The organism is Arthrobacter sp. LFS091, assembly GCF_047977885.1.
Taxonomy (GTDB): domain Bacteria; phylum Actinomycetota; class Actinomycetes; order Actinomycetales; family Micrococcaceae; genus Arthrobacter.
Map to the genome: position 1 here is coordinate 55611 of NZ_JBFPFP010000003.1, position 115343 is coordinate 170953.

At 62.7% G+C, this 115343-nt stretch carries 102 protein-coding genes and 3 tRNA genes; 57 read left to right on the forward strand and 48 right to left on the reverse strand.

From position 1 onward, the window contains the following. Window positions 1-39 precede the first annotated feature (39 nt). Window positions 40-645 (reverse strand): malonic semialdehyde reductase, encoded by a 606-nt coding sequence (locus ACNQOP_RS05865; protein WP_257370027.1) that lies wholly within the window; start codon window positions 643-645, stop codon window positions 40-42. A gap of 254 nt (window positions 646-899) precedes the next feature. Between ACNQOP_RS05865 and ACNQOP_RS05870 the strand changes: the two genes are divergently transcribed. After that, window positions 900-2255: a uracil-xanthine permease family protein gene (locus ACNQOP_RS05870; protein WP_416403644.1), complete on the forward strand. Its 1356-nt coding sequence runs from the start codon at window positions 900-902 to the stop codon at window positions 2253-2255. Between the two features lie 15 nt (window positions 2256-2270). On the opposite strand, the gene ACNQOP_RS05875 is transcribed toward ACNQOP_RS05870, so the two are convergent. Next, window positions 2271-3713, reverse strand: a complete 1443-nt coding sequence (locus tag ACNQOP_RS05875) for a lysozyme (RefSeq protein WP_416403645.1) — start codon at window positions 3711-3713, stop codon at window positions 2271-2273. Window positions 3714-3957: 244 nt separating this feature from the next. Here ACNQOP_RS05875 and ACNQOP_RS05880 point away from each other — a divergent pair, with 244 nt between their 5' ends. Further along, window positions 3958-4524 (forward strand): type 1 glutamine amidotransferase domain-containing protein, encoded by a 567-nt coding sequence (locus tag ACNQOP_RS05880; RefSeq protein WP_416403646.1) that lies wholly within the window; start codon window positions 3958-3960, stop codon window positions 4522-4524. 95 nt (window positions 4525-4619) lie between these two features. Here the strand turns inward: ACNQOP_RS05880 and ACNQOP_RS05885 are convergent, their stop codons facing one another. Next, window positions 4620-6284 (reverse strand): FG-GAP repeat domain-containing protein, encoded by a 1665-nt coding sequence (locus tag ACNQOP_RS05885; protein ID WP_416403647.1) that lies wholly within the window; start codon window positions 6282-6284, stop codon window positions 4620-4622. A gap of 411 nt (window positions 6285-6695) precedes the next feature. Between ACNQOP_RS05885 and ACNQOP_RS05890 the strand changes: the two genes are divergently transcribed. Together ACNQOP_RS05890 and ACNQOP_RS05895 are read left to right on the forward strand one after the other, a co-directional pair. After that, window positions 6696-7022: a hypothetical protein gene (locus ACNQOP_RS05890; RefSeq protein WP_257370023.1), complete on the forward strand. Its 327-nt coding sequence runs from the start codon at window positions 6696-6698 to the stop codon at window positions 7020-7022. 12 nt (window positions 7023-7034) lie between these two features. After that, window positions 7035-7586 carry a dihydrofolate reductase family protein gene (locus tag ACNQOP_RS05895; protein ID WP_235518023.1) on the forward strand — a complete coding sequence of 184 codons (552 nt, stop codon included), beginning with the start codon at window positions 7035-7037 and terminating at the stop codon, window positions 7584-7586. Between the two features lie 17 nt (window positions 7587-7603). On the opposite strand, the gene ACNQOP_RS05900 is transcribed toward ACNQOP_RS05895, so the two are convergent. Next, window positions 7604-8062: a hypothetical protein gene (locus ACNQOP_RS05900; RefSeq protein ID WP_416403648.1), complete on the reverse strand. Its 459-nt coding sequence runs from the start codon at window positions 8060-8062 to the stop codon at window positions 7604-7606. A gap of 93 nt (window positions 8063-8155) precedes the next feature. After that, window positions 8156-8599, reverse strand: coding sequence for a YdeI/OmpD-associated family protein (locus ACNQOP_RS05905; RefSeq protein WP_416403649.1), 444 nt, complete (start codon window positions 8597-8599; stop codon window positions 8156-8158). A 90-nt stretch (window positions 8600-8689) separates the two neighbouring features. On the opposite strand from ACNQOP_RS05905, the gene ACNQOP_RS05910 reads away from it, so the two are divergent. Beyond that, window positions 8690-8926: a DUF2630 family protein gene (locus ACNQOP_RS05910; RefSeq protein WP_257370019.1), complete on the forward strand. Its 237-nt coding sequence runs from the start codon at window positions 8690-8692 to the stop codon at window positions 8924-8926. A gap of 3 nt (window positions 8927-8929) precedes the next feature. Here ACNQOP_RS05910 and ACNQOP_RS05915 read toward each other — a convergent pair whose 3' ends face one another. From ACNQOP_RS05915 to ACNQOP_RS05930, 4 genes are all read right to left on the reverse strand, one after another. Beyond that, window positions 8930-10072, reverse strand: coding sequence for a glycerate kinase (locus ACNQOP_RS05915; RefSeq protein ID WP_416403650.1), 1143 nt, complete (start codon window positions 10070-10072; stop codon window positions 8930-8932). 48 nt (window positions 10073-10120) lie between these two features. Continuing rightward, window positions 10121-11083 (reverse strand): D-2-hydroxyacid dehydrogenase family protein, encoded by a 963-nt coding sequence (locus ACNQOP_RS05920; RefSeq protein ID WP_416403651.1) that lies wholly within the window; start codon window positions 11081-11083, stop codon window positions 10121-10123. A 198-nt stretch (window positions 11084-11281) separates the two neighbouring features. After that, window positions 11282-12061 carry a glycerophosphodiester phosphodiesterase gene (locus ACNQOP_RS05925; RefSeq protein ID WP_416403652.1) on the reverse strand — a complete coding sequence of 260 codons (780 nt, stop codon included), beginning with the start codon at window positions 12059-12061 and terminating at the stop codon, window positions 11282-11284. 38 nt (window positions 12062-12099) lie between these two features. Beyond that, window positions 12100-12348: a hypothetical protein gene (locus tag ACNQOP_RS05930; RefSeq protein ID WP_211710388.1), complete on the reverse strand. Its 249-nt coding sequence runs from the start codon at window positions 12346-12348 to the stop codon at window positions 12100-12102. Between the two features lie 74 nt (window positions 12349-12422). On the opposite strand from ACNQOP_RS05930, the gene ACNQOP_RS05935 reads away from it, so the two are divergent. After that, entirely contained in the window at window positions 12423-13337 is a 915-nt protein-coding gene (locus ACNQOP_RS05935) for an SDR family oxidoreductase (protein WP_416403653.1), read from the forward strand. Beyond that, window positions 13334-14236, forward strand: coding sequence for a methyltransferase family protein (locus ACNQOP_RS05940; RefSeq protein ID WP_416403654.1), 903 nt, complete (start codon window positions 13334-13336; stop codon window positions 14234-14236). Before ACNQOP_RS05935 ends, ACNQOP_RS05940 begins: the two co-directional genes overlap by 4 nt. Here ACNQOP_RS05940 and ACNQOP_RS05945 read toward each other — a convergent pair. Beyond that, entirely contained in the window at window positions 14233-15042 is an 810-nt protein-coding gene (locus ACNQOP_RS05945) for an HAD family hydrolase (RefSeq protein ID WP_416403655.1), read from the reverse strand. The two genes, ACNQOP_RS05940 and ACNQOP_RS05945, sit on opposite strands and share 4 nt — an antisense overlap. Before the next feature lie 84 nt (window positions 15043-15126). Here ACNQOP_RS05945 and ACNQOP_RS05950 point away from each other — a divergent pair, with 84 nt between their 5' ends. Continuing rightward, window positions 15127-16188, forward strand: a complete 1062-nt coding sequence (locus ACNQOP_RS05950) for a glutathione S-transferase family protein (protein WP_416403656.1) — start codon at window positions 15127-15129, stop codon at window positions 16186-16188. A gap of 3 nt (window positions 16189-16191) precedes the next feature. On the opposite strand, the gene ACNQOP_RS05955 is transcribed toward ACNQOP_RS05950, so the two are convergent. Together ACNQOP_RS05955 and ACNQOP_RS05960 are read right to left on the reverse strand one after the other, a co-directional pair. Then, entirely contained in the window at window positions 16192-17127 is a 936-nt protein-coding gene (locus tag ACNQOP_RS05955) for a carbohydrate kinase family protein (protein WP_257370011.1), read from the reverse strand. Window positions 17128-17167: 40 nt separating this feature from the next. Further along, window positions 17168-17989, reverse strand: a complete 822-nt coding sequence (locus ACNQOP_RS05960) for an alpha/beta hydrolase (RefSeq protein WP_211710383.1) — start codon at window positions 17987-17989, stop codon at window positions 17168-17170. A gap of 110 nt (window positions 17990-18099) precedes the next feature. Here ACNQOP_RS05960 and ACNQOP_RS05965 point away from each other — a divergent pair, with 110 nt between their 5' ends. The 3 genes from ACNQOP_RS05965 (at window position 18100) to ACNQOP_RS05975 (ending at window position 21807) form a co-directional block, all read left to right on the forward strand. Continuing rightward, entirely contained in the window at window positions 18100-19206 is a 1107-nt protein-coding gene (locus ACNQOP_RS05965; RefSeq protein WP_144649037.1) for a GTP pyrophosphokinase, read from the forward strand. Between the two features lie 22 nt (window positions 19207-19228). Further along, entirely contained in the window at window positions 19229-20725 is a 1497-nt protein-coding gene (locus ACNQOP_RS05970; protein ID WP_416403657.1) for a SulP family inorganic anion transporter, read from the forward strand. Between the two features lie 95 nt (window positions 20726-20820). Beyond that, window positions 20821-21807: a bile acid:sodium symporter family protein gene (locus tag ACNQOP_RS05975; RefSeq protein ID WP_416403658.1), complete on the forward strand. Its 987-nt coding sequence runs from the start codon at window positions 20821-20823 to the stop codon at window positions 21805-21807. Here ACNQOP_RS05975 and ACNQOP_RS05980 read toward each other — a convergent pair. Next, the gene (locus ACNQOP_RS05980) at window positions 21804-22808 is read right to left on the reverse strand and encodes a LacI family DNA-binding transcriptional regulator (protein WP_416403659.1); all 1005 of its coding nucleotides are present in this window, start codon (window positions 22806-22808) and stop codon (window positions 21804-21806) included. The two genes, ACNQOP_RS05975 and ACNQOP_RS05980, sit on opposite strands and share 4 nt — an antisense overlap. 130 nt (window positions 22809-22938) lie before the next feature. Between ACNQOP_RS05980 and ACNQOP_RS05985 the strand changes: the two genes are divergently transcribed. Beyond that, window positions 22939-24186: a D-arabinono-1,4-lactone oxidase gene (locus ACNQOP_RS05985; protein ID WP_416403660.1), complete on the forward strand. Its 1248-nt coding sequence runs from the start codon at window positions 22939-22941 to the stop codon at window positions 24184-24186. Window positions 24187-24272: 86 nt separating this feature from the next. Here the strand turns inward: ACNQOP_RS05985 and ACNQOP_RS05990 are convergent, their stop codons facing one another. Genes ACNQOP_RS05990 through ACNQOP_RS06005 form a run of 4 tightly spaced genes read right to left on the reverse strand, consistent with a single transcriptional unit; the run spans window position 24273 to window position 29837 of the window. Beyond that, entirely contained in the window at window positions 24273-26036 is a 1764-nt protein-coding gene (locus ACNQOP_RS05990) for an acetyl/propionyl/methylcrotonyl-CoA carboxylase subunit alpha (protein WP_416403661.1), read from the reverse strand. A 7-nt stretch (window positions 26037-26043) separates the two neighbouring features. Next, window positions 26044-27675: a 5-oxoprolinase/urea amidolyase family protein gene (locus ACNQOP_RS05995; protein ID WP_416403662.1), complete on the reverse strand. Its 1632-nt coding sequence runs from the start codon at window positions 27673-27675 to the stop codon at window positions 26044-26046. 6 nt (window positions 27676-27681) lie between these two features. Continuing rightward, window positions 27682-29031 carry an MFS transporter gene (locus tag ACNQOP_RS06000; protein ID WP_416403663.1) on the reverse strand — a complete coding sequence of 450 codons (1350 nt, stop codon included), beginning with the start codon at window positions 29029-29031 and terminating at the stop codon, window positions 27682-27684. Between the two features lie 47 nt (window positions 29032-29078). Continuing rightward, a complete protein-coding gene (locus tag ACNQOP_RS06005) occupies window positions 29079-29837 on the reverse strand; it encodes a LamB/YcsF family protein (protein ID WP_416403664.1) in 759 nt (252 codons plus the stop codon). Window positions 29838-29946: 109 nt separating this feature from the next. On the opposite strand from ACNQOP_RS06005, the gene ACNQOP_RS06010 reads away from it, so the two are divergent. Beyond that, window positions 29947-30645, forward strand: coding sequence for a GntR family transcriptional regulator (locus ACNQOP_RS06010; protein WP_416403665.1), 699 nt, complete (start codon window positions 29947-29949; stop codon window positions 30643-30645). Here the strand turns inward: ACNQOP_RS06010 and ACNQOP_RS06015 are convergent, their stop codons facing one another. Then, window positions 30646-31371 (reverse strand): LysR family substrate-binding domain-containing protein, encoded by a 726-nt coding sequence (locus tag ACNQOP_RS06015; RefSeq protein ID WP_416403666.1) that lies wholly within the window; start codon window positions 31369-31371, stop codon window positions 30646-30648. Window positions 31372-31404: 33 nt separating this feature from the next. On the opposite strand from ACNQOP_RS06015, the gene ACNQOP_RS06020 reads away from it, so the two are divergent. After that, on the forward strand, window positions 31405-31854 hold the full coding sequence (locus ACNQOP_RS06020) for a DUF5997 family protein (RefSeq protein WP_211710371.1): 450 nt from the start codon (window positions 31405-31407) through the stop codon (window positions 31852-31854). A 72-nt stretch (window positions 31855-31926) separates the two neighbouring features. Here the strand turns inward: ACNQOP_RS06020 and ACNQOP_RS06025 are convergent, their stop codons facing one another. Beyond that, entirely contained in the window at window positions 31927-32310 is a 384-nt protein-coding gene (locus ACNQOP_RS06025) for a VOC family protein (RefSeq protein ID WP_284987161.1), read from the reverse strand. Between the two features lie 105 nt (window positions 32311-32415). Between ACNQOP_RS06025 and ACNQOP_RS06030 the strand changes: the two genes are divergently transcribed. Continuing rightward, complete coding sequence (locus tag ACNQOP_RS06030; protein WP_416403667.1) at window positions 32416-32967, forward strand: hypothetical protein; 552 nt, start codon at window positions 32416-32418, stop codon at window positions 32965-32967. A gap of 83 nt (window positions 32968-33050) precedes the next feature. On the opposite strand, the gene ACNQOP_RS06035 is transcribed toward ACNQOP_RS06030, so the two are convergent. The 3 genes from ACNQOP_RS06035 to ACNQOP_RS06045 form a co-directional block, all read right to left on the reverse strand. Continuing rightward, window positions 33051-34562, reverse strand: coding sequence for an APC family permease (locus tag ACNQOP_RS06035; RefSeq protein WP_416403668.1), 1512 nt, complete (start codon window positions 34560-34562; stop codon window positions 33051-33053). A 23-nt stretch (window positions 34563-34585) separates the two neighbouring features. After that, entirely contained in the window at window positions 34586-35452 is an 867-nt protein-coding gene (locus ACNQOP_RS06040) for a universal stress protein (protein ID WP_257369998.1), read from the reverse strand. Window positions 35453-35542: 90 nt separating this feature from the next. Next, on the reverse strand, window positions 35543-36916 hold the full coding sequence (locus tag ACNQOP_RS06045; RefSeq protein ID WP_284987158.1) for a flavin monoamine oxidase family protein: 1374 nt from the start codon (window positions 36914-36916) through the stop codon (window positions 35543-35545). A 108-nt stretch (window positions 36917-37024) separates the two neighbouring features. Between ACNQOP_RS06045 and ACNQOP_RS06050 the strand changes: the two genes are divergently transcribed. The 5 genes from ACNQOP_RS06050 (at window position 37025) to ACNQOP_RS06070 (ending at window position 41270) form a co-directional block, all read left to right on the forward strand. Next, a complete protein-coding gene (locus ACNQOP_RS06050; protein ID WP_416403669.1) occupies window positions 37025-37741 on the forward strand; it encodes a TetR/AcrR family transcriptional regulator in 717 nt (238 codons plus the stop codon). 76 nt (window positions 37742-37817) lie between these two features. Beyond that, the gene (locus tag ACNQOP_RS06055) at window positions 37818-38423 is read left to right on the forward strand and encodes a helix-turn-helix domain-containing protein (RefSeq protein ID WP_416403670.1); all 606 of its coding nucleotides are present in this window, start codon (window positions 37818-37820) and stop codon (window positions 38421-38423) included. Then, window positions 38416-39324, forward strand: a complete 909-nt coding sequence (locus tag ACNQOP_RS06060) for an EamA family transporter (RefSeq protein WP_416403671.1) — start codon at window positions 38416-38418, stop codon at window positions 39322-39324. Before ACNQOP_RS06055 ends, ACNQOP_RS06060 begins: the two co-directional genes overlap by 8 nt. Window positions 39325-39433: 109 nt before the next feature. Then, window positions 39434-40561: an L-talarate/galactarate dehydratase gene (locus ACNQOP_RS06065; protein ID WP_416403672.1), complete on the forward strand. Its 1128-nt coding sequence runs from the start codon at window positions 39434-39436 to the stop codon at window positions 40559-40561. 10 nt (window positions 40562-40571) lie between these two features. Continuing rightward, window positions 40572-41270, forward strand: a complete 699-nt coding sequence (locus tag ACNQOP_RS06070; protein WP_416403673.1) for a FadR/GntR family transcriptional regulator — start codon at window positions 40572-40574, stop codon at window positions 41268-41270. A 215-nt stretch (window positions 41271-41485) separates the two neighbouring features. Here ACNQOP_RS06070 and ACNQOP_RS06075 read toward each other — a convergent pair. Beyond that, window positions 41486-41568: transfer RNA gene (locus tag ACNQOP_RS06075), tRNA-Leu, on the reverse strand. Window positions 41569-41940: 372 nt separating this feature from the next. Here ACNQOP_RS06075 and ACNQOP_RS06080 point away from each other — a divergent pair. Genes ACNQOP_RS06080 through pknB form a run of 7 tightly spaced genes read left to right on the forward strand, consistent with a single transcriptional unit; the run spans window position 41941 to window position 51519 of the window. Continuing rightward, complete coding sequence (locus tag ACNQOP_RS06080; protein ID WP_416403674.1) at window positions 41941-42690, forward strand: FhaA domain-containing protein; 750 nt, start codon at window positions 41941-41943, stop codon at window positions 42688-42690. A gap of 5 nt (window positions 42691-42695) precedes the next feature. Further along, window positions 42696-43175, forward strand: a complete 480-nt coding sequence (locus tag ACNQOP_RS06085; protein WP_235518677.1) for an FHA domain-containing protein FhaB/FipA — start codon at window positions 42696-42698, stop codon at window positions 43173-43175. A 3-nt stretch (window positions 43176-43178) separates the two neighbouring features. Beyond that, window positions 43179-44867: a PP2C family protein-serine/threonine phosphatase gene (locus tag ACNQOP_RS06090; protein WP_416403675.1), complete on the forward strand. Its 1689-nt coding sequence runs from the start codon at window positions 43179-43181 to the stop codon at window positions 44865-44867. Beyond that, on the forward strand, window positions 44864-46294 hold the full coding sequence (locus tag ACNQOP_RS06095) for an FtsW/RodA/SpoVE family cell cycle protein (protein WP_416403676.1): 1431 nt from the start codon (window positions 44864-44866) through the stop codon (window positions 46292-46294). The genes ACNQOP_RS06090 and ACNQOP_RS06095 overlap by 4 nt, the downstream gene beginning before the upstream one ends. After that, window positions 46291-47748 (forward strand): penicillin-binding transpeptidase domain-containing protein, encoded by a 1458-nt coding sequence (locus ACNQOP_RS06100; RefSeq protein WP_257369988.1) that lies wholly within the window; start codon window positions 46291-46293, stop codon window positions 47746-47748. Before ACNQOP_RS06095 ends, ACNQOP_RS06100 begins: the two co-directional genes overlap by 4 nt. Beyond that, complete coding sequence (locus tag ACNQOP_RS06105; RefSeq protein ID WP_416403677.1) at window positions 47745-49598, forward strand: protein kinase domain-containing protein; 1854 nt, start codon at window positions 47745-47747, stop codon at window positions 49596-49598. The genes ACNQOP_RS06100 and ACNQOP_RS06105 overlap by 4 nt, the downstream gene beginning before the upstream one ends. Window positions 49599-49608: 10 nt before the next feature. Then, window positions 49609-51519, forward strand: coding sequence for a Stk1 family PASTA domain-containing Ser/Thr kinase (gene pknB / locus ACNQOP_RS06110; RefSeq protein WP_416403678.1), 1911 nt, complete (start codon window positions 49609-49611; stop codon window positions 51517-51519). 97 nt (window positions 51520-51616) lie between these two features. Here pknB and ACNQOP_RS06115 read toward each other — a convergent pair whose 3' ends face one another. Beyond that, on the reverse strand, window positions 51617-52258 hold the full coding sequence (locus ACNQOP_RS06115; RefSeq protein ID WP_235518084.1) for an aminodeoxychorismate/anthranilate synthase component II: 642 nt from the start codon (window positions 52256-52258) through the stop codon (window positions 51617-51619). Window positions 52259-52428: 170 nt separating this feature from the next. Then, window positions 52429-53256 (reverse strand): class E sortase, encoded by an 828-nt coding sequence (locus tag ACNQOP_RS06120; protein ID WP_416404072.1) that lies wholly within the window; start codon window positions 53254-53256, stop codon window positions 52429-52431. A gap of 156 nt (window positions 53257-53412) precedes the next feature. Here ACNQOP_RS06120 and ACNQOP_RS06125 point away from each other — a divergent pair, with 156 nt between their 5' ends. The 6 genes from ACNQOP_RS06125 (at window position 53413) to ACNQOP_RS06150 (ending at window position 56791) form a co-directional block, all read left to right on the forward strand. Next, complete coding sequence (locus ACNQOP_RS06125; RefSeq protein ID WP_235518085.1) at window positions 53413-53667, forward strand: cell division protein CrgA; 255 nt, start codon at window positions 53413-53415, stop codon at window positions 53665-53667. A 44-nt stretch (window positions 53668-53711) separates the two neighbouring features. After that, the gene (locus tag ACNQOP_RS06130) at window positions 53712-54221 is read left to right on the forward strand and encodes a methylated-DNA--[protein]-cysteine S-methyltransferase (RefSeq protein ID WP_284987149.1); all 510 of its coding nucleotides are present in this window, start codon (window positions 53712-53714) and stop codon (window positions 54219-54221) included. After that, on the forward strand, window positions 54221-54751 hold the full coding sequence (locus ACNQOP_RS06135) for an RNA polymerase sigma factor (RefSeq protein ID WP_416403679.1): 531 nt from the start codon (window positions 54221-54223) through the stop codon (window positions 54749-54751). Before ACNQOP_RS06130 ends, ACNQOP_RS06135 begins: the two co-directional genes overlap by 1 nt. Further along, window positions 54748-55374 (forward strand): methylated-DNA--[protein]-cysteine S-methyltransferase, encoded by a 627-nt coding sequence (locus tag ACNQOP_RS06140; protein WP_416403680.1) that lies wholly within the window; start codon window positions 54748-54750, stop codon window positions 55372-55374. Before ACNQOP_RS06135 ends, ACNQOP_RS06140 begins: the two co-directional genes overlap by 4 nt. Window positions 55375-55397: 23 nt before the next feature. After that, window positions 55398-56084, forward strand: coding sequence for an alpha-ketoglutarate-dependent dioxygenase AlkB family protein (locus ACNQOP_RS06145; RefSeq protein ID WP_284987218.1), 687 nt, complete (start codon window positions 55398-55400; stop codon window positions 56082-56084). 107 nt (window positions 56085-56191) lie between these two features. Further along, window positions 56192-56791 (forward strand): DNA-3-methyladenine glycosylase I, encoded by a 600-nt coding sequence (locus ACNQOP_RS06150; protein ID WP_284987146.1) that lies wholly within the window; start codon window positions 56192-56194, stop codon window positions 56789-56791. A gap of 1173 nt (window positions 56792-57964) precedes the next feature. Here ACNQOP_RS06150 and ACNQOP_RS06155 read toward each other — a convergent pair. Together ACNQOP_RS06155 and ACNQOP_RS06160 are read right to left on the reverse strand one after the other, a co-directional pair. Then, window positions 57965-58819: a rhomboid family intramembrane serine protease gene (locus ACNQOP_RS06155; RefSeq protein ID WP_349469443.1), complete on the reverse strand. Its 855-nt coding sequence runs from the start codon at window positions 58817-58819 to the stop codon at window positions 57965-57967. 9 nt (window positions 58820-58828) lie between these two features. Further along, window positions 58829-59371: a peptidylprolyl isomerase gene (locus ACNQOP_RS06160; protein ID WP_257369980.1), complete on the reverse strand. Its 543-nt coding sequence runs from the start codon at window positions 59369-59371 to the stop codon at window positions 58829-58831. Between the two features lie 153 nt (window positions 59372-59524). Here ACNQOP_RS06160 and ACNQOP_RS06165 point away from each other — a divergent pair, with 153 nt between their 5' ends. Both ACNQOP_RS06165 and ACNQOP_RS06170 read left to right on the forward strand, forming a co-directional pair. Further along, window positions 59525-60469 carry a hypothetical protein gene (locus ACNQOP_RS06165; RefSeq protein WP_416403681.1) on the forward strand — a complete coding sequence of 315 codons (945 nt, stop codon included), beginning with the start codon at window positions 59525-59527 and terminating at the stop codon, window positions 60467-60469. Window positions 60470-60590: 121 nt separating this feature from the next. Further along, window positions 60591-61466 carry a glycosyltransferase gene (locus tag ACNQOP_RS06170; protein ID WP_235518098.1) on the forward strand — a complete coding sequence of 292 codons (876 nt, stop codon included), beginning with the start codon at window positions 60591-60593 and terminating at the stop codon, window positions 61464-61466. Window positions 61467-61483: 17 nt separating this feature from the next. On the opposite strand, the gene ACNQOP_RS06175 is transcribed toward ACNQOP_RS06170, so the two are convergent. From ACNQOP_RS06175 to dnaA, 12 genes are all read right to left on the reverse strand, one after another. Then, the gene (locus ACNQOP_RS06175; protein WP_284987144.1) at window positions 61484-62392 is read right to left on the reverse strand and encodes a DMT family transporter; all 909 of its coding nucleotides are present in this window, start codon (window positions 62390-62392) and stop codon (window positions 61484-61486) included. Window positions 62393-62536: 144 nt separating this feature from the next. Further along, a tRNA-Ala gene (locus tag ACNQOP_RS06180) sits at window positions 62537-62612 on the reverse strand. Window positions 62613-62682: 70 nt separating this feature from the next. Continuing rightward, window positions 62683-62838: a DLW-39 family protein gene (locus ACNQOP_RS06185; RefSeq protein WP_235518101.1), complete on the reverse strand. Its 156-nt coding sequence runs from the start codon at window positions 62836-62838 to the stop codon at window positions 62683-62685. An 11-nt stretch (window positions 62839-62849) separates the two neighbouring features. Continuing rightward, window positions 62850-62923: transfer RNA gene (locus tag ACNQOP_RS06190), tRNA-Ile, on the reverse strand. Window positions 62924-63036: 113 nt separating this feature from the next. Then, window positions 63037-63756: a DUF3566 domain-containing protein gene (locus ACNQOP_RS06195; protein ID WP_257369977.1), complete on the reverse strand. Its 720-nt coding sequence runs from the start codon at window positions 63754-63756 to the stop codon at window positions 63037-63039. After that, window positions 63753-66422 carry a DNA gyrase subunit A gene (gyrA, locus tag ACNQOP_RS06200; protein ID WP_416403682.1) on the reverse strand — a complete coding sequence of 890 codons (2670 nt, stop codon included), beginning with the start codon at window positions 66420-66422 and terminating at the stop codon, window positions 63753-63755. The genes ACNQOP_RS06195 and gyrA overlap by 4 nt, the downstream gene beginning before the upstream one ends. 61 nt (window positions 66423-66483) lie before the next feature. Next, window positions 66484-68562 carry a DNA topoisomerase (ATP-hydrolyzing) subunit B gene (gene gyrB, locus ACNQOP_RS06205; RefSeq protein WP_257369975.1) on the reverse strand — a complete coding sequence of 693 codons (2079 nt, stop codon included), beginning with the start codon at window positions 68560-68562 and terminating at the stop codon, window positions 66484-66486. 337 nt (window positions 68563-68899) lie between these two features. Continuing rightward, a complete protein-coding gene (locus tag ACNQOP_RS06210) occupies window positions 68900-69454 on the reverse strand; it encodes a DUF721 domain-containing protein (protein ID WP_416403683.1) in 555 nt (184 codons plus the stop codon). Continuing rightward, window positions 69441-70634, reverse strand: coding sequence for a DNA replication/repair protein RecF (recF, locus tag ACNQOP_RS06215; RefSeq protein ID WP_416403684.1), 1194 nt, complete (start codon window positions 70632-70634; stop codon window positions 69441-69443). The genes ACNQOP_RS06210 and recF overlap by 14 nt, the downstream gene beginning before the upstream one ends. Before the next feature lie 23 nt (window positions 70635-70657). Further along, window positions 70658-71575 (reverse strand): phosphogluconate dehydrogenase (NAD(+)-dependent, decarboxylating), encoded by a 918-nt coding sequence (gnd, locus tag ACNQOP_RS06220; RefSeq protein WP_416404073.1) that lies wholly within the window; start codon window positions 71573-71575, stop codon window positions 70658-70660. A gap of 16 nt (window positions 71576-71591) precedes the next feature. Beyond that, the gene (dnaN, locus tag ACNQOP_RS06225; RefSeq protein ID WP_011772783.1) at window positions 71592-72716 is read right to left on the reverse strand and encodes a DNA polymerase III subunit beta; all 1125 of its coding nucleotides are present in this window, start codon (window positions 72714-72716) and stop codon (window positions 71592-71594) included. 563 nt (window positions 72717-73279) lie between these two features. Further along, window positions 73280-74698, reverse strand: coding sequence for a chromosomal replication initiator protein DnaA (gene dnaA, locus ACNQOP_RS06230; RefSeq protein ID WP_211710336.1), 1419 nt, complete (start codon window positions 74696-74698; stop codon window positions 73280-73282). A 465-nt stretch (window positions 74699-75163) separates the two neighbouring features. On the opposite strand from dnaA, the gene rpmH reads away from it, so the two are divergent. From rpmH to ACNQOP_RS06270, 8 genes are all read left to right on the forward strand, one after another. Next, window positions 75164-75301, forward strand: coding sequence for a 50S ribosomal protein L34 (gene rpmH, locus ACNQOP_RS06235; RefSeq protein ID WP_011776797.1), 138 nt, complete (start codon window positions 75164-75166; stop codon window positions 75299-75301). A 41-nt stretch (window positions 75302-75342) separates the two neighbouring features. Continuing rightward, complete coding sequence (gene rnpA, locus ACNQOP_RS06240; RefSeq protein ID WP_257369972.1) at window positions 75343-75753, forward strand: ribonuclease P protein component; 411 nt, start codon at window positions 75343-75345, stop codon at window positions 75751-75753. Next, entirely contained in the window at window positions 75746-76156 is a 411-nt protein-coding gene (yidD, locus tag ACNQOP_RS06245; RefSeq protein WP_416403685.1) for a membrane protein insertion efficiency factor YidD, read from the forward strand. Before rnpA ends, yidD begins: the two co-directional genes overlap by 8 nt. Before the next feature lie 16 nt (window positions 76157-76172). Then, window positions 76173-77153, forward strand: a complete 981-nt coding sequence (gene yidC / locus ACNQOP_RS06250; RefSeq protein ID WP_257369971.1) for a membrane protein insertase YidC — start codon at window positions 76173-76175, stop codon at window positions 77151-77153. Next, window positions 77153-77704 carry a protein jag gene (locus tag ACNQOP_RS06255; RefSeq protein WP_211710332.1) on the forward strand — a complete coding sequence of 184 codons (552 nt, stop codon included), beginning with the start codon at window positions 77153-77155 and terminating at the stop codon, window positions 77702-77704. Before yidC ends, ACNQOP_RS06255 begins: the two co-directional genes overlap by 1 nt. A 6-nt stretch (window positions 77705-77710) precedes the next feature. After that, window positions 77711-78361, forward strand: a complete 651-nt coding sequence (rsmG, locus tag ACNQOP_RS06260) for a 16S rRNA (guanine(527)-N(7))-methyltransferase RsmG (RefSeq protein ID WP_257369970.1) — start codon at window positions 77711-77713, stop codon at window positions 78359-78361. Window positions 78362-78448: 87 nt separating this feature from the next. Continuing rightward, window positions 78449-79501: a ParA family protein gene (locus ACNQOP_RS06265; protein ID WP_257369969.1), complete on the forward strand. Its 1053-nt coding sequence runs from the start codon at window positions 78449-78451 to the stop codon at window positions 79499-79501. A 66-nt stretch (window positions 79502-79567) separates the two neighbouring features. Continuing rightward, window positions 79568-80776 carry a ParB/RepB/Spo0J family partition protein gene (locus tag ACNQOP_RS06270; RefSeq protein ID WP_284987133.1) on the forward strand — a complete coding sequence of 403 codons (1209 nt, stop codon included), beginning with the start codon at window positions 79568-79570 and terminating at the stop codon, window positions 80774-80776. A gap of 5307 nt (window positions 80777-86083) precedes the next feature. On the opposite strand, the gene trxA is transcribed toward ACNQOP_RS06270, so the two are convergent. The 5 genes from trxA to ACNQOP_RS06295 form a co-directional block, all read right to left on the reverse strand. Beyond that, a complete protein-coding gene (trxA, locus tag ACNQOP_RS06275; protein ID WP_284987307.1) occupies window positions 86084-86410 on the reverse strand; it encodes a thioredoxin in 327 nt (108 codons plus the stop codon). Between the two features lie 34 nt (window positions 86411-86444). After that, a complete protein-coding gene (gene trxB / locus ACNQOP_RS06280; protein WP_416403686.1) occupies window positions 86445-87401 on the reverse strand; it encodes a thioredoxin-disulfide reductase in 957 nt (318 codons plus the stop codon). Between the two features lie 228 nt (window positions 87402-87629). Next, window positions 87630-89312, reverse strand: a complete 1683-nt coding sequence (locus tag ACNQOP_RS06285) for an ABC transporter substrate-binding protein (RefSeq protein WP_416403687.1) — start codon at window positions 89310-89312, stop codon at window positions 87630-87632. A gap of 140 nt (window positions 89313-89452) precedes the next feature. Continuing rightward, window positions 89453-91459 carry a murein biosynthesis integral membrane protein MurJ gene (murJ, locus tag ACNQOP_RS06290; RefSeq protein WP_416403688.1) on the reverse strand — a complete coding sequence of 669 codons (2007 nt, stop codon included), beginning with the start codon at window positions 91457-91459 and terminating at the stop codon, window positions 89453-89455. Window positions 91460-91485: 26 nt separating this feature from the next. Then, window positions 91486-91989: an NUDIX hydrolase gene (locus tag ACNQOP_RS06295; RefSeq protein ID WP_090822121.1), complete on the reverse strand. Its 504-nt coding sequence runs from the start codon at window positions 91987-91989 to the stop codon at window positions 91486-91488. Window positions 91990-92185: 196 nt separating this feature from the next. Here ACNQOP_RS06295 and ACNQOP_RS06300 point away from each other — a divergent pair, with 196 nt between their 5' ends. The 5 genes from ACNQOP_RS06300 to ACNQOP_RS06320 all read left to right on the forward strand — a co-directional run bounded on the left by ACNQOP_RS06300 (window position 92186) and on the right by ACNQOP_RS06320 (window position 98089). After that, complete coding sequence (locus tag ACNQOP_RS06300; protein WP_257369964.1) at window positions 92186-93655, forward strand: CCA tRNA nucleotidyltransferase; 1470 nt, start codon at window positions 92186-92188, stop codon at window positions 93653-93655. After that, window positions 93652-94233, forward strand: a complete 582-nt coding sequence (locus ACNQOP_RS06305) for a histidine phosphatase family protein (protein ID WP_257369963.1) — start codon at window positions 93652-93654, stop codon at window positions 94231-94233. Before ACNQOP_RS06300 ends, ACNQOP_RS06305 begins: the two co-directional genes overlap by 4 nt. A 609-nt stretch (window positions 94234-94842) precedes the next feature. Beyond that, on the forward strand, window positions 94843-94983 hold the full coding sequence (locus tag ACNQOP_RS06310; RefSeq protein ID WP_235518131.1) for a hypothetical protein: 141 nt from the start codon (window positions 94843-94845) through the stop codon (window positions 94981-94983). 168 nt (window positions 94984-95151) lie between these two features. Continuing rightward, entirely contained in the window at window positions 95152-96657 is a 1506-nt protein-coding gene (locus ACNQOP_RS06315) for a glycosyltransferase family 87 protein (RefSeq protein WP_416403689.1), read from the forward strand. Further along, window positions 96650-98089: a phytoene desaturase family protein gene (locus ACNQOP_RS06320; RefSeq protein WP_416403690.1), complete on the forward strand. Its 1440-nt coding sequence runs from the start codon at window positions 96650-96652 to the stop codon at window positions 98087-98089. Before ACNQOP_RS06315 ends, ACNQOP_RS06320 begins: the two co-directional genes overlap by 8 nt. Before the next feature lie 9 nt (window positions 98090-98098). On the opposite strand, the gene ACNQOP_RS06325 is transcribed toward ACNQOP_RS06320, so the two are convergent. Next, complete coding sequence (locus ACNQOP_RS06325; RefSeq protein WP_257369960.1) at window positions 98099-98704, reverse strand: NAD(P)-dependent oxidoreductase; 606 nt, start codon at window positions 98702-98704, stop codon at window positions 98099-98101. Window positions 98705-98787: 83 nt separating this feature from the next. Here ACNQOP_RS06325 and ACNQOP_RS06330 point away from each other — a divergent pair, with 83 nt between their 5' ends. Continuing rightward, complete coding sequence (locus tag ACNQOP_RS06330) at window positions 98788-99186, forward strand: winged helix-turn-helix transcriptional regulator (protein ID WP_257369959.1); 399 nt, start codon at window positions 98788-98790, stop codon at window positions 99184-99186. Between the two features lie 2 nt (window positions 99187-99188). On the opposite strand, the gene ACNQOP_RS06335 is transcribed toward ACNQOP_RS06330, so the two are convergent. Then, window positions 99189-99881: an ABC transporter ATP-binding protein gene (locus ACNQOP_RS06335; RefSeq protein ID WP_257369958.1), complete on the reverse strand. Its 693-nt coding sequence runs from the start codon at window positions 99879-99881 to the stop codon at window positions 99189-99191. A 29-nt stretch (window positions 99882-99910) separates the two neighbouring features. After that, window positions 99911-100990 carry an ABC transporter permease gene (locus ACNQOP_RS06340; RefSeq protein WP_416403691.1) on the reverse strand — a complete coding sequence of 360 codons (1080 nt, stop codon included), beginning with the start codon at window positions 100988-100990 and terminating at the stop codon, window positions 99911-99913. 193 nt (window positions 100991-101183) lie between these two features. On the opposite strand from ACNQOP_RS06340, the gene ACNQOP_RS06345 reads away from it, so the two are divergent. The 7 genes from ACNQOP_RS06345 to ACNQOP_RS06375 all read left to right on the forward strand — a co-directional run bounded on the left by ACNQOP_RS06345 (window position 101184) and on the right by ACNQOP_RS06375 (window position 113104). Then, window positions 101184-102464, forward strand: a complete 1281-nt coding sequence (locus ACNQOP_RS06345) for a sensor histidine kinase (RefSeq protein ID WP_416403692.1) — start codon at window positions 101184-101186, stop codon at window positions 102462-102464. After that, a complete protein-coding gene (locus ACNQOP_RS06350; RefSeq protein ID WP_257369955.1) occupies window positions 102461-103117 on the forward strand; it encodes a response regulator in 657 nt (218 codons plus the stop codon). Before ACNQOP_RS06345 ends, ACNQOP_RS06350 begins: the two co-directional genes overlap by 4 nt. A 180-nt stretch (window positions 103118-103297) precedes the next feature. Next, window positions 103298-107149 carry an NPCBM/NEW2 domain-containing protein gene (locus tag ACNQOP_RS06355; RefSeq protein WP_416403693.1) on the forward strand — a complete coding sequence of 1284 codons (3852 nt, stop codon included), beginning with the start codon at window positions 103298-103300 and terminating at the stop codon, window positions 107147-107149. A 114-nt stretch (window positions 107150-107263) separates the two neighbouring features. Then, entirely contained in the window at window positions 107264-109246 is a 1983-nt protein-coding gene (locus ACNQOP_RS06360; protein WP_416403694.1) for a penicillin-binding transpeptidase domain-containing protein, read from the forward strand. Window positions 109247-109314: 68 nt separating this feature from the next. Next, the gene (locus ACNQOP_RS06365; RefSeq protein WP_211710299.1) at window positions 109315-110997 is read left to right on the forward strand and encodes an ABC-F family ATP-binding cassette domain-containing protein; all 1683 of its coding nucleotides are present in this window, start codon (window positions 109315-109317) and stop codon (window positions 110995-110997) included. 155 nt (window positions 110998-111152) lie between these two features. Next, the gene (locus ACNQOP_RS06370) at window positions 111153-111920 is read left to right on the forward strand and encodes a DeoR/GlpR family DNA-binding transcription regulator (protein WP_235518146.1); all 768 of its coding nucleotides are present in this window, start codon (window positions 111153-111155) and stop codon (window positions 111918-111920) included. Beyond that, window positions 111917-113104 carry an MFS transporter gene (locus tag ACNQOP_RS06375; protein WP_416403695.1) on the forward strand — a complete coding sequence of 396 codons (1188 nt, stop codon included), beginning with the start codon at window positions 111917-111919 and terminating at the stop codon, window positions 113102-113104. The genes ACNQOP_RS06370 and ACNQOP_RS06375 overlap by 4 nt, the downstream gene beginning before the upstream one ends. On the opposite strand, the gene ACNQOP_RS06380 is transcribed toward ACNQOP_RS06375, so the two are convergent. After that, window positions 113049-113753, reverse strand: a complete 705-nt coding sequence (locus ACNQOP_RS06380; RefSeq protein ID WP_416403696.1) for a phosphatase PAP2 family protein — start codon at window positions 113751-113753, stop codon at window positions 113049-113051. The two genes, ACNQOP_RS06375 and ACNQOP_RS06380, sit on opposite strands and share 56 nt — an antisense overlap. Window positions 113754-113813: 60 nt before the next feature. On the opposite strand from ACNQOP_RS06380, the gene ACNQOP_RS06385 reads away from it, so the two are divergent. Next, a complete protein-coding gene (locus ACNQOP_RS06385; RefSeq protein WP_235518151.1) occupies window positions 113814-115316 on the forward strand; it encodes a bifunctional phosphatase PAP2/diacylglycerol kinase family protein in 1503 nt (500 codons plus the stop codon). Window positions 115317-115343 lie beyond the last annotated feature (27 nt).

A 115343-nucleotide genomic window follows, 5' to 3' on the forward strand; every position in this document is an offset into this window, starting at 1 on the left:
GCTCACCTCAGGTGAGCGGGCGGTTCTGTGTTCGGAGTGCTAGACGGTGCGGACCACGTCGTCGTAGGAGAACTTCGGCTTGGCTGCGCCCCAGGCGTCCGGGCCGGGCTGGCCGATGTTGACCACGAGGAAGCTCTTCTGGTCACCGTTCGGGAAGAATTCGGCGTCGATCGCGGCGAAGTCGGCTCCGGTCATCGGTCCTGCGGCGAAGCCGAGCGAGCGGACGGCCAGGATGAAGTAGCCAGCCTGCAGGTGGGCGTTGTTGTTGCCCGTGGCTGCAGCAAGTTCAGCGTTGTCGTCGTACATGGCCTTGGGCGCACCGTACTCAGGAAGGAACTTGTCCCACTGACCCTGCCAGTTGGTGTCGTAAGACAGGAGCGCGACCAGAGGTGCGGATGCGGTCTTCGCCTGGTTGCCGCGGGACAGGTGGTCCACCAGCTTGGCACGGGCTTCGTCCGAGCGGACGTAGGTCACGCGGAGCGGCTGGGAGTTGAAAGCCGTCGGGCCGAACTTGGTGAGCTCGTAGATGGCGCGGGCTTGCTCTTCGGTAACCTCACCGGCAAAGCTGTTGGCGGTACGGGCTTCGGCAAAAATGGCGTCGACTGCTGCGGCGTCAATGACTGCTTCTTCGTGTGCAATCGTCATGGATGAACCTTTCGCTGGGCCAGGCCTTGTGGGCGGCCGGGCACTTCTGCTTTCCATGGTTGCAACTTCAACCTTGCCTGTCCTCTTCCCATGACGGCCCGTGACGTTGCGCACAAAGCATGACTCCGCGTGTCGCTTCTTTGCGTTGCGGGGCCCGCCATGCGTGCCGAATCCAGCGCGAAGCGCGTAGAGCAGGCCCCGCAATGGCGGTAATGTTGCACCGAATCCCAACACTCTTCTGAGGAAGGCCTGCCATGAGCATGCTCGGCACCAAATGGAAGCTCCACGGCAACGGCAAGTCCATCCGGCCCGGCCACGTGGTGGCACCGGATGAGCGGCTCGCGTGGCCGTTGACCATCGGCATCGGCATGCAGCATGTCGTGGCCATGTTCGGGGCGACCTTCCTGGTCCCCATCATCACCGGCATGCCACCAGCCACCACCTTGTTCTTCTCGGGCATCGGGACGCTGCTCTTCCTGGTGGTCACTAAGGGCCGGGTGCCCAGCTATCTCGGTTCAAGCTTCGCGTTCATCGCCCCGATCATGGCATCCCAACAGCAGTACGGCGTCAGTGGCGCCTTGGGCGGCGTGGTGCTTGCCGGCGTCGTACTGGCCCTTATTGGTGCCGTCGTGCAGAAGTTCGGTGCCGACTGGATCAATCGGCTCATGCCGCCGATCGTTACCGGCGCGATCGTCGCGTTGATCGGCCTCAACCTGGCCCCTGCCGCGAAGAACAACTTCGACGCCGCTCCCGTCACCGCCCTGGTCACCTTGGTGACGATCATCCTGGTGTCCGTCCTGTTCCGCGGCATCCTGGGACGGCTGAGCATCCTGGTGGGCGTTGTGGTGGGGTACCTGGTGGCCATGATGCGCGGCGAGGTCAGCTACGAAAAAATGGACGCCGCAGCCTGGGTTGGCCTCCCGTTCTTCCAGACGCCCGAGTTCCACATTGGGGTTGTGGGCCTGTTTGTGCCGGTGGTGCTGGTGCTGGTGGCCGAGAACGTCGGGCACGTGAAGTCGGTAGCCGCCATGACCGGCCAAAACCTCGACGGCGTCTCCGGGCGCGCACTGATGGCCGACGGCGCCGCGACGGTACTTGCCGGATTCGGCGGCGGTTCGGGTACAACCACTTACGCAGAAAACATCGGCGTCATGGCCGCCACCAAGGTCTATTCGACGGCGGCGTACTGGGTGGCCGGTATCTTCGCCATCCTGCTGAGCTTCTCCCCGAAATTCGGAGAACTGATTGCGACTGTCCCGCCGGGCGTCCTGGGTGGCGCCGCGACGATGCTCTACGGCATGATCGGTGTGCTTGGCGTGAAGATCTGGGTGCAGAACAAGGTCAATTTCTCCAACCCCATCAACCTGACCACGGCCGCCGTGGCCTTGATCATTGGCATCGCGGACTACACGTGGACCATTGGCGAGCTGAAGTTCACGGGCATCGCACTTGGGTCAGCTGCAGCACTGGTGATCTACCACGGCATGAAAGGCCTCGCCCGTTGGCGTGGGACCGTGGCTGAACCGGAGACCGAGACGGCGGGACTGCCGCCTGCGGTGAAGTCGGCGATGAACGCTGCCGCCAAGCGAACGGGACGCAAGGGGAAGTAGCGCCGCAACGGCCCGCTATTTGCTCCCGAACCTGGCGTTGTAGCGGCTCATGAATGCGGCCTTGGCGTCGCGGGCGACCGGCTCCAGGGGACGGTAGGTCCTGGTTCCGTTCGCCTCGGCCCAGCCGGTACTGATGCCGCTAGCCGCCAACCAGGTGATCTGCTTGTAGAACGGATTGTTCGTGGCAATGTCCGCAAAAGGCGACTTTGCGGGCGGGCTGTATGCCGGCGAACCTGCCAGGCGGTACATGAACGCGGCCATGGCATCACGCGCAACTGGTTCCAGCGGCCGGTAGGTCTTGGTTCCATTGGCCTCGGTCCACCCGGTGCTGATGCCCTTGCTGGCGAGCCAGGTGATCTGCTTGTAGAACGGGTTATCCGGGGCGACATCAGCGAACGGCGACCTGGCCGGCGGGGTGAAGGAAGGCGATCCGGCCAAGCGGTACATGAACGCGGCCATGGCATCACGCGCAACGGGCGCGAGGGGACGGTACGTCCTGGCGCCGTTCGCTTCGGTCCAGCCAGTCGAGATGCCTCGCGACCCGAGCCAGTTGATCTCGGTGGTGAACTGGCCACCGGAAATGTCAGAGAAGATCGGTCCGGGATTGGTTGCAAAGGACTTCAGCTGAGTCAGCGTTCCGTTGTAGATGTTCTGGTCCCCGGGGAAGACGCCCGAGTCGGCGTGCTGCCACAGGGTGTAGGTCTTCCAGCCAGCGGGAAGTGCTCCGGGCGTGGAGTCCCAATTGGAGATATGGAGCGGGTGGTTCCCAAAGCCATCAGCCTTCCCGACACAGTCCTCCCACCAGATTGTCCCGGTGTAAATCGCTGGAAGACGCCCGGTCCGGGCCAGGATGGTGGTGGAGAAATCGGAAATCCAGGCCACCATCTGGCTGCGGGTCATTCCGTAGCAGGCGCCGTCGCCATAGGGGCTGTCTTCGAGGTCCAGCAGCGCAGGAAGTGTTTTGCCGTCCGGTTTCCAGGCCGCACCACTCTGAAGGAAGTAGTTGGCTTGCGCCGCGCCGGACGAGCCATTCGGAAGGGCGAAGTGATACGCGCCGCGGAGCATGCCGGCAGAAGCAGCCCCCGCATACTGTGCAGAGAAATAGGGGTTGCTGTACCCGGTCCCTTCGCTGGCCTTGACGTAGGCGAACTTTGCCCCGTTGGCTGCGGCTTTGGACCAGTCCACCACGCCCTGGTGGCTGCTCACGTCCATTCCACGCACGCCTTGCGGCACTGCCAAGGGCGAAGCGTCCCGGATGGTGGCCAAGTCCTGGCCCTCGCTTTCGTTGTCACGAAGAGTGGATCCCATGGCGTGGTCCCCTTGGCCTGGTTCTTCGGCGGCGGTGGCTGCCCCTGCCCCTGAGGCGGCAAGGGTCACGACGACCAAGAGAAACGCAGCCACTTTGGCTCCGAGAGCGCCTCGGATCGGTGTTTTGACGGACGTGTGCGTTCTGAACATGGGGCGAGTCCTCCGGGGTGCGGGAGGAACCGGCGCCCCCACGTCATGCGACTCAGCCTACTATCCGGTAGCCACGCGCCGGTGCAGGCCCGGGCGAAAGCCACTTGGAAAAGCAGCGCTGCCCAACGGAACAAATAATCAGCTTGCTTACTATGGCTGGGTTCCCTAGGCTGGAACAGGTCAGACAAACAACTCTCGCAGCAACGGCATGTGCCCAAAAGGCAGCCGAACAAGAGGAGGAACAATGTCAGAACACAACATCTCGGGCAAGAAGGTCGCATTCCTGCTGACGGACGGCGTGGAGCAGGTGGAACTCACCAGCCCATGGCAAGCAGTGAAGGACGCCGGTGGCGAACCTACGCTTATCGCCCCCGAAAAGGGCACCATCCAGGGCTACAACGGCACCGAGCCGGGTGACACCTTCGATGCAACCCTCGCGGTGTCAGACGCCAATGCATCCGACTTCGACGCCCTGGTACTCCCGGGCGGCGTCGTGAACGCGGACAACCTCCGCGTCGATAAGGACGCCCAGAACTTCACGCGAGCCTTCTTCGAGCAGCACAAGCCCGTGGCATCGATCTGCCACGGCCCTTGGCTCCTCATCGAGGCCGGCGTCATCAAGGGCCGCAACGTCACCTCGTACCACACGCTCCAGACGGACATGAAGAACGCGGGCGCCAACTGGACCGACGAGGAAGTCGTCGTGGACCAGGGCCTGGTCACCAGCCGTAAACCGGACGACCTGCCCGCCTTCAACGCCAAGGTCGTAGAGGAAATCTCCGAAGGCCAGCACGCCGGCCAGACCGCCTAGCGGCCAGCCGGGCACCAAACCCGGGTGCCGTCGTCGTACTTTCACGAGAAGTACGACGGCGGCAATCGCCTTTTCGCTTCAAAGCTGCCTGCGGCCTAGAACAGTACAGTGAAGACGTCCCAGTCGGCTCCGACCAGGGCCCGCGGTTTCCAGCTTCCCGACTTGAAGGGGTAAAGATACATATACCCCGCACCGTCGACGCCATAGATATCGACCCAGCCATCGCCGCTCCGGTCTCCTGCGCTGAAAATATTCTTGAAGGACTGCCAACCGGAACCGATCACCTTGGCGCCCAACCAGCCGCCCTTGCCGTTTGAAGAATAGAGGAACAGCTGGCCACTGGCATTTGTGGCCAGGATATCCGCGTGGGAGTCGCCGTCGAAGTCGCCCGGTGAGAAGACCCTGTTGAACATGTTCCATCCAGCACCAACTTGCCGTGGAGCCAACCAGCCACCCCTGCCGTTACCTGGGTAGAGGAGCAGCCGGCCATCGCGGTCCCTGGCCAGGACGTCATCATGACCATCTTCATCGAAATCGCCGGGCGCAAAGAGTTCTGTCATTCCTTGCCAGCCAACGCCCACCTTTGAGGCCGGCTTCCACCAGTATTGCCCGTCGGCGGGATACAACCACAGTTCGCCGGAGGGCTTTCGAGCCAGTACATCGGCATGCCCGTCCTCGTCAAAGTCCCCGGGCGAAAAGATCTTGTCAAAGGCATTCCAACCCGATCCAACCTCCTTGGGGAACGCTCCGAAGTATCGGCCCCACATCCACAGTCTGCCGTCAGTGGTGCGAGTCATCACGAAGTCGCTCACTTCCCGACTGACATAGTTCCGGGAAGGGGCAGGGTTGGTCACATAGTCCGTCCAGTCGGTGGCGAAACGCCCAACAACCTTTCCATCAACCGAAATGACGGCCACGGCCGATACTGTTCCTCCGCCATCAGCTTCTTTGACGAGGTAGCCAGCACCAGGCGCTGCCGGCCTATCAGCATAGGAAGTGGATTTACTCCTCCACATAACTTCCATTTTCGGAGTTGCACCGACGGGAAGGCCCTTGATGTATGTGGGGTCAAAGTCAGTGTTCAGGGTGGAACCTATATACGGTTTTCCTGTCATGGCGACAGGACGCCCACCGACGAACAGGCGTGACTCCGACTCGGCGGACACCGACGTGAAACCAGGGGTGACGGTGGTGACCCGTAGCTTCACCTGGTTCCCGTAGTACTGCGCAATCAACCATCCGACGTTGGGCTCGACCCCCGCCCGATACTGGTAGTCCTCCACTTTCTCGCCTACAACCCACTGGACCCGCACTTGGTTAACGCCGGCAGTCCACGAGCCCTTGGAAATGGTGCCCTGAACCATACTTGTCCAGTCCAGGTCCAACCGGGGTTCAAACTTGGGAGCCACGGTATTCTGCGGCGTGCGCAAGGCATGGCCCGGGTTCTTCACCGTGAAGTCCAGGCTTTGGAGCAACGGGTCCCCGGCTCCGTCCGTGTTGAGTGTGTCATAACTGCTGTTACGACGAAGTTCGACTACTTCTGGAGTGTCTTTGCCCTGCACTCGATATGTGACAAGTACGTGCGACAGGCGCTGCAACCCATCAAAATAGTCGCCGCCGCCGATCACGGCCGATGCTTCAGCGGTGAAGCTGCCAGCTCCTGGATTGCCCGTCCACGTCAGTATTCGCGTTTCCGAATGTGAACCGTCCAAGTAGTGGAACTCCAACTGCTGGGCCGGCTGACTTAGTGTGAACTGCACTCGAGCAGCCTGCCCCGGGGTGAGGCTGAATCCCGACATCAACTTCACAGCCGTCAATTTAGGCACCTGGGTGGCATTGGTGACCGCATTGGCTGGGAGCACAGGCATCCCAACCATCACTAGAAGCATGGCCACCAACGCAGCAGCCATCCTCGATAAGGAACCAATTCTGCGTGATTGCTCCGACACGCGGCCGGCGGCACGTTCAGTGCGCACTTCTCCCCCAATATTCAGGCTGTGGAGGGCCTAATAGAGGCCTCTCGCTAGAGGATACAGTTTCCTTCCAGAATTACGTGCTATGAGACGGCAAGCCCACGTCGGAAGCGACGGCGGCACTCGCCTTTTCGTCGCAATGTTGCGCACGTCACACTCGCCACATACGCTGGGGGGCGCTGCAGCGTGGCAGCAACGATGAAAGGCAGTACATTGACCAGCGAGAAGCTTTCCGTAGTTGTTCGCGTCGACGTTGACGGCGAACAGATCCAGATCGCAGCGACCGGTCACGTGACCGCACAGAGCCTGCAGGGGCTGTATCCGGTGGTTCAGCGGACCAGGAGCCTGGGCGGCGGTCTCGGCGTCGAGATGGACCTGACGGACGCGATGGTGGATCCCGAAGCCCTGGATCAGCTCAAGGTTTATGCTGAGCTCCATGAAATGCCGGTCAAACTCAACCCTGCCCCCGGCAACGTGACTGCCCTTCCGTCCCGCGAATTCCAAACAACAAGCCGAGCAGCCTAACAGGAGGCACCGATGCGTAAAGTCACCGCCGGACTGTTCCACTCCGTGGATGGCGTAGTCCAGGACCCGTTCAAGTTCCAGTTCGATAGCTTTGACGAGGACCTGGGCAAGGGCCTGACCAAAATGATCAACACGGTGGACACCGTGGTTCTTGGGCGTGTCAGCTACCAGGAATGGGCCCAGTATTGGCCGAACGCGACGCAGGACGACGACTTCGCCAAATTCATTAACCCCGTCGAGAAGTTCGTCGCATCCCGAACGCTGACCGAACCGCTGGAATGGGAAAACTCGCACCTGATTGAGGGCGACGTGGAGCAGTTCGTCACGGACCTCAAGAACCGCGACGGCGGTGAGATCGCCGTCTGCGGCAGCATCTCGCTGGTACGCCAACTGCTGTTCGCGGGCGTGCTCGATGAGCTGACCCTGATGACGCACCCGGTGGTGGCCGGCAGTGGTCGGCGGCTCTTCGAGGACGGCGATCCACTGAACCGGCTCGTCCTGGAGGACCAGTACGCCACCAGCAAGGGCAACGTGGTGAGCACGTACAGTCTGCGGAAAGACTAACCGCACGACGGCGGGGCTCACCTGCCTCGTTTGGCGCGGCGCCGGCCTGTTTCCAGCAGCTGCACATCAACGTAACCGGTGCCCGGCATAGGAGAACCGCGTTGTTTGCGAAGCCGCGTGGCTTTGTACTCGTCCCTGGACAGGTTGAATCCATACCAGGCAATAAACCCCGCCAGCCCCATACCCCAAAGAGCGCCCCATGAGGGGCTATCTCCTTGAAAAAGCGGGGACAGAAGCATCGCCACCGACGCAACGAACCCAAGGCATCCGAATGCCGACAGAATCGCCATCCCCCACCAGGAACTCACCTGCGCCTGGCCGCGACCTGGCGTGAATCCAATCTCATCGCCGGCATAACTGTGGAGTTCGCCGGTGCTGGTCCTGCGGAGCACTCGCTTCTGACCGTTGGCCACGGCCTCCTTGTGCTCGGCATACACTTCATCGTCCCGCAGATCGCGCTCGGGGTCGTAAACCACGGCCAGCCTCCAAAGCTCGAAAAGTCCAGCCTAGCGGCCACGGCGTGTGGCCGCGGCGGCGGGTCGACTCGCTCGCTCGATAACGGCGTGTAGCTACTTCTTCCCGGCCTTCAAATCCGCAACCACCTTTGCGATCCGCCGGGCACGGGTTTCCGGCGTCTTGGCGTCCCCGATCGGCTCCACGTACCTCCGCTGCGAACTGTAATTCAGGGTCTCGTAAAAGGCCTTCGCCCCAGGCTCGGCGTCCAGCGCGGCAGCCAAGTCCTGGGGCACCTCGATGACGCGCGGCTGAGTGTCCACTTCCAGACCAACCTCCACCGTGTCCCCAGCGGAAGCGCCCGTCAGTTCACGGTTCGCCGAGCTGACGCCCACCATGTATTTGCCGCCCATCACGGCGATGCTGCTGCGGTAGCTCTGGCCGTTGATGGTCATCACCACCGGCGGGCGCTTTCCTGCACCCAACCCGTCAACGACCTCGTCCGGAACCTCGATGCCAGCCTTGTTTCCATCGCCCACGATGGTCGTAGTGAATTTCATGACCCAAGTATGCCGTCGGCTGAGAGTAGACGCACCCCGTCGGCTGGGCTACGTTCGAACGTAAGCGTCCCACCACAAAGGAGACAGAGCATGGATAACCAGGACCTGCTGGAACGTATTCAGTCGCTGGTCGAGGAGGAACACCGCTTGCGCGACTCCACCAGCACTGGGGCTGGGGATGACAGCGCCCGCCTCGCCCAGCTGGAGGCACAGCTGGACCAGTGCTGGGACCTGCTGCGCCAACGTCGCGCCAAGAAAAACGCTGGCGAGAACCCCGACGACGCCGAGCCCAGGCCGGTCAACGAGGTTGAGGGCTACCGCCAGTAGGCGCTACGCCCCTTCAAGCACCTGGCTGGTCGCCCACGCCAGGTACTTGGCCGCATTAGCCACGGCATCGGCGACGTCGGGAACACCATCCTTGCGCTGTGCAACGTCCAGCAACTGCGCGGCAGCCACAATCCCGTGCTTCGCAAGCTCTTCCGGCGTGACCGTGATGCGCCCCGCAACGGCCACCACTGGTATGCCGTGCACACTGGCGGCGTCGGCTAGCGCGATCGGCGCCTTGCCCGTGAGCGACTGCTCGTCCATGGACCCCTCGCCGGTGATGACCAGGTCGGCCTCGCCCAGGTGCTGGGCCAGGCCCGTGAGGCCTGCGACCAACGCGAAGCCGCCTTCCAGCGCAGCGTCAGTAAAGGCCAGGAACGACGCCGGGAACCCGCCTGCCGCTCCGGCTCCGGGCACGTTAACGTCGCGGCCGGTGGTTTCCCGAAGGAGCGATGCCCAGTTGCGAAGGCCGGCGTCGAGCTTCTCTACGGCGTCCTCATCGGCGCCTTTCTGCGGACCGAAAACATGTGCGGCACCATCAGGCCCGTACAGCGGGTTCCGGACGTCGACGGCGATGCGGAACGTCACGGCCGAAAGCCGCGGATCCAGCCCGGAGACATCCAAGGCGACGACGTCGGCCAGCGAACCGCCGCCGAGGGGCACCACGTTCCCCGCGGCATCGAGGGGCTTGAGCCCCAACGCACGCAAGGCCCCGCTGCCGCCGTCGGACATTGCCGAACCGCCCAACCCCAGCACGATCTCAGTGGCACCGGCTTCGAGCGCGGCTGCAATCAGCTGGCCGCAGCCGTAACTGTGGGCGCGGAGCGAGTTCTCGGGAGTCGGCTCCATGTGCGCCAGGCCGGATGCTTGCGCGGTTTCGATCACGGCAGTGGCGCCGCCAAATGCGTCCTTGCGGATCGCCCAGGAAGCGCCAACAGGCTTGAGGATGGGCCCAACCACGGCGTTGTTCCGCTCTTCGTAGCCCGCTGCGGTGGCGGCATCCAGTGTGCCTTCGCCGCCGTCGGCCACCGGGAACTGGGTGGTCACGGCGTCCGGGTAGACGCGGAGGGCGCCTTCAGCCATGGCTGACGCGGCTTCGGCAGCGGTAAGGGATCCCTTGAACTTGTCGGGGGCGATGAGGATACGCATGGATCCATCTTGCCAGCTTTACTGGGAAAGCGCTTGCCGCAGCGTAACCTAGCCGTTCAACACTCTAACCGGAGCGTCCGCAAGCCACGCTTTCACGTCCTCGAACGCACCCCCGTAGAACTGCCGGTAACTCTCGTGCGTCACGTAGCCGATGTGCGGCGAAAGCACCGTCCGGGGAGAGTGCAACAATGCATGCCCGGAAGGAAGCGGTTCCTCGTCGAAGACGTCCAAGGCGGCGCCCCTGATCCAGCCTTCCTCCAGGGCCTGTACGAGTGCTGCTTCGTCCACCAGCGGACCCCGGGCCGTGTTCACCAACAGCCCCTCCGGGCCCAGAAGCCGGAGTTCCTTGGCTCCCACAATGCCCTCCGTACGCTCCGACAACCGGAGGTGCAGCGTGACCACGTCGGACTCGCGGAACAGCTCCTCTTTTGTCACCTTCCGGGCGCCCGCTGCTTCGGCTGCTTCGGCGGTGAGGTTTTGGCTCCACGCCAGGACGTCCATCCCAAAGGCCTTGGCGTAGCGGGCCATTCGGGAACCGATCTTGCCCAAGCCCACAATGCCCAGGGTCTTTCCCTCGAGTTCGAACCCAACGCCCGTTTGCCACTCCCCCGCCCTGAGCGAGTTCTCCTCCACAGGAAGGTTCCGGGCAAATGCCAACAGGAGCGCCCATGCCAACTCCGGTGCCGCCGCCGGTGAACCAGCCGTACCGCACACCACAATCCCGCGCTCCTTTGCCGCTTCCATATCAATGGCGGCGTTGGCCATGCCCGTAGTCACCAGGAGCTTGAGGTTCGGCAGGGCATCCAAGGAACTCTGCGGGAAACGGGTGCGTTCGCGCATCGCCACAATGATGTCGAACGGCGCCAAGGCGGCCACGGCCTGCTCCTCCGACACGAAAGGTGCGCTGAAAACACTGACCTTCACGTCGTCGTCGAGCAGTGACTCCCACGGGGCGTAATCCCCGGAGACCTGCTGGTAGTCATCAAGGATCGCTAAACGGAACAGGGTCACGCCAATCTCCCTCGCGCAGTGGCTGCTGGTACTGACCACCATCTCACGTAGGTTTTTGGGTGTCAGCCCAACCCGTCGGGCGCGGTCGAAACCCTAGGGATGTGAGCGAGGGTCCACGGGAAACGGTAGGGATGTGAGCGAGGGTCCGGTTTCCCCGAACCCTCGCTCACATCCCACCCGCTTCAACCAAACGCTCGCTCACACCCACTCGCCGCGACGGACCAGGACTTCCTTGAGGAGGTCGAGCCGGTCGGACACGAGACCGTCCACGCCAAGATCCAGCAGCCGGTCCATTTCCGCGGGTTCATTGATGGTCCACACATGCACCTGCAGGCCCAGCCGATGGGCGCGTCGGACGAAACCCGGAGTCACAACCGGGAGCCTTCCGTAGCCGACCGGGACCTGGAAAACGTCGACGCCGGCAAGCAGCTTCCGTGCCAAAGTGGCGGGCAGGACAGGACCCAGAAGAACAAAAAGCGCCGTCAGAGTGCTGCCGGCCGAGGAGGCCACACGCCGTGATAACAGCCGAAGGACTGCGCGGCGGCGCCTGTCCGAAAAGCTCGTCACCAGGACCCGGTGGTGGATTCCATGCCTCTCAATGGCCTCCGCCAAGGGGCGCACCGAGTTCCAGTCCTTGACATCCAGGTTCAGCCGGGCGTCCGGCAACGAGGTAACCAGCTCGTCGAACGTTGGCACCGGCTCCATCCCACCAATGCGCGCCTTGGCAACCTCCGCGGCGGTCAGCGAGGAGACGGTGCCCACGGAATCGGTCACCCGGTCCAGGGACGAGTCATGGAAGACAAGGACCACGCCATCACGGGTGGTGTGCACGTCCGTTTCCAGATGCGCAGTTCCCAATTCGACTGCAGCTTTGAAGGCTGACATGGAATTCTCCAGGCCGTCCAACGAAAAACCCCGGTGCGCGAAGGCCAAAGGGCCAACCGAACCGTCCTTGCGGAGGAAATAGGGCAGCTTCACACCCGTAGCGTAGCCGACGTCCGCCCCAAAGAAGTGTGTCAGGCCTCGTGCGGAACGATCGCGACGCCGTCGCTGACGTGCACCAGCGTCCGGCCGCGACCGCCGTCGAGCTCCACCCAAACTGCTGTGGCGTCTCCGGTGACGGCGTCCACCACACCTGCGGACTCGTAACCGGGGGTGAGCGTGACCTTGACGCGGTCGCCCTGCCGCAGCGAGCGCCAGTGATGGTCCGGTTCGATGCGCCGCAACGGCGCAGTGGTGAAATCGTTGATCCTACGCTTTGCCATGGTTCCCCTGCACCTTCGACGTGCTAACAAGTCCGTGGCTGAAAGCCTACGGGTGCCACGTGAACGCCGGTTGTATGGAGGCTGGGAACTCGGTGACAGCTGCGGCCTGCGAAACTAGGGGCATGACTGTATTGATTGCCGGGTGCGGCGACCTCGGAACCGAAGCCGGGCTTCGCTTCGCCGCCGCCGGCCGTGAGGTTGTTGGCCTGCGTCGGTCCCCCGAAAAGCTGCCGCCCCAGATCCGTGGAATGTACGCGGACCTCGCCAAGGACCTGCCGGAGTTTCCCTCGGATGTGGACATCGTGGTGATTGCCGTGGCAGCCGATACCTCCACCGAGGAGGCCTATCGCACGGCTTATCTGGAGGGCACCCGGAACGTGCTGGACGCGTTGGAGCGGCAAAGGTTGGAGCCGCGCCGGATCCTTTTCGTCTCCTCCACGGCTGTGTACAAGGATTCCGGCGGGGCTGTGGTGGACGAGTCCACGGCCACGGAGCCGACGCGCTTCAGCGGAAAAGTGCTGGTGGAGGCCGAAGAATTGCTGTTCTCTCGGACCCGAGGCACCAGCACAGAGGCCATCTCGTTGCGCCTGGGCGGCATCTACGGACCGGGACGCACCCGGCTGATTGACCAGGTCCGCACAGGACAAGCGGTCATTCCCGCCCGGCCCCGGCACACCAACCGCATCCACAGGGACGACGCCGCAGCCATGATCGTCCACCTCACCACCATGGACCAGGCTCCGGATCCGGTGTACATAGGCGTTGACGATCACGCGGCAGAAATGGGCGAGGTCATGCGGTTTCTTGCTGCTGAACTGGGCTGCCCGGAACCCCCGACGGCGGCACCCGGCGACGCGTCCGACGCCGGCCCTGGCGACAAACGCTGTTCGAACAAGCGTGTACGGGCCACCGGGGTCGAACTCACCTTCCCCACATATAAGGAGGGCTACCGCGCCCTGCTGGCGGGCAAGGGCATGCGGCACCCGTGACGGGGCCTGCGTGGGGGCGGGCATATTTTGCCGCGCAGGCCGTGGCGGGGGCTGCCTGGTGGATCTCAGTCTTTGCCCTGCCACTGATCCGTGAATTAACGCTTGGACAGTTGGATCCTGTCATGGTTGCCTGTGCGGATATCCCGCTGTTCGTCGTGGCTTCGGCCGTGGCGGCCTGTGGCAACAAGGCGGCGGCTGTCATCGCCACCGCCTGGACCTGCTTGGTCACCGTGGCGTTGGCAAGCTATGCCACCATCAGCACCGAAGCAGGGTGGGGCGTTGTGGCCATGGCCGCCGCGTCCGCATGTTCCATAGTGGCGCTCTGCCTCGTTGCCTACGGACGAGTGCCATCTGAGTGGGTTCTCCGCGGTCCGTTCGCGTTCCGCCCAGCAGCGCAACGCCCCACGGCAGCTCCGCATGTCGCTACGACGTTCGCGCAACTCGTGCTCTTCTGGAGCTTCTTCCTGGGAGTGATTCCCCTCGCGGTATCAGCACTGGAGAACCGCTGGGCTGTCGCCCTGCCGATCCCTGGCATCGCAGGCGTGATTGGCGCGGTCCTCCTGGTACTTGCCAGCGCACTGGGCATCTATTCAGCACTGGCCATGTCCACCCTTGGACAGGGCACGCCGCTGCCATCCGCAATGCCCAACCGTTTGGTCATCGCCGGGCCGTACCGCTGGATCAGGAACCCGATGGCTCTCGCAGGAATCGTGCAGGGCGCTGCCATCGGACTCATGCTGGGATCGTGGCTGGTGGTCGCTTACGCGGTGATTGGCTCGCTGGTGTGGAATTACGCAGTGAGGCCCCACGAAGAAGCTGATCTCCGCCGACGGTTTGGCACAGACTTTGACCGCTACTGCGACAACGTCCGTTGTTGGGTCCCGCGGTTCGGAAACTAAACCCGCTGTTCGGTGAGTTTCGCCTCAAGAACCTGGGCCACGCCGTCGTCGTCGAAGTGGGGAGCCTGCTGGCCGGCGGCAAGAATGGCCTCCGGGTGTCCGCTGGCCATCGCGTAGCCGTGGCCCGCCCAGCGGAGCATCTCAATGTCATTGGGCATGTCCCCGAACGCCACGACGTCCGCGGCATCGATCCCCAGCGACTCGGCGTACTTGGCCAGGGTGACGGCCTTGTTGATGCCTTGGACTGACATTTCCAGCATCGCCGTGCGTGGGGCCGAATGCGTCGTGCTTACCAAATGGGCGACTGCCGGCTGCACCTCGGCAAGGAAATCGTCAGGGGTGCCCTTGCGGGTGATCGCCAGGAACTTTACGACGGCGTCATCCGCCGTCAGCGTCTCGTCCAACGGCCGGGGGGTGAACTCGGCAAGCAACTCACTGGTTTCGTTCTCGATGAAGCCCGGCTCCAGCTGAAAACCTGTCAGGGTTTCGACCGCGAACAGGGCATCGGGCCTGATGGACTTGATGATGCGGCGGGCCTCAAAGACTGACGCGGCGTCCAGGACGCACGAGGAAAGTGCTTTTTCGGATTCCAAATCCCACACGACCGCGCCGTTGGAACAGATCACGATTCCGCTGTGGCCGAGCTGCTCCTGAAGCGGGTAAAGCCACCGCGGCGGCCGGCCCGTGACGAAGACCAGTTCCACCCCTGCGTCACGGCACGCCTGGAATGCCTTGATGGTCCGGTCACTGATTTTGCCGTCGTGACCGAGGATGGTGCCGTCAATATCGCTTGCTACGAGCCGCATCAATCCAGTCTAGTGGGCTGCTGATCTGGCGCCGCCGAAGCCAAGTGATAGCGCAGCCCTGGAAGTGCCCCATAGTGTGGGTTCATGAGCGAGAAGACCGGAACAATCGAAGAACACAGCACACGCGGCGCGTATGTCACCGGCGGTGAGTTCAACCGGGACACGAATTATATTGAGGACCGCATCACCCGCGATGGCGCACCCGGACCTGACGGAGAACCGGGCTGGCCTGTCGGACCGGGACGGTATCGCCTCATCGCAGCGCGGGCATGTCCGTGGGCCAACCGAACTGTGATTGTCCGCAGGCTCCTTGGGCTCGAAGACGTCATCAGCCTCGGCCAGCCAGGACCCACGCACGATGCCCGCTCCTGGACGTTCGACCTCGATCCGGACGGCAAGGATCCCGTGCTGGGCATTGAGCGGCTGCAGGACGCGTTCTTCCGCCGCTTCCCGGATTACCCCCGAGGCATCACTGTTCCGGCCATTGTCGATGTCCCCAGCGGAGCAGTGGTCACCAACAACTTCCCCCAGATCACTCTGGACTTCTCCACGGAATGGACGGAGTTCCACCGGCCCGGCGCCCCGCAGCTCTATCCGGAACACCTGCGCGAGGAGATCGACCTGGTCAACAGGCGCGTCTTTACCGAGGTCAACAACGGCGTGTACAGGTGCGGGTTCGCGGGCTCACAGGAGGCCTACGACGCCGCCTACGAACGGTTGTGGACGGCCTTGGATTGGCTGGAGGAACGGTTGACGACCCAGCGCTACCTGGTGGGCGACACCATCACGGAGGCCGATGTCAGGCTCTTCACCACCTTGGCCCGCTTCGATGCCGTCTACCACGGACACTTCAAGTGCAACCGGAACAAGCTCAGCGAAATGCCTGCCTTGTGGGGCTACGCCCGGGACTTGTTCCAGACGCCGGGCTTCGGCGACACCATCGATTTCGTGCAAATCAAGCAGCACTACTACATAGTGCATGAGGATATTAACCCCACGCAGATCGTTCCTGCCGGCCCGGACCTGTCCGGGTGGCTTACCGACCACGGACGCGAGGCCCTGGGCGGCAACCCCTTTGGTGAGGGCACCCCACCGGGCCCGGTCAAGGCCGGTGAAGAGGTAGCCGCAGGGCACGGCGCCGGCTAGCTCCTAAGCCGCACCCTGGTTGAGCTCGGCGCGGGTCGGGGGGTTGGCCCCGGCCCGCGAGACCGTGACAGCGGCAGCACGCGTTGCATGATCCAGGATCGCGGCGAGTGTCTCCGCAGGCATGGCCCGGAGCGCGTCCCTGTTCTGTGCCCCGTCCAGCCCGTGGTCCACAATCGCGGACAGCAACCCGGCCATGAACGAGTCCCCCGCACCCACGGTGTCCACGACGTTCACGGAGGGCGCGGCCACTTCCGTTTCCCCCGCCCGTGTGATCCCCCATGGCCCGCGTGATCCACGGGTCACCACCACCAACGCAGGTCCTTCGTCGCCGCCCAGGGCCAACCAACGGCGCGCGGATTCCGTCGGATCGACGCCGGGATACAGCCATTCGAGGTCCTCGTCAGAGGCCTTTACGACGTCGGACAGCACTACGAAGCGTTCGGCTTGCCTACGTGCGTAGTCGACGTCCGTGATGATGCTTGGACGGCAGTTGGGATCGAAGCTGATGGTGCTGGCCGGGTGGGCATGCTCGACGGCGGCAAGCACCTCCGCGGCGCCGGGCTCCAAGGCAGTGGCGATGGAACCTGTGTGGAGCAGGGTGGTGCCCTGCAGCATGAGCGGCAGCCGCGGGGCGAGGCCGGGCAACTCCCAAGCGAGATCGAACGCGTAGGTGGCGGCGCCGTCGTCGTCGATTTCAGCGGTGGCGACGCTGCTTGGTTTGTCGTCCGGCGGCAGCGGCACCATCACCGAACTTGAACGCAGGTGCGCGGCGATCGAGTCGCCGTAAGCGTCGCGGCCGTACCGCCCGATGAACTGGACGGGGTGGTCCAGGCGCGCCAGCCCGACTGCCACGTTGAGCGGGCTCCCGCCCACATGCGCCTCGATTCCAGAGGAGCGTTGAACGACGTCCACCAGGGCTTCACCAATGACAGTCAGCATGGGACCACTCTGCCAGAGCGCGGCCTCCGCAGCCCAACAATTACGAGAGCAATCGCTGCACCAGCTCGCGGCACTTCTTGTAAGCCACTGCCTTGGGATCGATCAGGTCGAAATGGTCGCCGGGCACGCGCAACAGTTGGGCCGCGCTACCGGCAGCCGTGGCCGCAGCAACGTAGGCCTCGGACTGGCTTGCAGGAACGTCCTCGTCTTCCGTGGCGTGCACGGCATAGACGGGGACGTTGATGGGCAGCAAACTCATGGGATCCGCGTATTTATGCCGTTTGGGGAATCTGGCCGAATCACCGCCCATGAGGTTGCAGACTGCGCCGTTGCTGAGGTTGAGCTTCTCCGCGGCCGCAAGGTTGAGCAGGCCGGACTGGCTCACCACGCCTGTCAGGTGGACCGCGTTGTCCTCGGGTGAGCGCACCAGTTGGCGGTCGGCGTCGGGAGTTCCTATGGCCGAAAGCCGCTCACGACCGGCGGCCCAGACAGCAAGGTGACCGCCGGCCGAATGCCCGAGTGCCACCACTTTGCCCAACTGGAGGTCGTGGTCGCCCGCGATTTCGGACAGATGGTCGATGCCGGCCAGGATGTCCTCGAAAGTATGGGGCCAACCACCGCCGTTCCCTGCCCGCCGGTATTCAAGGTTCCAGGCCGTGATGCCGTGCGCTGCAAGGTCCCGCGCAAGGGGCTCACCGAGCTCCGCACCGTACTGCGAGCGCCAGTAGCCGCCATGGATCACAACGGCGACTCCACCGGCAGCTGCTGATGCGCCGCGATGGTTCCCGTTGTTCGGTTCAGGTATGAAGAGTTCGCCCCACTGACTGGGGTGTTCGCCGTAGCTGTACTTGTGCCGCAACATTGCGCCCTCCTTTGTACTGAGCCTATCGTGACGATCCGGAAGTTTGGCTAGGGGCACCCCGACGGCGAGTGGCCGGGTTCAGTGTCGGACCCGACCCGTAAGCTGGGGGCATGGCAAGCAATTGGGACAGCCTGGACCAGGACCAGCGCGACGCAGTGGACGCGAACGTGGCCCTCTACGAGCGGGTTCGTCCCGCCCTCAAGCGCGTTACCCGCGATGTCCTGCTCACGTTGAGGGACATGCTGAACGACGCCGAAGTCACGCCGTTGTTCGTCACGGGACGGACAAAGACCGTGGAGTCGTTCCGGGAAAAGATTTCCCGGACGGACGATCCCTTGGAGCCGGGCGGTCCGCGGGTCCTCAAGTTCCCGGACCCTTTCCGCACGTTGAACGACATGGTGGGCATCCGTGTCATCACCAAGCTGCCCGCCGAAAACGCTGCGGTAGCCAACATCATCAAGCGGCAGCGTCAGCTCTTTGATTGCCGTGGCGACCGCGAGAAGGACATCGGCTCCATCGAGTCCGGGACCTACGGCTACTCCAGCCGCCACCTGATCCTTCGCACTATCCAGAACGAGGCCGTCAAGGAGTACCAGCACGTCTTCAATCCGGACATGCCGGCCAACGGCAGCTATTTCTTCGAATGCCAGATCCGTACAGTGTTCGCGCACGCCTGGAGCGAGATTGAGCACGACATCCGTTTCAAGGCCGAAGATCCACGCGCCTGGACGCCCCATTTCGACCGTCAGTTCACAGCAACCGCGGCAATGCTGGAAACGGTGGAGAGCGCCTTCGCCGACCTCCATGAGCGCTACGAGGAAGTCCGCAGCTACTGGGACCTGGAGGGTGAGGGCGGTTCGCCCCTGACTCCCAACCGGGTTCGTGATGTCTGGCGGACGCTCCTTCCCCACGTTGACCGTAAAGTTGATGACGACTGGGGATGGGCCGCCGAGCTGCTTGCCGCCCACGGACTGACCAAGACCGTGGAACTGGCTGGGCTGCTCAGCGCCAACCGGATCACCGAGGTCCGCAAGGCCCTGGACCACCGCTACTCCCCCGGCCCCGACCGCCTCCTGGATGACCTCCTGCTGTGGCAGTACGGAACCGAACACATTGATCTCACCGCCGAGGCGCCCGACGTCGTTCCGCACCCGCGGCGCGACAGCCTCCAGCGGCGTCTTAAGCAGATTGAGCGCTACCGTCAGACTGCTTTGTAAAGACCGCCCCCAATAAGGACCCATGACTCCCGAGCAACTCATGTCACTGCGGGTGACGTTCCGTTCGCCCCGCCGCCTGCTGACGGAATCCCTCGCGGGTCTCGTGGTGGCTTTGGCACTCATCCCGGAGGCCATCGCGTTCTCGGTGATTGCGGGCGTGGATCCTCGGATCGGGTTGTTCGCTTCGTTCACCATGGGCGTGGTGACCGCACTGGTGGGAGGCCGTCCCGCCATGATCTCCGCGGCAACCGGGGCGGTGGCACTGGTGATCGCTCCGGTGATGAAGGAACACGGACTCGACTACCTGATTGCCACGATCATCCTGGCCGGGGTTTTCCAGATCATCCTGGCGGTGCTGGGGGTGACACGGCTGATGCGTTTCATCCCGCGTTCGGTGATGATCGGTTTCGTGAATGCACTGGCCATCCTGGTGTTCATGTCGCAAATGCCGGAACTCTTCAACGTCCCTTCGGCGGTGTATCCGATCGTCATCGTGGGATTGGTGATCGTGTTTCTTCTGCCGCGCTTCACCAAGGCTGTTCCTGCTCCCTTGGTGGCGATTGTGCTCATCACCTTGGTCACTGTGCTTGGTGGAATCGACGTTCCGACCGTGAGCGACAAGGGCGAACTCCCGGACAGCCTCCCGGGCTTCTTCCTGCCCAACGTCCCCTTGAACCTGGAGACGTTCCGGATCATCGCACCCTTCGCCTTGTCCATGGCCTTGGTGGGTCTGCTGGAGTCGCTCATGACCGCCAAGCTGGTGGACGACATCACGGACACCCGTTCCAACAAGACACGGGTCTCCTGGGGCCAAGGTGCGGCAAACATCGTGACCGGGTTCCTGGGCGGCCTGGGCGGATGCGCCGTCATCGGGCAGACCATGATCAACGTCAAAGGCTCGGGGGCACGCAGCCGGCTGTCCACGTTCCTTGCAGGCGTTTTCCTCCTGGTGTTGGTGGTCGTCTTGGGTGACGTTGTGGGCATGATCCCCATGGCAGCCTTGGTGGCCGTCATGATCTTCGTTTCCCTGATCACCTTCGACTGGCACTCCGTGCGGCTTTCAACCCTGAAGCGCCTCCCGAAATCCGAGACTGCGGTGATGCTGGTGACCGTTGCCGCTGTGGTGGCGACACACAATCTGGCGGTGGGAGTCGGCGTCGGCGTTCTGACCGCAATGGTGCTGTTTGCGCGGCGGGTGGCCCATTTTGCGACAGTCGAGCGGACCGAACTGGAGCTCAACGGAGAGACCGTGGCGACGTACACGGTAGACGGTGAACTCTTCTTCGCCTCATCCAACGATCTCTACACCCAGTTCGATTACGCAAAGGATTCCTCAGAAGGCATAGATCGCGTAGTTATCGATCTCCACGGCTCGCACATCTGGGATGCGTCTACGGTGGCCGTCCTCGATTCAGTGACTGAGAAGTATCGCAACCATGGGCGCGAGGTGGAGTTCATTGGGCTGAACGAGGCCAGCGTGCGCATGCGGGAGCGTCTGGCGGGGAAGCTCAACTCCTGACCAAACCGGGGATGAGACGACGGTCATCTGACATATACACGGCCGTGAATGTAACGAAGTCGTCCCTGCCGCGGGCCAAGTGTGAGCATGGATGAATGCTTGAGGCAACCAATACCCCGTCAAAGACCCAAGAACCCGCGAACGCAGCCCTTGCCGCTGAGGCCAGGATTGCGCGTATTGCCGTGACGGTGTTCCCGCTCCTGGTGGTGGTTGCCGGCGTCCTCGGGTTCCTCATTCCAGACCTGTTCAAACCCATGGGTGTCGCGGTCCCGTACCTGTTGGGCGTCATCATGTTCTGCATGGGTCTCACGCTGACCCCACCGGACTTTGCCTCGGTTGCCCGCCGCCCCTGGGCCGTGGCACTGGGTATTGTGGCGCACTACGTGATCATGCCCGGCGCCGGTTGGCTCATCGCCGTTCTTCTGCAATTGCCGCCGGAACTGGCCGTGGGCCTCATTCTGGTGGGTTGCGCTCCGTCGGGTACTGCTTCGAACGTCATGGCGTTCCTTGCCAAGGGCGACGTTGCCCTTTCTGTGGCTGTCGCCTCGGTTTCGACACTGATCGCACCCCTTGTGACACCGGCACTGACGCTGTTCCTGGCGGGTTCCTTCCTGCACATCGACGCCGGCGCCATGGTCCTGGACATCGTAAAGACCGTCTTGCTGCCGGTCATCGCAGGCCTGCTGGCCCGCTTGTTCCTTTCCAAGCTGGTCGCAAAGGTCCTTCCGGTACTCCCCTGGGCGTCCGCCGTCGTTATTTCCCTGATCGTAGCGATCGTCGTGGCGGGCAGCGCCAGCAAGATCGTTGCTGCCGGCGGAATTGTCTTCCTGGCAGTCGTCCTCCACAACGGCTTTGGCCTGGGGTTGGGCTACTTGGCCGGCAAACTCGGCCGCCTGGACGACAAAGCCCGCCGTGCCCTCGCATTCGAGGTGGGCATGCAGAACTCGGGGCTGGCCGCCACGCTGGCTACCGCCCACTTCGGCGCACTGGCCGCACTGCCGTCCGCCGTGTTCTCCCTGTGGCACAACATTTCCGGCGCGATTGTCGCCGCCTGGCTGGCTCGGCGTCCGCTGAAGGACTAACCCCGGGTGGTGCCGCGCCGGTGCAGTTTCCACGGCGAGGCCACCCGGACGCCGGCGGCGGGAGTGGTGCCAGACAGGCGGTCCAGGAGCATATGGACCACCTTTTCGAAGATGGGGTCAGGTCCCACGGTGGTCAACGCGGGATCGTATTCCTGACCCTCCGTTGAGTTGCCCACACCGACTATCTGGATATCTTCAGGCACCCGAAGGCCCAGCCTGTAGGCGGCTCGGATGGCCTGCAACGCCTCCATGTCGTCGGTGCAGACCATGGCGGTGGGCCGGTTGGGCATCTGGAGCAGCTCGAGCGCCGACCGGTACGCTGTAGCCGGGTGATGGTTCGACGTCCTGAGCAGAGACTCGTCGAGCGGAATTCCGGCCCTCTCAAGCCCAGCAGCGTATGCGGCATAGCGGCTCTTCCGGCGGCCTGCCGGATCGGCCCTGCGGATGCAGGCGATCCTGCGGTGGGACGCGGTGAGGAACTCCATGCACTCCCTCAGCCCAGCCTCGGATTCAGGGGCCAGGACGTCGAATCCCTGCGGTTTCATGGTCCCCGAGATCACCACTTGGGCAACCCCGCGGCGGGCCAGCTCCGTGACCGTTTCGTCCTCGGACCTCGATTCCGGGAAGTAGCCGATGATCACACCATCAGCACCGCCGGACATCACGAACTGACGCCAATCGTCGCCCAACAGGATCACTGGCTGGAACCCATGCTCGGGCAGGATCTTTGCGGCCGTTGTTGCCAAGGCCCGGTCCCAAGGCCACTCGAGGTTCCCGATCGCCACAGCCACAACATCCGTCTTGCCCCGACGCATTCCCCGGGCAGCCTGATTTGGCACATAACCCAGCTCTTTGACCGCCGCCAGCACCCGGTCCTGGGTGGGCTGGCTGATCCGGGTTGTGCCGCCGTGCCGGCCGGAGAGCACGTATGACACCGTGGTCAGCGATACGTCGGCCGCCATCGCAACGTCACGGATGGTGGGCTTGGATCCCTTGCTCACGGGGCGACTCCTGGTAGACAGCGCATTTCCTGAACTCTATCTTCAACCAGTTGGACTCCCCTTGACGCAATTAGTTGAGAGCGTTAACAATTACGGGAGTTATCTGTATCCCAAGCTGGAAGATCATTCAATGAAGAACTGGGCAGGAAACCTCGAGTACTCCTCCACGGAAGTGCACCGCCCCACGTCGGTTGGCGAGCTGCAGGAGCTCGTCGCCAATGCGTCCCGTATCAAGGCTCTCGGTTCCCGGCACTCCTTCAACACCGTCGCCGACACGGACGGGACCCACATCCTGCTCGACGCCCTGCCTCAGGAAATTGCCCTCAACAAAGACAAAGGGACCGTCAAGGTCAGCGGCGGGATCAGCTACGGCGCGCTGGGACGCGCGCTGGAGAAACAGGGATACGCCATCCACAACCTCGCATCGCTTCCCCACATCTCCGTCGCCGGCGCCATCCAAACAGGCACGCACGGCAGTGGGGTCAACAACCCCTCCCTGGCTGCCGCCGTCGTGGGCGTTGACCTTGTGCGCGCCTCCGGCGAGCTGGTGACACTCACCGCGGACGACGACGAATTCCTCGCCAGCGTGGTGGGCGTGGGAGCCCTGGGCATTGTGACGGGATTGGAGCTTGCTGTCAGGCCCAGCTACGAGGTCCGCCAGCGTGTCCTTACTGATCTGTCCTGGGACGGCGCCCTGGCGAACTTCCACACCATCGCGGCCAGCGCCTACAGCGTAAGCTTCTTCACGAATTACACGGGAGATGCCATCCCCCAGGTGTGGTTCAAGGCGCTGGACACCGAAGCTCCTCTTGCGGACCTGTTCGGCGGGACGCCTGCGACCGCGGCACTGCACCCGCTGCCTGATATGTCCGCCGAGAACTGCACCGAGCAGCTGGACGTCCCCGGAAAGTGGCTTGATCGCCTGCCGCACTTCCGGCACGAATTCACGCCAAGCAATGGCGAGGAACTCCAGAGCGAATTCCTGCTGCCCCTGGACCAGGCGCCTGCGGCACTACAGGCTGTCCGAGGCCTGGCGGCCACGTTGGCACCGCTGTTGTTCATCTCCGAAATCCGCGCAGTGGCCGCGGACGAGTTCTGGCTCAGCCCTTTCTACCAGCAGCAAAGCGTAGCGCTGCACTTCACGTGGAAGCCCCTGCAGGCCGAGGTGGAGGCGGTACTCCCCGAACTCGAGGAAGCGCTGCGTCCGTTCGGTGCCCGGCCGCACTGGGGCAAACTCTTCACTCCCAGCCAGTACGACTTTGCCGCTCTCTACCCCCGTTTCGGGGATTTCCGCGCGCTCGTCCAGGCGAACGACCCCACGGGCAAGTTCCGCAATGGTCTACTGGACAGCGTGCTGGGCGTAGCCGTTAGGTCCTAGCCGGACACCTGGTCCGTTGCCCAGCCGCTGTTCCGTTGCTGCCCAGCGACGGATCAGCGGTTTGGCAACGGGACCGGCGAGGGCTCCTACTCGATGTGGGCCAGGACAGCGCCCGCCGTAACAACTCCGCCAGCGGCCGACACTACCTCTGACAGTGTGCCCGTCCGGTGCGCGGGCACCTGGGTTTCCATCTTCATGGCTTCCAGGACAACCAACGGATCACCGGCGGTAACCTCGGCTCCCGGGTCGACGAGCCACTTCACCACTGTGCCCGCCATGCTGGAGACCAGTGCGGACTCGGCGGGTGAGTCGCCGACGCTTGAGACAGAACCCGGCGTATCGGTCGATGTGGAAAAGGCTGGGACGCCCTGCCCTGACCGGGCCCAACCATCCAACAAATCGGCTGGAAGACCCACGGCGAGCCTCTTGCCATCAACGTCTACAGTGATGGTTCGCCGTTCTCCTCCCGGGGCCACCACGTTGTACTCGGGGTCCACGGGAATTTTGTCCGCAAAGTCGGTTTCGATCCACCGCGTGTGCACCCTGAGTCCGGCAGCGGAGGTGAAGTCCTCGGACTCCAGGACGGCCCGGTGGAACGGCAGAACGGTGGCCAGGCCGGTGATGGTGATTTCGCCGAGGGCACGGCGGGCACGGCGCAGAGCCTGCTGCCGATCTGCTCCTGTGACGATCAGCTTGGCCAACAGCGAATCAAACTGCGGCGCAACGAACGAACCGGAGCGTACACCGCTGTCCAAACGGATGCCCGGTCCGGTGGGCGCCTCGAAGAGAGCCACGGTGCCCGGTGAGGGCAGGAAGCCTCGGCCCACGTCCTCCGCGTTGATGCGGAACTCGAAGGAGTGTCCGCGCGCCACGGGATCCTCGGTAATGCTCAACGGCAACCCTGCAGCGATCCGGAACTGTTCCTGCACAAGATCAATTCCAGCGGTTTCTTCCGTGATGGGGTGCTCGACCTGAAGGCGGGTGTTGACCTCGAGGAAAGCTACGGCGCCATCTGCTGAGACCAGGAATTCCACCGTTCCGGCACCGTAGTAGCCGGCTTCGCGGACGATTGCCTTGGCGGCGCTGTAGATACTGCTTCGCTGGGTGTCGCTCAGGAAGGGCGCTGGAGCTTCCTCCACGAGTTTCTGGTGCCGGCGCTGAAGGGAGCAGTCACGTGTTCCCACCACCACCACGTTGCCGTGGACATCGGCAATGATTTGGGCCTCGACGTGGCGCGGCCGGTCAAGATACTGCTCCACGAAGCATTCGCCGCGACCGAATGCTGCCACAGCTTCACGGACGGCGGAATCGAAGGCTTCCTCCACTTCGGCCAGTTCGCGAACCACCTTCAGTCCGCGGCCGCCACCACCAAAGGCAGCCTTGATGGCGATAGGAAGTCCGTGTTCCTCAGCGAACGCCCGAGCCTCGGCGGCCGAAGAAACCGGGCCGTCGCTGCCGGCAACAAGGGGAGCTCCGGCGCGGACGGCGATTTCGCGGGCCGTGATCTTGTTGCCCAACTGCCGGATCGACTCCGGCGAGGGACCGATCCACTCGAGTCCGGCGTCGAGCACTGCCTGTGCGAAATCGGCGTTCTCGGAGAGGAAACCGTATCCGGGGTGGACGGCGTCCGCGCCGGACTGCTCCGCCACCGCGAGCAGCTTCCCGATGTTCAGGTAGCTCTCAGCGGGAGAGTTTCCGCCCAGGCTGTAGGCTTCGTCCGCAGTGGCAACGTGCAGGGCATCGGCGTCGATGTCCGCGTAAACGGCCACCGAGGCAATGCCGGCGTCGTCGCAAGCACGGGCGACGCGGACGGCGATTTCGCCACGGTTCGCGATCAGGACCTTGCGCATCAAATACTCACTTCTCTGGGGTGTTCATAAAAGTCGTTGAATCCGGAACGAACCGGAATCGGATTCGTCCGCCGATGGGCACCTGCGCGGCACGGTCCAGGTGTTCATCGCGCACCACGCCGATTACCGGATAGCCGCCGGTGATGGGGTGGTCGGCCAGGAACAGCACGGGCAGTCCGGCGGGTGGAATCTGGAGGGCTCCGGCCATGGTGCCTTCACTGGGTAGTTCACCTTCGCGGCTACGCTCCAGCGGGGTGCCGTCCAAACGCATGCCCACCCTGTTGGACTGCGGCGTGACCACCCATTCCTGGGAGCACAGCGAATCAAGCGCCTCCTGTTCGAACCAGTCGGCCCGGGGTCCGGGAACTACGTCCAGCTCCGTGACGCCGTTGCCCGGGAATTCGGGTTGCAGTTCGGGGCTGCCAACAGCAGTGGAAACGGTAGCTTCGCCCACCGGGAGCATCTGTCCTATAACCAAAGGAGCCGGGCCGATCCCGGACATCGTGTCCGCCGAACGGCTACCCAGGACCTCGGGAACGTCTACTCCGCCCCGGATGGCCACGTAATTCCGAAAGCCGGACTCGGGGGCACCCAGGGTGAGTACTTCGCCGTCGAGCAGCGCGAACGGCGTGGACATTGCGACGGCGCGCGCGGCGGCGCCCTCAGATTCAACCCACGACGGCGGCTGGATGGCCAGCGTCGTCGGCGCACCTGTCACGGCAATCACTTGGTCGCCGACTGCCTCGATCGTCAGCCCGCCGTTGACGCTTTCAATGCCGGCGGCCGAGGAACCATTCCCCACCAAGCGGTTGGCCCGTCGCAGTGAAGCCCTGTCCAAGGCACCGGCAGCAGACACACCCAGCGGACCGAAGCCGCGGCGTCCCAGGTCCTGGATGAGGCTCTGGGCACCCGGATTCAGAATTCGAAGACCCGAGTCAGGGTGGTGCTCCGCTTCGGGCTCAGGCAACGTCGAAGCACTGCTCGTGACCACTTCGCGGACGGCCCGGTACTGCACCCGGTCGCCGGGACGAACCAAGGCAGGCTGGGACCGTTGCAGATCCCACATCCTGGCCCCGGTCCGGCCGATCAATTGCCACCCACCGGGCGAACGGCGGGGATAAACGGCGGAATACTGCCCGCCCAGGGCCACGGATCCAGCGGGAACCGCTGTGCGTGGTGACGGACGACGAGGAACCGTGAGTGCCTCGTTCTCGCCCACCATGTAGCCAAAACCGGGCGCGAAGCCAGCGAAGGCCACGGTCCAGATCTGGCCCGTGTGGGCGGCAACAACACCATCCACGCTCAGGCCGGTCAACTCCGCGACATCGGCGAGGTCGTCGCCGTCGTACACGGTGTCGATGACCACCAGTCCGGAATCTGCAATCTCGGGCGCACTGAGTTCCAACTCCAGGAGCCGGGCGCCGATAGCGCGCGTGGCGGCAGCAGACTCACCCACCACCATCACTGTTTCCGCGGCGGCAAGAACGTCCACCTGCCCCGGCAACGGCGCCTTGTTGAGCATGTCCTGCAGGGCGAGGACATCCTGCAGCCCATCCAGTTCGGCCAATACAGCCCGGGTGCCGACCGGACGAACGGATCGAACCCTTTTTGCGGTGGTGGTGTGCATTACGGTTTCCATCTTTTGCTACGCCGCCGGCTGAGCGTGCGTCCCCTGCACCAAACGAACGTCTTCTTCAGGTTTGGGGTCCCGGCCCAGGAGCATGCCCACGATCGTGACGACTGCCGCAACGAGGATGTAGGCGGCGATCAAATACCAGCCACCGCCCGCAGCACCGTAGAGCGCCGTGAAGATGATGGGGGCGACGGCTCCGCCGATCACACCGGCCAGGGTGTAAGCCAGCGAGCTGCCGGCGTAGCGCAGCCGCGCCGGGAACTGCTCGGTGATGAAGGCTGCCTGGGGTCCGTACATGAAGGCGTGAAGAGCCAGGCCGATCACGGTTCCAATGGTCAGCATGGCGACGGACTTGCCCTGGATCATCAGGAAGAACAACGGGATGTAGGCTGCGGTTGCCGCTGCTGCAATGCCGTAGACCCAGCGTCGGTTGAAGCGGTCAGTCAGAGCCCCGGCCAGCGGGATCAGGAAGAGCTGGAATGCGGAACCGATCAGGATGGCGGACAGGACATTTCCTGTGGTCATGCCCAGCTGCTTGGTGGCGTAGACGGCCACGAACACCGTGAAGAGCGCGTAGAGGATGTCGGGGCAAACGCGTGAGAGTGCTGCTGCCACCAATGCCTTGGGCTCCGTGGTGAAGACTTCCTTGATGGGAGCTTTGGGGCGGTCGCCCTGAGCCTGGATGGCCTTGAACACCGGGGTTTCCTCGAGCTTGAGGCGGATGATCAGGCCGAACACCACCAAAAGTGCTGAGGCGAGGAAGGCCACACGCCAACCCCAGGAAAGGAAGGCCTGGTCGCTGAGGGTTGCGGCGAGAACGGCAAGGACGCCATTTGCCATCAGGTTGCCCGCCGGTGGGCCGATCTGCGCTGCCGAGGACCAGAAACCACGCTTGTTGGGGTCACCGAATTCGCTCGACAAGAGGACTGCGCCGCCCCATTCGCCACCGACGCCGATGCCCTGGGCCAGACGCAGCAGCACAAGGATTGTTGGAGCTGCCACGCCGATCACGGAGTAGTCCGGCAGTGCTCCGATGAGGACGGTGGCCACCCCGATCAGGACAAGGGTGAAAACAAGGACGTACTTGCGGCCGATCTTGTCGCCAAGGCGGCCGAAGATGACGCCGCCAATCGGACGGGCCAGGTAGCCAACCGCGAAGGCTGAGAACGAGAGCAACAGCGCCACGAATTCGTCATTGCCCGGGAAGAAGATCTTCGGGAAGACGAGTGCGGACGCCACAGAGTAGATGGCGAAGTCGTAGTACTCCAGCGAGGTGCCGGTGAGGCTGGCGACGTACGCCTTAAGCGCACCTGGCGGCGGCTTCCTTGTCGCTGCCTTTGCTGCGTTGTTGGTGCTGGTCATGATGACCTCCGGGGGGATGAGGGATGGTGCGGGGCGCCCGGGGTGGGCTAAAGGAACGAGCCGACAGTCACGCCGGCACCGCTGAGGGCGGATTTCACTGCGGTAGCCATGGCAACGGCTCCGGGTGAGTCACCGTGAACGCAGATGCTTTCTGCGCGGATGTTCAGGATGGAACCGTCCGTGGTCCTGACGGACTGTTCGGTGGCCATCCGCAGGACGTGCTCCGCAACGTCGGCGGGATCGTGCAGAACAGCACCTGGCTGGTTGCGCGAAACGAGCGTTCCGTCGGGGTTGTAGGCGCGGTCCGCGAATGCTTCGGGCACGCCACGCAGCCCGGCGTCTTCAGCGAGGCGGAGGACTTCGGAGCCTGGGAGGCCGAGGATCGGAAGGTTGGGGTCTACCGATTTCACGGCTTCGACGACGGCGCGCGCCTGGGCGGTGTGCTTGACGATCGCGTTGTAGAGACCGCCGTGGGGCTTCACGTACTGGACGCGGGCTCCGGTGGTGGCGGCCAGCGCTTGCAGCGCTCCGATTTGGTACACAACGTCGTCTGCCAGCTCCACTGGATTGATGTCCATGAACCGCCGGCCGAAGCCTGCGAGGTCGCGGTACCCGACGTGGGCGCCAATTACGACGCCGGCCTGCACCGCCTTCTCGCACGTGCTGCGGATGACGCTGGGATCGCCAGCGTGGAATCCGCAGGCCACGTTGGCACTGGACACCGACTCAAACATGGCCGCATCATCACCAAGCGTCCAGCGGCCGAAGGATTCGCCGACGTCGCTGTTCAGATCGATGATTGCCATGATGTGATCCCTGCCTCGTGATGTGCGTTACATCAAGGATGCACCAAACTGCTGGATTGTTCAACAATCCAGCGATCCTGATTTTCGGCAATCGTGTAATTTTGGTGTCATGGCCAGTGCAGATCAGGAATCAAGCGAACAAGCTGGCTTTGATGGCGCGCGCGCCAGGATGCGGCTCCGGGTTCCGTCCGTGGCTGAACGCGTGGCCGAAGAACTGCGTTATCAACTCGCCGAGGGCTTCCTCGTACCGGGCTCCAAGCTCACCGAAGCCACCATCGCCGAGGACCTGGGCGTCTCCCGCAACACGGTCCGTGAAGCGTTCGCCGAACTGGCCGCTGAACGACTCCTCCTCCGCCAGCCCAACAAGGGCGTCTACGTCGCCACCCTTGAGGCCGGCGATATCCACGACGTCTACACCGTCCGCCGCGCCATCGAGGTCAGCTCCATCCGGGCGGGTGGCTCGCCGGAGCGCATTGCTGCCGTCAGGGCCGCCGTCGAGGAGGGTAAGCGCGCAGCAGCAGCCGACGACAATGAAGGACTCGGCAGCGCCAACCAGCATTTCCACGGAGCAATTGTTGCCCTCGCCGAAAGCAACAGGCTGGACACGATCATGGCCCAGATCCTGGCGGAGATGCGGCTCTACTTTCACAAAGCCACCATGAACGCCCACTTCTACAGCGACTGGCTGGCCGAAAACGAGCAAATCTGCGCAGCGCTGGAAGCCGGCCACTTGGAAGAGGCCGGGGACCTGCTCCTGGCCTACCTCAACCGTTCCGAGCAGCAGCAGACCGCAATCCACGGGGACTAGTCAGCGCTTGCCCTTCTTGCGCGAACCCTTGCCGCGGCCCTTGTCCGGATTCGGGGCGTAGCGCTGCGCGACAGCGGGCTTCTTTGGACCGCCACCGCGGCGATCCGGCTTTTGAGCCTTCTTGGGCTTCTCTTGCTGGGCAGACGGCTGCCTGGAGCTTTGCGCCGTACGGCCACGCACGATCCCGATGAATTCCTCGATGACCGGATTATCCGTGCCCACCAGCCACGCAAGGCCGATCTGGGTTCCGGGAGCACCAGTAAGGCGGCGCATCACCGTGTCCTTCTGGTTCAGGTGCCTGGCCACGGACATCGGCAGGATCGCCAATCCCGCGCCCGATGCGACAACCTGCAGCGCCATGTCAGGGCCGCCCATTTCGTCGATGTCCAGGAAGTTTTCCTCGGCAAGGTCGTCCAGGGCGACTTCCTCGAACACGGAGATCTCATGTCCCTTGGGAGCCACCACCACCGGCTGCTCTTCATACAGGGGGATAACGTTGAGGCCTTCACGATCCACGGGCAACCGAACAAAACTAAGGTCCGCTGAACCATCACGCAGCACCGAAAGCTGGGCGGCGTCGTCGGACATGAACGCATGCAGCGGATACTCGGGCATGCGCTCTTCCCACCTACGAATCCACTTCCCAGGCGTCACCCCCGCAACATAGGCGACCCGGAGGCCCGGTTGGGGTTCGGCGGATTCGGGGGATTCTTCAGCGGCTGGCACACACTCACAGTACCGGCCAGATACCCTTGAAGCATGACCCCCAAAGACTCCCAGTCCATGAAGCCGGCAACAGTTGCCAAGAAACTCGGCATCTACCTGCCGGCGACACCGCAGGAGTTCCAGGATTCATCGATCTCCCGCGACGAATTCGCCGAACTTCAGGCCAACCCGCCGGAGTGGCTCGCCGAACTGCGCCGCAACGGCCCCCACCCGCGACCGGTTGTAGCGCAGAAGCTGAACATCTCCATCAGTGGCCTCGCCCGCGGCGGCGTGGAAGAAGCGCTCACGACGGCGGAAATCAGCGAGCTGCTGCAGTCTCCCCCGCAGTGGCTGGTCACCGAACGGGCCACGCACGCCGCGGTCCGCAGCGAAGCCCAGCGCGTCAAGGACGAAGCCCACAAGAAAGCAGCAACCAAGGAAGCCAGGGAGAACGCCGCCGCCAAGCGCGACGCCCCCAAGGCCTCCAAGCGGGACCACGCGTAACGTTTAGCATTTCAGTGGCCGGGACCAGGGGTCCCGGTCACTGCTTTTTAAGGCCACTGCTTTTTAGCTGTTCTAATCCTGATGAAGCTGGACGAAGTTGCCGCAGCCGTCGTCAAATACTGCGCTGACGCCGGAGGGGTCCTCAGCGGGCTCACTCTTGAAGGTGACCCCAGCGGCGAGCAACCGCTGGTACTCGGCCCGCACATCGGGCACGCCCAAAACCACTGCGGGCATCCCTGCCTGATAGACGGCGTTCATGTAGTTGGCACCAATGGGGTTGTCACTCGGCTCCAGCAACAACCCGGGCGAGCTGTTGTTGTCCGCCCCGGGATCCTTGATGATGAACAGGTTGTACTCCGGCATGGCCATGAGCGTCTCAAAGCCCAGGGTCTCCGTGTAGAACGCGTGAGCTGCTGCGGGGTCCTTGACATGGATGCTGCACATTTTCAGTCTCATGCGCCTAGGCTACGCGCCGGGGCAGACAACCTGCCCCCTCGCGCCCACGCAGGCACTGGCGCATACTGAAATCAAAGCCATGTGATGTCGCCTGGAGGTGGTCCGATGCCCGCCATGATGCTCCTGTGGGGTGCAGCCCTGGTTCTTGCAACCGCAGCAACCACGTACGCCCTGCACAGGAAACTAATGCATGGTCGCGACCCGGAGCCGGACGGGATTTTCTGGGACGTTTTCGGAGGGTCGGTGGTGATCCTTCCCGCCATCCTGGTCCCGGCAGTCCAGTGGTCCCCCGCCGGCCTCATCATGGTCCTGGTGGGAGTGGCTACCGTTGGCGGAACCCTGGCGAGTATCCGCAAAGTGGAGCGGATCCACGCAGCCGAACCCCGGCGTCGTGCTGGTTTTGTCCAGGACACCGCCCGCCACCAGAACCTCCTCCAGCAGTGGCAGAGCTACGAGCTTGACCCCGGCCGGACCATCGACTTTCCGGCCATGTCGGACGTCAGGATCACCGAAACGGCGATGCTCGCCCGGGCCATGCGCGAGGCGGAATACTGCAAGGTGACCGCCGGCACGGACTACAGATCCGCCGTCGAACGCCTGGCCGAAGCACTGGCTGCGGCAGAACGCGCTGCGGGAGTCCCAGAACCTACGTTGTGAGGCCCACTCTGCGCCCCGAAGCGTGGATTTAGCGCGCAGAGCGGGCCCCACAACGCGCACGTAAAGGCGGGCGCGCCCCAGGTTTACGCCCGGGTCAGCACCTTGCCCTTGAAGAACTCGGGCCGCAGCCGGTACATCACCAACATGATCGCCACGCCCAGCAGGATCACGCCCATGCCAAGGATGAACACCAGGCCCACCCCGCCAACCGATGATCCGGAACCATATTCCGGATCCATCGAGTCCATGGCGGTCTTTACGAACATCACCAACAGGATCACCCCGCCCACCAGAGGCGCCAGGAGCTTGAAGAAGAAGGCGCGCACGCTGCTGAAAGCCACGGCCCGGAAGAACCAGACGCAGGCCAGGGCCGTGATGCCGTAGTAGAAGCAGATCATCATGCCCAGCGCCGTAATGGTGTCCCAGAGGGCGTTTTCCGAGACCGTCCGGGTGATCACGTAGAACGCCGCTGCGGCGATTGCAGCAGCAATCGTGGCGAAGCTGGGGGACTTGTACGTGGGGCTGATGCTCCCGAACCGCGGTGAGATGGCACGGTAGTGGCCCATGGCCAGCATGGTCCGGGCTGGCGAAACAAACGTGGACTGCAGGGATGCCGCCGAGCTGCTCAGGATGGCCAACGACATGAGGATCGCGAACGGACCCATCACCGGGCCCGCCAGGACGGCGAAAATGCTGGACTGGTTTTCCGGGTTCCCGGCACCCAATCCGGTGTCGCCGACGCCCGCGAAGGACAGGGTGGCCAGCGCGACGGTCATGTAGATGATCACGATGACCAGCACAGTGATGGTCGCTGCACGGCCCGGGGTCTTCTCCGGATTCTTGGTTTCCTCATTCATGGTCAGGGTGACGTCCCAGCCCCAGTAAATGAAGATCGAGAGCGAAACGCCTGCTGCGAACTGCGAGAACGAGTCCACCGCGAAAGGGTTGAACCAGTCGGGCGAAATGGCTGTGGCATCAAACGCGGTTCCGTTGGCAACGTGCGCGAACGCCGATACTGCGAACCAGCCCAGGACCAGCAGCTGGAAGGCCACCAGCACGTACTGCACGCCCTTGGTGGTCTCCATTCCGCGGTAGGAAATCCAACACGCAATGGCAATGAACACCAACGTGGTGGCGATATTCAAGGGCAGGATCTTGCTGAGGCCGGCCAGATCCGGATTGCTGAAGAGCTGGCCGAGCATCAGGTAGAAGAAGTCCACTGCAACGGCCGCAAGGTTGGACAATACGATGATGGTCGCTGCGATCAGCCCCCAACCACCCATCCACCCGATCCACGGCCCGAAGGCGCGCGTCGCCCACGTGAAGGAGGTGCCGGCGTCGGGCATTGCGTTGTTCAGTTCGCGGTAACCGAGCGCCACCAGCAGCATGGGGATGAAGCCCACCAGGAAGATGGCGGGAAGATGCACGCCCACTTCCGAGACCGTGGGGCCCAACGCTGCGGTGAGGGTATAGGCGGGCGCGATGCAGGAAACACCGATCACGACGGCGCCGATCAGGCCCACCGATCCGGCTTTCAGTCCCTTTTCACTCAGGGAAGATTCTTTCGACTGGACCGTCTTTGGTGCAGTTGACATGGGTATTGCCTCTCAGGCGATTGCTATGAGCTTTGTCGCGTGTAGTCGCGGGGGACCACAATCATGGGAACGGGTAGGGCACGCAGGATCCGGTTTGCGGTGGTGCCAAGGAAAGTAGCCCGGTGCTGGGCGAGGCGGCTGGAGCCGATCAACAGAATTTCGCCGTCTTCCCAGTCAAGCCGGTCCACAGCTTCCTCGATGGTTCGGCCCTTGGCCACCACGATCTCGGGTTCAGGCAGCAGCTCATCCGCGGATGAACTTTCGACGGCGGCAATCCGCTGGGCGGCATGCATCCAGGCCGCGTCGAGCAACTCAGGCGAGTCACCGCCGTCGAGCGCCAACAGGGAGACGAGCCGCAGCGGAAGGCCGCGATCACGCGCAGACTCCACAGCAAGGTCCAGGAGCTCATCGGCCCCAGGTCGCGTGCCGAAACCGCAGCTCATCCGGGTGATAGGTTCCGTGCGACGGTATCCGTGCGGCGCCAGGGCAACCGGCAACGGCGCCGAGTGGAGCAACGCACCAGCCACCGAACCAATCGTGAAGCGCTTGAGCAGGCCACTGTTGGTGGCTCCGATCACCAGCGCCGCAGCATCCATCTCCACGGAGGCATCAATCAACGTCCGGGCTTCGGAATCGCCCCGGCGGATGTGGCCCCGCGCGGTAATGTCCGCGGGGACCAGGGCCAGGCCTTCGTCCAGCCAACGCTGCGCTTGCTCGTTGAGGATGTCGTCGTAGCCGGTCTCCGGCGGGTAGACGGCGTTGAAGGGAGAGTCCTCGGGGATCACCAGGACCAGGTCAAGGCTCACATCGTGGTTCCGGGCAAGCGCCACGGCGAGGTGGACGGCGTCGTGCCCCCTCGCGTTGGCGGTGTACCCCACTACGTAGCGCATGGCTCTCCTTGGATCTGCTCTTAAACGGTGCTGCCGGCAGGCCGGGAAATGCTGCTCCCCCGGCCTGCCGGTGTGATTACCACAGGGTGGTTAGACGCTGACCGACGCCAGCTTGTTGGCTTCGACGATGCGCGCGGCGGTCGCCTGGCCCATCCGGACTGCGCCATCCACGTGCTGGTAGCCCTCGGCTGCCAGGTCCGAGGAGGACCAGTAGATCGGGCCGACGTTGGCGTGCTGGTCCTTGCCGTAGCGGTGCAGGCCGCCCAGGTCGTAGCTGGAGGCGTAGGCACCGCGGGTCCATTCCTCGGAGCCCCAGTCGGACTCGTAGTAGACCTCGGGCGTGAGGGCCTTGTCGCCCAGGAATCCGGCGATGGATTCGAGGATGGCCTTCTTGCGGTCCTCGGCGCTCAGCTCGAACACGGCGTCGGCCTTTTCGTCGGAGACGAAGCCCACCAGGGTGCCGCGGGTGTCGCCGTGGTTGGTGTTGTCGTAGACCTCCTGGACCAGTGCGCCGGCGCTGAAGCCGGTGCCGGAGAGTCCGTCTTCACGCCAGAAGGGGGTCTCGTAGACGGCGTGCACCTTGATGACCAGGCCCAGCGACTGGTGCTGGTGCATCTGGTGCTGGCGGCGCGGCAGCGGCGGGTTGAAGGAGACACGCGAGTAGAGGTTCGGCGGAACAGCCATGATCACGTAGCGCGCGTTGACAGTGGCCTGCTCGGACACCACGGTGACCTTGTTGTCTTCCCAGTTGATGGTGCGCACAGGGCTGTTGAGGATGACGTCGGAACCCAGTTCTGCTGCCTGCAGCAACGAGACCTGCTGCATGCCACCTACCACGCGCTTGTCCAGGATGAAGTCCTCGTCCGTCAGGTGGCTGAAGCTGCCCGCGGAAGCAGCCATCAGGACTGCCTGAAGTGCCGAGAAGGCGTGGGCGGGCTTGGTGAGCATGCCACCGGCGATGAAGAGGCCGATGTTGTTGCAGGCTTCCTCGTCACTGGAGTTCTGGCGGAGCCAGTGGTGGAAGGAGATGGTGTCCAGCTCGCGGGCCTTGGGGTGGGCCCAGGGCTCGGTGGGGCCGATTTCGGCCGCCAGTTCGTCAAGGATGGCCACCAGCTTGTCCATTTCGACCTTGGTGGTGTCGTTGACCGGGAAGGAGTCGCCGGTGTACCGGGTGCGCTTGCCGTCGGCGCCGATGTAGACGGACTCGCCGTCGCGGTAGCGCGAGTACATCTCCAGTCCAAGCTCATCCAGCAGGGCCATGAGGGCCGTTTGGTCCGGTGAAACCCACTGGCCGCCGATCTCCAGCATGGCGCCGTCGATGGTGTCGGTCCAGGTGCGGCCGCCCACGCGGTCGCGTGCTTCGAGCACTGCGACGCTGAGTCCGGCCTTCTTCAATTCGCGTGCCGCCGTCAACCCTGACGGTCCGGCACCGACGATTACAACGTCGCGATCAAGATTCTGCATGATGTCCTCTCCGTGGCCGTCCGTTGGCGGCTGACCAATAAATGAATGCCATTCATTTATATCCAATAGTAGCCGCCCTGACCCCGGCTGTGAAGACCCGGTGGAATAATGCTGGGGACACAGGCAGCAGAAAGGCTCCCGATGCCCGCACCGACTCCCGCAACGTCCGCCACTCCGGCGCGCCCTGTACGCCGCCGCGCCGGCAGGCCTACGGCCGCGGTCCTGGACCAAGGCGGCATCACGACGGCGGCCCTGGAGTTGATCGGCACCAAGGGTTACAACGGACTCACCATGGCCGCGTTGGCCCGCTCATTGGGCGTCGCGCCATCCGCCCTGTACAACCACGTCTCCTCGAAGGACGACGTGCTCATCCTGCTCATGGACCACCTGGCCGCGATGGTGGACGTCTCGGCATTCGGCACCGAACCATGGGATTCCGCCGTTCGTCGCTGGGCCTGGTCCTACCGCGATGTCTTCTCTGAGCACACTCCCCTGATTCCGATCATCGCGGTGCTGCCCGTTGCGAACGCCCCCAAGACACTCGCCATGTACGAGTCCGTCACTGCGGGCTTCCGCGAAGCCGGGTTCCCCGAGGACCGCATCATTTCCGCGATCGTAGCGCTTGAAGCGTTTGTGTTCGGCGCCGCGTACGACGTCACCGCTCCGGACGACATTTTCGACGCCGGCAGCCTCGCCAGCCAGGTCCCCAACTTCACCGCGGCCGTGGACCGACTGGCACTGGAGAATCACCCGCGGCCGACGGATGTTGCGTTCAGCCTGGGACTCGAGGCGCTGATCAGCGGCTTCGGGGCGTTGCGCGCCTGACGTTTACCGAAGGGGCCGCCCCTTCAGATCCACCACGGAATACTCATTGCCAAAATAGTGCACTATGCTGCACTTTGTGGAAGACAATGCAGAAACTTTAGCGCGGGCAATCGGCGAGCGCGTAAAACAGGAACGCAAGGGCCGGGACTGGACCCTCGACCAGCTGGCCGAAATTGCGGGGGTCAGCCGCCGCATGGTGGTCAATGTCGAGCAGGGTGCGGTTAATCCGAGCATCGGAACCCTGCTGCGACTCAGCGATGCCTTGGGTGTCGGGCTGCCCGCCCTGGTTGAGCCTCCAGCATTGCGGTCGGCGAAGATCACCCGGTCCGGTGAGGGCGCCGTTCTGTGGACAGGGCCGTCCGGGGGCCGGGGCGTCCTGGTCGCGGGCACCGAGTCTCCCGACGTCGTCGAGCTTTGGGACTGGACACTGGCGCCCGGCGAACGGCACGAAAGCGAAGCGCACTCCGCAGGTACCCGCGAGTTGCTGCAGGTTCTGGAAGGCTCGCTGACGGTGAGCGTCTCGGAGGAAATCCACGTACTCAGCATCGGCGACGCCTTAACCTTCTTTGGCGACGTCGGCCATGCGTACTCCAATGACTCCCAGCAGCGCACTCGGTTCACCCTGACCGTCCTGGAACCAGGGGTCGGCGCAGCACATCGGACGGAGACCCCGAATGCGTGACCGTTTGTCCGGAACCATCGGCGGCCTTCCTCCATGGTCAATGGCCGTTGCCGCGATGATGGCGGTGCAGCTCTCGAATGCCCTGTCTGTTGCAGTCATTCACCAGGTGGGACCCGCAGGCACGGCCTGGCTGCGCATGTGCTTTGGCGTCGTGTTTTTGTGGCTGGTGAGCCGTCCGGCCATCCGGTCACTGCGACGCCGCGACCTGCCCGCATTGATCGCACTCGGAGTGGTGACGGGCTTCATGACCACATTCTTCCTTGCCGCCGTCGAGCGCATCCCGCTGGGAACCGCCGTCGCCATCGAATTCCTGGGTCCCCTCACCGTGGCCGGCCTCATGAGCAAGCGCCGGAAGGCACTCATCTGGCCGCTCCTCGCCTTTATGGGTGTAGTGCTGCTGACGGAGCCGTGGCACGGCACCATCGACATGGCCGGCGTGGGGTTCGCCCTTGCAGCCGGAACCTGCTGGGGGCTGTACAACGTACTCACCCAACATGTTGGCGATCGTTTCGGCGGCATCAGCGGACTCTCGCTCACCATTCCGGTCGCCGCCATGGCCACGCTGCCCATTGGCTTGCCGCAGGTCCTCGGAGGATCCCTTGAGTGGTGGGTGCTGCCTGCTGCAGCCGGGATTGCGCTGATAACTCCGGTGATTGCTTTCGGGCTGGAGATGCTCGCCCTCCGACGCATGACGCACACCGCTTTTGGCACGCTGCTGTCCATTGAACCGGCGTTTGGCGTGCTGATCGGCGTGCTCGTTCTGGCTCAGGCACCCACTGTCTTGCAGCTTGTTGGGGTCGCCCTGGTTGTGGTTGCGGGGACTGCGGCGCAGCAAGGTGGCCGCCGGTCTCCCACGCCGGCGATGACGACTGGCGTTCCGGCGTCGCCCGCGGCCCCCTAGGTCTTCGGGCTTCGCCTGCCCGGTGAAGGCGCAGTGGGTTCTGATCGGCAGGAAAGCTTGTAGAACAAGTAGGCAACTTGTATTCTAAGTAAAACCACTTAGGAGAACCATGAGCACCGTAGATCTGATCCGCCACATCAAGCTGTCCACCGCTACGCTTCCCCTTTCCGTGCCGATCAGCGACGCCAAGGTCTTCACAGGCCGCCAGAAACCGATGACCGAAGTGGTGTTCCTTTTCGCCGAGATCACCACGGAACAGGGACACACCGGCCTGGGCTTCAGCTACTCCAAGCGTGCGGGCGGCCCTGCGCAGTATGCCCACGCCAAGGAAGTGGCAGAAGGAATCATCGGCGAGGACCCCAACGACATCGGCAAGATCTACACCAAGCTCCTTTGGGCCGGCGCCTCGGTGGGACGCTCGGGGGTGGCAACCCAGGCCCTCGCCGCCATTGACATCGCGCTCTACGACCTCAAAGCCAAGCGTGCCGGACTCCCTTTGGCCAAGCTGCTGGGGTCATACCGGGACTCCGTCCAGACATACAACACCTCCGGCGGCTTCCTCAATGCCACCCTGGACGAGGTCAAGGAGCGCGCCACGCAATCCATCGACGAAGGCATCGGCGGCATCAAGATCAAGGTGGGCCTGCCCGATTCCAAGGAAGACCTGCGCCGCGTCGCTGGAATCCGCGAACACATCGGCTGGGACGTGCCACTCATGGTGGATGCCAACCAGCAGTGGGACAGGGCCACCGCCCTGCGCATGGGCCGCCAGTTGGAGGAATTCAACCTGGTCTGGATTGAAGAACCCCTGGACGCCTACGACTTCGAAGGCCACGCGCACTTGGCCCAGGTGCTGGACACCCCCATCGCCACGGGCGAAATGCTGGCCTCCGTGGCCGAACACAAGGGCCTTATCAACGCGAACAGCTGCGACATCATCCAGCCGGACGCGCCCAGGGTGGGAGGCATCACCCAGTTCCTCCGACTCGCGGCACTGGCGGATGAGAGAGGCCTGGGCCTCGCGCCCCACTTTGCCATGGAAATCCACCTCCACTTGGCCGCGGCGTATCCCCGCGAGCCCTGGGTGGAACACTTCGACTGGCTGGACCCGCTGTTCGAGGAGCGCCTCGAAACCAAGAACGGCCGCATGATCGTCCCGGACCGTCCGGGAGTGGGCGTAACCCTCAGCGGACAGGCCCGCGCCTGGACCACCGAATCCGTGGAATTCGGCGCGTAATCTTGAACCCATGAGCCGAAACCTGACCGCGGATCTCGCCGCCGACCTTCGCACCCGCATCGTCGACGGCGCCATCCAACCAGGTGAGAAGCTGCCCAGCGAAAACACCCTCATCAGCGAATTCGGGGTGAGCCGGACCGTCGTCCGTTCGGCCCTGACCCGGCTGCAGGCCGAGGGACTTGTTGAAACCGAACGTGGGCGGGGCAGCTTTGCGCTGACTCCGCCCGCCGAGGGTCCGTCGCAGGCGCCCGGAACCCGCCCGGTCTCCAGCATGGAGGACCGCTTGCAAATGCTGGACTTCCGCGTTGGGGTGGAAACAGAAGCCGCTTCCCTGGCCGCACGCAACCACACCGAACGCCAGCTCAAGGCCGCGCACGGCGCCTTGGAGCAATTCATCGCCAGCGCAGGCCACCCGGCCCACTCCATGAAGGCCGACTTCGAATTCCACAGGGCCATTGCGGCAGCCACCGGCAACCCCTTTTATACGGACTGCATCTCAGCATTGGGACAAACCATGATCACGATGCCCCGCCCGCGCCTGGTCACCACCGAGGACCAGGACTCCCCGGAGCGGTTCGCGGAGGTGGTCCACGAGCACACCTCTATATACACAGCAATCGCGGAGGGAGATCCGGTGGCAGCAGCGGCAGCAATGCGCGTGCACCTGAATAACTCACGACGCCGGTTCACCGGTTCCGCACGCAGCTGACGGTTCCGCGGGGCTCACCCCGCACCCTTGGCCCACCTGGGACGATCAAATCCGGCCCTTGTTCGAAATCCCTGCGCTGCATCCCCGTGGCTGGCCCGCATATCCGTTGTTGCCCAGCAACGGATATGCGGGTTGCCAACGACCTTGTGAGCGTAAAAGGTGAGAGGACAAAACAAAAGAGCCCCGATCCTAAGACCGGGGCTCTTTCCTTTGCGTGCGCGAGGGGGGATTTGAACCCCCACACCCTTTCGGATACTGGCACCTGAAGCCAGCGCGTCTGCCGTTCCGCCACTCGCGCGCAACTTCTTTTTCCGGACTTCAGCAGGCTTCCCAGCTTTGTTTCCTTCAAAAGCAGCGAGATCAAGCATAACGGACATTCGCTGGAAAACACCAATCGGGGTGCCAAGAGGGTCCCGCACACCACTCTCACCCGGCAAAATTCCCTCAACAACGGCTGAATTCCATGGAAATTTCTCGCCCCGGCAGCCGCGCCAGCAAGGGCCCGGAGAGAACTTTTCCGGGTCGTAGGGCGTTGTGGATTAAGGCCATTCCCAGTCAGTCCCAGTAGTATCGGGGAGTGGAAGGGCCGTCAGGCGCGCACTTCGCTGTGTGCGCACTCGGACTATCGGACAGGCACAACAGGTGCCGCGGCAAGGAAAGGAGAACGACCATGGGTTTGCTGGACAAAGTCGAGCGCGGCATCGAAAAAGCCGTCCGAAACGTCTTCTCCACGGGGTCGCGGGCACGTGTTGAACCGGTGGAGATCGCGAGCAAGCTAAGGCGCGAGCTGGACAACAAGTCCATCACCATCGCCGCCGGCCGCACCCTGGCTCCCAATGTTTTCGATGTCCTCCTGAGCGATGAGGATTTCGCAAGGGCGCAGGAGTGGGGAACTCCCCTGGCCGAGGAACTGTGCGATGTTGTGATCCAGCACGTCCGCAGCCAGGGCTACACGCTTCAGGGATCTGTCCGGATTTCGTTCCGTCGTAACGACGAGGAACGCGCCGGCCATTTTGAAATCACCTCCCGGACCGAGAAGCAATCAAATGATGCAGCGCCGGCTGCCCAGGCCCCTCGCAGCCACGTTCCCGCTGCTCCCGCCCGGCAGCCCACCCGCCTCCAGCCCGTCCTCGACATCGGTGGACAGCGATATTCCCTCAATGCCCGGTCAGTAGTGCTTGGCCGTTCATCGGAAGCCGACATTCTTGTAGATGACACCGGCGTTTCGCGGAAGCATCTTGAGATCCGCACCGAGAATGGCAGCACGTGGGCCGTCGATATGGGTTCCACCAATGGCAGCTACGTCAACGGACACAAGGTAAACGGCAGCGTAGAGCTAACTGACGGCTCAACCATCACGATGGGACGTACCAAGATCATTTTCCGCCTCCTCCCCCAAGCCCCGGGTGGCCACGCGTGAACGACATCAGCGAACTGACCATTACAGCGCTTCGCTTTGGGTTCCTCCTGCTGCTCTGGATCCTGATCTTCAGCATCGTGTCCACCATGCGCCGCGACTTTCAGATCGGCCGCAAAGCCGTGACGGGCGTTCCCACAGCCCGGGAAGTCCGCAAGCACCCGGAACTGGCTGCGTCACCGCCGCCGCCAATCCAGCACGCACGCACTTTGGTGGTCACGGAAGGCCCCCTCAAGGGCACTACGGTCCCCTTGGCAGCGAGCCCCATTCTGCTCGGCCGCGCACAGGAAGCCACATTGGTCCTCGAGGACGATTACGCCTCGGGGCGTCACGCCCGCCTCTTCCCGCAGGGCAGCCGCTGGTTCATCGAGGACCTGGGCTCCACCAATGGCACCTACCTGGCCGATCAACAGCTCACCCGCGCGTTGCCGGTTGAACTTGGCGTCCCCGTGAGGATCGGCAAGACGGTCATTGAATTGAGGCCGTAGTCCATGGCCGCCCCCGAGACCCCCGACGGCAAGGACACGCCCGCGGAGCGCCCGCTCATCATGCGCTACGCCGCGCGTTCGGATGTCGGTCGGATCCGCTCCAAGAATGACGACTCCGCATACGTGGGCCGCCATCTTGCTGTCGTGGCCGATGGCATGGGTGGCCACGCCGGTGGTGACGTCGCCTCAGCCTCAACGGTCCTGGACATGATCCACCTTGATCATGACAACTATCCGGAGGGCGCGGACACCGTCCTCGCCGACGAGATCCAGACGGCAAACTCGCTGCTGTCCGAGCTCGTCCACCAAAACCCCAAGCTTTCCGGCATGGGCACCACGGTCACCGCCCTGCTGCTCGAGGACCGCAAGCTCCACTTCGCCCACATTGGCGACTCCCGCGCGTACCGCCTTCGCAACAAGAAATTTGAGCAAGTCAGCGTTGACCACACGTTTGTGCAGCGCCTCATCGATGAAGGCCGCCTTCGCCCTGAAGAAGCGGAAACACATCCCCACAAGAACGTCCTGATGCGCGTACTCGGCGACGTCGATGCCAGTCCCGAATTGGATCTGGATGTCCTGGACGTCGAACCCGGCGAACGCTGGCTCCTGTGCTCCGATGGCCTCAATTACGTTGCCGGCCACGTGGTGGAACGCATGGTGCGCGAGACCAAGGACCTGCGCGAATGCGCCGACATCCTGGTTGACCTCACGTTGGAAGCCGGCGCACCGGACAACGTCACCGTGGTGATGCTGGAAATAGCGGAAGAAACCGACGACGACGTCAGCACGGCCGCCGTCGACATCGTCCCGGCAGCGGCGCTTGCCTCGTCCGACGACGAAGCCGACTCACTGACCGCCTCCAAGTCGCCGGACGGCCCCGCCGCAAGCAAAGCTGCTGAGGAATCTCATGACAGCTCCGCAGCGAAGGCTGCCCGGGACGCAGAGCCTGGATCGTCCTTCAGCGCGGGTGACCCGACCACGATGGACAAGGATGCGGAATCATCCGAATCGTCCGACTCGGGGGAACCCCCGGCCACTACCGATCCCCATCTTGGCGAGCATCTGTCTGCGGAGGTTTTGCGCGAGGAACTCGCCAGCCGCCCCCACGAGCTGGTTGGCGCAGCGGCCACGGCAGCGGAGACCGGATCAATTCCAACTGTCGCGGGCCGAACGGTGGCCCGTCGCGCGGCAACGGTCCTGACCCACAAAGCCGAACAGGACCGTGCGGACGCTGAGGAGCCGCCTCGTCGTCGCGTTCGATGGCTGATGCCTGCGGTTGCCGCCGTCGTTGTCCTTGGCGTCGTGGTAGGCCTTTGGCTCGGCTATGCGTGGACCCAAACCCGGTACTACGTGGGCGAATACGACCAGCGGGTAGCCATCTTCAACGGAATTTCGCAGAGGCTCGGCCCCATTCAGCTTTCCCGGCTGGAAGCCGTCACAGATATCAGGGTGGATTCATTGCCGGAATACGGCCAGCAGAGCGTACGCCAGACCGTGCCCGCGGGCGACCTCCACGATGCCCAGGGCATTGTGGAGAACTTGAAGAATACGGGCAGCGCTTCAGCAAACTGCCCCACAAAGGGGCCCAAGCCGACGCCGTCGCCGACCATCAGCGTTCCCGTACCCAGTACGGCCGCAGTCGCGACCCCGACCCCCTCGCCCATCCCCACATCCTGTGAGGCGGCCAAATGACGCAGGTTGAAACCGCCCCCAAGCCCCGCAGGAATGTTGAGCTGATCCTCCTCGTCCTGGCACTTTCCGTGGGTATCGGTGCCAGCGCCTTGGTAAGTATCAACTCGAAAGTTGGGCTGGACAGCGATTTCTGGTTCCAGTCCAGCCTTCTCGCGGTGGCCGCCCTGGCCTTCCACGTGGTGCTGAGGCTGCGCGCCCAATATGCAGACCCGGTAATACTTCCCATCGTCGTGGCCCTGAACGGCCTCGGCTTGGCCCTCATCCACCGGATGGACGGACCCGGGGATGACACTGGCAATAATCAACTGCGTTGGACCCTCATCGCGATGGCTGTGTCCATTGCCGTGATCTGGTTCCTTAAGGACCACCGTGTCCTGCGCCGCTTCACCTATATTTCGCTGGCAGTGAGTGCGCTCTTGCTGCTTATGCCGTTGATCCCTGGCATTTCTGCCGGTGAGATCCTGGGCGCACGCGTTTGGATCCGGATTGGACCCATGACCTTCCAGCCGGGTGAAATCGCCAAGATCACCTTGGCTATATTCTTCGCCGGGTATCTTTCATCCAACCGTGACCTGATCCTCCTGGCCGGCCGGAAGATCGGTCCCATGCAGTTCCCGCGGTTCAAGGACCTCGGCCCCATGATTACCGCTTGGCTGGTGAGCATCGGCGTGTTGGTTTTCCAGCGTGACCTCGGTTCCTCCATCCTCTTCTTCGGCCTGTTCATTGTCATGATCTACGTGGCCACCAGCCGTATCTCCTGGGTGGTTATCGGCGTCCTGCTGATCTTGGGCGGCGGCTTCGTCGCCTCGCAGATTTTCTCCCACGTGGCATTCCGCATCGACAGCTGGATCAACGCATTCACCCCGGAAGTCTTCGGCAGATCGCCCGGCGGCAGTGGGCAGATTGTCCAGGGCCTCTTCGGCATGGCTGACGGCGGTCTGGTAGGCACAGGACTTGGACAGGGCCGACCGGATCTGGTGCCCTTCGCCAACAGCGACATGATCGTGGCGCTTATCGGCGAAGAACTCGGCTTGATCGGCCTGTTCGCCGTGGTGATGTTGTATCTCCTGCTCTTCACCCGCGGTTTCCGCGCCGCATTGGGAACGCGCGATGCTTTCGGAAAACTGCTGGCCTGCGGCTTGTCCTTTGCCATTGCCCTCCAGTGCTTCGTCGTCATCGGCGGCGTCACCCGCCTGATACCCCTGACGGGCCTCACCACGCCGTTCCTGGCTGCGGGTGGTTCCTCGTTGCTGGCCAACTGGATCATCGTCGGCTTGCTGCTGATGATCTCCAATACCGCCCGCGGCCCCGTGGATACAACCCCCATGGTCAACAAACCCCCAGCCACCGGCAGCAACCCGGTCGTCCGTAAACCGGCCACAGGCCAGACACCCAGCGCACCAACAGAGGCGGTGAAGCAACAATGAACCAGGCAATCCGCAGTTCCTGGATGGCCGCCGTCGCCATGTTCGCGCTGATCCTCGGTGCCATCAGCTACGTCCAGGTCATTGGGGCCGATGACCTCAACTCCAACCCGTGGAACCAGCGCGCCATCCTGGCCTCGTATTGCAACGACCGCGGCGCCATTATTGTGGGCGGGAAGCCGGTGGCAGAGTCCGTTCCCGGGACAGAGACCTGCGCGTTCCAGCGCAAGTACAACCAGCCTGAGCTTTACGCGGGGGTCACTGGATACTTCTCCCGTGGCTATGGTTCCACCGGCCTTGAGCAGTCCATGGGCGATGTCCTGGCCGGCAACTCGGACCAGTTGTTCCTGGATCGCCTCAGCCAGATGTTCCTTGGCAACGAGCCCAAGGGTGCTTCCGTGGAGCTGACATTGGATCCGGAGATCCAAAAGCTGGCCTACGATCTCATTCCGGACGGCCAGCGCGGCTCCATCGTCGTGACCAATCCCAAGACCGGTGCGATTCTGGCGATGGTCTCTAAGCCCTCCTATGATCCCAACCTGATAGCTACCCATGATTCCAAAGCAGCAGATGCAAACATGGCCCAGCTGAACCAGATTCCAGGGATCAACCTGAACCAGAACGTCAGTGGACCTACCGGCAACCTGCTATCGCCCGGGTCCGTTTTCAAGCTCATCGACACCGCAGCGGCACTGAACTCGGGCAAGTACAACAAAGACAGCGAACTTCCCAACCCGTCCAGCCTGCCGTTGCCGGGTTCCAGCGCGAGCCTCCCCAACTATGCCGGCGGTAACTGCAACGTCCGGGAGACGGCGTCGTTCGTCTTTGCTTTGGAGCAGTCCTGCAACACGCCATTCGCCAGCATCGCGCTGGACCTTGGCCAGGATGCCATCCGCGACCAAGCCAAGAAATTCGGCTTCGGCGAGAACTTCGGCGATCAACTCAAGCTCCAGATGGCACCCAGCATCTTCCCCCAGGACCTCGACCAGGCACAGCTCGCCCAGTCGGCTGTAGGCCAGCGCGACGTCAAGGCCACCCCGCTCCAGATCAACCTGATGACGGCGGCCATCGCCAACGGCGGGGTGCAGATGAAGCCCAGCCTGGTGAAGACTGTTCGCGCTCCGGACCTTCGCGTCATCAGCGAAGCCAAACCCGAGGCCCTGCGCACCAGCACCACGGCCCCCATCGCAAGCCAGATCACTGAGTGGATGACCAGTGCGGTGGACAACGGCATTGCCAAGGGTGCAGCCGTTCCCGGGGTGAAGGTGGCCGGCAAGACCGGAACCGCGGAGCTGGGGGATTCAGGTTTGAACAACTCATGGTTTACCGGGTTCGCCCCGGCAAACGACCCGCAAGTGGCCGTCACCATCGTCATGGAAGGTGTGGACGTGCTCAGCGGTGCCAAGCTAACCAGTCCGAACGCAAAGAAGATTTTTGAGGCGGTGTTGAATAAGTGAGGCCTACTTCGGGAATCACACTCGGCGGCAGGTTCCAGCTGACCAGTCGCATTGCGATTGGCGGCATGGGCGAGGTCTGGAAGGCCAAGGACCAGATCCTGGGCAGGATCGTAGCCATCAAGGTGCTGAAAGAGGAGTACACGGGGGACCCCGGCTTCCTTCAGCGCTTCCGTGCCGAGGCGCGCCACACCGCACTCCTCAACCACGTAGGCATCGCCAACGTCTTCGATTACGGCGAGGAAGCCGGTTCGGCGTATCTCGTCATGGAGCTCGTACCGGGCCACCCCTTGAGCGGCATCCTGGAACGCGAGCAGGTTCTGTCACCGGACATGACTCTTTCGATCATCGCCCAGACTGCCCGCGCCCTCGCGGTTGCGCATGCCCAGGGCCTGGTTCACCGCGACATCAAGCCGGGCAACCTGCTGATCACTCCGGACAACCGCGTCAAAGTCACCGACTTCGGCATCGCCCGCCTGGCTGACCAGGTGCCGCTGACCCAGACGGGCCAGGTCATGGGTACCGCCCAGTACTTGGCTCCTGAGCAGGCCACCGGCCAGACTGCCACCGGCTCCTCGGATATCTACTCGCTGGGTGTTATCGGTTACGAGTGCCTCACGGGTCACCGTCCGTTCTCCGGGGAATCGCAGATCGCCATTGCCCTCGCCCAGGTCAACGACGCACCGCCGCCCCTGCCCGAGACGCTGCCGACACCTGTCCGCGCACTCCTGATGTCCATGCTGGCCAAGGACCCCAAGAACCGCCCGGCCAACGCCATTAAGCTGGCCGAAGCCGCCGAAGCCATCCGCAATGGCGACATCGCCACAGCCCACGCTGCCGTTCCCGGGATGCTGCTCTTCGAAAGCACCACTGGCCCCATCACGGCGCCCGTCGATACCGCAACGGCACCCACCGGCGTCGTCACCTCGCCTTACGGCAAGGAGCAATCGTCGACGGCGACTTCCGCGCTTCCGGTGCTGGGCGCCGGTGCCGCCGGTGCTGCACTGGGGGCTGCGGCTGCATCCTCTGACAACGCCCTGACTCGTGCCAACGCGCTGGAGGCAGAACGCCAACTGAACGACGAAGAGGAAGTCATCTACACCGATGACGAAAGCTTCGACGACCCCGAGCCGGAACGCAAGAAGCGCAGCCCGTGGACGTGGCCGCTCGTTGCCCTGATCCTGTTGGTGCTTTTCGCGCTGGTTGGCTTCCTGATCTCACAGTCCGGATTCTTCTCACCCAGCCCCGCACCCAGCGAGATCACCTCCACAAGCCCCAGCCGCAGTGCAAGTCCTACGCAGACGTCGGCTTCCCCTAAGCCTTCGACTACGCCAACGTCCGAGGCGCCCTCACCCACGCAGTCAACGCCGCAGACCATCAACCTCATCCCTGCGGAATACCTCGGCAAGCCTTTCGACACGGTCAGTGCACAACTCGGCGCACTGGGCCTGCAGGTCAGAGGGGAGCAGGTCTTCGACGACCAAGCTGCTGTAGGGATCGTGACCGGCATTGACCCGTCAGGCGCCGTCCAGCCGGGCGAGGTCATCACCGTCCAGTACTCCAAGGGTCCGCAAGCTCCGCCGACGGTTGCTGTTCCCACCATCGCCCCCGGTGCCAGCGAAGCACAGGTCAGGGCTACCTTGGAGGGCGCGGGCCTCAAGTGGATCCCGGGAGATCCCGTCAACGGCGCCGTGGGCCAGCAGCCTGGCACCTTTGTTCGGTCGTCCCCGGCAGCAGGAACCGAGGTTAATGCAGGTTCCACCGTCACCTACTTCCTTGCCAAGAACGTTGCTCCCACCAACCCCAACACCCCGAGCGCCAACCCCAGCGCTTCCGGAAACCCGAAGAACTAAGTAAGCCATCATGTCCACGCCCCGGCCCGGTCCTGCACATCGAGAGGAGAGCACACCTGTGTCTTCACAGCGCATCCTCAATTCCCGCTATGAGCTCGGTGAGCTCATAGGCCGGGGTGGCATGGCAGACGTCTATCGCGGCATGGACACTGTTCTGGGTCGGACCATCGCCGTGAAGGTGCTGCGTGCCGATCTTGCCCGCGATCCCCAGTTCCAGGCTCGTTTCAAGCGCGAAGCCCAGGCTGTCGCGGCGCTCAACCATCCCTCCATCGTGGCCATCTTCGATACGGGCGAATACTCCGTGCCGGGCGGCCCCGGGGAGGACGTCCGGGTGCCCTTCATCGTGATGGAGTTCGTCTCAGGACGGACCCTGCGTGACATGATCAAGGCGAACGAACTGGGCGTCGAGGACTCCATCGGCTACACGCTTGGAGTCCTTGGAGCGCTGGAGTACAGCCACCGGGCAGGAATCGTCCACCGGGACATCAAGCCGGCCAACGTCATGGTCTGTGCGGATACCGGGGATGTGAAGGTCATGGACTTCGGCATTGCCCGGGCCATGGCTGATTCTGCGGCCACCATGACGCAGACCCAGGCCGTGGTGGGGACAGCACAGTACCTTTCACCGGAGCAGGCCCGGGGCGAGACGGTGGATGCCCGGAGCGATCTCTACTCGGCCGGGTGCCTCTTGTACGAGCTGCTGACCAGCAGGCCCCCTTTTGTCGGCGACAGTCCCGTATCCGTTGCCTACCAGCACGTCCGCGAAACCCCTGACCCTGCCAGCGCCCACAATCCTGACGTTTCCGAGGCACTGGACTCCGTCCTGGCCAAGGCCCTGCAGAAGAACCGGACAGACCGTTTCCAGGACGCCGCATCCTTCCGACGGGCACTGCGCGCAGCCAGCAACGGCATCCCCGTTCCGGTCCTGCCGGCCAGCGAGGCCCCCACGGACCCGAACGACCTCGTGGAACCGGAAGACCCTGCCACACAGCTCCTGAGTGCCACGGCCGTGGGTTTCCTTGACGTGGACCAGTTCAAGGACGAACCTGTCGAGCAAGCCCAAGAGGAAGCACTGCCCCTGGGCCTCCCTGCAGAACGTGAGCCGACAGCACGGCAGAAGTCCCGCCGTCGGGCCTGGACCGCCACGTTGGTAATCTTCACGCTCCTGGTGCTTGCCGGCGGCGGTTTTTGGCTTTACAGCCTTATGAATATGCAGCCACCGCCCCCGGCAAAGATTTCTGTTCCTGCGGTGACCAACATGACCGAGTCCCAGGCAATCCAGGAGATCTACTCGGCAAAGCTGGTTCCCAAGAGCGTGCGCGAACCCAGCGACAGTGTCGCCAAGGACATCGCAATCGGCACGGCACCGGTAGCCGGCGCCATGCTGGACCAGAACGCCGAGGTGATCCTGAAGATCTCCAGCGGCCCCAGTTCGGTAACCATCCCAGCGAACATCGTGGGTCGCACCGAACCCGATGCCAGGGAGGCCTTGCGCAAGCTGGGCATTACCGGAGACATCGTTTCGGTCCGAACGCACAGCGCCACCGTTCCCGTGGGCCTGGTCATCAACACAGGACCAGCACCCGGCGGAGCCATCGCCGCGTCATCCAAGGTGGAACTGCAGATTTCTTCGGGCAAGGTCCTCATGCCCCAGCTGATCGGACTTCCGCTGGCAGAGGCAGAAGGCGCCCTCAAAGCCAACGGCTTGGTCATGCAGGTGGTGGAGCAGGAGAACTCCGAGGTGGCAGCCGGCACCGTAACGGGTCAGAGCGAAGCGTCCAATACCGAAGTGGACCAAGGCAAGACGGTCATCGTGACAGTAGCCAAGGCTCCGGTGGTGCCTACACCCACCCCGACGCCAACGCCGACTCCGACCGACACGGACAAAGCCACGCCGAAGCCGACGCCCACCAAGAAGTAGCGGCCGGCGCTGTCGCTATCCGCCGACCTCCGCGTGCTGCTCCTCCGTCGCTTTGACGCAGGCTTCCGGTCGCCGAATGCGGCCGTACTTTACGTACTTACTGCTTGATCAGCGGGCTCAGCTTGGCTGCGCGTTCCGCGGCTCCAGTCATGCCCAAGGACTCGAGCCAGTTGCCCAGCATCTGGTAGCCGCCCTCGGTCAGCACGGATTCGGGGTGGAACTGGACGCCGCACAGCGGAGCAGTCTTGTGCTGCAGGCCCATCACGACGCCGTTGGTGGTTTCAGCGGTGATTTCCAGGACATCCGGGATGGACTCACGCACAGCCGCCAGGGAGTGGTAGCGCGTTGCCGTGACGGGCGACGGGAGGCCGGCGAACACGCTTTTGCCTTCGTGCCGCACCGGAGAAGTCTTGCCGTGCATGAGCTCGGGCGCGTGCGTCACCACACCGCCGTAGGCCTCGGCGAGGGCCTGGTGTCCCAAGCACACGCCGAACATGGGTTTGCCGGCTTCACCGCACCATTTAATGAGCTCGATGCAGACGCCGGCCTCAGCAGGGGTGCCGGGACCCGGCGAGACGAGGACGCCGTCGCGGGTAGAGGCGAGCTCGATTGCCTCAGCAAGTGTGACGTCGTCATTGCGGACAACCGTGGTCTCTGCCCCAAGCTCCTGCAGATATCCCACCAAGGTGTAAACGAAGCTGTCGTAGTTATCCACTACAAGGATTTTTGTTGTGCTCATGGCTGTTGCAGTAAACCAATCGTTGAGTCAGTCAAAGCGGTGAATTGGGAAAACCAAGGAAAGAGGAACTCCACCATCAGTACCAGTGCTACGGCCACCAGTACCAAGCATGTCACGATCCTGACCCACACGGGCCCGGGCAGGTTACGGAAGATCCACGCGTACATCCGTTACCCCTTTCCGTTTGCCTTGGCCACCTGGGCGGCGATTTCCGACGGCGGACCGGCCGAGGCAGGTTGCCAGCTGTCCAGTAACGAGTAGGCGATGATTCTTTCCTGGGACCCGAAGCGGGGGTTGCAGCTGGTCATGGTGAGGATGCTCTCCTTGGGCTGCGCACCCGGCTGGGTAGGGACAGGCATCAGGACATCCGTTCGGTCCGGCGTGACGATCTGGTTGTTCCGGAAAGCGTAGGTGTAGTACCCGTCGGCCGTTTGCACATAGATCTTGTCCCCGGGAACAAGGGTGTGGATGTTATCGAGGACGGCGCCGTGGGTTTGCCGGTGGCCCGCAACGGCGAAGTTGCCCAGGGCGCCGGGCATACTGGTGCTTCCATAGTGGCCCAGCCCCAGCGTGTCCAGCACACCGGAATCGGTTCCCTCGATGATGGGCCTCGTGTAGTCCGCGCCGAAACGGGGGACGTACATGATGCCGATCGTCTTACCGTATCCGGGCGCAGTTCCCACTACGGGTTGACCAAAATTCGCGGGATCAGCGGGAGCAGTGGGGGCCAGGGGGCCCTTGAATTCCTGCGCGAAGTCGTGGATCGCTTCAGTCTGCTTGGCGTCCGCTTCCACGTTGGTCCACCATAGTTCCCAACCAACGAACAGCAACAGGACGACCCCTGCCGTAATGAGGAGTTCACCCAGGATCTGGCTGATCTTCCGGATAACGTCGGATGCGCGGAGCCGTTTTTTGGGATGGCTTCCGTTGTCGCTGCGGCGGGACGGCACGGCCGGGTCAGCCGTCGTCTGCTGGTGCGCCACAGGGTCTCCTCGGATAGTGCACGGGCGGCGCGGGCTGCACGTGAGTTGCGGCTAGACTTGACAGCTAGAACCAACCCGGAACGCCGTGTGGCCGATAACCGCTGGAAATTTCCTTCCTGCAGGATACCAAGGCTGGCCGAAACGGGTGCCAACCGAACAGCAGGAGGATCCGTGCCCGAGTCCAAGCCCCGCAAGCGGCCCACCAGTCAGGCCCCGCAGACTTCGGCCGCGAAGCAGTACAAGCCCAACCCGGTTTGGTACAAGGCCGTGATGTTCGGACTCATGATCCTCGGACTCCTCTGGATCATCACGTTCTACATCACGCAGGGCCAGTTCCCGGTTCGGGACTGGGCGTCATGGAACATCGTGGCCGGCTTCGGTATTGCGATTGTGGGCTTCCTGATGACCACGCGCTGGCGCTCCTAGGACCCCGCACCTCACATTTCCGTGCCCGTGAACGTCTACAGGATATGAGTAACCGGCACACCACCATGGAGTCCCCGTTGGGGCAGTTGACCCTGACTGCACGCGGGGATTTCCTGACAGGTATCTTCTACGAAGGGCACTGGCATATGCCCCCACAGGAGTACTTTGGCGTTCCCACTGGCGTCGAAGATCCAGTGTTCGCCTTGGCCCGGGTAGAGCTCGAAGAATACCTGGGCGGCAGCCGAACGGATTTTGACATCCCTTACGACGCCGGCGGAAACGCCTTCCAGCAGAGGGTCTGGGACCGGTTGAAACATATACCTTTCGGGGAAACAGTGACCTACGGCGAGCTCGCGGCTGAGCTTGGCGACCCCCACCTTGCCCAAGCTGTTGGATCAGCTGTCGGCCGCAACCCCATAAGCATCATCATCCCGTGCCACCGGGTGGTGGGCCGCCATGGACAACTGACCGGATACGCTGGCGGTCTTCGCAACAAGCGTTACCTTTTGGACCTCGAGGAGCCGGCAGTGGTCAGGGAAGGCAAGCTTTTCTGATGCAGCCCCGGCAGTTGGCCACCAAGAAGCCGTTCGAAGCCGTCGTCCAGGAACAGGGCGCCACCGTACTCCGGGTGTGCCGCGCAGTCCTGGGCGTTCATGACGCTGACGACGCCTGGTCTGACACCTTCCTGGCAGCCCTTCAGTCCTATCCGGCACTCCCGGCGGGAGCCAATGTGCAGGCATGGCTGGTGACCATCGCACATCGCAAATGCGTCGACCACCTGCGGGCCGGTAACCGTCGTGCTTTGCCAACCGACAACCCTCCTGAGCAGTTGTCCCGCCTGGGCATTCCGGGTGGAGGCCACCCGGAACTCCTCGACGCCGTCGCCCACCTGCCCCCGAAGCAACGGCAAGCAGTGGCCTACCACTACATAGCGGGGATCCCGTACAAGGACATCGCGGAGCTCCTTGGCGTTACCCCTGAAGCCGCGCGCCGGGCCGGAGCGGACGGCGTGAAAGCCCTGCGCACGGCGCTTGCCCCCAAGCCGGTCCTGGCACATTCATCCCCGAAGGGAGACAGCAAATGACCCTGGATCCAAGCCCCGACCTTGCCGAGGTCAACCAGCTCCTGACACCCACGTTCGGAGACGTGGAGCCTGCCCTCACCAGTCTTCACGCGAGGTTGGCCCGCGATGCCCAGCTGCTCCACACCTTGGACGTTGCCTACCGGGTGGTAGATTCGCCGGTGGGAAAGCTCTTGCTGGCAGCAACAGACCGTGGAATCGTACGGGTGGCCTTCGAACGGGAAAACCATACTGACATCCTGCAGGTCCTCGCGAACACCATCAGTCCCCGCATCCTCGAGGCGCCGGCGCGCCTGGACAACGCTGCACGGCAACTCGACGAGTACTTCAGCGGAACCCGCAAGGAGTTTGACCTTGTGCTGGATTTCCGGCTGTCCCGCGGGTTCCGCCTCAACGTGCTCCAGCACCTGCCCAGGATCGCGTACGGGGAGACTGAGAGCTACGCTGAGGTGGCCCGGGCCGCAGGCAGCCCCAACGCGGTGCGCGCCGTCGGAAGCGCGTGCGCTACCAACCCGCTGCCGGTGATTGTTCCGTGTCACCGCGTCGTGAAATCCGACGGCAGCTTTGGCGGCTACCTCGGGGGTTCGGAGGCCAAACGCGCACTGCTCATGTTGGAGGCCGCGTGAGCGACGATGACGCCCTGTTTCCCCTGGAACTGGTGCAGTCAGAAACCCACGACGCCGGTCCCCGCCTGGTCGCGCCCGGTGCAGTCCACGTCCCTGGCTGGCTTACGGAGGAACAGCAACGGTGGATAGTCGCGCGCTTCGCTGAATGGACCCAGGGACCGGTGCCCCTGCGCGCGGCCACCCTGCCCGGCGGTCACCAAATGTCCGTGCGTACCGTTTGCCTGGGTTGGCATTGGCAACCCTACAAGTACACGCGGGAAGCTATTGACGTTAACGGTCGACCTGTCCTTGAGTTCCCGGACTGGATGGTGCGCCTGGGCCGGAAGGCGGTCGCTGCTGCCTATTCCACCGATGGCGTGGAGAACGGGTTGCCTCCCGCAGAGGCTTACGCTCCCGATGCGGCCTTGGTGAATTTCTACGATGACGGTGCTGCCATGGGCATGCACCAGGACAAGGACGAGCGTTCGGACGCTCCGGTGGTGTCCCTCAGCATTGGGGACTCGTGTATCTTCCGTTTCGGCAACACGAAAACACGCACCAAGCCCTACACCGACGTCGAACTTCGATCCGGGGACCTCTTTGTCTTTGGCGGTCCGTCCCGGTTCGCCTATCACGGCATACCCAAGGTCCTGCCTGGCACTGCCCCCGCGGATTGCGGCCTCACTCATGGCCGGATCAACATCACCATGCGGGTTACAGGATTGTCGTAAGCCCGGAGCAGGGGCAACGCTTCAATGTCAGTGCGTAGGGGCAGAATATCCCTGGAAGCTAGATTACCTGCCGGCCGTGTGGCCGGCGCGGCCGCAGAGGAGCGTTCATGACCCCGGACACCGGCACCATCATCGGTGAGGACGGCCTGGCCCGTCCCCTGTGGGCCGCCTCGGATCCCCTCATGCAGGCTTACTACGACCATGAATGGGGTATGCCGGTCCGCGATGAACAAGGTTTGTATGAGCGGATCAGCCTCGAAGCTTTCCAGGCTGGTCTCTCGTGGGCCACTATCCTCCGGAAGCGGGATGCGTTCAGGAGGGCCTTCCTGGACTTCCACCCGGAGAGCGTGGCGGCCTTTACGGAAGCGGACGTTGAACGGCTCATGCTGGACGCAGGGATTGTCCGTAACAGGCTGAAGATCAAGGCTGCCATCACCAACGCAAAAGCCACTATCGCATTACGCGAAGAAGGCGGCCTCGTGGACTTTGTTTGGTCCTTCCAACCGGCAAGTACCCCAGCGCCGCGTACCTTCGCCGATATCCCCACGACGTCCCCTGAGTCGATTGCCTTATCCAAGGCATTGAGGAAAAAGGGCTTCGCCTTCGTCGGCCCAACCACCATGTATGCACTCATGGAGGCGATAGGAATTATCGATACCCACCTGATGGACAGTCACCGGCGGGGCACTTCCGGGGTGTGGTCCTAAAAGGCAGGCATGCCAGGACCACCGACAGCACCACACCACACTGCTTTCCACAGAAAGTGCGTAACTTTATCCACAGGCGTGGATAACTTCTGTGGACATCCACGGACTTACGCTGTTTATCCTTGCGATGCTGCCGATCGGCGGTCGGCAGCACTCCGGGGGACAGTTATACCCACTGTGCATCGAGCTGTGGATAGTGCTCCAAGCTTCACCGAAAGTTCAACGACTCCGCATTGCCGGCGTTGCCAAAACCAGGTTCGATTGCACGCAAGTGAATGAGGCCGTCGTGGACGCCGATTCGTTGGTGCTGCCTTGGAGGGGGAGCCCGGTCCCATCACTGGAACACTTACCCACTTAACAACAGGCCAGTACCCACAAGTTATCCACAGTTGGGGACAACGTGTGGGTTTTACCTTGGTTAGCCCCGGCAATCCGGGCTTTTCGCCGCCCCTTAAGGCCTGAACTACAGCCATGTAAGTTATTAACAGTGTTGATAAGCCTGTTGATAGATACAGCACAACGCCGCAATTAACAGGGTTGTCCACATGCGGTCCGAAATACCCTCACTTGTCCACATTCAGGGGGCAGTCGGGGACAAAGTTATCCACAGGTGTGGACAGATTCATGCCATTCGGGGGATATCTAGCTCTTTTACCGCCCACAGAGTGCCATTGGCATGGAACTACAAGCATGTAAGTTACTCACAGTGTGGATAAGTCCTGTGGAAAACTGACACCAAGCCCGCATCGGTCGTCCATGACAGACGACTGGAGATGACCCACGGTGAAAACCCACTTCATGTTTTCCTTCACAGACGCGCGGGATAAGTCGCGATGGGACCGGACACTGATGACCGTGGTTCCGGACTGGCTCGGCGCGGAGCACATGGAAACGGCTCAGGAAGCGCTCACCAGGAAGAGAGGCAGGGCAGTGGTGAAGGAAGTCCGCCTGGAATCCTTTCATGAAGGCCTCAGCGTGCAGACGCTGCATATAGGGCCTTATGACCATGAAGGACCGGTGCTCGAGGAAATGCATAACAGCTTTATCCCCAAGAAATCCCTGACCATGACGGGGCGGCATCACGAGATCTATCTAAGAGATCCACGCGCACTGCTCCAGGGAAGCTCAGGACGATTCTGCGGCAACCAGTCGCCGCCGATGAGGACGGTGGTGTCAGCCGGCAGTGACCCGGACCAACGTGGCAATGGCCAACAATGCCACCACGAGGACAAGTCCACCTGTTTGAAGCAGGGCCTGGTTCTTACCCCGCGGGGCGTAGGCAATGACACCGGCAGCCAGACCTCCGGCGATCAAGCCGCCCAGGTGTGCTTGCCAGGCAATGGTGGGAACAAAGAACCCAATGGCGCCGTTGATGGCGATCAGAACCCACAGTTGCTTGGTTTCGCCACCTCTGTGGCGTTGCACCACCAGCATGGCTCCGAAGAGTCCGAAGATGGCCCCGGATGCTCCGACCACGCCCACTACAGGGAAGCTTGGCGTGAGCAGCAGATAGCCCACGGAGCCACCAACTGCTGAGATGAGATACACCGCAAGGAATCGGATACGCCCGAGCAAAGGCTCAAGGGCTTGCCCAAAGATCCAGAGCGTGTACATGTTCAGGACAATGTGCAGGAGGAATCCCTGCGAGTGCAGGAATGCCGATGTCAGCATCCGCCAGGGTTCGGTGTCCGCGAAGATGTTGGCGAACGCGAAATTTTGGAAGATGACATCGCCCGGGAGCACCCACTGGAGGATGTAGACCAGCACGCACACACCGATGATCAGGTACGTCACCAGTGGGCGGCCAACGGCCAAGGTGCCGCCATAGGGCGACTTGTACTCCGGCGTCGAACGTTTTTGTTCGTTGACGCAGTCAACGCATTGGAACCCGACGGCGGCCGCCCGCTGGCACTCCGGGCACGCGGGGCGCCCGCAGCGCTGGCACCGCACGTAGGAGGGCCTGTCCGGGTGCCTGGGGCACACCGGAACATCAGCAGACGGCTCAGCCGACGGGATTCCGTAACTCATGAATGCAGGCTAGAGCTGTTCGATATCGATGCTGTTGATGACGACGTCCTCAACGGGGCGGTCGCCCATGCCCGTACGGACGGCTTCGATGGAGTCCACAACCTTGCGGGATTCTTCGTCCGTCACCTCGCCGAAGATGCTGTGCTTGCCGAACAGCCAGTCGGTGTTAACGGTGGTGATGAAGAACTGTGACCCGTTGGTGCCCTTGCCCATCTGGATACCGGCGTTGGCCATGGCCAGCTTGTACGGGGCGTTGAAGGTCAGTTCCGGGTGGATTTCATCGTCGAACTGGTAGCCCGGTCCGCCGACGCCGCGGCCCAGGGGATCGCCACCCTGGATCATGAAGTCCTTGATGATGCGGTGGAAAATCGTGCCGTTGTACAGCGGCGTGCCGGTCTTGTCCTCGCCCGTTTCCGGGTGGTTCCAGGACTTTTCGCCCGTGGCCAAGCCAATGAAGTTGGCGACCGTCTTGGGCGCGTGGTTGCCGAAGAGGTCAACCTTGATATCGCCGAGGGTCGTGTGGATCGTTGCTTTTGCGGTTGCGATGGTCATGGCCCCATTCTTCCATGCAGGGTCAACGCCTTTGGAGTTGTAAAGCCGGTTCCGCGCTCGGTGAAATCCGTGCCTAATCGGGCAGATGAATAGCCGGTGTTCCCCAAGCGACGTAGGCTAGCAACAAACCAGCATGTGTATCGGGAGGTAGTTGTGAAGAAATCAGACCGTATTGCCCGCGACATCGAACAATCCGTAGCGGACGGTGTGGAAAACGCCCGCGACTGGGCCGCACCCCGCGTGGAGGCTGCCGTGAATTGGGCTGTTCCTCGCATCCAGCACGGCATTGATACCGCTTCCCCCAGGATCCAGGAGGGGCTGAAGACTGCTGCACACAAGGCCGCAGACGGGGTTGCTGTCGTAACGCCCCGGCTCCAGGACGGCCTCGCTCAGTTGGCACCGAAGATCCATGACGCAGTGGAAGATGCCACTCCCAGGATTCAGGAAGCCCTCAACAAGGCAACCCCTGTCCTGGGCCAGGCCCGGGACAAAGTGGTGGATGAATACCTCCCCAAGTTGTCCGAGCAGCTCGGTCAAGCGTCTGTTGCTGTCCACCACGCCCTCGAGAACGCCCCGGCGCAGGTTGATGCAGTAGCGCAGAAGCTCGTGGACTCCGGAGTTGTCCACAGCGTGCAGGAGCAGGCCCAAGCCACTGGCAAGCAGATCAAGGCTGTCGCGGACGAAGCCGGTAAGGCCGTCAGCACCAAGCTTGGCAAGGAACCAAAGCCCAAGAAGCGTGGCTGGTTGATCGTCACCGTCATCGCAGCCGCTGTGGCTGCAGGCGTGGCTGCCTGGAAGGCTTCCAAGCCTGTCGAGGATCCGTGGAAGACGCCGTCACCGGTGACTCCTTCCCCTGTTCCCGCTGACGCCGCAGCTTCGGCCACCGCATCCACCGCGAGCGAGGCCAAGGCCCCGGAAACCAACTCCGAGGACGCCACTGCCGAGGCTGAGCAGGCCACCAAGGACGCCCTCGAGAATGTTGGGGACGCCGGCGCCAAGGTCGCAACCGACGCCAAGACTGCGGTCAAGAACATCGCTGCGAGCCTGCACAAGGACACCGATGCTTCGGACTCCGAAAGCAAGGGCACCCACAGCTAACTCAAGCTGTTCTTACCCTCTCTAAGGGGATCCCGGCCAATGCCGGGGTCCCCTTAGTGTTTCCCCGCATGTCACCAAAGCCTCCTTCGGTGCACCTGCCGTGGGTGTTAGATTTGGAGGGATGTCAGCCGATAGACCCGTTGCGGGTTCCCTCAAGGATGCTCCGGAGCCGCCGGACGTATCCATTGTCATCCCGGCGTATAACGAGGAAAGCGTTATTCGCCAGTGCCTCATTGCGGCCATTTATCAATCAGTCCCGGCAGCCGAAATCATCGTCGTCGACAATCTGTCCACGGATCGAACGGCCAGGATCGTGCGGCAGATGCAGCAGGAGTACCCGGAAAGCCCCATCATCCTTCTCCAGCAGTCTGCCTCGCAGGGACTCATTCCCACCCGGAACTTTGGCCTTAATCACGCCACCGGAGAAGTAGTGGGACGGATCGACGCCGACTCCGTCCTCGAACCCGACTGGGTTGAGCAGGTCCAGAAGGCATTCACGGATCCGACCGTCGCCGCCGCGACCGGCCCCGTGGTCTACTACGACATGCCCATGCGGCGCTTCGGACTCAAAGCCGACGACAAGATGCGCCAACTCATGTTGCGGCTGGCCAAGCACCAGTACCATTTCCTCTTCGGTTCAAACATGGCCCTTCGCCGCTCCGCATGGGAAACCATCCGCGATGAGGCTTGCCTGGATCCCAAGGACGAGATGCACGAGGACATCGATCTGTCGCTGCATCTTTTCGATCACGACCTCAAAGTGCAGTACCTGCCGCAGATGGTCTCCGGCATGTCCGCACGCCGGCTTGAGGACTCGCCGCGCGACTATCGCTACTACGTCCAGCGGTTTGATCGCACGTACAAAGCCCACAATGTGAAAAAGATGGCCCTGAAAGCACCCATGGTGGTGTTCTTTTCCGTATACTTCCCGGCCAAGCTGTTGCGCGCCATCCACACTGCCAACTCCGCCCAGGGCGTTCGGCGCGGCGGGATTTAACGCACGACGCCGGGAGGCTAGTCGGTTCCCAGCTCAGCTTCGCGCCGGTCTGCTTCGGGCCGTCCACGGCGCTGACCGGCCACCACCACTGCCAGTCCAACAAGAATCAGGGCCAATCCCGCGTATGTGCCGGCCGGCAGCGTTTCATTCAGGAAGACTGCTGCGAGGATCGCCGCACCCGGAATCTCCAACAGGATAATCATCGACACCAGCAACGGACTCATCGTGGCCAGCAGGTGGTTGAAGGCTGTATGTCCCACCAGCTGCGCGCAGACGGTGATGGCAATAATCCCCAGCCAGCCTCCGGCGTCGAACCCTACAAGGGCCTGGCCGTTGAAGGTAGCCAGCACCGCAACGATCGCCGCGCAGATGCCATAGCAGAGGGTGGTGTAGGTGCCAATACCCATCGACTGGCGGGCTTTCCCGCCCGCCAGCGTGTAGAGCCCCGCCAGCGCACCGCCAGCAAGCGCCAGGAGGTCGCCCAGCAGCGCCTCGGGCGAGGAACCCATATCGAACCCGGTAATGGCCACCACCCCGCCAAACGCAATCCCCAGGCCCAGCAGCACCGGCCAACGGTGCCTGGTGCCGCGGAACAACTGGAAAACGGCGATCCACGCCGATTGCAGGCATACCAAGGCCGTAGCCGCCGCAACGGACGTCAGTTGCAGGGCCGTGATGAAGCAGGCGAAGTGGAAGGCCAGAGCGACAGCGGCCGTCACGGACCAGCCAAGCTCCCTGCGTGTGATCTTCCCGAAAGCCTTGGGCTCGCGGACAACCACAGGAGTGGCCATGACCAAAGCCCCGATTGCGTTGCGCCAAAAAGCGATGGCCAGAGCGGTCACGGAGGTGGCCCCCAAGGTGCCGGCCATCAGCGGGCCGGAGGAGGCGACTCCCAGTACCCCGAGGGCGGCGATGAGAAGGGTCACGGATCAACCTTAGTGTGACGGCGACTCACCCGAGGGACGCCCTGTCCGTTGTGGAGCGAATACTGCCCCCGCTATGTTCCCGGTCGGGAAAGCAACGAGGTTAAATGCAAAAGTCCCGGTCATTTCTGACCGGGACTTTTCTTATGGTGGAGGCACGGGGACTCGAACCCCGAACCCCCTGCTTGCAAAGCAGGTGCGCTACCAATTGCGCCATGCCCCCATAAGAAGCAACCCGTCTATCATACCCTAATTTTTGACTGTCAATTACCAGTCCAAACCGGGCTCTTCGGCTAATCGACCTTATCGGTCGACTGGCTCCAGACATTCTTCCGGGCTTCGGATTCCTGCGCCTTTTTATAGGCCAGAACACCTGCGACCGCTGCTGCCAGTACAACAAGCAACTTCTTCACAAGTACCTCATTCCAGTTCAGTTTTACCTGAACCACTTTTGGTTCCGTGGGCGTACCAGGACTTGAACCTGGGACCTCTTCGTTATCAGCGAAGCGCTCTAACCGCCTGAGCTATACGCCCCGATGCCTCATCGGGCCGAGATATGACTGTACAGCACATCCCGGCCCGATCTCAAATCGAGGCTTTCCCACCACGGATTTCAGCCTTTTTCAGCGTATTTCCGCGGTTTTTTGCTAGTCGTCGGTCAAGGTGACGCCGACGCCACCAACCAACGTTGCCGAAATGTTATACAGCACGGCGGAGAGCATGGAGAGGGCGGTCAGCAGGACCACGTTCACCACAGCAATGATGGTGGCGAAGGAAGCCACCTGTCCCAGGGAAGCGATCTTCTTCAATTCGAATCCGCTGCCTTCAGAACCGGCCAGGGTACCCAGGAGGCTATCCACCTGGTTGAAGATGCCAGTCAGGTCCAGGACGGTCCAAAGCACGATCGCGGCCACCACTGTGACAATGCCCAGTGCGACCGACAAAAGGAATGCCATCTTCAGGACCGACCAGGGGTCGACCTTGCTGACAAGCAACCGTGCGCGGCGAACCTTGGCCTTGGGCGCGGGCTTCACCAAACCGGGTCCGCCCTGGGCGGGGCGCTGGCCGCCTGCTGCTGCCGGACGCTGTCCAGCCTGTGCGGGCCGCTGTCCGGGAGCACCTGCGGGTCGCTGCCCGCCTGCTCCTGCGGGACGCTGGCCCGGCTGTGCAGGGCGCTGGCCGGGAGCTCCAGCGGGCCGCTGGGCTGAGTTGGCGCCGCCTGCAGGGCGTGCCCCCGTTTCGCCGGCTGCGGCGCCTGGACGCTGCTGTGGCCGTGCAGGGGTTCCTGCCTGCGCGCTGCCCGAGGGCTGCCGGAGTCCGCCGGGGACACCTGTGCTCGGCTTGGGATATGAGTCGGAATTACTCACTCGTTACCTCCGGTATTGTCTTCGTTCAGCTCCGCGCCCGTATCGGTTTCCGGGTCTGCGTCGTTTTCCGTTTCGGGCGTGACGGTTGCCTCAACGGCGCCGTCGTCTTCAGCCAACGTTACGTCATGGTCGAGTCCGTCCTCAGATTCTTCGACTTCCAAACCACGTTCGCTGTTGCGTGCCACTTCGATGATGCGGTCATTCTTGTCAGGTTTGGCAAAAATGACGCCCATGGTGTCGCGACCCTTTGCAGGGACTCCGGTGACGGCAGAGCGGACTACCTTGCCGCCCTCCATGACCACCAGAACTTCGTCTTCTTCCTGCACGATCAAGGCACCTACGAGGTCGCCACGGTCTTCTGCAAGCTTGGCCACCTTGATGCCCAGGCCGCCGCGGCCCTGAAGCCTGTATTCGTCGACGGCGGTCCTCTTGGCGTAGCCGCCCTCCGTCACCACAAATACGAATGAACCATCCTGGACCACGTCAGCAGCCAAGAGCTCGTCGTCTTCACGGAACTTCATACCGGTCACACCCGACGTTGCACGGCCCATGGGGCGCAGAGCGTCATCTGTTGCCGTGAAGCGGATCGACTGGCCCTTGCGTGACACGAGGAGGAGGTCGTCGGTTTCGCTCACCAGCTGGGCGGAAACGAGTTCGTCTTCGTCACGCAGGTTGATGGCGATGACGCCGGCCGTGCGGTTGGTGTCGTAGTCCTCCAGCCTTGTCTTCTTGACCAGGCCGTTCTTGGTTGCAAGAACCAGGTACGGCGCTTGCTGGTAGTCGCGCAGATCCAGGACCTGCGCGATGTGCTCGTCCGGCTGGAAGGCAAGGAGGTTGGCAACGTGCTGGCCCTTGGCATCCCGGCCGGCTTCCGCCAGCTCGTAGGCCTTGGCACGGTAGACCCGTCCCAGGTTGGTGAAGAACAACAGCCAGTGGTGCGTGGTGGTCACAAAGAAGTGCTCCACGACGTCGTCCCCGCGCAGCTGCGCGCCCTTGATTCCCTTGCCGCCGCGTTGCTGCGAACGGTAGTTGTCGCTGCGGGTCCGCTTGACGTATCCGCCGCGGGTAATCGTGACGACCATTTCCTCTTCGGGGATCAGGTCCTCCATGGACATGTCACCGTCGAAGCCCATCAGGATGTGGGTGCGGCGGTCGTCGCCGTGCTTGGCCACGATCTCGGCGAGTTCCTCGCTGATGATCTGCCGCTGGCGTTCCTCGGAAGCCAGGATCGAGTTGTATTCCTGGATCATCGCCTCGAGCTCGGAATGGCGGTCCTGGATCTTCTGGCGTTCCAAGGCAGCCAAACGGCGCAACTGCATGTCCAGGATGGCCCGGGCCTGGAGCTCGTCGATCTCCAGAAGCTCCATGAGTCCCTCGCGGGCAGCCTCCGTGGTGTTGGACGCGCGAATGAGGGCGATGACCTCGTCCAACATGTCCAGTGCCTTCAGGAGTGCACGCAGAATGTGTGCTTCTTCCTCGGCCTTGCGCAGGCGGTACCTGGTGCGACGCGCGATGACGTCCATCTGGTGCGCAACCCAGTGCCGGATGAATGCATCCAGGCTCAAGGTGCGCGGAACGCCGTCGACAATGGCAAGCATGTTCGCCGAGAAGTTGTCCTGCAGCTGCGTGTGCTTGTACAGGTTATTCAGGACCACCTTGGCGACGGCATCGCGCTTCAGCACGATCACCAGGCGCTGGCCCGTGCGTCCAGAGGTTTCATCGCGGAGGTCCGCGATGCCCTGGATCTTGCCGTCCTTGACCAGTTCGGCAATCTTGATGGCCAGGTTGTCCGGGTTTGCCTGGTAGGGAAGCTCTGTGACTACCAGGCAGGTGCGGCCCTGGAGTTCCTCGACGTTAACCACTGCGCGCATGGTGATGGAGCCGCGGCCGGTACGGTAGGCGTCTTCGATGCCCTTGTGGCCGAGGATCGTGGCACCCGTAGGGAAATCGGGTCCCTTGATACGGAGCAACAGCGCTTCAAGGAGCTCTTCCCGGGTGGCCGTGGGGTTGTCCAGCGCCCACTGGACACCTTCGGCAACTTCGCGGAGGTTATGCGGCGGAATGTTGGTGGCCATACCGACGGCGATGCCTGAGGAGCCGTTGACCAGCAGGTTGGGGAACCTGGCCGGCAGGATGGTGGGTTCCTGGTTCTTGCCGTCGTAGTTGTCCTGGAAGTCGACGGTTTCCTCGTCGATATCCCGGACCATTTCCATGGCCAGCTGGGCCATTTTGGTTTCGGTGTAACGCGGCGCAGCTGCTCCATCGTTACCGGGGGAACCGAAGTTGCCCTGGCCAAGCGCCAGCGGGTAGCGCATGGTCCAGTCCTGGATGAGGCGGACCAAGGCGTCGTAGATCGCCATGTCACCGTGCGGGTGATAGGTACCCATGACATCGCCGACCACGCGGGCGCACTTGTTGAAAGAGCGGTCCGGGCGGTAGCCGCCGTCGAACATTGCGTACAGGACGCGGCGGTGAACCGGCTTGAGCCCGTCCCGGACGTCCGGGAGGGCACGGCCGACAATCACGGCCATTGCGTAGTCCAGGTAGGACCGCTGCATTTCCGTCTGCAGGTCCACCTGTTCGACGCGGTCAGTCAGCACATCACCCTCAAGAACTACATCCTCGGCGTCGTTCGAGGCCGGGACTTCGGGAGTTTCGTCACTCATAATCTAAGTTTCCGTTTCAGGTATATGTCGGTTCTGGAATATCTAAGTGGCCGGTGGGCCGTTAGATATCGAGGAACCTGACGTCCTTGGCGTTCTGCTGGATGAAGTTTCGCCGCGACTCCACGTCCTCGCCCATCAGGACGGAGAAGGTCTGGTCAGCGGCCAGCGCGTCGTCCATGGTGACCTGCAAAAGCGTGCGGCGCTCGGGATCCATGGTGGTGTCCCACAGCTCCGTGTAGTCCATCTCGCCCAAACCCTTGTAGCGCTGGATGCCGTTGTCCTTGGGCAGCCGCTTGTTCATGGCAGCGCCCTTGCGGATGGTCTCATCACGTTCACGATCGCTGTAAACGTAGTCGTGAGCAGCGTTGGACCACTTGATCCTGTACAACGGCGGCTGGGCCAGGTAGACGTAACCGTTCTCGATGAGGGGACGCATGTAGCGGAACAGCAGCGTCATCAAGAGGGTGGTGATGTGCTGGCCGTCAACGTCGGCATCGGCCATCAGGACGATCTTGTGATAGCGGAGCTTGGCGATGTCGAAGTCCTCGCCAATGCCCGTACCGAAAGCCGTGATCATGGACTGGACTTCGGCGTTCCCCAAGGCCTTGTCCAGCCGGGCGCGCTCCACATTCAGGATCTTGCCGCGCAGAGGCAGGATGGCTTGGGTTTCCGGGTTGCGGCCACGCTTGGCCGAACCACCGGCCGAGTCACCCTCCACGAGGTAGACCTCACAACGCGAAGGATCCTTGGAGGAGCAGTCTGACAACTTACCCGGCATGCCAAACGATTCCAGCGGGCTCTTCCGGCGGGCGTTATCGCGGGCCTTGCGTGCTGCCATACGTGCTTGGGCAGCCGAGATGGCTTTGCGGATCACGTCGCGGGCGGGGCCGGGGTTCCGCTCCAACCAGTCACCCAACTGGTCGGTGACCACGCGCTGGACGAATCCCTTGACCTCGGAATTACCCAGTTTGGTCTTGGTCTGGCCTTCGAACTGTGGCTCGGAAAGCTTGACGGAAATAACGGCCGTCAGGCCTTCGCGGATGTCGTCACCGGTGAGGTTGTCATCCTTTTCCTTGATGATGCTCTTCTCCCGCGCATAGCGGTTGATCAGCGAGGTCATCGCAGCGCGGAAACCCTCTTCGTGGGTTCCGCCCTCGTGGGTATTGATGGTGTTGGCGTAGGTGTGGACACTTTCCGAGTAGGCGGTTGTCCACTGCATGGCAACTTCAACGGCGATGTGCCGCTCAGTGTCTTCAGTTTCGAAGGCGATGACGTCCTCGTGGACGATTTCAACCTTTTTGTTCGAGTTCAGGTGCTTCACGTAGTCCAGCAGGCCGTCAGGGTACTGGTACACCACCGTGCGGTGCTCGGCGCTGACTTCACCCTCGGTCGCCACGGCGTCAAGGTCAAGGTCGTCGTCACCGTCCCGCGTGACGGGGCGTTCGTCGGTCAGCGTGATTTTCAGGCCCTTGTTAAGGAAGGCCATCTGCTGGAACCGGGCGCGCAGCGTCTCGAAGTCGAACTCAGTGGACTCGAAGATGGTGCCATCGGGGTAGAACGTCTGGGAAGTACCGGTCTCTTCCGTAGCCTCGCCTTGGACGAGTTCGCCCTGTGGCTTACCGCCGTCTGCGAAGGTCATCCGCCAAACGTGGCCCTGGCGGCGGACTTCCGTGTCCACACGACGCGACAAAGCGTTGACCACGGAGATGCCCACACCGTGAAGGCCGCCGGAGACCGCGTATCCGCCGCCACCGAACTTGCCACCGGCGTGCAGGATGGTCATGACGACTTCGACTGTCGGCTTGCCTTCGGTAGGGTGGATGTCCACGGGGATACCGCGGCCGTCGTCCACTACCCGGACGCCACCATCCGCGCGAAGAGTAACTTCGATGTGGCTGCAGTAGCCGGCCAGGGCTTCATCGACGGAGTTGTCCACCACTTCGTAAACAAGGTGGTGCAAACCCCGGGGACCGGTGGAACCGATATACATACCCGGGCGTTTGCGCACGGCTTCAAGGCCCTCCAGCACGGTGATATCGCTGGCACCGTACTCCCTGGGCGCCTCGGCGGGCGTGTCAGGCGTGGGAACAGTCTCCTCTTCGGGCTCTACTGCCAAGGTCTCTGCATTGTCGTTAGCCACAGGCGCTTTCGACTCCTCTGTACTCGATGTCGGCCGTTCCCGGTGTTGTCCACGGCGAACCGAGGCCGTCAACGGGCACGTGACTGATTGCGCCGACTACTCCGACGAAGGGGTCCCTGAGACCACAAGAGTGGATTCAGGACCTGGACGACGTTTCACCGGCGCTCAGTGATCTACGCCAATTCTATCGTGGATACGCTCGAATCCTTGCAAATACGGGGGCAGCCGAGAGCTGAATATGCCCGTGGGAGGCCGCTGGCCCTATCTTCAATGGCCCTGCGGTGGTCCCGATGGGGGTCCATACGGCCCAGGGGCGTTGAATCGCCCTGCACGCCTTTCAGCCGTAAGTGTCCCTGGGGCCCCGCCCGTTGACACTTCGCCCGCCTTTTCGCCAACTTGGAGCCGACGGACCCAAAACCTGAATGCTCGTTACTACGCCTTCGCCGAGTTCATTCCGTAACATCTCGAGCAGGCTGGAACTGAGCAACCGCAGTTGGGTGGCCCATGCCGTGGAGTCGCAGCGGACGTGGAGCGTCGTGTCCGTGAAGCTCTCCGGAGTGCAGTGGGACGAGATGTCCGGACCAACCAAGGTTTCCCATTCAGCCATCACGGACCCTACGGCAACCGGTGACGTCCATCCCCGCTCAGCCACCAAGCGCCCAACAACCTTGCCCAGGCCCAAAGGATCCCGGCCGCTGCCATGGAATTGGGTGAAACCCCTGGTATTGCGGAGGCCTTTGCGTTGGGGGGCTGATCCGGGGCGGGGAGCGCGTTGCCTTACTTCGCCCCGCGCGGCTGCAGCCTCGCGCATGCGGTTCAGGGCAGCCTGGGCCGCGTCAATTTCATCGGGATCCCGGCCGGGTTGGAGTCCGTCGCCGCTATCCTTCGCCATCGATGCCTCCCGGAACAACGGTAACGCGCCGTCCGGCCAGCTCCTCAGGGATATCGGCGTCGACGGCGGCCGTCACCAGCACCTGCTCGGCGCCGGCAACTATTGCTGCCAGTTTACGCCGGCGTTGAACATCAAGTTCGGCAAAGACGTCGTCCAGGATAAGGATCGGCGCGGTCCCTCCCGTACGGGAGTCGTCCAGCATGACGTAGTAGGAAGCAAGCCGCAGTGAAAGGCACATGGACCAGGTCTCGCCATGGGAGGCGTAGCCCTTTGCGGGCGCTTGACCCAAAACGAGTTCCAGCTCGTCCCGGTGCGGCCCCACCAAGGAGATCCCCCGTTCCAGTTCCTTCTTCCGCGACGCAGCGAAGGCCTGGATGTACCGTTCGGTGAGATCGTCCACGGACAGTACCCGGAGGTCCTCCGCCGACGACGACGGTTCCGTTGCGCGATCCGCCGGACCGCCGTCGTCATCCAGGATGTCCTGGAGCGTGGAACGGTAGATGGCGCCGGCTTCCTTGGAACCATCGGTCAGCTGTGCGTAGGCATTGTTGAGGTGCGGACGCAGCCGCTCCACGAGCTCAAGGCGGGCGTGCAGGAGTTCAGCACCTGCCCGCGCCATGTGCTGGTCCCAAACGTCGAGGGTTGCTTCATGGCCCGCAGTGAACTTACCTGTGCGCGCAGACTTCAGGAGCGCGTTGCGCTGCTTAAGGACACGATCGTAATCGCTTCGTGTGGCGGCATGCCGCGGAACCAGGCTTACCAACAGCTCATCAAGGAATCGGCGACGGTTCGAAGGGTCCCCCTTCACCAGAGCCAGGTCTTCCGGAGCGAAAAGCACTGTTTGGCAGATGCCCAGGATGTCCCGCGCCCGCACTGGGTTACTGCGGTTGATACGGCCTCGGTTCGCGCGGCCGGCATTGATTTCCAGCTCAATGACAGTCGACTGCTCGCCACTGACAAGCCGCGCCCGGACCATGGCGCGCTCGGTGCCAAAGCGGAGCAGCGGGCCGTCGGTGCTCACACGGTGCGAGCTCAGCGTGGCAAGGTACCCGATGGCCTCCATCAGGTTGGTCTTGCCGATCCCGTTGGAACCCACCAGCACGGTCACACCTGGGCCAAGCTTCAGGTCAACCTGTGCATAACTGCGGAAATCCGTCAGTGAAAGATGTTCGAGGTACACGCCGTTCGCAGGACTCCTGCGGCCTAGCTGGCCGGACGGGTGGCGTGTCCACCGAACTGATGACGCAGGGCGGAGACCATTTTCATGGCCGGAGAGTTGTCCTCGCGGGAAGCGAACCGGGCAAACAACGCTGCGGTAATTGCCGGGGCCGGTACCGCGTTGGCGATTGCCTCTTCCACGGTCCAGCGTCCCTCTCCCGAATCCTCAACGTAATCGTCGATCGAGGCCAGGCCTGGATCTTCGTCAAGGGCTTTGACCATGAGGTCCAGCAGCCAGGACCGGACAACCGTTCCCTTCTGCCATGCACGGAAGGTACCTGGGAGGTCCTTCACAATGTCCTTGGCCGCGAGCAATTCGTAGCCCTCGGCGTATGCCTGCATGAGGCCGTATTCGATGCCGTTGTGGACCATTTTGGCGTAATGACCTGCCCCAACACCGCCGACGTGGACGAAGCTGTCGGCGCGTTCGCCTTCAGGGCGGAGGGCATCAAAAACAGGCATGGCCAGTTCAATGTCTTCGTCCGCACCGCCGGCCATGAGGCCGTAGCCGTTCTGCAGGCCCCACACGCCACCGGAAACACCGCAGTCCGCAAAACGGATGTTCTTTTCAGCGAGTGCCGCGGCGTGCTTCTGGTCATCGGTGAAACGTGAGTTTCCGCCGTCAATCACCATGTCACCGGGGCTGAGCTTTTCACCAAGCTCTGTGACCACAGCATCCGTGATGGCACCTGACGGGACCATCACCCACACCAGCCGGGGGGTGGGCAAAGCCGCGATGAGTTCATCTACGGAAGTAACATCCGTGATGTCCGGATTGCGGTCGAAACCCGTGACTTCGATGCCGCCGTTCCGCATGCGTTCCCGCATGTTGAAACCCATTTTTCCGAGGCCGATCAGTCCGATGTGCACAGTGTGAACTCTTTTCTGGGAATGAGGGTTGATGTGTCCGTGGCGTCTGCTAGTTGGGCAGGCGGACCGGCATCACGAGGTACCGGTAGTCGTCCTGGTCTTCCCCATCGGCTTCCGCCTGGGCAGTAATCATGGCCGGCTTGGGAGCTGTGGTGAACGAGAAGCGAACGTACTTGGTTTCGATAACGCTGAGGCCCTCAACCAGGTAGTGCGGGTTGAACGCAACGGTGATGTCCTCGCCGGAAAGCTGGGCTTCGAGCTCTTCCGAAGCCTGCGCATCCTCGCCCGTACCGGCGTCGAGGTTCAGCAGACCTTGGGTGAAGGCGAGGCGGACCGGAGTGTTCCGTTCAGCAACGAGCGATACACGTCGTACGGCCTCGACGAGTTCCTGGGTCTGGACTGTCGCGTGGATAGGGGTGGAGTCCGGGAACAGGGAACGGATCTTGGGGTAGTCGCCGTCCACCAGGAGTGACGTGGTGGTACGTCCTCCACTTTCGAAGCCGATCAGGCGGCTGTCATCGTCCGCGAGGGCGAGGTTGATGTCGCCGCTGCCACCGAGGGTCTTGGCAACCTCGTTCAGGGTTTTGGACTTAACCAGTGCGCTGGTGGAAATTCCCGGAGTAACAGGCTTCCAGGGAACTTCGCGCATCGCGAGGCGGTAACGGTCTGTGGCTAGGAGCGTGATCAGATCGTCTTCGATCTCCATACGTACGCCGGTGAGGATCGGCAAGGTGTCGTCCTTGCTCGCAGCGATGATGACCTGCGAAACGGCTTGCGCAAAAGCGTCACCAGGCAAGGTGCCGCTGATTGCAGGCAAAGCCGGCAAGGCCGGGTATTCGGATTCGGGCATGGTGGCCAGGTGGAAGCTGCTTCGGCGGCAGGTCAGCGTGACTTTGCTGCCATCGGTTTCGACCTCGACTGGTGCGGAGGGAAGGCTTCGGCAAATGTCAGCCAACAAGCGCCCGGATACCAGGATGGTGCCCTCAACAGCGATGTCTGCCGGGATTTCCAGGCGCGCCGACGTCTCGTAATCGAAGCTCGACAGACTTACGGTTCCCGCCTCGGCCTTGAGGAGGAGACCGGAAAGCACCGGAACAGGCGGCCGCGGAGACAACGATCGCGCGGTCCACGTAACGGCTTCTGCCAGGACGTCGCGGTCGACTCTGAACTTCACGGAGGGGTGCCGCCTTTCATTGCTGCTGCCATGTAGTAGCTGCGGATTCCTGCTTGGAAGCCGCTAAATCTCCGCACTCCCGCACCGGAACCTGCATGGTCCGCACTGAGCGAACTACAAACAGACCCGAGGATGGGAGCGCTGCTGACAGCTTAGCCGGAAGATCCGCGATTAACCCATCCCCGATCGGCCGGACCCCTCGTATGTGGACAGCCGCAGGCTGGCCTCGGCCTGGCCGTTGGCCGGGCTCGGAGTGTGGCAGAACGAGATTGTTATTTGAGGGATTTCAATTTTTTGGGATTCGTAGTGTTAATAACTGCTGTGGAAACTGTGGATAACCCCATCTCGCCGCGCAGTTCCGCGGTTAAGCCCTGTTCACGGAGTGTGCGTTAACTGGGTTTTAAACAGGGTGTGGATGGGGACAACTCCCAGGACCGTTTTTAACGATCCACAGGCGGCTTAAGGGTTTTAAGCCCATTAAGCACGCTTGTCCCCTTAAGTATCCACAGGCTTATCCACATGCACCTGTTAATAAGGTATGTAGTGGCGGTCGCGATGTGGATTCAGGAGTCGCGCTGCTGCTGCTTGATGCGGTTGGTCAGTTCGGTGACCTGGTTGTAAATCACACGACGCTCAGCCATCAGTTCACGGATCTTGCGGTCCGCGTGAATCACTGTGGTGTGGTCGCGGCCGCCCAGCTCCTGGCCGATCTTGGGCAGGGACATGTCAGTCAGCTCCCGGCAGAGGTACATGGCGATCTGCCGGGCTGTCACCAGTGTCCGTGTACGGGACTTGCTGCAAAGCTCTTCCATGCTGAGCTTGAAGTAGTCCGCCGTCTGGTCGAGGATTTGCTTCGCCGTGATTTCCTGGGCGCCGTCATCCGTAATGAGGTCTTTGAGGACCATCTCGGCGAGGGCAACGTCAACCGGCTGGCGGTTGAGGCTCGCAAACGCAGTGACGCGGATGAGGGCGCCTTCAAGTTCGCGGATGTTGCTGGAAATCTTCGACGCGATGTACTCCAGCGCGTCATCCGGCGCTGACAGGCCCTCGCTGAGTCCCTTTTTGCGGAGGATGGCGATCCGGGTCTCGAGCTCCGGTGGCTGGATGTCCGTCAGCAGGCCCCACTCGAAACGGCTTGTCATGCGGTCTTCGAATCCCGCAAGCATCTTGGGTGGCTGGTCGGAGGTGATAACCACCTGCTTGTTGGCGTTGTGCAGGGCGTTGAACGTGTGGAAGAACTCTTCCTGCGTCCGGTCCTTGCCCGCCAGGAACTGGATGTCATCGATCAAGAGCACGTCGACGTTGCGGTATGTGGTCTTGAAGCTGGTGCCCTCGTCGTCGCGGATGGAGTTGATGAAGTCATTGGTGAACTCTTCGGAGTTCACGTAGCGGACGCGAATACCACTGTAGAGACGGCGTGCATAGTGCCCGATGGCGTGCAACAGGTGGGTCTTGCCCAGTCCGGAGTCACCGTAGATGAAGAGCGGGTTGTATGCCTTGGCCGGCGCTTCCGCGACGGCAACCGCGGCCGCATGGGCGAAGCGGTTGGAGGAGCCGATCACGAACGTGTCGAAGATGTATTTCGGGTTCAGGCGGCCGAACTCGTGCGATGTGCTCGGCGGAGTCGGCTGGGGCTTCGGCTCTGCAAAGTCCGGTACTGCGGAAAGCTCGACGGCGGGTTCCGGCTCTGCATGGACCGGCACCAGATCGGTGTCTACGTCGATTGCACAGCGGATGTCATCCGAAAAGACGCTCCGCAGGGCATCGTCGAGGGCATCCTTGACCTGCGTTTGCAGGACTTCGCGGGTGAGCTCGTTGGGAACTGCCACCAGGAGGGTCGAACCTATGAGGCCTTGTGCCTGGGCCAGGATGACGAAACCACGCTGACGGGGAGTGACCCGATCGTCCTGTTCCAGGAGGGTCAGCACCCTGCGCCAGGAACTTCCGACAGTGTTGGCGTGGTTGGCTTCGTCTACTGTCATCAATCAGTTCCTAAATACTTGCTTGCCGGCGTTGCTGGCAGCCGAAGTGTCTCCGGCCTTGCTTGTTCCGGGTGATAATCCACAGAGTTATGCACAGCGGGTGGACAATGGGCTACTGAGCCACTCTAGGGGATGCAATCGCCAGAAGATAGCTGGGAAGTTGCCTGTGGATAATTACACCGTTGTGGTTCCGGAATACGGCTTGTGAGCCACTTCATCCACAGGCTGCAAGCAGGGTCTGGACACAGCTGTGGATACGTGTGCGGCAGGCTGCCGGTTTGACTGTGGGTCCCTTTTTGCCCTAACGTTGTGAAGTCCTTTGTGTCCGCTTTTGAGATCAGTTGTAACTCCGTACGTTCATCGTGCGGGAGGCAACGGCGGCGGCACATACAAAACTTAGCGTCGGCCAGTTCTTCCCCTTTTTTGATCGGGTGGGCGCACCTTTGATCCACTGGAGTAACTAACGTGAGCAAGCGGACTTTTCAGCCGAATAACCGCCGTCGGGCCAAGAAGCACGGCTTCCGCCTTCGTATGCGCACCCGTGCCGGCCGCGCCATCCTGGCTGCCCGTCGCGGCAAGGGCCGCGTCGAACTGTCGGCGTAAATAACTGACTTGTCGGTCAGGGTCTTTTTGCGGATTCGACGGTGCTAGCCACCCCTAACCGTCTGCGGACGTCTACCGACTTTTCAACAACTGTACGTTCCGGCGTCCGCAATGGACGCCGGAACTTAGTGTTATATACGGCCTCTATCGGGGCCGGGGAGCCGAGTCGAATCGGCTTCATTGTCTCCAAAGCCGTCGGGAACGCCGTGACCAGGAACCTCGTTAAGAGGAGACTGAGAGAAGCAGGCGCACTTTCCTTGCACACGCATGGAACTGGCCTGGCGGTGGTGGTCCGGGCTCTGCCCGCAGCTGCATCTGCCAGCTGGGAGCAGTTGCTCTCCGACTACAACGCCGCATTGGCAGTGACGACGAAGCGACTGGGTGGCTCCAATCCACGCAACGCTTCGCCGGACGGCAACGGCACCACTACGGAAGGGACACCGCGTGCATGACATAAGCACCGCCGTCGTTCCTTCCTCAAGTGTGCCCTCCAACAGGACCCTGCCCGCAGCGGTGGGTATCTTCCTGTGGGAGCTGCCGCGGAATATCCTCATCCTTTTGCTGAAGGCGTATCGCAAGGTCGTCTCGCCCCTGTACGGCCAGGTTTGCCGGTTCTTCCCCTCCTGCTCGGCTTATGCCTTGGAAGCAGTCACGGTGCACGGCGCTGTGAAGGGTAGCTGGCTCGCAGCCAAGAGGCTCGCCAAATGCCACCCGTGGAACGCCGGCGGAGTGGACCATGTCCCCGCTGGACATCGTCATTGGCCTGAAGGCCGGACGCCCACAATTGTTGTACTGAACAACCCGGACCAGTTCCTGGCTGCTCGGGCTGATGAAGAAGGCCGCACGGCGGCCTAACGAATAGGGATAACTAATGGATGACTTCTTTGGGACAATCATGTTCCCGTTCAAGTGGCTGGTGTCGATCATCATGGTCGGCTTCCACGAGGGACTGAGCTTCATTGGCCTGCCCGCCGCAAATGGCTGGACCTGGACTCTGTCCATCATTGGCCTCGTGCTGGTGATCCGTGCAGCCCTGATTCCTGTGTTCGTCAAGCAGATCAAGGCCCAGCGCGGCATGCAGCTCCTGCAGCCGGATCTGAAGAAGCTGCAGGCGAAGTACAAGGGCAAAACCGACCAGCTCTCACGCCAGGCCATGGCGCAGGAGCAGATGGCGATGTACAAGAAGCACGGGACCAACCCGTTCTCGGCATGTTTGCCGATGCTGATCCAGATGCCGTTCTTCTTCGCCCTGTTCCAGGTGCTTTCCGGTATCTCCAACGCGAAGAATGCCGGCAACGGTATTGGGGCCATGAGTGCCCAGCAAGTCGTGGAGTTCGATGAGTCGAGCATCTTCGGTGCCCCGTTGTCCTCCGCGCTGCTTCACGGTGGCGCGGGAAACGTCTCCGTCGTGGTCCTGAGCATCATCATGATCGTTGCCATGACGGCCTCGCAGTTCATCACCCAGAAGCAGATCATGGCCAAGAACATGTCCGAAGAGGCCATGGCCAGCCCGTTCATGCGTCAGCAGAAGATGATGCTGTACATCCTGCCCCTCGTGTTCGGCATCGGTGGCATTAACTTCCCGATTGGTGTCCTTATTTACTGGACCACCACGAACCTCTGGACCATGGGCCAGCAGTTCTTCGTCATCCGCCGCATGCCTACGCCGGGTTCACCCGCTGCAAAGGCGCTGGAGGAGCGCCGTGCTGCGAAGGGCCTCCCGCCGCTGTTGGGTGGAAAGAAGACTTCAGCCGCTGACGCCGCTGCCGAGGCCGAAGCTGCGGCGGTTGCAGCCGCCGAAGCCCGTGCCCAGCGCGTCCAGCCACAACGTAAGAACAGGAAGAAGAAGTAATGTCTGCCGAGAGCACCGAAGAAGTTACCAGCGCCGTAACTGAAGACCAGGACGACTCCCAGGAAGAAACCCAGTCCAAGACGGCCAGCCGCTTGGAAGAGGAAGGCGACATCGCTGCCGACTACCTCGAGGAGCTCCTGGACATCGCCGACATCGACGGCGACATCGACATTGAGGTACGCAACGGGCGCACCTATATCTCCATCGGTGCAGACGAGGAGTCCGCAGCCCTGGACAGCCTCGTAGGCCGCGACGGCGAGGTGCTCGAAGCATTGCAGGAGCTGGCACGCCTTTCGGTGCTGTCCGCTACCGAGAACCGGTCCCGCCTGGTGCTGGACATCAACGGATACCGCAAGGAGCGCGCAGGCGTACTCCAGCAGATTGCCGAGGATGCCGTGGCCAAGGTCAAGGCGGATGGCGGGACGGTCGCCCTGGAACCCATGAGCGCCTACGAACGCAAGATTGTCCACGACGTCGTCGCTGATCTCGGGCTGGTTTCAGAATCCGAGGGCGAAGGCGCCGGCCGCCACATCGTCGTCTCGGCTGACTAGAAGCTCATGGTTGATATCACCGCAGCTGAACAGGAAGCGGCAGAGAAGATCTTTGGGGAGCGCTTGGATCTTGCCAAGCGCTATGTTGAACACCTGGCTACATCCGGTACTGAACGAGGGTTGATCGGTCCCCGCGAGATCCCTCGCTTGTGGAGCCGTCACGTCCTGAACTGCGCGGTCATCGAATCGGCCATCGCCATGGACAGCCACGTTGCCGACGTAGGGTCCGGTGCGGGCCTTCCGGGCTTGTGCCTGGCAATCGCGCGGCCGGATCTTGAACTTACCTTGATTGAGCCCTTGGAACGCCGCGTCATTTGGCTTCAGGAGGTCGTGGATGACCTTGGGCTGGACAACGTCACCATCATGCGGACCCGGGCTGAACTGGCAGTGGGCCTGGTTGACGCCGACGTTGTAACGGCACGGGCAGTCTCGGCACTGACCAACCTTGCCGGGCTGACCATTCCGCTCTTGAATGGCCGTGGTGAAGTGGTGGCCATTAAGGGCCGAAGCGCAGGCGAAGAGATAGAGAAGGCCAAGAAAGTTATCCGCAAGCTCGGGGGCGTGGAAACGTCCGTTGTGGTTTGTGGACAGGAACTTTTGGAGGAACCCACCACCGTGGTGCGGATCATCGTCAACAAGCCGGGAAAGAGCGCGTAGCTACCGCCCTGTTTCCCGCGTGTCGGCGGCCGAGCGGTTAGGCTAGAGAACGGCAGCAAGCGCCAAATGAGAGTGAGAGTGTGACCAGTGGGTAGTAGTGAAACCTCCACGCAGCGGATCCCGCCGTTTATGTCTTTGGGTTCCGCGCGGGCAATGGCCACACCCTCTGCGTCCCTTCAATCCGCAATAGTGCGCCCTCATTCGGTTGAGAACGCCGTTTCACGTGAAACTGTCACAGATGGAGGGCGAAACGTCATGGATTCCATTGATGATTCCAGCCCCATTGCCCGCCAGTTGGCCAATGAAACGCGCCGGCGCGAGCGTCTTATTGGACGCGAACTGCCTAAGCCCGAAGGAACCCGTATCTTCACGGTATCCAATCAAAAGGGTGGCGTTGGCAAGACCACAACCACAGTCAACATCGCAGCTGCCTTGGCCTCGGCAGGACTCAATGTCCTGGTCATCGATATCGACCCCCAGGGCAACGCCTCTACGGCACTCGGCATTGAACACCATGCCGACGTCGACAGCATCTATGACGTCCTGATCAATGACCTGCCCCTCAAGGATGTCGTGGCCCCGTGCCCGGACATCCCCAACCTCATCTGCGCCCCCGCCACGATTCACCTGGCCGGGGCCGAGATTGAGCTGGTCTCTTTGGTGGCTCGCGAACAGCGTCTCCGCCGTGCCATCGATGTTTACGCCAAGGAACGGGAAAAGAACGGTGAAGGTCGCCTCGACTTCATCTTTATCGACTGCCCTCCAAGCCTCGGCCTGCTGACAGTCAATGCATTCTGTGCTGCCAGTGAAGTACTCATCCCGATCCAGTGCGAGTACTACGCACTTGAGGGCTTGAGCCAGTTGCTCAAGAACATCGAAATGATCCAGAAGCACCTGAACGCCGACCTCGTTGTGTCCACCATCCTGTTGACCATGTACGACGGACGCACCAACCTCGCCGCCCAGGTAGCTTCTGAGGTGAGACAGCACTTCCCCGATCAAGTACTCAGTGCCGTGGTACCCCGATCCGTCCGCATCTCCGAGGCTCCGAGTTATCAGCAGACAGTTATGACCTACGATCCTTCGTCGAGCGGCGCGTTGTCTTACATGGAAGCCGCCGCCGAAATCGCTGAACGCTAGAATTTTTGAAACACTGCAACAGCCTGAGCCGGACCGTGCTTGGCTATCCATCGGAGGGATGAATCAATGAGCGAAAAGCGAAGGGGCCTCGGCAGGGGTCTTGGGGCTCTCATTCCCAGCGCGCCTGGTGCTGCCCAGGGAAATGGTGCCGCAGCTTCCCGTCCAGTGGACCTGTTCTTTCCGGAGGCACGGAAAGCTGCAGAACCTGAGGCTGCCACCTCACACGCCGACGTACCCGTTGATGAGCCAAAAGCGTCCGGCGCCAGGTCTTCCGCCACAGCACGGACAAAGCCCGCCGCGAAGCCCGCTGCTAAGGCGACTTCGTCGTCAGCCAAGACTTCGCCCAGCAAGCCGGCTACGAAACGCGCAGCTGCCTCCGATGCCGTAGAGGTTGAAGAAGGCTCGACGGCGGACGCGCCTTCAGTTGCTGCCTCGTCAAGCGTTGAGCTGGTAGAGGTTCCCGGTGCGCGTTTCGCTGAAATTCCTGTTGGAGACATTCATCCAAACCGCAAGCAGCCTAGATCCGTCTTCGATGAGGACGACATGGCTGAGCTGGTGCACTCCGTCAAGGAAATAGGCGTCCTCCAGCCAATTGTCGTACGGACTTCAACCGAAAAGGGTGGAGAACCGTATGAACTGGTTATGGGTGAGCGTCGTTGGCGGGCTGTGCAGGCCGCTGGACTGGAGACTATTCCTGCAATCGTTCGTGACACCACGGATGACGACCTTCTCCGCGATGCGCTCCTCGAAAACCTGCACCGCAGCCAACTGAACCCGTTGGAAGAAGCGGCGGCCTACCAGCAACTCCTTGAAGACTTCGGTACCACCCATGAACAGTTGGCAGATCGCATTGGCCGGTCCCGTCCCCAGGTCTCCAACACTCTTCGTCTGCTGAAGCTGCCCCCGTTGGTCCAGCGACGTGTCGCTGCCAGTGTTCTTTCTGCCGGCCACGCACGCGCCCTGCTGTCCCTTCCTGATGCAGCAGCAATGGAGCGCCTGGCGCAGAAGATTGTCGCTGAAGGGATGTCGGTCCGTGCTACGGAAGAAGCCGTGGCACTGTATCAAGACCCCGCCGCGCCAGCGAAGAATTCCATTCCCAAGCCAAATGCTCGCCACGAACGCTTGGATTACCTGGCTTCGTCGCTCTCGGATCGTTTGGACACCAACGTGAAGATTACTTTGGGTGCTCGCAAGGGTCGGGTCAGTATTGAATTTGCGAGTGTTGAAGATTTGAACCGAATTATGGATGTTCTGGGACCTGGGTCTGAGGATTAGCACTGGGTCACCCAAGTGATGGGGCCTGCTCCTAGAGGAGGCCCCATTTTTGTTGCTTGGAATATGGAGCTGTTGCGTCTGTTGTGTGGGGTGCGCCTGGGCCTTGGCGGATCTGCGTTTCACGTGAAACAGTGGCCTGGGGAGCGCTACTCTCGCTGCGTCTGGGCCTCCGACTTAGCCATTCCCTCGGACGTGCGTTCGGGAACTCAATGTGGCCCACTACCGAGTCTGATTGGATGAGTCTGGTAGGTATTACAGCATTCTCTGTCCTCCCGCCGTGGCCCGGCTTATCGACGCGGGAGGCCGGTGGGCCACTTTTCGATATTTTCATCTCTCTTTGGTCTCCGTTTTACTCGCTGATCGTTCGTACTCTTGATCTCAAACTACTCGCACCCTGCGTGGCCAGTATGTCCCCGGCGCTGGATAGTGGGTGGGAATGCCAAATATCCGAGTTGTTTCACGTGAAACGGCCCTCTACCAATTTGATTCTGCGTAAAGGGCCCGTTCGATATGCAGAAGCCCTTATATGGACCCACCATTCCAGTATCGGTTCCCTAGGACCTCGCTGCATTCCTTTTGGTGGCCATACGTTCTGCCGGGGCCGCTCGACATGTTTCACGTGAAACGCTGGCACTAGTCGACTATTTCGTGTTCGTTTAGGTCGTGTTTGTCCGAGTCGGCCCCGCTGCTGATAGGTCTTCAAGGAGAATCGGCCAGTCTCCAAGCCCGTTAAGGCTGCAGCGAATACGGTGCTCCAACGCCAGGTGAGCAGTCTTCGGCAATGTCCCCTAGGAGGGGTCGATCTGGCACGCAAGCCTTAGTGGGGCGAGCCGCTGCCTCTGTTCGCACCAGCTTCTCTTGTAAGGGTCACCAACACCACTGCATGTAGGGGCTTCCCGCTTATAAGATCCGTGGGGGCGGACAGCACTGAGACCAAATGTGAGGGGCGCTCCGAAGGGACCATAGATGGGCAGAAGTGCACGGCCGGGAAGGCCGGGCATGATGTCCAAGAGTCGTCCAAGGGGCACCAGAGTCGCCGGGGGCTGCGTAGATGGAAGCAACGTAGGCGACTCCGCGACGTGGCACTAAGGCATCAATCAAAGGCATTTCCGGTCTCGGCAGGTGAAAAAGATAGTTAGCTATTGAATCCCCACGTATCGGTGAAGTTCGAAGCTGAAAGCGGCTCGGTAGGACTGGCGCCGACGTAAAAGGCCCTAAGTTCGGGCGCTAGTCAGTGCAACGACTGTGGACTGCGTATGTGCCCGCATGAGGGGCACGCGGCGCCGCGGCGCCGTTCGTGGTCCGGGCGACTCAACGATTGAGCAACCGACTCTTCGGCCTTCGGATCAGAGTCGAGGGTGGGGATCTAAAGGGACTGAGGCGCCGTGGAGCCTATCGTGGTGCCCGTACCTGACAGATCTTGTTCGCCTCTCCAGCAGACCTCATGACTGCCTGCCTATGAATGTGATACATCGCGGTTGGCCGCGTGTGCGTTTGATCTGATGCTGGGGACGATGGCCTGCGAAGTGCAGCTTCTTGGTCCTGCGGGGCGTCGAGTGGCAATGACTCCCGTAGTGGGACCCTGAACGTGCCTGGTTACCCAGGGATGAGACCAAAATTCACCGTACCTCGGGCCGGACAGATCTGTCTGGCGAGGCCATTGCTCGTAGATTTCAAGCAACTAGCTGACGCTCCCCTGCCCTAGCCCACCGACCGATTGATCCGATGTTGGGTTCCGTTCCAGTCAGCATTCTTCGAAACCGCACTGCCACCGTCAGGGGACCCTGAACCCACGGCCAGAGGAGATGGCGTGCCCTAGAAGCTCAGTGCCGCAATCAAGTGCCCGGACCATGCTGGTCGACCGTCGCGTTTCACGTGAAACGGTGGCTATGAGTGGTCGAAGTCTACGGCGAAAGAAAGTCAAACCGGGGAATACAGCTTGTGGAAAAGCCGGTGGATATCGCTGTGGATAACCATGGGGATAACTTACTCATTCAAGTGCAGCACTAGCAGCCCAGGAGCCTGGGCTCCGGGCGTTGACGCTAAACTCGCAGTGCGCTTAGACCCGTACACTCGCCAGGACCGCGAAGTGCCCTTTTGCTGGACCAGATGTTTCCCTACAGCGGTTCAAAATGTCCCAATTCCTATTGAATCTGCGGAATTTTGACTGAGGCTCAGCCCCGCGAAGGCGGTAGCGGAGGGTCGTCTGCTTCTCCTGGTACGAGGCGCTTTCCGCCAACGTCCAGCATGCGTCTCCCGGCATTCTGTGGGCAATCTCATGGGCGGTGGAAAAGCCTGTGGATAACCTTGTGAACAACTTCACCCTCGGCGCAAACCTGCGGGGCCCCTGGCGCAGCTCCATAGCTTTTGAGAGAGCATAAGGCGAACGGACGTTCCGTTTCGAAGGCCCCGGCGCCTGGCTGCCTGAGAGACACTGCGCGCGGCAAGGCGCTCACATGAGACCGGATGTTAGTTCTCGCAATTGGTGCAAACGTTCCAGGTGCATCAATTCTCCACCTTCGAGGACGGATCCTTTGGGCCAAGATCGGGCCTATTGATCGGATGTCTTGAGGGGCACAGAATTTGCCTTGAGTTCCTGCTCCAGGCCCCGGTGGCGGGCAGCGTATTTGGCTTCTGGCCGGTAGCACTGAAATCAGTCAGTAGCGAGGCAAGTGAACCGCTAGCCGGTTTGCGTGGACCTGATAGGGCGTTGCCCGTCGGTATGCGTTAGGGCGCAGCGCAGGTCCTGCAGGGCTCACGGCATGACTTTGCGGCAAGCCCCTATATGGAGAGGGACCTCCTAAGCGGCCACGGTGTGAAGACAGATGCTCTAGAGTGGTGGTGCTCGGCGGAAGGTCTTACGCGGCCCGACGAAAGGAACCTTGCTCGGGGCCTAGCTCGGTAGCGGAGCAGCTGCCGGCTCTTCCTAGGCTGCACGGGCCATGCGCACTTGGGCTGTTCCGTTTCACGTGAAACAGTCACGTTATCGTCGCGCTCATCCCCTGACGGGAAGCCCCCTTGAGCGAAACAACGGGCATGTTCTGACACGAAGACCTACGTTGCTCGACTGTAACCGGACTGCCTGGCGGACGGATCACCAAGAACGACCCATCGTGACTTTTGTTCCTGGATGGCATGCAAAAGGGACCGACCTGCCGTCTAGGCTGGAAGGGTGTCCCGTGTGGTACCTGACCGGCCCCCCATGGCTGCTGTGCATACCTGCTGAGAGCTGGCGTGACTGCTTTTGGTAAGAAAGACGAATCGTGGAACGACACAATGTTGCTCTCCGAGCGCATGTTCGAAGGTGCTTAGTGGCTTCGAATTGGCGGTGATGCCAAAGAGTTGGTGGAGGATCGATGCGTCCGCTGCAATCCTTCCGGACCGTGCCGACCGGAGCAGATCCGCTGATCTAACTGTCTCCCCTATATCTATTGTTGTGGACCTTCCGCCGCTGAGTACGTAGCGCAGCTCTCCAGTCATGGGCACGGAGCCCGAAGCAAAGGGTCAAGGGCAAGAGGGCACACGACGCAGGGGTCTGCCTCCTGTGTCGGCGTTCCGACAGTGCCCAATTCCGACGGAGGCTTGCGAGCCAAGTGCACTGGGGCCGTGTATGCCACGCCGGTGGTCCAGAAGTTGGAACTGTGGCGCAAGGCTCGACATCGCATCAGAAACTGCGAGAGCCGGCTGTAGTGGAGTCGGGCTCGGCCGCGGGAGCCGACTATCAATGGAACGACGGAGAACTGTGGCTGCCGGCAAGGCCCGATGCTGCCGATGTTTCGGAAAGGGGCTCACCTGCGTACGGAACGACACAACAGCTCCCTTCCCCCAGAGCTCCTTGTAGGTGACATGCACGATGCGTACGTTTGGAAGCTGTCCTGTTGCGCAAATGAGCTTTCGATACACGCAGGAGTACGGGGAGATCACCGTAGCTGCTCTGCGGAAGGCCCCCTGAAGCTTCACCAAGGGTCTGTTTCACGTGAAACATGGATGTCTGACGGTGTTTTGTTCTTGGACGCCCGTCTGGAACGGAACTGCTGATGCTCTGCGATGATCTGTGAAGGGTGGGGAGGGCCAGGCAGCAGGTAAGTGCTGCGAGGCGTCAGCAACCATCCAGGGGTAGGTTCACGGGCCCTCACTGTCTTTATGGGCTTGCTTGAGGCCGGGGCACCCCCGCCCCCGCGTCTGCGGTAGGTGTCGCGTGTCGTAGGTGGAAGGTCCCTCGAGCGCTACGGTTACAGACGGAACGGACCACCAGATTCACGTTGTAAGGGAGGCGCATAAGTCGTCGGATTCTCCTCGCGGCATATGGCGAGTTCTATGTTTCGCAATGCCTAGGGAGCGCTGGAGGGGCACAAACGCCCTTGCCAGTAGGCCGAAGCCTAGCTACGGCACTCAATCCAGCAGAGTGGTCTTCGCCGTCAGTGTAGTTCGTTCGAAACTACGAGCGCCGAAGGATGGTTCGTACGTGCAGGAATCCGGCACTACTTCTTAGCTGACAAACGCAAGAAGCAATTTGGTGAGCTTGCTAGCGTGTTGATCACCCTCTTCAGGGGTTTCTCGGGCCGCGTCGGTGGCTGCCAAGCGAAACGAGTCGAAGCCCTGAAACAGAGTCTGGGAGCGCCGCCGGTTAGATCTGGTCCCGACGGGTTCCACCCCGAGTCCCGGATGGATGGATCGGTTTCACGTGAAACATCCCTCGTAGCCGATGACAACGGGTCGACGACGGCAAGATTGCCAGCCTCGAACAGTTCTACTTCCAGCACTCACGGCCATCCCCCCACACGACCTACAGAAACCCTTGGCTGCGCCCACATCTGGTGTGTCAAGCCGCAGTGAAGCGGAAGCAGAAATAGTTGCTTCGGGGTCCACAGTAGTCATCACCCATCCAGTGGCGGCATCGCATCCTATGAGCCGGGGTGTGGGTGAGGGTTGGCGGGTAGGGGCGGGGATGTGGGTGAGGGTTGGGTTGAAGGGGCGGGGATGTGGGTGAGGGTTGGGTTGAAGGGGCGGGGATGTGAGCGAGCGTCGGGCTGAAGGGGCGGGGATGTGGGTGAGGGTTGGGTTGAAGGGGCGGGGATGTGGGTGAGGGTTGGCGGGAAGGGGCCGGGACGTGAGCGAGGGCTGAGTTGCCCCTACCCCAGTGAGCGGGAAGCCGCATTACCGTTCTGGAGCGCACCGGACGTCGCTACACGCACATAAGCCACTAATGCATCCCTTCAAGGTTCATTTCAAGGAAATCAATAAAAAAGCCGGCGGTTCCCGCTCCGTGAGGAGCAGGAACCGCCGGCCTAGACCTTGGGCGGAAGGTTAGGACAGTACGTCCGAGAATTCCTTCTCGAAGAACTGCTTCGGCTTGGCGCCGATGACGGTGTTCTTCACTTCTCCCCCGCTGAACAGGTAGACGGCAGGGATGGAAGTGATGCCGTACTCAGCTGCGATGGCAGGGTTGTCGTCAACGTTAAGTTTCACGACCTCAACCTTGTCGCTGTACTCGACCGAGATCTCGTCGAGGATGGGGCCGAGCTTGCGGCAGGGGCCACACCACTCTGCCCAGAAGTCCACGATGACCGGCTTCTCGGAAGCCAGGACATCCGCGCTGAAGCTTGCGTCAGTAACGTCTTTTGCGTTGCTCATAACTTTTCCCTTCGTATGGTTGCTTGGATGCAGCTTAGGAGTTCAGGTCCGCGAGGTAGTGCTCTACGTCGAGGGCAGCTACACAGCCGGAGCCCGAAGCCGTGATGGCTTGGCGGTAGGTGGGGTCGATAACGTCGCCTGCGGCGAAGACACCCTTGATGTTCGTCTTGGAGCTGCGGCCCTCGACGGCGATGGTTCCTTCAGGGGTAAGTTCCACCTTGCCCTTGACAAGGTCCGTGCGGGGATCGTTGCCGATGGCCACGAACACACCGGTGACAGCGAGCTCGGACTCAGTGCCGTCCACCAGGTTCTTCAGCTTCAGGCCAGTGACCTTGTCCTCGCCGAGGACGTCTTCAACGGCCGTGTTCCAGACAAACTTGATCTTTTCGTGTGCCTGGGCTCGGTCGCCCATGATCTTCGATGCCTTCAGGGTGTCGCGGCGGTGGACGACCGTGACGGACTTGGCGAACTTGGTGAGGAAGAGTGCTTCTTCCATTGCGGAGTCGCCACCACCGATCACTGCTATGTCCTGATCCTTGAAGAAGAAACCGTCGCAGGTTGCACACCAGCTAACGCCGTGGCCCGAGAGCCTCTTCTCGTTAGGCAGACCGAGTTCGCGGTACGCCGATCCCGTGGACAGAATGATGGCCTTCGCCTGGAAGGTCTCCCCCGTACCAATGGTGACCGTCTTGATGTCGCCGTCGAGGTCCAGCTCGGTGACGTCCTCGAACTGGATCTCGGTGCCGAATCGGGCGGCCTGCTTTTCGAAGTTCTCCATCAGATCCGGACCCATGATGCCTTCCGGGAATCCGGGGTAGTTCTCCACGTCCGTGGTGTTCATCAATTCGCCACCAGCGGTGACAGAACCGGCAATGAGCAGAGGATTCATGTTGGCACGGGCGGTGTAAACAGCGGCTGTGTAGCCAGCGGGGCCTGAACCTACGATGATGACGTCGCGCACCTGCGATGCGCCGTTTTCTGCAATGCTCACGTGGCGTGAACCTCTTCCTTAGTCGATGCTGCGGCTTTCGGGGCAGCCACCTGACTCAACCCCAGTTAAGCCCCAAATATTCCGTTGGAGTTTGTCGGCCCTAAAAGCCACCAACATTCAGGGTACCTTCTGGACGCGGGCCACATCGAAGTGGTGACGCACGCGCACATAACAGTAGGGGCCGCCCTGACAAGTCAGAACGGCCCCTACTGTCATGGCTGGTACGGACTACTGGACCCCAACCTCGGCCAAGCGCAGACCGAAACCGAAACGCGTCTTCGGGGCGGCCAGCTTGGGGAGCGTCTTGATATCCACAATGATGTACTGCGTCTGCGTCGGCGCTGCCAGGGGCAGGGTCAATTCAGGCGAGGTAAAGCTGTTGGTACCAACGAGCTTCGCTCCGTCCATGGCAGGTCGGTCGTTGGTGTAGACGCTGATGCTGCCACCCGATCCACCCAGCTGGTTCAGAACAATGGACTTGACCTCGGTCTTTTCCTTGAGCTTGATGACCAGCGGCATGTTCGTGACCAGGCCACCCCAGTCGGCGGTCGCAAATTCCATGTCTGACCAGTAACTTGCAGCGTTGCCATCGAAGGCTCGTGCAAGGTCCTTGTCGTAGGTGGCTGCGAAGGGGAAATCTCCCAGTCGCGTGATGCTGTCGATCGCCGGTGGCGTGGCGGGCGGCGGAGCCTGCGTGGGGGCCGGTTCTTCAGTTTTGGTTTCGGTGGACGGGGGGGCCGGCGTGCTCTGGCTTGCCGCGGGCGCGCTGCTCGGGAAGAGGCTGCCAAGGTTGGTAACAGCCAGGACCAGGCCGACCACCAGGACGACAGCCAGCAGGCCACCAACCAGCCAGCGAAGCGAGCGGGGTTCCTTCTCGGGAGCCTCGTCTTCGTATACCTCGTCGTCCTCGTAGTTTTCCTGGACAGCGGCCGACGCCGGGAAGCTGGTGGGGGCACGGTCGTAACCAGTGTCTGAGGTACTGCCCGCAGCGGCAGCTCCCCCGGCAGCGGCGCCGGCTCCTGCAAAGCCGTAATCTTCTTCGGACCAGAGCGAGACCTTGGGTTCAGCGGCCTCAGCGGGCTTGGCCGGTTCGCTGACGGGTGCTGACTGGGAGCTCGCGGCCTGGGTAGGCGGTTGCGTCGGAGCGGCGGGCCGGGCCGGCGGCGGAGTCGGTTGGGAAGTAACAGCCTGGGTGGGCGGCTGGGCGGATGCCGCAGGCGACGCTCCCCCGGAAGCAGCAGGGGCGGCAGCGTCGGCGTCGTGATTCCTTGAACCCTGGTTCTTCAACGCTGCAGCGGCAGCGAGACCCGCAGCACCGGCTCCGGCAGCAGCTGCAGCCAGTTTGCCGGCGATGCCACTCTTGGCGGATGAGGGGTTCGAGGCAGGCCTCGGAGGTACGTTTCCAGCCTCGGAACCAGCGGTTGTCTGCTCGGTATCAGCCTCGGACGGGATGGGGTAGCCGTTTTCGTCATACTGGATGTACTCGGCGTCGTGCTCGTCATCCTCGTAGAGGCCGTCGTAGGTTTCGGGCTCGTACGTGCGCGGCTGCCCAAAGATCTCGCTGCCGAGCGTCTCCGTGAAGAACGGCTCGATGTACGGCGGGTTTGTGGCAACAACGAGATCCAACAGGTCCGGTGCGGAGCTGTGGTTGGTGATGAGGTACGTGGTGTTGTCGCTGATGCCGAGGTCCAGAATCTGGACGTGGCCGGGGCGCTCCCCTGTGGCCACTTCGCGGGCGCTCTGCGCAACCTGCTCGGCATTTCCGGGTCCAGCGACGAGGATGCTCACGGGACGGTTGAGGACCTGGTCCACGCCGTCGAGCACCTGATCTTGGTCATGCGAGGTCAACACATTGGCCGTGACCTTGTAGCGGCCGCCAAGTACTGATCCGACGTCGATCGGGTGGGACACGTGTTCCTCCTAGGCTGTCCGGGAGTTGCGGGTCCTGCACATGGCTGGCCCGGCGAGCCGGACAAACCGCTTTTGCAACTACCTATATTCGTTTCTAGCCTAGCCGATTGGTTCCAGCCGCCCGTGTTGGCGGCACCGGCTTACTTCTTGTTTTGCCTGCTCGGGAAGTATGGATTGCGACCCGCGTCGCCTTGATATGTTCGCCGGCCCGGCAACGGGACCTGCGGGCGGAACCTGCCACCCAGGGCTGTGCTGGGCACTTCTTCGTCGGGCAGGTAGGACTTCGGAGCGTCCGTGGCGGGCGCTGGAGCGGTGCGCTGGGCCCCGACAGCCGGCCCGGCCCTGAACGAGGCGGCGTCGAACTCGCCCGAGATGCGAGGGATCAAACCGGTGTCGTCCGAGACTGTGGCGCGTTCCGGCGTCGGGGTTTCTGAGGTTCCTTCGACGACCGGTTCCGGCGCGCCGCGGCCCAAGCGGCCCATGAGCGGGCGCAGGAGGTCGCGAAGCTCGGTGACGTGGAAGACGCGCAGCAGGACCAGGTAGGCGAGCAACATGACGGGCCCGACGACGACCACCGTCACCAGGGCGGCCGGGCGGCTGCTCCATGCGAAGCCGTCGGCGCGGTAGCTCCCCAGCAGCCAAAGGGCCGCGGCGCCGGCCAGCGCGGAGCCGAGACCGGCGTAGCCCATGCGGATGTACGAATTCGCGATCCGTGGTCCGTCGAGGTGGCCCAGCAAGCGACGCAGGAACACCACGCTGATGACCACGGAAAGGATATTGCCCAGCGTGTAGAGGATCGCGATGGCATAAATGATCTGGCCGACGGGGAGGAACTGGATGAAGAACGCGCCCACTACGTAGATCACCGCCAGCCACAGCTGCACATACAGGGGCGTGCGGGCGTCCTCGTTGGCGTAGAACACACGGGACATCATGAAGTTGGCGCTCAGGAACGGGGTGCTCAAAGCCAGGATGGTGAGCGTCTGTGCGAGCATGACGCCGTCCTGCGAGTTGCCACCCGAGAAGAACATGCCCAGCGGGCCGGCCAAGGCAAACAGCGCCAAGGCACCGAAGACCGTGGCAACAGCCATGGTCCGGAGACCATGGGAGAGGGCATCGCGAAGCTCGGCTTTGTTGCCGTCCTGCGACGCGCGGGTCATGCGGTTAAAGAGGACGGTTGCCAAGGACAACGCGATGATCGAGTGCGGCAGCAGGTACAGCTGGCTGGCGACTTCCAGGACGGCGTTACCGGGCAGGACAGCAGCAGCGGCCGTGTCCCCCGCATTGTTCAGCCGGAGCCGCTCGGCGCCGGGAATCGTCGCGATCCTCATGATGTAGAGGAAGGCCAACTGCCCGACGGCGGCAGTCGCCAGGGTCCAGACGCTCAGCTTGGCAGCCTGGCCCAGTCCGACCCCGCGCCACCCGAAACGGGGACGGAGGCCAAGGCGCAGCCGGAAGACGGGAACCAACAGAATGGCTGTCTGCGCAATGACGCCAAAGGTTGAGAACCCTGCGATCAGCAACGTCTGGGTGGGACCCCAGTTGTCCAGGGTGTGAGGGTTGCTGAGATTCTCTCCGAGGATCCAAATGAACATCCCCAGGCCGGCGATGGCCACAATATTGTTCAGGATGGGGGCCCACATGGCGGGGCCAAACGCTCCGTGGGCGTTCAACACCTGTGTCAGAAGGGCGTAGAGCCCGTAGAAGAAGATCTGTGGGAGGCACCAGAAGGCAAAGGTGACCGCCAGGGCCTTTTGTTGCTCGGAATACCCCTGCGTGGTGAGGTCGATGACCAGTGGTGCTGCAAGGGTTACCAACGCGGTCAGGGCAAAGAGCACCAACACCGCAAGGGTCAGCAGCCGACTGAGGTAGTCAGCTCCTCGGTCCGGGGCTTTACTCGCCTTGATGATCTGCGGCACCAGGACGGCGTTGAATACGCCACCGGCCACCAGCAGGAAGATCAGGTTCGGCAGGTTGTTGGCATTAATGAAGGTGTCATTAATGGTTGAACCAAGCCCGAGGGCTGTACCGAGCATCCACGTTTTGGCGAAGCCAAGGAACCGGGAAACGAGCGTCCCTGCGGCCATGATGGCGCTGGAACGTGCTTCTCCGGATTGAACGGACTGGGTTGTTTTGGCTTCAGACATCGCCTTTATCGTCCCATGTACCCGGGTCAGAGGTGTTCGGGCAGCACTTCCCGTGCCAGATCGGCGATGCGGCGTTCATTCGGGAAGGACAGTTTGCGGGCCAGCTCCTGGATGGGAACCCACGCGGCATCCACGGCCTCCTGGTCAGGATCGTTCTCGATGGTCAGCTCACCGCCCGTTGCCTGGAGCAGGAAATGGTGGACGGTTTTATGGACGCGGTGGCCGCTCACAGTGAACCAGTAGTCAATGCTGCCCAGGGGTGCAAGGATGCTGCCTTCGATGCCGGTTTCCTCGGCGATCTCGCGGACAGCTGCTTCCTCGTTGTTTTCGCGGCCCTCGGGATGGCCCTTGGGCAGGCACCATTCGAGCCGGCCACCCCTATTAAGGCGGGCGATAATCGCAACCCGGAGTTCGCCGTCGGACGTGTCCACAACAACGCCGCCGGCTGACACTTCCTCAACCGTGGGAAGTGAGGCCTGTACCGGGTGCTGCGGAGCAGGCGCGACGTGGGCACCGATTGCCGACGGCAACGGTGCGTTTGTCCTCCTGCCGGGAGCGCTCGGGATCGGGTTGGCCATGAGGTCCACTCTAACGACTCTTGCCCTCGAGTGATGACCGGGACATGGCTACAAGATGGACTGCAGGAGACGGTCCGCGGACGCATGCCTGATATTGCATGGAACAGTGGCCCACTCCCGGGTAAAAATCTGCCAAGCTTAAGGGACTATGGCGCACGTATTGGACAGCTCTTCAGTTAACTTCACCATCGATCCGGTGGTGCTCGACCTCGGGCAGCGCTTTGTCGACGCCGGCTACGAGCTGTCCTTGGTGGGTGGGCCTGTCCGCGACCTCTTCCTCGGGCGGACCTCCCCGGACCTCGACTTCACCACGGACGCCACGCCGGACCAGACCATCGCGGTCATCAAGAAGTGGGCTGACAACTTCTGGGAAATCGGCAGGGCCTTCGGCACCATCGGGATGCGTAAGAGTGGCTTCCAGATCGAAATCACCACGTACCGCGCCGAGGCGTACGACCCCGATTCGCGAAAGCCCGTGGTGGCCTTTGGGAACTCCCTGACGGATGACCTGCTCCGCCGCGACTTCACCATCAACGCCATGGCCCTCCGGCTGCCCAGCCTTGAACTCGTGGACCCCTTCGGCGGCGTCCGCGACCTCCACGCCTCCGAGCTGGCAACACCCGGCGCCCCCGAGGCGTCATTCTCGGATGACCCCCTGCGAATGATGCGTGCGGCCCGGTTCGCGTCGCAGCTCGGCGTGTCGGTTCACGACGACGTTCGGCTCGCCATGACCCAAATGGCCGACCGCATCAAGATCATTTCCGCCGAGCGCGTCCGCGAAGAGCTGGTCAAACTCATCAACGGAGCCCACCCGCGAGTGGGCATCGACCTCCTGGTGGATACAGGACTGGCTGAGTTCGTGCTCCCCGAGGTCTCCGCGTTGCGCCTGGAAGCCGACGAACACCACCGTCACAAGGACGTGTACCAGCATTCCCTCCAGGTCCTGGAGCAGGCCGCCGCACTCGAAACGGGTCCCGATGGCCCCGTGCCCGGGCCGGACTTCGTGCTGCGGTTCGCTGCGTTGATGCACGACGTCGGCAAGCCGGCTACGCGCCGTTTTGAACCGGGCGGCGCAGTAAGCTTCCGCCACCATGACGTGGTGGGTGCCAAGCTGGTGGCCAAGCGCATGAAAGCCCTGCGCTTCGACAACGACTCGATCAAGGCCGTTGCCCGCTTGGTGGAACTCCACATGCGCTTCTACGGTTACGGCGATGCTGGCTGGAGCGACTCGGCTGTCCGCCGGTACGTTACGGACGCCGGTCCCCTGCTGGAACGCCTGCATCGGCTCACCCGCTCCGATGTCACCACGCGTAACCAGCGCAAGGCTGACCGCTTGTCCTTCGCCTACGATGACCTTGAGCATCGCATCGCGGTGCTCTTGGAGCAGGAATCGCTGGCAGCCGTCCGGCCTGACCTCGATGGAGCGCAGATCATGGCCCTTCTGGGACTCAAGCCGGGACCGGTGGTGGGCAAGGCCTACAAGTTCCTCCTGGAAGAGCGCATGGAACACGGACCGCTGTCCCCGGAGGAAGCCGAGCAGAAGCTGTTGGCGTGGTGGGCCACGCAACCCGAGTCCGCCGCCGTCGAGCCTTTGACTGAAACTGAGGAGCCCTCATGAATGCTGCGACTTCCCCGCGCCCGCAACTCTGGATCCTTCGCCACGGCGAGACGGAGTGGTCCAAGAGCGGCCAGTACACGGGCCTGACCGATCTGCCCCTCACTGTTGAGGGTGAGCAGCAGGCTGTTGAAGCACGAAAGGTCCTGGAGGGCATCGACTTCGACCTGGTGTTGACCTCACCGCTGCGACGTGCCCGCCGTACAGCCGAACTGGCCGGCTACCCTGAAGCGGTGCACGAGCCGCTGGCCGTCGAATGGAACTATGGCGACTACGAAGGCATCAGCTCGGACCTGATCCGTAAGGACAACCCGGATTACCTCATCTGGACGGATGGTGTTCCCAACGGGGAGACCCTGGACGAGGTGGCTGCCCGTGCAGACAAGATCATTGGGCGCGTCCTGGAATCCGGAATGGACAACGTCCTGGTGGTGGCACACGGGCATTTCTCCCGAATCCTCACCGCACGTTGGCTGGAAATGGACGCCCGTGAAGGCCGGCATTTCGTCCTCGGAACAGCTAAAGTCTGCACGCTCGGATGGGATAAGCGCACGCCCGCAATTGTGCGCTGGGGCCTCTAGAAACATTCATTAAGAAAAAGTTTTGGCGAAACAGCGAATTGTGCTGGCCAAACTCCCTGTTCATGGGGTAGCTTATATCTTGTTCCCAGAGCGATCCGCCGGGAACAAGGCGCGCATTCTTCCGATTAGTCACCCGGGTGAATGCCACAGCAGGCTGTAAAGGCCGGAAGGAGGTTGGGAAAAATGATTACTTTGACTAGCGGACGGAAGTTGACCGTCAATGCTGCCCCGGCCTCTGCTGATGATCGACGCCATTTTTGCTCTCTGACCCACTCCTGATCCACCGGACCGGCCTGTTGCCGGCGGTGTTCATGACAGCCTTCATTTCCTTGGATGGCTGAGTAGTCAGTTGTAGGCGCGGACCCACGCAGCATGCCGCGGGTGCGCAGTTTTCCCAAAGTTCGGAACCAGCTTCTTGTTGGGTCGACTGCCGGAAGCCCGCGCAATGATGCAATGACGTTTCAGGAATTCCTGATTCGGTCCGCTAATTACCCTTAAACCAGCCTCGGTTTTTCGCACCCTTTTTGGCCCTTTGAATTCTTTATCTTCAAATGGCCCTAATTGTTGCGCCTAAATTCCCGGCATAATCCCCCTGAAAGGAGGTGAACCATGCGAAAGCGCCCAGAAGACATGCGTTTCTTCAAGAGCGTCACAGCGCCCAAGGACCGCACCCTGTTCAACGGCCAGCTGCTGGACCAACGCCGTGAAGACGTTTACGTTGCCCTGCACCAGATGGGACTGATCCGCTGATCTCCTTCAGCCTGTCCGAAGGAGACACGGATGCCACACGACTTTGTTGAACCTCCGGGAGCCCGCGCGGCTACGCGTGGGCTTCCGCCTTTTAAGCGCATTGGTTTATCCAGGGAGTCGGGGCGGAACCTGATGCCCTGTTCCAAGTGGTGACTGTAAGCTCGAGCCATGCAGGAGACGAAGCCTCACCGGCCGCAGAAACGTGCCCGCGTGGTGGTTCCCAGCCGCAGTGACAGCCTGCTCCGGAACTTCACAGAGCTCATAGGCGGTCCGCTGGGCAGGCACTCATCGCCAGGCGAAGCTTCTTCCGGCCCGTTCACTGTGGAACGGGTCCTGATACTCCTCACCGTGCTGGCGGCGCTGCTGGCCGTGCTCGCCAAGGACTACTGCCGGGTCAACGGTTGGGAAACTCCCGGCCAGTTCTACTCCACCTGCTACTCCGACTTCCCCGAACTTTTTAAGAACCGCGGACTCGGAGACGGGGTTATCCCCCTGTTCACCCAAGGCAGCCAGTTTGAATACCCCGTGCTGATGGGGATCATCGCTGGGATCACTGCCCTGCTGGTGCCCGGCCAGGGGGTCACCAATGATCGGGTGCTGGGCTACTTCGATGTGAACGCCACGTTGATTGTGGCCATGTGGATCGTCACCGTCCTCCTCACAGCCAGAATCAACAAGCGTCGCCCTTGGGATGCCGCCATGGTGGCCTTGGCACCCGGGATTATCCTGGCCGGCCTGATCAACTGGGACATGTGGGCGGTGGCTCTGCTCGCCTTGGGAATGTACTTCTTCTCCAGGGACAAACTGATCTTCGCCGGTGTCTGCATCGGGCTGGGCACTGCCACCAAGCTCTACCCGGTCCTGTTCCTCGGTGCCGTGCTACTGCTGGCCCTTCGGACCGGAAAGTTCCGGCCGTTCCTTGTCACCGCAGGGGCTGCCCTGGTGTCCTGGCTGGTAGTCAACCTTCCGTTCGCGGCCCTGAACCCTACCGGCTGGCAGTACTTCTTCGAGTTCACCCAGGACCGGCCCGCCGGCTACAGCTCGCCGTGGTTTTCCTACAACCTGGTAGCGGACCGGCTCCACTGGATGCAGATGGATGCGGCCAGCATCAACGTGGTTGCGTTGGCCCTGTTTGTCCTGGCGTGCATCCTCATTGCCGTGGTGGCCCTGTGTGCGCCGCGGCGGCCACGGATCGCCCAGCTCGTCTTCCTGATTGTCGCCGCGTTCATCCTGACCAACAAGGTCTACTCGCCCCAATTCGTTCTCTGGCTGATCCCGCTCCTTGCCCTGGCGCGGCCCCGCTGGCGCGACTTCCTCCTGTGGCAGGCTGCCGAAGGGCTGCACTGGGCGGCTATTTGGATGTACCTTGGCCAGGCGACCAGTGGCGGACCCGTCCAGCACAACATCGACATGTCCTATTACGTGATGGCGGTGGTCCTGCACATGGCCGCCACGGCCTACCTGATGGCGAGGGTTGTTATGGATATCTGGGATCCGGTCCAGGACCCCGTGCGCCTCCACGGCGACGATGACCCCCATGGCGGTCCCTTCGACGGCGCCACGGACTGGCTCAGGATCGACCTCTTCCACCGGGCCGGGTCGGTCCTGCCCGGAGGGCATCGGGTAGCCGAAGCTCAAGCAGCCCCCACGGTGGAGGGAGGCAGCAATGGGTGATGTCGCCGTCGTCGGCGCGGGCCCCAACGGTCTGGCGGCAGCAGTGGTCATGGCCCGTGCGGGCCTGAAGGTACACGTTTACGAGGCCGCGAACGCCATTGGCGGAGGTTCGCGCACCAGCGAGCTGATGGAACCCGGGCATTTCTACGACATCTGCTCCGCGGTACACCCCATGGCATTGGCGTCGCCCTTCTTCCGTGCCTTCGAGCTGTCCAAACGAATTGAACTGCGGGTCCCGGAAGTCCAGCATGGAACACCCCTGGACGTTGGCGGTGCCGCGTTGGCGTACCAGTCGCTGGACCGGACCGTCCAGGGCTTGGGCGTGGATGGACCGGCATACCGCCGGCTCATGGAACCCCTGCTGGAGCGGGTGTCCGGGGTGGTGGAATTTACGTCCAACCAGCTGCTGCGCATACCGAAAGACCCGTTGGCCGCCGTGGGCTTTGGTCTTGCCACGCTGGATCAGGGCACGCCCATGTGGGGCCGCCGCTTCCGGGAGGAGGCAGCGCCCGCGCTCCTGACCGGGGTGATGTCGCACGCGCTGGGTTCGCAACCGTCCCTCAGCTCAACCGGCGCCGGGCTCCTGCTCGGGGTTCTTGCCCACGCCGGTGGTTGGCCAATTCCTGTAGGGGGGTCAATGTCCATTGCCCAGGCGATGGCGGATGACGTGACCGCCCACGGAGGAACCATCCACGTAGGTGAACGAGTGGACTCCCTGGACCAGGTCCGGCCCGCGGACGCCATCCTGTTGGATGTTGCTCCCCCGACCCTGGCCCGGATCGGCGGCGCGGAAGTACCCGACCGCTACCGGCGGGCACTGGAAGCATTCCGGTTCGGGAATGCAGCGTGCAAAGTGGACTTTATTCTCTCCGGGCCTGTGCCTTGGTTGGATCCGGGCCTGGCCAAGGCAGGCACGGTCCACGTGGGCGGTTCACGGCTTGCCATGGCCGAATCCGAGAATCTGGTAGCGATGGGCAAGTATCCACCTCAGCCCTACGTCCTGGTTTCCCAGCCGTCCCTGCTGGACCCGACCCGCGCACCTGAAGGCCGCCACATCCTGTGGTCCTACTGCCACGTCCCTGCCAACTCCACCGTGGATATGGCGGAGGCGGTAACGGCCCGCATCGAGCGATATGCGCCCGGCTTCAGGGACGTCGTGGTGGCGTCAAAGACCACGACGGCGGCAGAACTGGCTGCGTACAACGAAAACTATGTGGGTGGCGACTTCAGCGCAGGCATCCTCGATCTCCGTGGGCTGGTGCAGCGGCCCGTGGTATCCAATGTGCCTTGGCGGACGCCGATGCCGGGTGTCTACCTGTGTTCGTCCTCAACGCCGCCAGGTCCCGGAGTGACTGGAATGCCCGGGTACCACGCGGCTAAATATGCCCTTAAGGACATATTCAAATTGCGGGTACCCGGGCTGGGCGTTTAGCCGGCCGTCCTAGTTGGCGGCGGTAAAGCGTGCGCGGCGGTGGGCCGGGCTTTCAATCTCGTCCAGCATGGCTACGGCGTAGTCTTGCGTGGAGATGGTGTTGCCAGCCGGCGAATCCTTTGCCACGGAGTACTCGCCAGTGCGCTCACCGGGCTGGATAACCGGCGCGGGGGCCAAGACGGTCCAGTCGAGGGACTCGGGGGCCTGCTTGACGGCTTCCAGGGCCTTGGCGGCGGTGGTGGCCTCGGCCTTGTAAGCCTCAGGGAAGTCCGGGGAGTCGAGCAGGCGGACACCGTCGATTTCCAGTGTCCCGGCGCCGCCGACAATCATCAGCCGGGTTCCTTCTGCGTTGCTGTAAGCGGTGGACATGGCTTCGAGCCACTCGGAGTGGTCGCCGCCGGTGCGGCTGGGGCCCGTCGCCAGCACAACGACGTCGTGGTCCTTGGCAACGGACGCAAAGGTTTGCGCGTCAGCCTGGTCTGCAGCCTGAGTGGCTGCGCCGGGAACTTCAGCGCCCTTGCGGGAGATGGCCGTGACCTGGTGGCCGCGGGTGATGGATTCGTTGACGATCTGGCTGCCGACCATGCCCGTTGCGCCGTAGACTGCGATTTTCATTGCTCTCCTTAGGGTTGTTATCCTTGCAATACAACAAAGGTATCGATTGGATACTGATAGCTTCAAAGGAACCTAGTTACCTGATGGAAACCAACAACCTCCCCGCGAACATCCTGGACCCCAACTGTCCCTCCCGCGTGATCTTCCAACGAATCGGCGACAAATGGGCCTCGCTGGTCATCCAGGTGTTGGGCGCCGGTCCGGTACGGTTCTCCGAGTTGCGGAAGATGGTCAACGTCGTGACGCCCAAAGTCCTGACCCAGACGCTGAGGGCGCTGGAGCGGGACGGCCTGATCACCCGGACTGTCCATGCCCAGGTCCCCCCACGTGTGGACTATGAACTGACGGCGATGGGCGAATCCCTGTTGCAGCCGTTGTCCCTGCTCCGCGAATGGGCCGAAAGCCACGTGCCCATCATCCTGGAAGCCCGCGAAGCCTACGACGACGCGCAGGACTCCGCGGTCCTCGGCACAGCCACCTAGGTTTACTGTGATGGGACGAGGGCGCGGCTGATCCGTCCGTCCCGCATGGTCGCGACGGCATCCGTCAGGGGCAGGAACTCGGTATCGTGCGTGACCATGACGGTGGCTGTGTTGAACTCGTCCGTCACCCGACGGAGCAGCCGGACAACGGATTCGCTACGTTCATGGTCAAGCGCCGCAGTGGGCTCGTCCACCAGCAGTACCGAAGGGCTGCCCATCAATGCCCGCGCTATGTTCACCCGCTGGCGCTGGCCGCCGGAGAGCTGGTGCGGCCGCTTGTGTTCGGCGCCGGACAAACCAACTACGTCCAGCAGCTCGACGGCTTTCCGGCGGGCTTCCTTCAGCGGGTTGCCACGCAGGTGCTCACGAATCACCAACTGCTCGACGGCGGTCAACGCCGGCAGCAGGTTGGGTTGCTGGAAGATGATGCCCACGCTGTCCCGGCGCAGCGCAGTTCGTTCGGCTTCCGGAAGTGCGGCGACATCCTGCCCGTTGATGACCACTACGCCGGATGTTGGCCGAATGAGGGTGGCCGCCACGGCGAGCAGTGACGACTTCCCTGAGCCTGACGGGCCTACCAAGGAGAGGAATTCCCCTTTGCTGACCGCGAGGTTCACGGAGTCCAGGGCCTTCAGGGTGGAGCCACCATCGGGATATTCGAGCGAGACGTTGACGAGGTTGAGTGCAGTAGTCACGGTGTATGCCTTTCGAAGAATGTACGGAATCAGTTGCCGCCGAGGGCCAGCAAGGGGTCCACTTTGGTGACTTTGCGGACGGCAAGCACCGCGCCGGCGAGCCCGAGCAGGACAATTCCAACCACTGGGAGCAGCGTGGTCAGGGGAGTGATCAAAAAGGGTGCAGCCTGGGCTGCGAAGGCTCCCCCGGCAAGGCCCAACAAACCACCAAGAGCCGCTCCGGACACCAATACCAAGGTCGCTTGGGCCAGGGCATCGCGCAGGACATAACCCGAGGAAGCTCCAAGTGCCTTGAGCACCGCGATATCGCGGGTCCGCTGCACCGTCCACACGGTCAGGAACGCGACGATCACCAGTGCGGAGATGCCGTAGAGGAACGCCTGCATGAGCATGAGGGAGCCGTTTTCGCTCTTGTACGAAGCCAAGGCCTGGAAGGAACCCACGGGATCCGTGCTGACTGTGCCAGCCGATGCGTTGGCGGCGTCGACGTCCAGGGAGGTTCCGGCGTCGTACTGTACGGCGAGGACGGTGGCCGTGCCGGGGACCGCGTGCGCGATGGACCGCCAGGTGTCCAGGGTGGTCCAGACGACGCCAGTGTGGGAGTACCACTGGTCCCCCACAATGGACGAGACAGTGAGGTCGGTGCCGCCTACGCGCACCCGGCTACCGGGGGTCAGGGACAGGTCCTTCGCCAAGGTTTCGCCGACAACCACCGCCCCGTCCTCCACGGCCTGGGGAGCGATGGATCCGCCAAAGACGGCGACGTTCGCTGTACCACTTGGAGTGCCACCAGCACCCAGTGACTGGAAACGCGACTGGCTGATTCCCACTGCCTGCGCAGAACTGACCCCCGGCTGCTCGCGCCACGTCTGGAGCTGGGCTGAGGAAACCTCAGACTCGGTGTAGGACGCTTTGGCGTCACTTCCCGCGGGAGCCCCGAAGACGACCTGCTGCGCCGGCAATGAGGCAATGGCCCACGTCGACTGGTTTCCCAGTCCGGCTGTCAGCCCGGACAACATCACGAGCAGCAAAGTGATCAAGGCGACGACGCTGCCCATGAGCGCAAAACGGCCCTTGGCGAAGCGGATGTCGCGGATGGCGAGAAACATCGGATTCCTTTGGTAGGTGCGGGCTTGTTCCCGGCATTACCAACTCTTCCGGCGAAGGCCCTCCCGGACATCGGGAGGTGGATGGATTGGCGGACTCCGTGGGGTTGAGCGGCCAGTCATCCAAATGGTTGATTCCGGCTGTGCGGCGCGGAATACGGCGGAATGCGGGAGGGCCGGAGATACGCTGGAAAGCATGCAATCCCCCACCGGAGCCGTCACGATCCTCCGCGTCCTGCGCGTGAGTTTGCACGTCGGTTTCGCCGTGCTGCTGCTGGTCGCCGTCATTCGCCTGCTGACCGGAGTCGGCACTTCCGGATCACCGTCATCCACGGCGTTGGCTGCCGGTTTGGGCCTGTCTGCCCTCCTGGCGATGGTGTACCTGGCGGGAACCATCCTGGAAAAACGGCACGCAAGCGACCCTTCCCGTTTCAACCCAACGCGCTACGCCGCGTGGTGGTTGGGTGCAGTGATGTTCCTGTGGCTGCTGCTCCTTCTGGTCAGCGGAGATTTCGCCTGGGTGGCCTTCCCCCTCTTCTTCCTGCAGCTTCATCTGCTCCCCCGGCGCCTGGCGTTGCCCATGATTGCGTTGAGCACGGTCCTGCTGATCGGTGCGCTGTGGTTCCATAGCCGCGGCACGTCCGACGGCGGCCTGCAGCTCGCGATGGTCCTGGGCCCGGTGTTTGGTGCCGGTTTCGCCGTGGTCACCGGGCTGGCCTACCAGGCCTTGTTCCTTGAGGCCGAAAACCAGCGGGTGGTGGCCGAGGACCTGCGTCGGACGCGGGCGGAACTGGCCAAAACACAGCACGACGCCGGGATCACGGCCGAGCGTGAACGGCTCGCCCGGGAAATCCACGACACCTTGGCGCAGGGCTTCTCCAGCATCGTCCTGATGGGGCGGTCGGCGGAGAAAGCCCTGGATGACGGGGATTCAGGGGCTGCGAGGGAGCGACTGCGGATCGTCCAGGAAACTGCCTCGGCGAACCTGGCCGAAGCCCGCAGCTTTGTTCGCGGCCTCCGTTCCCCTGACCTGGAACAAGCCGGCTTGGTGGATACGTTGCGCCGCCTCTGTGAGAAAACCGAGACTGAAGCCGCCGCCCGTGGGACCGCGCTGCGCTGCCGTTTCGAGTTGGTGGGTTCCCCGGTTGAGCTGCCCAATACCTACCAGACCACCCTGCTTCGGGCCGCCCAGGCCTCCCTCGCGAACGTGTGGGCGCATGCAAAGGCGCGGGCCGCCGTCGTGACCCTGTCCTTTCTCGGGTCCGAGGTGACGTTGGACGTTTTTGACGACGGTATTGGTTTTGAGCCGTCGACGGCGGTGGCCACCGTGCGCGGTGACGGCACCGGCGTCGGGCTGTTGAGTTTGCGCGAACGGCTGGCCGCGCTGGAGGGCAGCCTGGAGATCGAGTCGGCTCCGGGCGAGGGAACGGTGGTTGCCATCCGGGTGCCCTTGCCTGTGGGAGAAGATGAGGCATGAGCGATATCCGCATTCTGTTGGTGGATGACCACCCGGTGGTCAGGGCAGGCCTGCGTGCCATGTTGGCGGACTTCCCGGGCGTCACCGTGGTGGCCGAGGCGGCGGATGGTGATGCCGCGTTGGTTGAGCTGCGCAGGCTGCACACGCTCGGCGAGCCGGTGGACCTGGTCCTCATGGACCTGCAGATGGGGGCCGGCATGGATGGGGTGACGGCTACGGGAAAGATCAAGGCGGGCGAGGCCGGGAGCCCCCCGCCCCCGGTTCTGATCCTCACCACCTACGACACCGACGCCGATATCCTCGCTGCCGTTGAAGCCGGCGCCAGCGGTTACATGCTTAAAGACGCCCCGCCCGAGCAAATCCGGCAAGCTGTCCTTTCCGCGGCTGCAGGGCAGACCGCGCTGGCACCGGAGGTCGCGGCGCGGCTCATGGGGCGGATCCGAAACCCGTCGCCCGCGTTGAGCGCCAGGGAGGTGGAGCTGCTGGAGTTGCTGGCTACTGGCATGAGCAACCGCGCCATGGCGAAGCAGCTCTTCATTTCGGAGGCCACGGTAAAGACGCATCTGGTGCACATCTACTCGAAGCTGGGGGTCGACAACCGGACGGCGGCGATTGCTGCGGCGACCCAGCGACGAATCATCCGCGGGCGCTGAACCTCGCGGATCAGGCCCTCAGCAAACGTCGCGCTGGACCCCTCTGGGCGGACGGGTGGGGCTCATTTTGCTTGTTAATTTTGGTTAAACGGTTGACCTTTGGCTTCGCAGCAGTGACGATTAGTGCACGTTTCGCTATGAGTTAGATCACAAAAAGTCACTCGTCGAAAGTTGGCCCCCATGTCCGCACCCTCCTTGGGCCTGTCCAGTGCTGCTCCCCACAGCCCCGGACGAGCCACAAAGATAGCCAGGAAGGCCGCATCCCTCGGCCTTGCCTCGCTCCTCCTCGCAGGGACCATCCCCGCACTGACCTTCGCATCGGCGGCATCGGCCGCGGATTCCGCGCCCGGCGACCCCGCCCCCGTCAAAGCCGTCACCCCCGAGGTACCTGTCGACGCCGCGGGAGTACCCCTCGGCGCGGTGACCGGATACACCCAGTCCGGCAACGTCGTCGGCCTTTCCACCGCCAAAGGTGCAGTCCGGGTTACGTTCCTGGATGGCGGCACCTTCCGCCTCGAAGCCGATCCAAGCGGCACCTTCACGGATCCCGCCAACAGCGACCACGGCGACCCGGCCAGGACCGCCAACATTGTGGTGGGCAAAGACAGATTTCCCGGCACCACACCCACCATCGTCGACGGCGACTGGCTGACGTTGAAGACGGACAAGATCAGCGTCGCTATCAACAAGTCCACTACCCAACTCCGCGTGACCCGGGCCGACGGATCACTGGTGCTGGAGGAGTCGGCACCCATGACGTTCGGCTCCAACTCGGCCACTCAGCACCTTGCCCATCAGGACGGCGAGCAGTTCATCGGCGGCGGCATGCAAAACGGCCGCTCCGTGCACACCGGCGCGCTGATCAACATCGCCAAGAACTTCGACTGGGACGACGACGGCTACCCCAACGCCGTGCCGTACTACATGTCATCCAAGGGCTACGGTGTCCTCCGCGACACGTTCGCCCGCGGCTCGTACGACTTCAAGGACCAACCCACCACCACGCATGAGGAAAAGCGGTTCGACGCCTACTACTTCGTGGGCGACTACAAACAGTCCCTTGGCGCGTACACCACGCTGACCGGAAAGCCGATCATGCCCCCGGTCTACGCCTTGGAATACGGCGACGCCGACTGCTACAACCGTTCCAATCCGGGCTATTCCTCCTCCGGCTATGGCGATCCCGACGGTGCTAAGCAGCGCACGCCGGACGCCATCAAAACCGCACGGAAGTTCGTTGAAAACGACATGCCGGCTGGCTGGATGCTGGTCAACGACGGCTATGGCTGCGAATACCAGCAACTCCCGGAAACCGTGAGCAACATCGAGAAAGAAACCGACCTCAAAGTTGGCCTGTGGACCCAGCGCTCCCTGACCAACCAGGAATACGAAGTAGGCGAGGCCGGAGTCCGGCTCCGCAAGCTCGACGTTGCGTGGGTTGGGCAGGGCTACCGGCAGGCACTCACCGGTTGCGAGGCCGCACACGGCGGCATCGAGCAGTACTCGAACGCGCGGGGCACCTCGCTGATGGTGGAGGGGTGGGCCGGCGCCCAGCGTTGCGGCATGCAGTGGACCGGTGACCATTCAGGCAATCTCGACGCCGTTCGCTGGCAGGTCTCGGCCCTCACCGGTGCGGGCAACTCGGGTTTGGCGTTCACCACCGGCGATGTTGACGGGATCTTCGGCGGCTCGGCCGAATCGTACGTCCGCGACCTCCAGTGGAAGGCCTTCGCCCCGGCGCTGTACTCCATGTCCGGCTGGGCCGCGACGGACAAGCGCCCGTGGCTCTACGGCGACCAAGCTACGGCCATCAACCGCCAGTACCTGCAGCTTAGGCAGCAACTCATGCCCTTCATCTACACCCTCGCCCAGGAATCCTCCACCAGCGGTGTTTCGATGATGCGATCCATGGCCCTGGAGTTCCCTGACCAGCAGTGGTCCTACGGCGCCGAGGCCAATAACCAATTCATGCTGGGCTCCGATTTCCTGGTGGCACCAGTTTTCACCCAGACAGATGTCCGCAACGGCATATTCCTTCCCGCCGGCCAGCAGTGGGTGGATTACTGGACCGGCAAGCTCTACCAGGGCGGCCAGATCCTCAACGGTTACAACGCACCCCTGGACAAACTGCCGGTATTCGTTCGTGCCGGTGCGGTGATCCCGCAAGGCATCGTGGCCCGTAACGCCTCCTTGGTACCCGAAGATTCCATGATCACCTTGGACGTATACGCCCAAGGTCAGGACACCTTCACGCTCTATGAGGACGACAAGGTCACCCGTGAATTCAAGGATGGAAAGTCCTCCAGCCAGATCTTCGCAGTGGATTCGCCCGGCAAGGGCAACAGCAGCGTCAAGGTGTCCATCGGTGAGCGGAAGGGCGAGTACACAGGCAAGGCCGCTGCCCGACCCTACGAACTGAAAGTCCACGCCGGCGCGGCCCCCAAGGACGTGAAGATCGGCGGCACCAAGCTCACTCAACAACCAACCCAAGCTGCCTATGCCGCTGCAACCACGGGCTGGTTCTTCGATGAGGCCAACAACGGCACCGTCTGGGTCAAGACGGGATCCATCGCCTCCAACCAGTCAGCCACGGTTCAGCTCCAGCAGGCAGGTCCGCTGGGCGGGAAAAGCCAGGAAGACACCGCCGCCGAAGTCCGCGTGACCACCGGCCAACAGGTCTTCCAGGACCAGGAAACAACAGTCACCGCTGCTTTCGTGAACACTGGTACCAAGGCCAAGACCAACGTGGTCCTGGCTCCCGTCCTGCCCGAGGGGTGGACCGTGGTTTCGTCCTCCGGCGCAACCGCAGCCAAGGTGGACGGTGGAGCGAGCGCTACTGCCACCTTCGTCATCAAACCCGGCTCCAGCGCGAAGGCGGGCCAACAGACCGTGCGGGTGTCGGCGTCGTACGCTGCTTCCGGCTCCAACCAGTCGGTGACCGGTGGCAACCAGATCTACGTCGCCTACGGTTCGCTGGCTGCGGCCTACAACACCGTTTCGGTCACCACCGTGGCCGGTAAGGCGCTCGGAAACTTCGACGGCGGCGGGGCCACCTTCGCTGCCGAACAGCTGGCTGCCGCCGCGGTTCCGGCGGGCGGTGTCCGGCCAGGCAGCACGGTGACGGTCGATGCCGGGAAACCTACGCAGGTGGATTACACGTGGCCGGCCGTGGGACCTGATGTCCCCAACTCCGTGGCGTTGTCCGCACAAACCATCTCGGTCAAGGGCAAGGGCACGCATCTTGCGGTCCTCGGATCTGCCGCTGTGGGTAATGGAACCAGCCCGACGCTGACCTTGACCTACGCGGACGGTTCCTCAGAGCAGCAGTCCATCTTCTTCCCCAACTGGCTGCAGCCCTCGGTCCTCAACGGAGCCGTGCTGGCGGTTTCGGAACAGGGCCGCAACAGCGCCTCAGGCCCGTCCCCTGAGTACACCCAGTACAAGTATCAGGCGTTCTCCAACACGGTGCGGCTCAACCCCACCAAGGAGCTGGCATCCGTCACGCTGCCTACGGATACACGGGTGAAGTTCTTCGACTGGAAGGTGACCTCGCAGCCTCTTCCGGCTGTCCCTGTCGGCTCCGTGTATGCCTCTGAAACCCCGTGGGTCCAGGCGCTGAACGGCTACGGTGTGATCGGCAAGAACGTGGCCAACAAAGATTCGGCGTCCTCCCCGGACAAGCCGTTGGCCATCAACTACACGGATCCCGCCACAGGCAAGGAGCCCGTGTTCAGTAAGGGCCTCGGCGTGCACGCAGCGTCAAAAATCACCTACTACCTGGGTGGAAAGTGTTCGAAGTTCACCTCTCAGGTGGGCCTTGAGAGCGGCTTCGGCGGCAACATTATCTTCAAGGTCAACGCCGACGGCGTGAACAAGTACCAGTCGCGCACGTACACGCCGGGGTTCGCTCCCGAATCCGTGACGGTTGACCTCACCGGAGCGGCGTACGTGGAGTTGGTGGTGGATCCCTCCGGATCCATCAACGGTGCCCACGGGGTGTGGGGTGACGCCAAGTTCACCTGCGCTCCGTAGCGCCAATGTCCTGACGGCCGCCGTTTGCCGCCTCTCCCCGGGGTGGCAGGCGGCGGCTGTCCGCTGACCGGGCACAACAAGAAACTGTCGGTGGAACGGGGCATAATGTCGCAAATGGGGAAACTGAAAAAGAAGCAGGGTTTTGTCGTTGGACTCGTCAGTTTAGTGATGGCTGGCTCGCTGGCCGCTTGTGATGATGGCCGATCCGGCGCGGAAGGTGCCGCAAAGCAGCTGGCGTCTTCCTTGGAAGCGCTCGACGTCGGGTCGCTCGCCGTCGAAGGCAAGGACGCTGCCGCGGCCAACGATGAACTCAAGGCTGTCTTCGAAGGCCTCGGCGCCAAACCCTCGGTGCAGTCCGGCGACGTGAAGCTCGACGGCGATACCGCCACGTTCCCCCTGAACTACAGCTGGAACGTCGGCTCTGCCAAGTGGGAGTACACCATGGACGCCACGCTGAAGAAGTCCTCCGGAAAATGGGCGGTTCAGTGGAGCCCCGCCCTCCTGGCACCACAGCTCTCCGATGGCGAGACCCTCTCCGTTAAGACAGTTCCGGCCCAGCGCGGCCAGATCCTGGGTGCCGGCGACGCCCCGATCGTTGAAGACAGGCCCGTGTTCCGGGTTGGCATCGACAAGACCAAGGTTCCCGCAGAGCAAGCCGACGCCTCGGCCCGGGCCATGGCGGCCCTGCTGGGGCTGGACGTTGAGGAGTACGCCAAGCAGGTTGCTGCATCCGGCCCGCAGGCGTTTGTGGAAGGACTCGTCCTCCGCGCCTACACAGCCGACATCAACGAAGCCAAGATCAACGCCATCCCGGGTGGCGTGAGCATCCTGGACTCCATGGCCCTGGCTCCCACAAGGACCTTCGCCCGTGCTCTTTTGGGCAGCGTCGGTCAAGCCAGCGCAGAGCAGATCGAGAAGTCCAACGGCGCGCTGCGTGCCGGGGACACCACCGGAACCGGCGGCCTGCAGCAGAAGTACGACTCCCTGCTGCGCGGCAAGGACGGCGTGGAGGTCATCGCCAGCGCCAAGTCCCAGGGTGAGACCCCCGCTACCAAAGTGTTCTTCTCGTCCCTCCCCGCACCGGGCACCACCCTCAAGACCACGCTCGACCTGAAACTCCAGCAATTGGCCGAGGATACGCTGGCTAAAGTTGGGCCGGCCTCGGCTATCGTGGCGCTGAAACCCTCAACCGGCGCCGTTCTCGCCGCCGCCTCAGGACCGGGCAGCAACGGGTACAACACCGCCATGTTGGGACAGTACGCGCCGGGCTCAACGTTCAAGATCGTTGATTCGCTGGCGATGTTCCGGAACGGTGCCACGCCCGATTCCAAGGTGGAGTGCACTCCGACGGTCACCGTTGATGGGCGCACATTCAAGAACGCCGAAGGGTACCCGGCCGGTTCGCTGGGCACCGTTGCCTTGCGGGAGGCCTTCGCGCACTCGTGCAACACAGCCTTCATCAATGCCCGCGATACCGTCAGCCAGGACCAACTCGAGTCGGCTGCCCAGGCCCTCGGAGTCGCCGTGGAAGCCCCCAAGCTTGGGGCCGACGCTTTTCTGGGATCGGTTCCCGGTGCTGCTGAAGGCACTGAGCACGCCGCCTCCATGATCGGCCAAGGCAAGGTACTTTTCTCGCCGCTCTCAGCCGCTGTCATGGCTGCTTCCGTGGCCAACGGCGCTCCCGTGTCACCCCAACTGGTCCTCAACGCTGATGCTGCCCAGAACCCCAGTGCCAGTGCTTCCCCGACCGAAAGTGGCAGCGCATCGCCGTCGCCGGATTCCACCACGGCCAGTGCACTCCCTGCGTCCCCGGCATCCACCAAGCCGATTACCAAGGAAGAAGCCGCTTCGTTGGCGGACATGATGCGTGCCGTGGTGACCTCCGGGCACGCCGGCTTCCTGGCACAGGTGCCCGGCCTCCCGGTCGGGGCCAAGACGGGCACGGCGGAGTTCGGCAACGAGGATCCGCCCAAGACGCACGCGTGGATCGTGGCCACGCACGGTGACCTGGCCGTCGCCGTGTTCGTGGAGGACGGTGGGCTGGGTGCGACCACCAGCGGCCCACTCTTGAAGTCCTTCCTCACCGCAGCAGGCTGACACGGCAGACGCTCGACGGCGGCAGGCCGCCGTCGAGCGTTAATACCGTGCCGTGGGAGGATTGAAACGTGGCCCATATTGACGTTTCAGGCATTGACTACTTCCTCTCCGACGGCACCCAACTGCTTAACGGGGTGACGTTCAAGGTGCCCGACGGCACCAAGACTGCGTTGATCGGACCCAACGGAACGGGCAAGACCACGCTGTTCAAGATCATCTCCGGCGATCTCACACCGGATGAGGGAGCCGTGGGCCGGTCCGGGAACATGGGCATCATGCGCCAGTTCGTGGGCCAGGTCCGCGATGAATCCACTGTCCGCGACCTCCTGGTCTCTACCGCACAAGCAGGTCTCGCGGCCGCGGCCAAGGCCGTGGAGGAAGCCGAGCTCGCCATGATGGAACACGATGACGAGCCCACCCAAATGAAGTACGCCCAAGCGATCGTGGACTGGGGCGACGCGGGCGGATACGACGTGGAGACCGTCTGGGACGAAGTCTGCATGGCCGCCTTGGGGATTTCCTTCGACAAAGCCCAGTTCCGGCGGGCCTCTACCCTGTCCGGCGGCGAGCAGAAGCGCCTTGTCCTCGAAGCACTGTTTGCCGGGCCTGATGAATTGCTGCTCCTCGATGAGCCTGACAACTACCTGGACGTGCCTGGCAAGCGCTGGTTGGAAAGCAAGCTCAACGAGTCCAAGAAGACCGTGCTGTTCATCAGCCACGACCGCGAGCTGCTCAACAACGCCGCCGGGCGCATCGTCACGCTCGAACCGGGCATCAACGGTGCGGGTGCCTGGATCCACGGCGGAGGTTTCGGCTCCTATGTCGAGGCCCGGGCTGACCGCAATGCGCGTTTCGAGGAACTGCGGAAGCGTTGGGACGAGGAGCACATCAAGCTCAAGGAACTCGTCAACATGTACAAGAACAAGGCTGCTTTCCGCTCTGACATGGCCAACAGGTACCAGGCAGCGCAGACCCGCCTGGCCAAGTTCCTTGAGGCTGGCCCGCCCGAAGCCCTGCCGATCGAGCAGAACGTCAAGATGCGCCTCAAGGGTGGGCGTACCGCCAAGCGCGCAGTCGTTGCCGAGAAGCTTGAGCTGACCGGGCTGATGAAGCCGTTCTCCACGGAGATCTGGTTCGGAGACCGTGTGGGTGTCCTGGGCTCCAATGGTTCGGGCAAAAGCCACTTCCTCCGCCTGCTCGCCACCGGTGGCACGGATCCGGAGCGGGAACACCTGCCGGTGTCCGACGTCGTCATCGCTGAGGTCCCGCACGAGGGCGTGGTGAAACTCGGCGCCAGGATCCGACCGGGTTTCTTCGCGCAGACACATGTCCGCCCTGACCTCCTGGGCCGGACCTTGCTGGAGATCCTGCACCGCGGCGATGAGCACCGGAGCGGACTTCCACGTGAAGCAGCTGCCGGAGCTTTGGACTCCTACGGTTTGGCCGGCCAGTCCGAGCAGAAGTACGAGTCACTCTCCGGTGGCCAGCAAGCACGTTTCCAGATCCTGCTCCTGCAGCTCTCCGGTGCCACGCTCCTGCTGCTCGACGAGCCTACGGACAACCTGGACCTGCATTCCGGGGAAGCCTTGGAGCGGGCCATCGACGCTTTCGAGGGAACGGTCCTCGCCGTGACGCACGACCGCTGGTTCGCCAAGTCCTTCGACCGCTTCCTCATTTTTGGTTCGGACGGCAAGGTCTACGAGTCCGAGGAACCCGTGTGGGACGAGAAGCGCGTAGAGCGGGCCCGCTGACCCCGGACGCTCTCTCACATCCCGCCCCCTTCACCCGAACGCTCCTGCAGCAGCTGCAGGAGCGTTGGGGTTTAACGGGTGGGATGTGAGAGAGGGTTTGTGTTCAAATGATCACTCGGGGTGATTAAATGCGCACACCTTGCTACGGTTGAGGAATGGGAACTGCCGACCGCCACCGCCTCATTGGCGAACTGCTCCGCACACGCGAAGAAGCCACAGTCGATGAGCTCGTGGAGGCCACAGGGGCGTCGGGCGCCACGATCCGCCGCGACCTGGAGATCCTCGCAGCCAACGGTGTCCTGAAGCGCGTCCACGGCGGAGCCCGCAGCTTGCTGGCGCGCGGAGACAACCCCGGTTACGGGCAACGCGAACTGGAAGACCACGACGCCAAAATCCGCATCGCTGCAGCAGTGGACGCACTCCTGAAGGACAGGGAGCACGTGTGGCTGGACAGCGGCTCGACAGCCACGGAGATCGCACGCAGCCTCAGCACGCGCGAGCTTACTGTCATGCCCATGTCCCTTCACGGCGTTGATGCCCTGACCAGCGTCAAGGGTGGGCGCTCACCCGGGCTCATCCTCCCCGGCGGCAGCCTCGTCCCGGGTGAGCAATCCTTCCGTGGACCCATGACGGAAGCCAACATCCGCTCGCTGAGGTTTGACACCGCCGTCGTAACCCCGTGTGCCCTCAACCTCAAGGACGGGCTCCTGGCCCACGACCTTGACGATGCGGCCGTGAAGCGTGCCGGCCTGGAGTCGGCGGCGCGTGTGATCGTGGCATCAGCCGGCAGCAAATGGAATGCCAGCGCCGTGGCCTTGGTTGCCGCCATGGACACCGTGGACGTCATCGTCACAGACCTAGCACCATCCCCCGAAGATCTTGCCCGGCTCAACAAACTCTCCGTGGAAGTTGTGATTGCATGACCACCAGCATCAAAAGCTCCAAAAGCGTCAACGCCGCCGCTGTGGCGACGTTCCTGATCTTCGGCATGAACGGCCTGGTCTTTGCCAGTTGGGCCGCCCGCATTCCGGCCGTTACCGAAGCCCTCAGCCTCACGTCGGGTCAAATGGGCACCTTGCTGCTCTGCACCGCCGTCGGATCTTTGCTTGCGCTGCCCTCCGCGGGCTGGGTGGTTGGCAGGATCGGGACAGCGAACACGGTCCGGGTGGCCGGCATCGTGGCTGGCGCCGCGGGAGCAGCTATTGCTTTCTCGCTGATGGCCGCCTCAGTCCCGGCAACCGCCATTGCGCTGTTCTTCTTCGGCATCGGAATCGGCCTATGGGACGTCGCCCAGAACATTGAAGGCGCAGATGTCGAGCACAGGCTCAAGCGCACCATCATGCCCCAGTTCCATGCGGCGTTCAGCGGCGGTGCGTTCGTGGGGGCGTTGATCGGCGCCGGTCTCTCGAAGCTGGGTGTCGGGCTTCCGGAACATCTGCTGGTTATCGCGGCCATCGCCGTCGCCCTCGCGCTGACGGTCCCCAGGTTCTTCCTGCCGCACGAGGTCGCGGAAACGCACGACGATGGCGCTCCCCTTGAGAAGGGACCCTCGGCTTGGCGGGATGGCAGGACGCTGCTCATAGGCATCGTGGTCCTGGGTGCGACGCTGACCGAAGGCGCCGGCAACGACTGGATCGCCAAGGCAACCGTGGACGGTCTGGGAGCTACCGAATCAACCGGAGCACTCCTCTTCGCCCTCTTCGTGGCGGCAATGACACTGATGCGGTTCCTCGGCGGGAAAGCGATCGACAAATTCGGCCGGGTTGCTGTCCTTCGTGCAAGCATGGCTGCAGCCGCAGCAGGCCTGGCGTTGTTTGTTTTCGCGGACAACGTGTTCCTCGCAGGCGTCGGGGCGGCGTTGTGGGGTGTCGGTGCGGCACTGGCCTTCCCCATGGGAATGTCCGCGGCAGCTGACGACCCCAAGCATGCCGCCGCCCGTGTTTCCGTGGTGTCCACCATCGGGTACGTCGCATTCCTCGCCGGACCACCGCTCCTTGGTTACCTCGGCGACCATACGGGAATCCATCTGGCCCTCCTGGCCATCGGAGCACCTATTCTGCTTGCCCTGCTCCTGGCTGGCGTCGCAAAGCCCCTGCGGACCAAATAGCTTTCCCGTCCGATCCTGCATTCTCGGCAATGCATGAACGGCCGAACCGCCACCACAAAAGGAGCACCACCCCAGAGGCCAAGCAGGCTGCACCAAGCACATCACTGAGCCAGTGGGCGGAGAGGTAGGTCCGGCTGATCATCATGGCGATCACCCCAATCATTGCCAGCAGGGTCACCCACCAGCGTCCGAGCAGGATCACCACAACCACCAGGAACGCGGTGGTTGCCGATACATGCCCGGAAGGGTATGAACCCGTATCTGTCAGGACTCGGGCGCCCTCCGGCCGCTGCCTGCCCACCAGGACCTTGGCCAGTTGGGTGAGTGCCAGCGCAGCCACTCCTGAGGTCAGGGCGAAAGTGGCCGTCAGCGGCCGGCGCCATACCAGGAGTGCTGCGGCCAGCAGCGCGTGGAGCACCAACATGCCTACATACCCGATGCCGTTGAGGAAGGCGTTGAGTCCGTCCCAAAACGGCGAGTGAAGCGTCGAGACGAAGGCCTGCCACCAGACGTCCACGGGCTTAAAAATGGGCTCAGCGTGCCCAACCATGAGCATGATCCCAAGGACGGTGAAGGCGCTGAAGAGAAGGGCGCCAGTGAGGGCCGGTTGCCAGCCCGGCCGCTCGCGTGGGTGAAGGACACGAATCATGCCTAATGGTAGTCATCGCGCCGTTCCCCTTTCGGGTGGATCGGGCGTTAGTGTGTTGGGATGCGAGGCTTCGTGGGCAAAGGCCCCAAAAAGGTGGCACTGTTGGACCGCTTCCTGGTGGGGGCTGTGTCCCGGCAACCCCAAGGCGATCACGACGTCTTCTTCCGGCGGCTCTCAGCGGCGGCGACCAAGGGCAAGCTGTGGTTTGGTATTGCGGGAGTCATGGCCGCGTTTCCCGGTAAACCACGCAGGGCAGCCCTTCATGGCGTGCTTGCCTTGGGCGTTGCTTCCGGCGTCACCAACGTGATCTTCAAGCGGCTACTCCCCCGGAGGCGCCCGCTTCCTGAGCACCTGCCGCTCTTCCGTTTTGTGAACCCGCAGCCGACCAGTTCATCGATGCCGTCCGGCCACTCCGCGTCCGCGGTAGCCTTCGCTGTCGGTGCCGGCATTGTGTCTCCTGCCATTGGACTCGGCTTGGCCCCGATCGCAGCAGGGGTGGCGTACTCCCGCGTTCACACAGGTGCCCACTGGCCCTCCGATGTGGTCCTGGGTTCCGCCTTGGGGGCAGGCGCCGCATGGGCAACCCGCAAATGGTGGCCGGCGCGGCCTGCCGAACCGACCCCCCACCGCACGCCGGTTGAGGCCCCCGCAATCAGCGACGGCGAAGGGCTCAGCATCGGGGTCAACGTCATGGGCGGTTCGTACACCCCTGAAACGGGAGAACTCCTAAGGGAAATATTCCCCAAAGCTTATATACAGGAAATTTCCGAAGGTGAGGACATAGCTGCCGAGATGGAAGCCGCGGCCACCCGGCCCGGTACCGTAGCGCTGGGTGTCTGGGGCGGAGACGGAACGGTGGGCACTGCGGCCGCTGTCGCCGTCGAGCATTCACTCCCACTCCTGGTACTCCCTGGCGGAACCCTGAACCACTTCGCCAGGGACCTCGGAACCAGCTCGATCGATGACGCCCTTGAAGCCGTGACCAAAGGGCAGGCAGCGGCCGTCGACCTGGGGCACGTGGTGGTCCAGCGCGGCTTGCCCGACACGCCGGAGACCTCCGAGGTGGCCATGCTGAACACCGCCAGCGTAGGCGTCTATCCCAACCTTGTGCGCCGCAGGGAGCGGCTCGAACCGGCCATGGGAAAGCCCTTGGCCGGTGTGGTGGCGTCACTGCGCACGTTCGGCGTGAACTCGCCAACCACCCTCACTGTGGACGGCGTGAAACACAAGCTCTGGATTCTCTACATGGGCCGGGGAAGGTTCTACCCCAGGGACCATGCACCACTTCGCAGGCCGGTTCTGGATGACGGGGTATTCGACCTGCGGATGATCACAGCGGACGAGCCCTTCGCCCGGGCGCGACTGCTGTGGGCGGTCGTGACCGGCACAGTCTCCGCCTCAAAGGTCACCCACCTCACCGAAGCCACCGAGGTCACCGTGGAAGCAATTGGACAGCCGCTGGTCCTGGCGGTTGATGGCGAACCCAAACCGGGCGTTCGCAGCGCCACGTTCAGCGTCAAGCAGCGGGAACTCCGGGTGTACTCACCGCTGCCTGCAGAGTAGCGCTGTCAGGAGTCATCCGGGAGGACT

What these genes read in the sequence shown, in the direction of transcription:
- ACNQOP_RS05865 (WP_257370027.1), bottom strand. Translation starts at nt 645, where the DNA reads ATGACGATTGCACACGAAGAAGCAGTCATTGACGCCGCAGCAGTCGAC.
- ACNQOP_RS05870 (WP_416403644.1), top strand. Translation starts at nt 900, where the DNA reads ATGAGCATGCTCGGCACCAAATGGAAGCTCCACGGCAACGGCAAGTCC.
- ACNQOP_RS05875 (WP_416403645.1), bottom strand. Translation starts at nt 3,713, where the DNA reads ATGTTCAGAACGCACACGTCCGTCAAAACACCGATCCGAGGCGCTCTC.
- ACNQOP_RS05880 (WP_416403646.1), top strand. Translation starts at nt 3,958, where the DNA reads ATGTCAGAACACAACATCTCGGGCAAGAAGGTCGCATTCCTGCTGACG.
- ACNQOP_RS05890 (WP_257370023.1), top strand. Translation starts at nt 6,696, where the DNA reads ATGAAAGGCAGTACATTGACCAGCGAGAAGCTTTCCGTAGTTGTTCGC.
- ACNQOP_RS05895 (WP_235518023.1), top strand. Translation starts at nt 7,035, where the DNA reads ATGCGTAAAGTCACCGCCGGACTGTTCCACTCCGTGGATGGCGTAGTC.
- ACNQOP_RS05905 (WP_416403649.1), bottom strand. Translation starts at nt 8,599, where the DNA reads ATGAAATTCACTACGACCATCGTGGGCGATGGAAACAAGGCTGGCATC.
- ACNQOP_RS05910 (WP_257370019.1), top strand. Translation starts at nt 8,690, where the DNA reads ATGGATAACCAGGACCTGCTGGAACGTATTCAGTCGCTGGTCGAGGAG.
- ACNQOP_RS05915 (WP_416403650.1), bottom strand. Translation starts at nt 10,072, where the DNA reads ATGCGTATCCTCATCGCCCCCGACAAGTTCAAGGGATCCCTTACCGCT.
- ACNQOP_RS05930 (WP_211710388.1), bottom strand. Translation starts at nt 12,348, where the DNA reads ATGGCAAAGCGTAGGATCAACGATTTCACCACTGCGCCGTTGCGGCGC.
- ACNQOP_RS05935 (WP_416403653.1), top strand. Translation starts at nt 12,423, where the DNA reads ATGGAGGCTGGGAACTCGGTGACAGCTGCGGCCTGCGAAACTAGGGGC.
- ACNQOP_RS05945 (WP_416403655.1), bottom strand. Translation starts at nt 15,042, where the DNA reads ATGCGGCTCGTAGCAAGCGATATTGACGGCACCATCCTCGGTCACGAC.
- ACNQOP_RS05950 (WP_416403656.1), top strand. Translation starts at nt 15,127, where the DNA reads ATGAGCGAGAAGACCGGAACAATCGAAGAACACAGCACACGCGGCGCG.
- ACNQOP_RS05955 (WP_257370011.1), bottom strand. Translation starts at nt 17,127, where the DNA reads ATGCTGACTGTCATTGGTGAAGCCCTGGTGGACGTCGTTCAACGCTCC.
- ACNQOP_RS05960 (WP_211710383.1), bottom strand. Translation starts at nt 17,989, where the DNA reads ATGTTGCGGCACAAGTACAGCTACGGCGAACACCCCAGTCAGTGGGGC.
- ACNQOP_RS05965 (WP_144649037.1), top strand. Translation starts at nt 18,100, where the DNA reads ATGGCAAGCAATTGGGACAGCCTGGACCAGGACCAGCGCGACGCAGTG.
- ACNQOP_RS05970 (WP_416403657.1), top strand. Translation starts at nt 19,229, where the DNA reads ATGACTCCCGAGCAACTCATGTCACTGCGGGTGACGTTCCGTTCGCCC.
- ACNQOP_RS05975 (WP_416403658.1), top strand. Translation starts at nt 20,821, where the DNA reads ATGCTTGAGGCAACCAATACCCCGTCAAAGACCCAAGAACCCGCGAAC.
- ACNQOP_RS05985 (WP_416403660.1), top strand. Translation starts at nt 22,939, where the DNA reads ATGAAGAACTGGGCAGGAAACCTCGAGTACTCCTCCACGGAAGTGCAC.
- ACNQOP_RS05990 (WP_416403661.1), bottom strand. Translation starts at nt 26,036, where the DNA reads ATGCGCAAGGTCCTGATCGCGAACCGTGGCGAAATCGCCGTCCGCGTC.
- ACNQOP_RS05995 (WP_416403662.1), bottom strand. Translation starts at nt 27,675, where the DNA reads ATGGAAACCGTAATGCACACCACCACCGCAAAAAGGGTTCGATCCGTT.
- ACNQOP_RS06000 (WP_416403663.1), bottom strand. Translation starts at nt 29,031, where the DNA reads ATGACCAGCACCAACAACGCAGCAAAGGCAGCGACAAGGAAGCCGCCG.
- ACNQOP_RS06005 (WP_416403664.1), bottom strand. Translation starts at nt 29,837, where the DNA reads ATGGCAATCATCGATCTGAACAGCGACGTCGGCGAATCCTTCGGCCGC.
- ACNQOP_RS06010 (WP_416403665.1), top strand. Translation starts at nt 29,947, where the DNA reads ATGGCCAGTGCAGATCAGGAATCAAGCGAACAAGCTGGCTTTGATGGC.
- ACNQOP_RS06020 (WP_211710371.1), top strand. Translation starts at nt 31,405, where the DNA reads ATGACCCCCAAAGACTCCCAGTCCATGAAGCCGGCAACAGTTGCCAAG.
- ACNQOP_RS06025 (WP_284987161.1), bottom strand. Translation starts at nt 32,310, where the DNA reads ATGAGACTGAAAATGTGCAGCATCCATGTCAAGGACCCCGCAGCAGCT.
- ACNQOP_RS06030 (WP_416403667.1), top strand. Translation starts at nt 32,416, where the DNA reads ATGCCCGCCATGATGCTCCTGTGGGGTGCAGCCCTGGTTCTTGCAACC.
- ACNQOP_RS06035 (WP_416403668.1), bottom strand. Translation starts at nt 34,562, where the DNA reads ATGTCAACTGCACCAAAGACGGTCCAGTCGAAAGAATCTTCCCTGAGT.
- ACNQOP_RS06040 (WP_257369998.1), bottom strand. Translation starts at nt 35,452, where the DNA reads ATGCGCTACGTAGTGGGGTACACCGCCAACGCGAGGGGGCACGACGCC.
- ACNQOP_RS06045 (WP_284987158.1), bottom strand. Translation starts at nt 36,916, where the DNA reads ATGCAGAATCTTGATCGCGACGTTGTAATCGTCGGTGCCGGACCGTCA.
- ACNQOP_RS06050 (WP_416403669.1), top strand. Translation starts at nt 37,025, where the DNA reads ATGCTGGGGACACAGGCAGCAGAAAGGCTCCCGATGCCCGCACCGACT.
- ACNQOP_RS06060 (WP_416403671.1), top strand. Translation starts at nt 38,416, where the DNA reads ATGCGTGACCGTTTGTCCGGAACCATCGGCGGCCTTCCTCCATGGTCA.
- ACNQOP_RS06065 (WP_416403672.1), top strand. Translation starts at nt 39,434, where the DNA reads ATGAGCACCGTAGATCTGATCCGCCACATCAAGCTGTCCACCGCTACG.
- ACNQOP_RS06070 (WP_416403673.1), top strand. Translation starts at nt 40,572, where the DNA reads ATGAGCCGAAACCTGACCGCGGATCTCGCCGCCGACCTTCGCACCCGC.
- ACNQOP_RS06080 (WP_416403674.1), top strand. Translation starts at nt 41,941, where the DNA reads ATGGGTTTGCTGGACAAAGTCGAGCGCGGCATCGAAAAAGCCGTCCGA.
- ACNQOP_RS06090 (WP_416403675.1), top strand. Translation starts at nt 43,179, where the DNA reads ATGGCCGCCCCCGAGACCCCCGACGGCAAGGACACGCCCGCGGAGCGC.
- ACNQOP_RS06095 (WP_416403676.1), top strand. Translation starts at nt 44,864, where the DNA reads ATGACGCAGGTTGAAACCGCCCCCAAGCCCCGCAGGAATGTTGAGCTG.
- ACNQOP_RS06100 (WP_257369988.1), top strand. Translation starts at nt 46,291, where the DNA reads ATGAACCAGGCAATCCGCAGTTCCTGGATGGCCGCCGTCGCCATGTTC.
- pknB (WP_416403678.1), top strand. Translation starts at nt 49,609, where the DNA reads ATGTCCACGCCCCGGCCCGGTCCTGCACATCGAGAGGAGAGCACACCT.
- ACNQOP_RS06115 (WP_235518084.1), bottom strand. Translation starts at nt 52,258, where the DNA reads ATGAGCACAACAAAAATCCTTGTAGTGGATAACTACGACAGCTTCGTT.
- ACNQOP_RS06130 (WP_284987149.1), top strand. Translation starts at nt 53,712, where the DNA reads ATGAGTAACCGGCACACCACCATGGAGTCCCCGTTGGGGCAGTTGACC.
- ACNQOP_RS06135 (WP_416403679.1), top strand. Translation starts at nt 54,221, where the DNA reads ATGCAGCCCCGGCAGTTGGCCACCAAGAAGCCGTTCGAAGCCGTCGTC.
- ACNQOP_RS06140 (WP_416403680.1), top strand. Translation starts at nt 54,748, where the DNA reads ATGACCCTGGATCCAAGCCCCGACCTTGCCGAGGTCAACCAGCTCCTG.
- ACNQOP_RS06150 (WP_284987146.1), top strand. Translation starts at nt 56,192, where the DNA reads ATGACCCCGGACACCGGCACCATCATCGGTGAGGACGGCCTGGCCCGT.
- ACNQOP_RS06155 (WP_349469443.1), bottom strand. Translation starts at nt 58,819, where the DNA reads ATGAGTTACGGAATCCCGTCGGCTGAGCCGTCTGCTGATGTTCCGGTG.
- ACNQOP_RS06160 (WP_257369980.1), bottom strand. Translation starts at nt 59,371, where the DNA reads ATGACCATCGCAACCGCAAAAGCAACGATCCACACGACCCTCGGCGAT.
- ACNQOP_RS06170 (WP_235518098.1), top strand. Translation starts at nt 60,591, where the DNA reads ATGTCAGCCGATAGACCCGTTGCGGGTTCCCTCAAGGATGCTCCGGAG.
- gyrA (WP_416403682.1), bottom strand. Translation starts at nt 66,422, where the DNA reads ATGAGTGACGAAACTCCCGAAGTCCCGGCCTCGAACGACGCCGAGGAT.
- ACNQOP_RS06210 (WP_416403683.1), bottom strand. Translation starts at nt 69,454, where the DNA reads ATGGCGAAGGATAGCGGCGACGGACTCCAACCCGGCCGGGATCCCGAT.
- dnaA (WP_211710336.1), bottom strand. Translation starts at nt 74,698, where the DNA reads ATGACAGTAGACGAAGCCAACCACGCCAACACTGTCGGAAGTTCCTGG.
- yidC (WP_257369971.1), top strand. Translation starts at nt 76,173, where the DNA reads ATGGATGACTTCTTTGGGACAATCATGTTCCCGTTCAAGTGGCTGGTG.
- ACNQOP_RS06255 (WP_211710332.1), top strand. Translation starts at nt 77,153, where the DNA reads ATGTCTGCCGAGAGCACCGAAGAAGTTACCAGCGCCGTAACTGAAGAC.
- rsmG (WP_257369970.1), top strand. Translation starts at nt 77,711, where the DNA reads ATGGTTGATATCACCGCAGCTGAACAGGAAGCGGCAGAGAAGATCTTT.
- ACNQOP_RS06270 (WP_284987133.1), top strand. Translation starts at nt 79,568, where the DNA reads ATGAGCGAAAAGCGAAGGGGCCTCGGCAGGGGTCTTGGGGCTCTCATT.
- trxA (WP_284987307.1), bottom strand. Translation starts at nt 86,410, where the DNA reads ATGAGCAACGCAAAAGACGTTACTGACGCAAGCTTCAGCGCGGATGTC.
- murJ (WP_416403688.1), bottom strand. Translation starts at nt 91,459, where the DNA reads ATGTCTGAAGCCAAAACAACCCAGTCCGTTCAATCCGGAGAAGCACGT.
- ACNQOP_RS06300 (WP_257369964.1), top strand. Translation starts at nt 92,186, where the DNA reads ATGGCGCACGTATTGGACAGCTCTTCAGTTAACTTCACCATCGATCCG.
- ACNQOP_RS06305 (WP_257369963.1), top strand. Translation starts at nt 93,652, where the DNA reads ATGAATGCTGCGACTTCCCCGCGCCCGCAACTCTGGATCCTTCGCCAC.
- ACNQOP_RS06310 (WP_235518131.1), top strand. Translation starts at nt 94,843, where the DNA reads ATGCGAAAGCGCCCAGAAGACATGCGTTTCTTCAAGAGCGTCACAGCG.
- ACNQOP_RS06315 (WP_416403689.1), top strand. Translation starts at nt 95,152, where the DNA reads ATGCAGGAGACGAAGCCTCACCGGCCGCAGAAACGTGCCCGCGTGGTG.
- ACNQOP_RS06320 (WP_416403690.1), top strand. Translation starts at nt 96,650, where the DNA reads ATGGGTGATGTCGCCGTCGTCGGCGCGGGCCCCAACGGTCTGGCGGCA.
- ACNQOP_RS06325 (WP_257369960.1), bottom strand. Translation starts at nt 98,704, where the DNA reads ATGAAAATCGCAGTCTACGGCGCAACGGGCATGGTCGGCAGCCAGATC.
- ACNQOP_RS06330 (WP_257369959.1), top strand. Translation starts at nt 98,788, where the DNA reads ATGGAAACCAACAACCTCCCCGCGAACATCCTGGACCCCAACTGTCCC.
- ACNQOP_RS06340 (WP_416403691.1), bottom strand. Translation starts at nt 100,990, where the DNA reads ATGTTTCTCGCCATCCGCGACATCCGCTTCGCCAAGGGCCGTTTTGCG.
- ACNQOP_RS06345 (WP_416403692.1), top strand. Translation starts at nt 101,184, where the DNA reads ATGCAATCCCCCACCGGAGCCGTCACGATCCTCCGCGTCCTGCGCGTG.
- ACNQOP_RS06350 (WP_257369955.1), top strand. Translation starts at nt 102,461, where the DNA reads ATGAGCGATATCCGCATTCTGTTGGTGGATGACCACCCGGTGGTCAGG.
- ACNQOP_RS06355 (WP_416403693.1), top strand. Translation starts at nt 103,298, where the DNA reads ATGTCCGCACCCTCCTTGGGCCTGTCCAGTGCTGCTCCCCACAGCCCC.
- ACNQOP_RS06360 (WP_416403694.1), top strand. Translation starts at nt 107,264, where the DNA reads ATGGGGAAACTGAAAAAGAAGCAGGGTTTTGTCGTTGGACTCGTCAGT.
- ACNQOP_RS06370 (WP_235518146.1), top strand. Translation starts at nt 111,153, where the DNA reads ATGGGAACTGCCGACCGCCACCGCCTCATTGGCGAACTGCTCCGCACA.
- ACNQOP_RS06375 (WP_416403695.1), top strand. Translation starts at nt 111,917, where the DNA reads ATGACCACCAGCATCAAAAGCTCCAAAAGCGTCAACGCCGCCGCTGTG.
- ACNQOP_RS06380 (WP_416403696.1), bottom strand. Translation starts at nt 113,753, where the DNA reads ATGATTCGTGTCCTTCACCCACGCGAGCGGCCGGGCTGGCAACCGGCC.
- ACNQOP_RS06385 (WP_235518151.1), top strand. Translation starts at nt 113,814, where the DNA reads ATGCGAGGCTTCGTGGGCAAAGGCCCCAAAAAGGTGGCACTGTTGGAC.